Genomic DNA, 115,343 nt, shown 5'->3' with positions numbered 1-115,343 from the left:
CCGCCGCTCCAGGCCGCGTCCAGCTCGGGGCCGATGATCCTGAGCTTCTCCTCCGTGTGGTCCACCACGAGCATCGTGAGCTTGGCGACATCGCCGACGCCGGCCCCCACGGACTCCAGGGCGGTGCGGACATTCTGGAACGCCTGTCGCACCTGGAGACGGAAGTCGGGCTCGAGGGCCCCGGTCTCACGCTCCCCACCTTGCCCCGCCAGGTAGATGAGCCGGGTGCCGGGCGCCACCTGCGCCACATGCGAGAAGCCGTAGGGCGCCGGGTCGAACAGTCCCTTGGGATTCGTCAGGACCAGCGGCGACGTCTTCGAGGGTTCAGCGGTCTGTCCCATGGTTCACCTGGAGGAGACCTGGAGGCGACTCATCCAGGTTCGGAGTTCGGACCCGAATATGCGAGCGAGCACCCCGAGCTTCAATTGAATCGGGGGCGAGGCCCGCGCGGGTTCCGGCCATGGTCAACGTCGCACGTTCAAGGCCTCCGGCGCGGAGGCGTGAGTGCGCCTCCGCGCCGGGAGTTCAGTGGACCGCGGGCTGCTCCGCGGAGGGTGCCTCGTCGGAGGGTGCCGCGACGGCGAGCCTCTCGTGTTTGTCGCGGGCGCGCTCCAGTGCCTGGTCGATGCTGAAGCTCGCGGGGCGCTGACGGGGCGGGAACCGCTCGAAGGTCTTCAGGAACTCGCCGACAATCTCTTGCGCGGGAACCAGGGCGAACCCGCGCTCGGCGAACCAGCGGTCGTAGTACATGGAGGCGTCGGTGTCGGCCCGTTCGAAGGGGTCGCTCCGGAGGTTGAAGAGCTTCGGGATGCGCAGCTCCGCGAGCGGCTCTCGCCAGACGCTCAAACCGTGGGCTCGCTGCTCCATGAAGACGACCTTCCAGGCGCCAACGCGCAGCGCCATCAGGTCCCCGTCGTCGCTCCAGTAGAAGAAGCCGCGACGTGGGTTCTCCTTCACCTCGCCCTTGAGGAAGGGCAGCAGGTTGTAGCCGTCGATATGGACGTTGAACGTCTTGCCGCCAGCCGTGTGGCCGCGCTCCAGCTTCTTGACGATGTCGCCCTCGCCAGCCGCCGCGAGCAGCGTGGGCAGCAGGTCGGTGTGCGAGAACATCTCGTTCGACACGGTCCCCGGCTCGATGACCCCCGGCCAGCGGATGACGCAGGGGACTCGCCAGCCACCTTCCCAGTTGGTGTCCTTCTCGCCGCGGAACGGGGTGCTGCCGCCATCCGGCCAGCTCATCACCTCCGCGCCGTTGTCGGTCGAATAGATGACGAGGGTGTCGTCAGCGATGCCGAGCTGGTCCAGCTTGTCGAGCAGCCTGCCGACGTGCCCGTCATGCTCCACCATGCCATCCGGGTAGAGCCCCAACCCGGTGACGCCCTGGGACTCCTTCTTCAGGTGCGTGAAGACGTGCATGCGCGTGGAGTTGAACCAGATGAAGAAGGGCTTGTCGTCCGCATGGGCCCGGTCCATGAAGCCCAGCGTGGCTTCCACGAACTCCTCGTCCACCGTCTCCATGCGCTTCTTCGTCAGCGGCCCCGTGTCCTCGATGCGCTGAGTGCCGTCGGGGTTGGCGAAGCAGTGCAGCACGCCGCGCGGCCCATAGCGCTGACGGAAGCTTGGGTCCTTGGGGTAGTCCGAGTTCTCCGGCTCCTCCTCCGCGTTGAGATGGTAGAGGTTGCCGAAGAACTCGTCGAAGCCGTGCATCGTGGGCAGGTACTCGTCGCGGTCGCCCAGGTGGTTCTTGCCGAACTGGCCGGTGGCGTAGCCCTGCGGCTTGAGGAGGTCCGCGATGGTCGGGTCCTCGGCCTGGAGCCCCAGCTTCGCGCCGGGCAGCCCCACCTTGGTGAGGCCCGTGCGAATGGGGGACTGACCGGTGATGAAGGCCGCGCGGCCCGCCGTACAGCTCTGCTGTCCATACCAGTCGGTGAAGCGCGCGCCCTCCTTCGCGATGCGGTCGATGTTCGGGGTGCGGTAGCCCATCGCCCCTTGGTGGTAGCAACTGGGATTGAACCACCCGATGTCGTCTCCCCAGATGACGAGAATGTTCGGTTTCTTCTTCTTCTTCATGACGTCTCCCCCGCGCCGTGGGCGACTGGCTCCTGGACGTCATGAAGGTGGGGGGGGCAGGGGGAGGAGGCAAAGCTGGTGACGGTCAGATGCTCGCTGTGGCTGCTCCCCTGGGGCCTCCGCATGGCCCTGCGTTCGTTCCTGTCGTCGACACTTCAGCGTAGCGCCGCGGGGCAGGTCGCGGGCTCGAGGTAGAAGGCTTCCCACGAGCCACCGTCGGTGGGATTGCAGATGCCCCCGTTGCCGCCATTGCCACTCTGGATGGGAGCGCCCGTGGTGACTTCCTTCCAGTTGCGCGCGGTGCCTGTCGACGCCTCGAAGCCATATCGATTGCGGCCGCCGTGGATGCCGCAGTCGTGGCGAGTGAACGGCTCTGCCGTGGTGAGCGTGGCGCTGGCGGTGAGCTGGTCCGTGACCACCGCCAGGAACGCGCCGCTGGCTCCCTTGAGCTTGTATTTCGCGCCGCTCGTGACGAGTTCGAAGACTTCGCCACTGGCCTGCGTCGTGCCGAGGGCGGCCACCTTTCCAGCGCCGTCGACGGTGAGCCACTTGTCGCTGCGCTCGCTCTGGATGCGGAAGCAGCCCGCGCCGCCGCTGGTCTCGGTGCGGCATGCCGCATCGCAGCCATCGCCCGACTGGGTGTTGCCGTCGTCGCATTGCTCGCCGCTCTCGACGGTGCCGTTGCCGCACACGGGTCCGCTGCTGCCATCCGGGCAGGTCACCGGTTCCAGGTAGAAGCCCTCCCAGGCGCCACCATCACCCGCGTTGCAGGCGCCGCCATTGCCGCCGTCACCGCTCTGGATGGGCCCGTCCGGCGTGGTCTCCTTCCAATGGGGCGCGCTCCCCGCCGAGGCCTGGAAGCCGACACGATTGCGCCCGCCATAGCCGCAGGGGAGCTGCGTGAACGACTCTCCGCTGGAGAAGTTGGCGCTCATCGCGAGCTGGTTCGTCACCACCGCCAGGAACGCGTCGCCCGAGCCCTTGAGCTTGTACCGGGTGCCGGTTGGAACGAGCTGGAAGATCTGCCCGCCTGCTTGCGTCGCGCTGCCGGCGACGACCTTGCCGGCGGTGTCGACGATGAGCCACTTGTCGGAGCGCTCGCTTTGAATCTGGTAGCAGCTCCCGCCCGAGGTCTCGACGAACGTGGCCGTGTAGGTGGCGGCGCTCCCAGGCGTGGTGAAGGTGTGTGATTGCGCGCCGCCGTCCGACCATGACGAGAACGCCCAGAATCGTCCGTTCGCGTACTGCGGCGAGTCCACGCCCACCGAGCGGACGACGCCGACCACGCCGGTCGTGGCGTGCGGCGCCGCGAACGGCCGCCCGTCCATCAGCACCTGCAGCCCCCCTGGCACGCTGGTCACCTGGAGCGGCACCGTGACGGGGTGGACGTCGCGATACGTCGTGTGGGTGAGGCCAATCGAGTCGCGCACCGTGAGCCGCAGGCGATACCAGACGTTGGCGGAGCTCTCGCCGATGCTGGGGATGGGCCAGCTCCCGCTCGCGATGCCGGTCGTATCGGCCATGGCGGGATGCGTGTGGGTATCGTGATGGAAGGTGATGTTCCAGGTCATCGCGCTCGGCGGCAGCGCGCCATCCTCCAAGTCGCTGGCCGAGCCGGAGAACACCATGGGGGTGGCCGCGATATAGGTCGCGCCCGCGGCCGGAGTCGCGATGGTGGCCACCGGCGGCTTGTTGGACGTCACCGTCAGCACCGCCTCGGCGCTGGTGATTGAACCGAGCCCGTTGGTCACGACCACCCGGAAGCGCGCGCCGCTGTCGGCGAGCTGCGCGGCGTTCAGCACGTAGCTCGTCGAGGTCGCGCCGGCGATGTTCCCGCCGTTGCGCTGCCACTGATAGGTGAGAGGTAGCTCGCCGCTCGCGGACACAGTGAAGGTCGCCGGACCGCCGACCGAGACCAAAGTGCTCTCCGGTGGCTGCGCGATGCTCGGCGGCAGCGAAGCCGTGTAGGCGATGCGACCCACCTGGCCCGTGCCGCGCGCCAGATAGTAGAGCGCGCCGTCGGGCCCGACATCGAGGTCCACGGGCCCCGAGACGGCCGTCGCGAACAGCGAATTCGCGCCGGTGTTCGGGTCGATGCGCGATATCCAATTGTTGGTGTAGTCCGCGAAGAAGTATTGGCCGACGTACGCGCTGGGGAACGCGGAAACCGGTGGGTTGTAGAAGGCTCCGCCCGCGATGCAGTTGCCCGAGGCCGTGCCGGAGCCATGCGGGTACGCGAAGAACGGCTGTGTGAGCCCCGGGCGGTTGGTGAAATAGCCTTCCGTCATCGGCCAGCCATAGTTGGCACCGGCCTGACCGCGGTTGATTTCTTCCCAGCCGCCTTCGCCCACGTCGTTGATGAACAGCGTCCCGGTGCCGGGCTGGACGTCGAAGGTGAAGGGATTGCGCAGCCCCATCGCCCAGGTCGCCTTGGCGAGCCCGGTGGCCGTCGCATAGAACGGATTGTCCGTGGGAATGCTCCCGTCCGAGTTGAACCGCAGCAGCTTTCCAAGCGGCGTGTTCAGGCTCTGCGAGTTGGAGGAGACCGCGTTTTCGCCGACCGAAACGTAGAGCTTGCCGTCGAGTCCGAAGCGAACCGCCCCGCCGTTGTGGTTGGCGGCGTCGAGCGTCGGAAGGTCGGCGAGCACCAGCTCACTTCCGGCAACCGCCACATTGCCGTTGGCGGTGAAGCGGCTGACGCGATTGTGAATGCTGCCGGCGACCGACGTGTAATAGACATACAGGTAATGGTTGTTTTCGAAGTTGGGGTCGAACGCGACGCCCATCAGTCCCCGCTCGTTGCCGGTGTCCACGGCGAGCGTCAGGAACGGAGTCGCCAGGAGCTGGCCGTTCTGGACGATGCGCAGCGAGCCGTTCTTCTCCGAGACGAACAGGCGCCCGTCGGGCGCGAAGGTCATGGTGGTGGGCCCCTGGAGGCCACTGACGAAGACGGAGTCGGCGAAGTTGGCGTCTTGAATGACCGCGCCCGCGCGAGCGCTCGCCAGCTCTGAGGGCTCCGGCGTCGACGGCATCGAGCAGCCCACGACGAGGGAGAAGACCGCCCACACGACGAAGAGCGGCCTGGGGCACCACGCTCCTACACTCGTTCTCACCTGTGATGGCATCGCGACCTCTCCCGGTTGAACAGCCTCACGCGGCCCCTGGGGCTGCGCGAACGTTGATGGTGCTGTCCTGATTTACATTGAAAGACTGTTTGCCGGGAGTGGCATGGGGCCCAGAGCGACTGACAGGCATAAAGTTCGAGGGTAGGTGAACGGGCGGAGGTGCGGGTGCGCCGCTTCCATTCATGTCAGGGAATGAATTGGGGGGCTGGCGCCAACGGGCTGCCTGACGAATCGACGACGACCGATTCCAGGCTGCCGATGATGCGGATGCCCTCCGTACCTCCAGCCGGGCAGTTTTCACCGCGGCTGAACATGAAGATGCTCGCGCCTCCGAACCCAGCCCCTGCTTCATTGACGTCCACGGTCGAGACGCCCGAGTACGCTTCCAGGCCGCTGTCGGTATATGCCTTCACGAACACCTGATGCTGCCGCCCCACGGGGACATCCATGATGGCCCCCTGAATGGCGTCGTTCACCACCTCGATGGGCACGGGGGCGATGTTGCGAACCGGCCCCATCACGGATGCAGTCGCCGTCACGACGCCGCAGGGGTCTGTCGCCAGGGGGACATGCACCTGAATGGCGTACTGGGTTGCCTTCGCATCCTTTTCGGCGCCCGGCTCGTCACCACAGGCCCCCAGCAGCGCACAGCTTCCTCCCAGCAGCATGCTCCACATGGCTCGCGTCATATTCCCTCTCAAGTCGAGCATTGCCTCGCGCTCGGCTGGACATGCTAACCCACCATGCTGTTCGAAACGGCGACTGCCCTTGCCGCCGCGCGAGCCGCGGTGCTGAACGCACCCGCGGGGTGCTCACTTGCCCTGGAAGGGCTTGAGGAGCTGTGCCCGATAGCCCACAGGGAAGTCCGGTTCCTTGGCGATGCCGAGGTCGTCCGAGGAGAACCGCCGCTCGGGTGTGTAGAACCACGTGCCCAACAGGGTGTCCCAGAGATGGGTGAACAGACCGAAGTTGACGTCGCCGACGCCTCCCCACTTGAGGTGGTGGAAGCGGTGTCCCGCATTGAGGGCCAGCACGTACTTCAGCCGCCCCACCGTGTAATCCGCGTTCGAGTGCTGCATCAGGAGCTGCACGACCGTGAGTGCGGCGAGCGCTGTCGCGACGCTCGAAGGAAGCCCGATGAGCAGCAGTGGCGCCACGCCCACCGTCAGCTCCAATGCCTGGTGGAGCGGATGCTTCATCAGCCCGTTGAAGCCGTAGAAGCGCTTCACGGAGTGATGCACGGCGTGGAATCTCCAGAGCGCCGGCACGCGGTGGCTCAGCCAGTGCGTCAAGGTGACGCCGAAGTCGAAGACGAGCACGGCGAAGAGGACCTGGAGGACGAACGGCCACGCATGAGGCCACGCGTCGTGCAGACGCACCCAGCCTGAAAGAAAGGGCAGCGCGAGCACGGCCAGGACATTGGAGGCTTCGTTGACGAGGAAGTGGAGGAGGTCTCGACCGACGTCTCCATGAGAACGATTCCAGTCGGGCTCGTAGGGGATGGCGCGCTCCGCCAGGAAGGAGGCTCCAATGGCTGCCAGGAGGAGGCCGCCAAGCCACGCCTTCGAGGCACCGCCGTGGGCCAGGGCCAGGGCCGCGCCATTGACACCCAGGAGCATGAAGAGCGGGTAGCCCACGCGGAGCGCCTGGCGCGCCGGGGATGTTGAAGAGGCTTCGAGGGGAGTTGTCAGCATGGGAGGAGGGTGGCATCGCCGCACCTCCGCTGACTTGGAAGAACTGGCTACTTGATGGGCGCGAGCGGCTCGCTCACCCACCCGATGCCCCGCGCGATCTCCGAGGGGGCCAGTCCGAACATGCGGTGGAATGTGTTGCTGAGGTGTGAGCTGTCCGTGAAGCCCGCGACGTGGGCTGCCTGCGTGAGGGTGGCGCCGCCTTGGAAGGCTTCGGTGGCCCGGCGGAGGCGAAGCCAGAGGATGTAGGGACGCAACGGGATGCCCACGCTGGTGGAGAAGAGATGTCCCAACCGGCTGGCGGACAGTCCTACCTCCCGTGCAAGCGCGCTCTGGCTCACATCGCCCGCCTCGATGCGGCTCGGGAGAAGTTCAATGAGGCGCTTGATGGCCGGGTGTACCGGACCGGGAGAGGTCTCCTCGCCCACGAGCTGAGCCAGCAGCGCCTCCACGAGTCGCGTCCAGTCTTCCGCGCGCACCGACTCGGTGGGGAGGGGGACGCGAAGCAGTGGCGTCCCCGTCTGAATCCACGCCGCGGAGGACTCGCCCACCTCGAGCCGCCGCAACCCGCGACCTCTCCGGTCGTCCGGGTCCACGAAGACGAGCAACGCACGCGCTGTCCCTCGCTCGATGCGATGGGGGGTGTCCGGAGGAATGACGGCCACCTGTCCCTCCGTGCGGCACCCCTGCGCATCCACGAGTGGGAGCGGTTCTTCGGTGGCGCGGATGAGCTGGAACGCGTGATGCGCATGCTCCTGGGTGGGGCCAATGGTTCCCCAGTACGCCAGCCATCGCGGGCCTACCATCGCATGGCCGAGCCATCTCTTCTCTCGCGGCACGCCCGTCTTCTACCAGGACTGGAGCTCCGCGTTCCTCCCTGGCCAGGGAATGGAGTGCGCCACGACATCTGCTGTCCCAAGGACGCGCCCCGGCTCTATGACGTGGATGGCATCCCCCTGGACGAGTCTGGCCCGCTCCTCATGAGCCACCAGCTCTTCCTCCTCCGCCGCTACCGCGACGGGTTCGTGCAGTACGAGCCTGGGAGGGAGCTCGACATCCCGCTGTCCTTCACGACCCTTCCCAAGCCGCCCGGCTATGACACCTGGGACCTCACGAAACCTCCGCCACGGAGCATCTGTAGATGACGCTCCAGGTGGCGGTCTCCTCGTGGTGGGCGCGCGGCGCCACCAGCAGGTGACGGACTCCTGCTCGCCGAGGGGGTGGGGCTACTTCCCCTGCTGCTTTCGCTCCAGCTCCTCGCGGAGGCGATCCTCCTGCGCGCGCAGCTCGGGCGTGAACTCCTGTCCGAAGTCCTCCGCCTCGAACACCGGACGAATCTCGAGCACGCCCTCCTCACCCGGCATCGGGTTCGGGCAGCGGCGCGCCCACTCGACCGCCTCCTCCATCGACCGCACCTGCCACAGCCAGTAGCCGGCAATCAGCTCCTTGGTCTCGGTGAAGGGGCCATCGACGACGCTTGGCTTCTTGCCGTCCTGGAAGACCAGCCGCTTGCCCTTGCTGCTGGGGTGGAGGCCTTCGCCGGCGAGCATGATTCCCGCCTTCACCAGTTCCTCGTTGTACTGGCCCATCGCCGCGAGCATCTCTTCCTTCGGCATGATGCCCTTCTCGGAATTCGGGCTCGCCTTCACGACCACCATCACGCGCATGTTCGTCTCCTGGTTCGAAGGCAGGAGTGTTCCCGCCCTTCAACCTGGCGACGAGTCTCCGCGCGGCAGATCGACATGGCCCACGATTTTTTCGAAAGCCATGTGATTCCAAATGGTTGCGGGTGAGTCGCGCGTCCCGGTCCTTGACGCGTCCTCGGCCTCCTCAGGATGCAGCGACCGGAATCTGGGAAGGCCCCGCCTCGTACATCGACTCAATCAACGCCGCGTATTTCCGTGCGACGGCGTGGCGCTTGACCTTCAGCGACGCCGTGAGCTCGTCACCGTCCACCGTGAACGGACCGGGCGACACGCGGAACGTCTTGATGCGCTCGAAGGACGCCAGGTTCGAGTTCGTCTCCGCGACCAGGGTCTGCAGGACGCTGGTGATTCGCGGGTGCGTGGGGTCCGCCGGAATGCCCTCGCGTCGAGCCACCACGGCGAGGATCTCCGTGTCGAGCGCGAACAAGGCCGTACAGTAATTCCGCCCCTCACCCATGACGACGGCCTCCTGGACGAGCGGGTTTCGCTTGAGCTGGGCCTCGATTTTCAGCGGCGCGACGTATTTGCCACCGCTCGTCTTGATCAGCTCCTTCTTCCGCCCGGTAATCCGAACGAAGCCCTCCGCATCGATGGAGCCGAGATCTCCCGTCCGGAACCACCCTTCATCATCGAAGGCATCACCCGTTGCATCCGGACGATTCAAGTACCCCCGGGAGATGTTCGGCCCGCGAGCCAGGAGCTCACCATCCGACCCCAGCTTGAGCTCGCATCGCTTGAACGGCCTTCCAACGGTCCCTGGACGCACGTCCTCCTTGCGATTGACCGTCAACCCAGGGCACGTCTCCGTCAGTCCGTAGGCTTCCAGGACGGTCAGCCCCAGGGAGAGAAAGAACATCTGCACATCGACGCGAAGCGCGGCGGCTCCCGAGAGGAGAACGGAGGCGTTGTCCAACCCCAGCCGTGCGCGCAGCTTCGCCAACACGAGGCGTTCCGCCAATCTCCGCTGAGCCGCGAGCAACACCGGCAGCGGCTTGCCGGCGGCGCCCTGGGTCGCGACTTGATGACCCACGCGCAGGGCCCATTCCAGAAGCCATCGTCGCAGGCCGTGCTCGCTCTCGATGGCGCTGGTGACCTTCGCCATCATCTTCTCGAAGACACGGGGCGCCGCCGGGAAGAACCCCGGGCGCGCGGCGACAAGGTCCGCTGCCAGCGTGGGCACCGACGACATGACCAGCGGCGCGCCGAAGAACGGACCCGCGAACTCCACCATGCGTCCGAAGGAGTGCGCGGCGGGGAGGAATAGAAACAAGCCGTGCTTGAGCACGTTGTCATCCAACAGCCCCGCGTCCGCGACGTCTTCGAGCATCGCCAACATGTTGTCGTGGGTTTGAATCACCGCCTTCGGGGCTCCGGTGGTTCCCGAGGTATAGGTGAAGGTCGCGACGTGCTCGCGTCGAATCAGCGACGCTCGTCGGCGCATCTCACCCTCCAGCGCCGCGCGTCGGGCGCGACCCCGGGCCTCCAGGCTCTCCAGGCTCTCCCAATCATCCGCGGGAGCAAGCCCGGCCGGATGGAGGACCACCACCTTCGCTCGGGCACCGAGTTCGTCCGGCGAGTAGCGCCTGTCGAAGAACGTGAAGCCCTTGCGAAAGGCTCGCACCTTGTCGAGCTGACTCCCGTCGTCCACGACGATGAGCTGTGCCGCGGTGTCCACGTGCATGTAGCCCACCTCTTCGGGCAACAGGCTCGCGTAGACGGGCACCGTCTTGAGACCGACGCTCAGGGCGGCGAAGTCGACGAGACACGACTCCATCGTGGTGTTTCCGACGATGGTGATGCACGCGCCATCATCCACCGGACCGGCGCTCAACAACCCCGCCGCGATGGCTTCGATGCGCGCTGGCAACTCCGACCAGGGGACGTCGACATAGGCCTCGCCCCGGCGTACACGGAATGCGACGCACTGCGGCGACGTTCGCGCCCGGTCGAGAATCATCTGGGAGAGGGACGGGTGTTCGTGGGCCATGAGGCCACCTCTGTTCGAACGAAGAGTCATCGGGACGGGCGGGGTAGGGGACAGGAGAGCGGTGGGGTTCAACGCACCAAGCTAGGTGCGGCGCCCACGTCCACGCTTGTATGATTCTGCAGATGCAGAGCCACTTGTTGATGGGCGGAGGGAGATCTCTGTACGTCGGCCGCTTCCACGAGCTGCCCAGGCATCGGTTCGCCGCCAACGCCGTTCTCGTGGGGCTCGATGATGCGTTCGACCTCATCGACGGTGACGGCCGCGTCGAGCACCACGAAGCCGCCTTCGTGCGCGGGTGGCAGTGGCATGCGCTCGACTTTCATGGTGGACGCGCGGCCGTGCTGTTTCTGGAGCCCGGCGCGGGCCTCAGCCGTCAGGTGGACGCAGGCGCGTTGCGCGCGGCGGTCGAAACCGCCCTTGTCTCGCGAAGGCCCGAACCCTGGACCGAGCTCTTCCAGAACGCCTTGAATCTGGGCCCCTGTCCGCTGACGGTCGACGCTCGCATCGCTCGCATCGCCGCGTTTCTTTCCACACCCACTGACAAACCCTCCGATGCGATGACCATGGCGCGGCGGGTGGGGGTCTCCACGTCCCTCGTCGAACACCGATTCAGGGAACAGTTCGGCGTCCCGTTGGGTGCCTTTCGCGCCTGGCACCGGATGCAAGCGGCCACCGCGCTCGCGCTCAGAGGCCGAAGCCTCACCGAGGTCGCGCACGCCGCGGGCTTCTGTGATTCGGCCCATTTCTCCCGACTGTTCAGCAGGATGTTCGGCTTGCCGCCCTCGAAGGTCTTCACCCATGGCCTTTCGGGCACCGTCTTCGACGCACGAGGACCCCGCTGAGCGTCACGGTCGATGTCCCAATCTTCATTCCGGCGTCCGCCGCGCGATGTCAGTATGTCCTCCGCGCCCCACGCGTTTCAGCGACTGACGCGGCCAGGAGGCCAGTAACCCACCTCCAGGAACTGTGGCTCATGGAGGAAGAGATGCGACGGCTTGGAATGGTGCTGGGGCTCCTGGGGTGCATGGGATGCGCGACCCTCACGCGAGGTATCGACACCCAGTACAACCCGGAGACGGGTCGGTACGAGACGCCCACGCATGAGCTCGTCTATCAGGTGCCCGTCGAGGACGCGCTGATGACCGTCCGATACCTCCTGGAGAAGGACCACTACGACGTGATGGAGAAGGAGGGAGGACTGGAGCTGTTCTCCTCCTTCATTCCGGAGGTCTTTCCCCCCGAGCGCTACTACATCAAGGGAGAGCGGCTCGGGCCCCGGCAGGCACTCGTTCGAGTCTTTCGCCTCAGGTATTCGGCGGAGGGGGGCGGCTCCAGCGCGGAGGTCTCCGGTCGGACCCGCGATCAGCTCTCCGTGCCCGCCATGTCGGAGGCCTTCAACAACATCCCGGGGCTGGAGGGCTACCGGCCGGCGCACGGCTACCGCGACATGAGCGTCGAGCAGAAGCTCCTGGAGCGGCTGGAGATGGCCCCCGCGCTGGAGCTGGTGGATGGCAATCCTCCTGTTCCCCTCCGCTCGGTGGTGATGGAGAGCGCGGGCGAGGAGGGTGGGGCCCCCGTCGCCGCCATCGCTCCCGCGTGTGGTGCTCCCGTGGAGGGCGCCTCGTCCTTGTTCGCGGCGGGAGGCGTCCTGCTCGTGGCGGACCCGCTGGGCACGCAGGAGGTGCCGTCCGCGGCGCTGCGGATGTTGTGCGAGGCCACGGCCCAGGCGCTGCCGGTGACGCTGGCGCTGTCCATTCCCGTCTCCGAGCAGCCGCTCCTCGAGCGCTACCTCGCCAGCGACGGCGCTTCATCGGCCGTTCAGGATCTCCTCTCGGGGAGCGCCTTCTGGCGCCGGGCCTACCAGGACGGGCGCAGCAGCCGCGCCATGCTGTGGCTCGTCGAGCAGGCTCGCCGCTTGCGCGTCTCCGGAAAGGACGTGGCCGTGGCCGCCATCGACGCCGACAGGGCCCAGGGCAATGAACGCGAGGCGCAGATGGCCCAGCACCTGCTGAACGCCCAGTCGAAGCGCCCCCAGTCCTGGACGCTGGTGCTCGCGGGCAGCGTCCATGCTCGCACCACGGAGGTGAACTGGGATGGCGACTTCGAGCCCATGGGCGTTCGCGTGGCGCGCGCCCTGCCTTCTTCGGTGCGTGCCCTGGACGTGGGCTTCCAGCGCGGCACCCAGTTCGTCTGCCGCTACGACGTCTGGGACGAGGACGTGGAGTGCAACGTCTTCGGCATCAGCCCGACGCTCGAGGCACGGCAGGCCTCCACGCAGGCCGCGGGCCTGAAGCTCTTCACCGCCCAGCAGCCCCACGGCTTCCACGGCCGGCTCTACCTGGGCGCGCTGACCGCGTCCCCGCCCGGGCTCCAGGCGCCGCGACAGGCCACTCCGGTCAGCCCCGTGCCCGCCACGAAGTGAGTCCACCGCGGCCCGAACGGGGGGGCGCGAGGCTCGATGAGCAGTCCGAATCACGGCCTGCTTATCGAGAAGTGGGTGACGAGCGCTCGCGGTGTCGAGGCCTCGCGGGCGCCGTCACAGCGGCATATTGACGGCAACGCCTTCGCGGCCGGAAGCCCACTCGCGCAAGTACGCGTTGAGTTCCCCAAAGAATGACACCGACACCAGGTCCGCCACCGCGAAGAGCTCGCGGAGCAGCGAACCGACATGGTTGTTATGTGTTTCAGCCGCGTCGGCGTCGACGTACTCCTCAATGATCGAAAAATGACCGGGCTTCTGCGTGGTGAACCACTGATAGCGCAACGTTCCCGGCTCGGTCGCGGCGACGGAGGCCAAGGCCCGCGCCACTCGCAGGAACTCCGTCTCCCCGTCGGTCCGTGCTCTGAACTCACATAGAACCACAAGACTCATACGATGCTCCTACGCAGGCCGCGCCTCAAGGGTCGGTTTTCGGTGTGCCACGCGGCAGGCTTGAAGTCGTTTGATAACGTGCTGCGTGCCGCGATGGCGAGCAGAAGTTGCGCGCCTGGGTCCGCGGTCAAGAGGTCTTCCTGGCAGTGCGCTACCGCGGCGCATGTCAGGGCTTCAGTCTCGATCCGGCGCCCCGAGGGGAAAGTTCGGCCTGAACCACCGCGCCTCGTCCACCGCCCGGGCGAAGGACGGGCGGGCAAGCAACCGGGCCCGGTAGGCGCGCAGCAGGGGGAAGGCCTCGGAAATCGGATGCGTCCAGTCCGCGTAGAAGAGCGAGGGGGCGGCCGCGCAGTCCGCTAGCGTGAAGTCCGCACCGGCGGCCCAGGTCGTGCCGCCAATCCGTCCTTCGAGCCACGCGTAGGCGAGCTCCAGCTTTTGCGCGGCAAAGGCCAGGCCTTCCTGGCGCTTCACCGAATCACCCGTCAGCGCGCCGTCCACCGCGCGCTGCACCGGAGTCATGACGTGCAGGTCGAAGAAGCGGTCGAGGAAGCGCACGTCCAACGCGGCCATCGGCTCCGAGGGGAGCAGTCGCACCGGCCCGGGATGCACGAGCTGCAGGTACTCGATGATGACGCTGGTCTCGACGATGTTGCGCTCGCCGTCCACCAGCAGCGGGAACTTGCGCAGCGGCCAACGCTGAAGCCACTCGGCCGAGTGCTGCGGCGTATCCGGCCCGAGGCTGCGGAAATCGAAGGGCGTACCGTTCTCGTACAGCGAGATGAGCACTTTCTGCGTGTACGAGGAGAAGCAATGACCATAGAGCGCGAGCGACATCGTGAAGCCTCCGAGAACCAGTTGCATACTGCAATGGGTTGATTTCTGCCCGAGGTACTTGCAGATTGCAAGTGGTGACTTCAGGAGACTCGCTGTGCCCCACACGAAACGATCTGGCTGTCCGATCAACCTCACACTCGAACAGCTGGGCGACCGCTGGAGTCTGATCGTCATCCGCGACGTCATGTTCGGGAACAGGTGCACCTACGGCGAGCTGCTCGCGCAGAGCGAGGAGGGCATCGCGTCGAACATCCTCGCGGACCGGCTGAAGCGGCTGACCGCGTCCGGCTTGCTGACGCGACGAAGCGCTCCGGAACACAGGCAGAAGGGGATCTACAACCTCACGGAACCGGCCATCCAGCTCGTGCCCCTGCTCGCGCAGATGGGGGCCTGGGGCCGCCGGCATACCCGGCCGAGCAAGGAGTTGTCGGTCCGCGCGGAACTGCTGGAGAAGGGCGGCCCGCCTCTCTGGAATGCGTTCATGGAGGAGCTGCGCCACCTGCATCTGGGTGCGGCCCGCCCAGTTCGCTCGGTGTTCGGTGAACTCCAGGCCGCCTACGAAAAGGCCTGCGCGCGCCGCGGCGGCGCGCCCCACGCTGACGAGCCTTGAGCGAGGTTGGCGGGCGTGCAGACAGCCTGAGCGCGAATCACGCTCTCCGGTTCAGGAGAGATTTGGGTCCGTGCCTCCGGCGGGAGGGGCCGGGCGCTTCAATGCGCGCGCCTTGCCCAGCGCCTTTTTCGCCAGCATCAGGAAGCCGAGCCCCAGGCCGGCCTGCGCGAGGAGGGAGCCGCTACCGCCTCCGAACACGAGTCGCTCGAGCACGCGCAGCACGGAGAGGGTTCCCAGCGCGCCGAGCAGCGTGACCAGCAGGTACCAGAAGATCGCCATCCTTCAACGATAGGTCGGCGCCAGGATGCAGCGCCAGAAACAGCGCTCGAGGGGGGCTGCGGGCGACATGGGCGCCGGTGAGCGCCGTGCTCCCGGAACCGCCTGGTCACTCATGGCTCAGCGAGCGAATTTCGGGTAGGCATCACCCGGAGTGGATGAACCGCCTTGGGCGGCGGCCCTGGGGGGCTCCGTCAGGCGCGTGGTCGCGATGGGGGACCTCACGTTGAAAGAGCATATGAGACGGATGGCGATGGCGAAGGGGCTCGTGGGCGCTGTCGTATGTGGATGGCTGCTGGCTGCCTGTGGGGGGAATGGCAACGGGCTGCCTGACGGCTCGACGCCGACGGATTCTGGGACGCACACCGAGCGGGATTCCGGCACACCGGAGCAGAAGGACGCGGGCCTCGGGGACGCAGGGCCTCTGTAGGACACCTCGCCTCCCGACGCGCCGATGCTCATCGGGACCGCGCCCGCCTCTCCCGCCAATGCCAACGTGCCGCACATCCTGGCCAGGACCGAGCCCGGGGCGCGCGTGCGCCTCTTCACCGTCGCGGGCTGCTCCGGCGTCATTGCCGGCGAGGGCGCCGCGGACGCCGAAGGACTTCGCCACCGTGAAGGGGTACCTCGGGAATATCGAGGTGGCAACCAGCCCTCTCGGCAACGCCGTCGTCGTCTGGCCTCGCCAGGACCTGGACGCGGGCACCGATACCCTGCTCTCGGCCGTCTTCGAGTAGGCCCGCCTGGGTGCTTGCCTCTTGCCCCGGGACGCCCCGGGGCGGAGGACTCTTCGACCTTCAGGGCCGGATTGAGCCACCGCGAGCGTCCCCCGCGGTGGGCGGTGCCGAGGTCGATGCCGAGCCGGTGAAGAAGTCGATCAACCCGTGCGGAGCGTTGTCGCCGAAGCAGAGTCGGTGGAGGGTCTCCGCATCGGCGGCTTCGTTCGCGCTGCGGGTGAACATGGGTTCCTCGTACTCGGCGAGCGCGGCTTCGAGGTCGCCTCGGTGCGCGGCGATGGCCTTGCCGAGTTCGGCGCCGTCGTACATCGCGAGGTTGGCGCCTTCACCAGACGGCGGCATCAGATGCGCGGCGTCGCCGAGAAGCGTCACCCCAGGCACGCGCTCCCACCGATGTCCCGGCGGAAGCGCGTGGATGGTCCGGGGGACGAGGTCTGTCTCGCCATCGGTGATGAGCGCGGTGAGCGCTGGCGCCCAACCGTCGAACTCCGCCGCGACTCGAGCCTTCGCCGCCTTCGGGTTGGCGAAGTCGATGCCGGCCATCCACTCCCTCGGCCTGGTGAGCGCGACGTAGGTGTGCAGGACGCCGTTGGTTTCGCGGTGGGCCTGGATGCCCTTGCCGGGCGTGAGGGCGAGCATCGCCCCGCCTCCGACGGCCTGCGCGCTGGCCGGGTGGCGAGCGTCGGCGTTGAAGAGATAGGTCTCGATGAACGAGATGCCGACGTACTCGGGCCTCGCGTCGGACAGCAGCGGCCGGATCCTCGACCACGCGCCGTCCGCGCCGACGAGGAGGCTCGTCGTGACAGTCGACCCGTTCGCGAACGTCACCGCATGACGCCCATCGCCGAGCGCGTGGACGGCGGTGACCTTGTGTCCCCACTGGACGGTTCCCGCAGGGAGCGAGTCGAGCAGGAGGCGCCGCAGCTCACCGCGATGCACCTCGGGGCGACGGCCGCCGCCGTTGTCGGGCTCATCGAAAAGGACCGCGCCGCGCGGGTCGAGCACCCGCATGGCCTCTCCGCCTTCGTGGATGATTCGGCGGAATTCGTCGAACAGTCCGGCCTCCTTCAGCGCGAGCTGTCCGTTGTGGTCGTGGATGTCGAGCATCCCGCCCTGCGTGCGCGCGTCCGCGGACGCATCAGCCTCGTAGACGGTGGAGGCGATGCCGTGGACGTGCAGAACGCGCGCGAGCGTCAACCCGCCGAGGCCGGCGCCAATGATCGTGATGGGGGTCATCGTGCTTCCTTTCGAGTGGGAGACCGCCCCGCGATGCGGCCGTCGGTCTCTGGAACGCCGTTCCATTGGCCATGTTGGAACGCTGTTCCAGAGCTGTCAAGATGGGGCCATGGCGAAGGCAACGCGCGGGTCGGAACGACGTGAGGAGGCGCTCTCACGCGAGCGAATCGTCGAGGTGGCAATCGAGCTGCTGGACGACGAGGGGGAGGGCGGGTTGACCTTCCGAGCGCTTGCCTCGCGGCTGGCCACTGGACCTGGCGCTATCTACTGGCACATCGCGAACAAGAACGAGTTGCTCGTCGCCGCCAGTGACGCCGTCGTCGCCCGCGCGATGGGCGAAGTGCTCGCCTCCGCCAGTCCGCGCGAGGCAATCCGAGGCATCGCCGCCGGCGTGTTCGAGGCAATCGACGCGCATCCGTGGGTGGGCGCGCAGCTGTCCCGCGCTCCGTGGCAGACCGCGATGCTGCAGATCTTCGAGCGCCTCGGGCGTCAGGTCCAGGCGCTGGGGGGGCCAGAGCGCGCCTGGTTCACGTCGGCGTCGGCGCTGTTGAGCTACATCATCGGCGTGAGCGTCCAGAATGCCGCGAACGGCCGCCTGCTCGAGCCGCCCGTGGACCGCGCGGACTTTCTCGAGAAGGTGTCGGCCCAGTGGACACGCGACGCCCACGCGTATCCGTTCACGGTGAAGGTCGCCGCGCGATTGCGCGAGCACGACGACCGCGCCGAGTTCCTCGCCGGCATCGACCTCATCCTCGCCGGCATCGAGGCTTCGCTGTAACCGGTCCTCGACAGGAGAAGGTCTGACGAGGACTCAGCGCCGACGGGAGGTGCCCGGCTTCCGCGTGCGTGCCGGGCGCCGAACTCCGGACGCCCGCGCCTCGAGCACCTTCGCTTCGGCGAGCAACCACTGACGCAAGGGGCCCAACCGCTCGGCGTGGCGTGGCGTGTCCAGGTAGACGAGGTGATACGCGAAGCCCTCCAGCTCCGGCCCGAATGGCTGCACGAGCGCCCCGCTGGCCAGCTCCTCCGCCACGAGCACGAGGCTGACGAGCGCGATGCCCTGCCCCGCGACAGCCGCCTGGATGGCGTGAGACTCGTCGGAGAAGCGCAGCTCGCCGTTCGGGGCGCGGTACCGCCCGCCCGCGCTGGCGAACCACCGGTTCCACGTCGGAGTCGCATCCTCGACGCGCTGCCACTCGAAGTGGATGAGTGGATGGTGGCCGAGGTCCTCCCGTCCGCGCACCCCCAAGCGCGGACTGCACACAGGCGCGAAGCGGTCCTGAAACAGCAACTCCGAGCGCAGCCCCGCATGCGCCCCCCGGCCATAGCGGATGGCCAGGTCCACTCCTCCCGCCCGCAAGTCCACGGCCTCATCGGAAGCATGAAGCCGCAGGTCCAGGCCAGGGCACGCGGCCCGGAACGCGGGCACGCGCGGCACCAACCACTTCGACGTGAAGGCGACCGTGGACGAGAGTGTGAGGAGCTCCTGGGCGGAGGGCGTCCTGAGCGCTTCGACCCCACGGACCATGGTGTCAAAGCCCTCCCTCAGCGACGGGAAGAGCTCCGCCCCCTCTTTCGTCAGGACCACGCGACGGATGTGCCGTTCGAAGAGCCGCAGCCCCAGCCACTCCTCCAGCTGACGGACCTGGTGGCTGATGGCCGTGGGGGTCACCGCGAGCTCGTCCGCGGCGTTCTTGAAGCTGAGATGCCGTGCGGCCGCCTCGAAGGCCCGAAGCGCCGACAGCGGTGGGAGGTCCCTCATGAAGCACCCATGGATGAATCAGGCTCAGCCATCGCCTGAGGAATACGCGTTTGTCAGGGGAGTGGCCAGCCTCTATCTCTCTTTGTGTCCGGTCCGCGCCATGGATGAGCGCGACTCAACCGGAACCCTATTGGAGACACCCCATGGTCAAAATCCTTCATCTCGATTCGAGCGCTCGCCCGGGTGGGTCCGAGCAGGTGCCTCATGGCTCACATACGCGCCGGCTGTCCTCCCGCTTCGTCGCGCGCTGGCGGGCAAGCCGTCCGGGCGACACGGTCGTCTACCGGGACGTCGGGCAGGCACCTCCCACTCCCGTGACGGGACGGTGGATTCACGCGGCGTTCACTGCTCCCTCGAAGCGGGAACCGTGGATGACGGACGTGCTCGCGGAGAGCGACGCGCTGGTGGATGAGCTGCTCGACGCGGACCTCATCGTCGCGGGCGTGCCCATGTACAACTTCAACGTGCCAGCGCAGTTCAAGGCGTACATCGACAACATCATCCGAGTGGGCCGCACCTTCGGGTTCGACCGCTCACGGCCCGGTGAGCCCTACTGGCCCCTGCTGACCGAAGCGCGCAAGAAGCTCGTCATCCTGAGCTCGCGCGGCGACTTCGGCTATGGACGCGGCGAACGACTCGAGGCCATGAACCATGTCGAGCCGAGCATCCGCACCGCGTTCGGCTACATCGGCATCACGGACATGGACTCCGTGGCGGTCGAATACGACGAGTATGGCGGTGAGCGGCTCAAGCGCTCCATCGCCCACGCGGAGGAACAAGTCGATGTCCTCGTGGCCCGGCTGCTGCGCCTTGCACAGTGACGGAGATTCGCCGGGCTTCCGCATCGAGTCCGGCGGGACCATTCACAGGCCCCGCCGTCTCGATGCCTCTGCTCACAACGCGAGGAAGTTCGCGGTCAAGAAGGCGGCGTACCAGTTGATGGGCGTGATTCCGTTGGTCGTGTAGTCCGCCGTATGGTTGTTGGTGGTGAGCTGCCAGTGGGTCAAATCCCACGGAGACCAACCGATCCACACGTCGCTGTTGTTGTTCATGAACGTGAGCGCGTTCGTAATCTGGGGCTGCGCGAAAGACTCGTGGATTCCTATCCCCATCTCGGACAGGAACAGCTTCTTGCCGTGGGTTCTCGCCCAGTGGGTGACCGCCGTGAGCTGAGCGCCGTAGGACGACTCATCGTTGCTGCCGTAGCCTTCCGGGTAATACGAATGCATGTCGAAGGCGTAGTTGTTGGCGCTGCCCGTGATGGAGAGGGCCGCGACCGAGTCGAGCGGACCTCCGCCCGGAGCCCAGGTGTGCCAGTGCCCCACGTCCGATGCGCGCGTGTTGGGAACCAGGATCAACTGGGTTGAACCTGTCGCGCGCACGGCGTTCATGACCGTCTGAATCCCGGCGAACCAGGTGGTCGACGTCATCGGGAGATCATGCGGCTCGTTCATGAGGTTCAGGATGACCTTGGGGTTCGTCTTCACCAGATTCGCGAGCTTCGTCCAGACGTCGGCGAGATGGTTCACGGTCAGCGTCCCGTCTCCGATGACGCGTTGGACGTAGTTCCCCGTCTGATTTCCCGCGCCATCGAACGCACCCGTCGCATAACGATTGTAGTTATGGAGGTCGAGCACAAGGGTGAAGCCCTGGGCCGTCGCCAGGTTGATGTAGGTCATCATGCCGTTCGAATACGCCGTATTCAGCGGGCCCAGGAGCGTGTGCTGGAGGCGCTCCCAGGAGATTGGCAGGCGAATCAGGTTGAAGCCCTTGCCCTTGTAGTATGCGAGCTCCGCGGTGATCTGGGTCGACGACGGCATCTCGTAAAAGGTCTGGCCGGTCCAGCCACCCCAGTCGTTGCCGTACTCCATCCCAGCGCGGTTGATTCCGCGATAGGCCACGCCGGTGGGATAGGTCTTCCCCAGGCCGGTCGGCGGATTCGTGGTGTCATTCTCCAGGACGATTCCGTCGACCCCGTAGACCACCGCCGTGGCGCTCTGGATGGTGAGCTTGTTGAAGGTCGTCAGCGCTCCCTTGAGCGCGCTCATCGGGATTCTGACGCGCGTCCAGTGCCCCGGCGGCAGGGAACCCAGGCTCGGATTCGCGTAGGCGCTGATGGCGACACCCGCATTCCCGTCGACACCCTCCTGGCTCACGATGACCTTGAGGGCCTGGATGGCCGTGAGGTTTGAAGTGCCTGGGTTGATGGCGAAGCTCACGGCGACGTGGTTGGCGACCTGAAGGCTGGAGCCGACCGCGCCCAAGGCCAGGGCACTGTTGGCTGGCGCCGTCACCTTCATGGACGTGGTGCCATAGGCCTTGCTGGCCGTGTCGGGTGCGAGCGTGGTGCCGCCCCAGCTGTAGCCGGTGCTCCAGCCGGACGCGACCGCATCGTTATACAGGACCGTCATGGTGGAGGTGTCGAGCGCGGGCAGCTGCGGAATCTCGATGGCGATGCCATCGATGCCGTAGGTGACCGCGGTCTGCGCCATGAGCGTGAGCTTGTTGAAGGTGGTCAGCGAGCCCTTGAGCGCGCTCATCGGGATGGTGACGCGAGTCCATTCACCCGTGCCCAGGGCGTCGAAGCTCGGGCTGGCGTAGTTGCCGATGGTGACGCCCCCGTTTCCATCGACGCCCTCCTGGCTCACGATGAGCTTGAGGTTCTTGATTGCCGTCAGGTTCGCGGTGCCCGGATGGATGGCGAAGCTCACCGCCGTGTAGGTATTTGTCGAGAACGACTGACCGTCAGCTCCCAGCGCAAGGGCGCTGTCGGCGGCGGAGGTGACCTGCATCGACGAAGCGCCGTAGGCCTTGATGCTCGTCGTCGAACCATGGGAGACGTTGCCCCAACTGTAGCCGGCATCCCAACCTGGCGTGACGGCATCGTCATACAACACCGTCTGGTAGGAGGTGTTCATCGCTGGCAGGAGCAACAGCCTGTCCGTGCTCGAAGCGGGTGCTTCCATCAGCAGGTCGCTTGCGGTCAGGCCTGCTTCTTCGCTCGAAGGCGGAGCACATGCCGCGCCAAGGGTGAAGATACTTCCCAGAAGAACGTACAAACACTTTCTCGAAACCGGTGGTCGTCCCATGTAGGCCCCCTGGAGTTGGCGCATGATTTAACGACCACCGCTTCAGCGGCAACTGCTCGTTCCATTTGATGACAACTATTGCTCTCCGACGGGCTCAACCTGACGAACGCGTTCACATCGTCGTAGTTGTCGCCGGCCACGCGGAGGGGCCGTGTTCCTATCCGTGTGTAAAAGGCGAGCAGGAGCGAAGGAGGAAGAGGGACGCTCCTCGGAGGTCAACCCAAGAGGGTCTTCCTTTGGCGAGGAGGCCGAGGCGTTCCCCGCCGAACCAGGACCCTCGCGGTCGTGTGATTCGTGAGGCCCCGCGTCGTTCAGCGCGTCTGGTAGACGGCGAGCGCCTCGGCCTCGATGCGCTTGATCCAGGCATTCTTGCAATCGCTGTAGGCGTGCGAGTCGTTTGGATGAAGGCGCTGACATCGCGCCTTCTCGTCGTCGTACTCGCGGGCGACGCTCGGCCGTTCACGCAGGTAGTCGCGGAACGCGAGGTGCCGAGAGATCTCCCGAGAGCCGTCGGCGTAGCAGTGGAGTTGGACGAGGCGCTCTCGGGTCCTCGGGTCGTCCTTCGTGCAGTAGCGCCGGCCCGGGAGACCGAGTTCTCCCCACACCGCATAGCCGAGCGCCTGGAGCACGCCCTGGTGCTTGTCGAGCTCGTCCACCGACGTGACCACGGGGATGAGGTCGAGGATGGGCTTCGCGGAGATGCCAGGGATGGCTGTCGAGCCGACGTGATGGACCCGCAGAACGACGGGGCCTAGCGCGTCCGCGAGGGACCTGGCCTCCGCGGCGGCGGCTTCTGCCCAGCGCGCGTCATGGGGGACCAAGGTGACTTGAATCGGTGGCGGCACGTTGTTCTCCTCCTCGCGGCTCGTGGTCGTCTACGCGAGCTCCCCAACGAAGAAGATGTCGTCGGGGACGGGCCTCTTCCCTGTGTATCCGTCTGATGCTCTCAGCGCGCGCGTACGGTGCAGGAGGTCTTGATGTAGTCCACATCATCGTAATAGGCACAGGAGAAGTACACATCGAGCCGGGCGGTCGCGGTGCAGTCCTGGCGCCCGGTCTGGGCGGTGAGGTCTGTGTCCAGGTTCACGCAGTCGCAGCCCTTGCAGCTCTCCTTCTTGTTCAGACACATGTGGGTCGTCTCAGCGGTGACGATGGTCGCGCAGTATTGAGTGGCGCGCTTGCAACTGGTGTCGCCACACTCCAGGGTCTCTGGGAATGACTGGGTGTCATCGTCCCCATCGTCTTGGTTCGAGCCGCCACAGCCCACCACCAGCATGGAGAGAAGCACCAGGTACCGCGTCGTCGCCTTCATGTCGTCGCCCCGAGGAGTCATGGGGGGCATGAACGCCCCCTCCTGACGGGAAGAGACAGGCCGGGCGACACCGTTGCATGAAAACGACCGTGCCCCTCCCGGCGAGAGGTGCCAGAGGGGCATACCAAGGGCGTAGGTGGAACCGGGGGCCAAGGAAAAGCCCAGCAACTCCTTGAGGTTGCGGGGCTTGCCAGGTTGCCCCGACGGGATTCGAACCGGAGGAGCCGGTCCGAGGAGCACGGCACGGGGGTTCTGGTGTTTCATCTCCCGCGCCGTGTCTCCCCACTCCGAACCCCGAGCCTCCATGATGGCAAGCAAGGCATGCTGGGTCCTCTTCGCCGCCCTCTGTCTGGCCGTGGGCCTCTATCCCGGCAGCTACTTCCTCGCGGCCTCGAACTTCGGAATCCGTGGCTTGAAGAGCAGCGCGCTCCTGGCCGACCCCGTCTGGAACGCGGCCTTCTACACGCACATCGCCCTGGGAGGACTCGCGCTGGCCATCGGCTGGACCCAGTTCGTCGAAAGACTGCGACTCAATCGCCCAGGCGCACACCGGCTCCTTGGAAAACTCTACGTCGGAGCGGTCCTCCTGAGCGGGCTCTCCGGGGTCTACGTCGGCTTCTTCGCCACGGGTGGCGTCATCGCCGCGTCGGGCTTCGTCAGCCTGGGCCTCGTCTGGCTCTATACGACGGTCTCCGCCTATCGACTCATCAAGAGCCGGCGCATCGAGGAACACCGGCTCATGATGACCTACAGCTATGCCGCCTGCTTCGGGGCGGTCACGCTGAGGCTCTGGATGCCCATCCTGATTCCCACCCTGGGCGACTTCATGTCGGCCTATAGAACCGTCGCCTGGCTCTGCTGGGTCCCCAACCTCGGCGTGGCCTACCTCATCTCGCGCAGACGGCACCAGGCGAGCGAGCTCGTGCCTTCGTGAAGTGACCCCTGTTCAGACGGTGCGCAGCGGGCGACGGCGCAACAGGTCGAAACTGGCAAGGCCATACAGCCGAAGCTTGAGCGTCATGAGCGGGCCCTCGCATGAAGGCGTGGGGCGACCGGTCAGGAAGGTGGGCTTGCGTTCCCGCTATTCTGTGGTACTAAGTACTGGTAGTCAGTACCACTGAGTAGTTCGAGGAGCGGTTCGTGGGCAAGCAGATGACGGAGATGCTCAAGGGCACGCTGGAGGGCATCGTCCTGGCAATCCTGTCCGCGCGGGCGGCGTACGGGTACGAAATCACGGTGCGGTTGCGGGAGATGGGCTTCTCCGACATCGCCGAGGGCACCGTCTATGCGCTGCTCGTCCGGTTCGAGCTGCGCGGCCTGGTGGACGTGGAGAAGGTCCCGTCCGAGAAGGGGCCGCCGCGGAAGGTGTATTCACTCAACGAGCAGGGACAGGCCTACCTCGAGGAGTTCTGGCGGACGTGGAGCTTCCTCACCGAACGGCTCGAACAACTCCATAAAGGAGGCGGATGACATGTTCATCTCAATGCTTATCTCGAAGGTGATCGGCGACAAAAGGCAATGGCGACAGTACAAGGCGCGCGCGAAGCAACTTCCCCCGAGCTATCGCACGGCGGTCGAAGCCCTGGAGCGCTACCTGATGTACTTTGGAACGGGGGGTGACGGGACCGCGATTTATGTGGACCTCGTCGACCTGTTTGAACAGAGCGCGGCGAACCGGACTCCCGTCCGCCAGATTGTCGGGGAAGACCCCGTGGAGTTCATCGAGACCTTCGTCCTGAACTATCCAAGGGGACAGTGGATTGTCCGGGAGCGGGAACGGCTGACCGACGCCATCGCGCGCGCCGCGGAAGAAGAGGCGAAGGGCGCTTGATGGCAATACAGCACGTCATCCACGTGCTGCGTTTGTAACGATTTCCTCGCCGCTGCCAGCGCACCCGCGCCGAGCGAGAAGGCCGTCGAGCCCGTGCTCGGACAGGCATTGGCGTCATCACGACTCACCGCGCGCTCGAAACACAAGCAGCAACGGATTTGCGACGTCAGCTCGCGAAGCACGACTCCATGCGTCGTGTCGCGGCGCTGCGCAAGCAATGCGTTTCAGACCCTCTCGAAAGGAAGTGCGTCATGTTGGACACGACAAGCGGAACCGTAGTGCAGGGGCACGTCGAGGATGGCTGGGGGAAAGTGGCCGATGTCTTCCGGGCGAACTTCGAGGGGACCCCTGGCGAGGTCGGTGCGGCATGCTGCGTCTACGTGGACGGCCGTCCCGTCGTCGACCTGTGGGGCGGCCTCGCCGAGCGCGAGGCGAAGCGTCCGTGGAACAAGGACACCATCGCGTTGGTCGCATCCACGACCAAGGGGGCTACGGCGATCTGCGCCCATCTGCTGGCACAGCGCGGCGAGCTCGATCTGGACGCTCCGGTGGTCAAGTACTGGCCGGAGTTCGGCGCCGCCGGCAAGGAGCATATCCCGGTGCGCTGGCTGCTCTCACACCAGGCCGGTCTGCCGGTCGTCGATGGTCCGCTGACCTTCGAGGACGCCTGCGCCTGGCATCCGGTCATCCGGGCACTCGAGGCGCAGAAGCCGGAGTGGCCGCCGGGCACCGAGCACGTCTACCACGGCATGACCTTCGGGTTCCTGGTCGGGGAGGTCGTGCGGAGGATCACCGGCAAGTCGCTCGGCACCTTCTTCGCGGACGAGGTCGCCGCCCCGCTCGGGCTGAGCGCGTGGATTGGGCTGCCCGAAGAGCAAGAGGGAAGGGTGGCGCGGGTCGAGTACGCCGCTCCGTTCACGATGGAGGAGTTGACCGCCGGGATGATCGAGACCACCGGCCTCGATAGAGACACGGTCATCGCCTGGATGAGCGCAGTGTGGGGGCCGGGCTCCGTGCAAGAACGGGCTGGGCAGCTCGGCGGCGCTTTCGACCACACCAGCGGCTACATGAACACGCGTGCCTTCCGCGCTGCTGAGTTCCCGTTCGGGAACATGTTCTCGGACGCTCACTCGCTGGCGCGGATGTATGCGGCCACGGTGAGCGAGGTCGACGGCGTGCGGCTGCTGACTCCGGCGACGGTCGAGAAGATGACCGTCGTCCACACCGACAAGACGAAGATGAACGGGCTGCCGCCAGGACTGGACGTCCCGGCCAACCGCTCCTTCTACATGTCGCTCGGGTTCTGGCGGGCCTGCCCGCCGATGCCCCTTGTCGGGCCCGGGTCGTTCGGCCACCCCGGCTCCGGTGGCTCGATAGGCTTCGCCGACCCTGATGCGGGTGTCGGCTTCGGCTACGTCATGAACCACTGGTCATTCCGGATAGGCGAGCCGCGAGCGTCGAACCTGGCCGCGGCGGTCACGGCCTGCCTCGGGTCTCGACGTTGAAGCGCTGCTCGACCCGCTAGGACATAGAGCAGGTCATGACCGACGCGGAATGACCTACGACGACTGCCCGATGGCCGGGGTCGGCATCAGCAGCGGGTCATCGCCCATCGGGTGCGGTACATCTGGGTCTTGCTCAGAAGTGTTCCGGGATGAAGTTCCTGCCCTGGAGCGTAGCCTCGTCGTCATAGCTCCCTTGAAGGGTGCGCTTGGGCAATCTCACCTTGGGGCGCTTCACCCTCTTGTGAGGAATCTGCTCCAGCAGGAAGCGGATGCAGTTGAGCCGTGCCTTCTTCTTGTCGTCAGACCGTAGGATGTGCCACGGCGCATACGAGAGGTCCGTGACCTCGAACATCTTGTCGCGCGCATGGGAGTAGTCGTACCAGCGTTTCCACGACTTGAGGTCCATGGGGCTCAGCTTCCACTGTCGGAGCGGGTCTTCGATCCGCGCCTCGAAGCGCCGCTGCTGTTCCTCCATGCCGACCTCGAGCCAGATCTTCACCAGGACGATTCCGCTGTCGACCATGTACTTCTCGAAGACGGGGCACCCCTCAAGGAAGCGCTCGTGCTCCTCGGTGGTGCAGAAGCCCATCACGAACTCGACTCCGGCCCGATTGTACCAACTGCGATCGAAGATGATGATCTCCCCTGCCGCGGGGAAATGAGACACATACCGCTGGAGGTACATCTGCGTCTTCTCCCGGCTCGAGGGCGTGGGGAGGGCCACCACCCGGAAGACGCGGGGACTCACCCGCTCGGTGATGGCGCGAATCGTGCCACCCTTGCCCGCGGCATCCCGCCCCTCGAAGACCACGACGACGCGCAGCCCCTCCTGTTTGACCCAATCCTGAAGCAGGCAGAGCCGGGTCTGGAGCTTTTGCAGCTCCTTCTCATAGGCCTTGCGCTTCATGGGCTCCATTCGAGTCGTATGTGCCATGACATCATGATTGTGAGTCCGTGCGACGCGTGCAATGGCAGTCATTCGCGGGCGGGGCAGCCAGCCGTGCGCCGCCAAGGCCGCGGCTTCACCATTCCACCCTCGTCAACGCGGCTACCGACGTGCCGAGCCCAGCACCCGCCGGGTGTGGAGGGCGATCATCGCCTCCTCATTCGTGGGAATGACCCAGGCGGATACACGGCTCCCTGGCCTGGTGATGCAGGGCCCACCGCGAGCATTCGCCTCATCATCGAGCTCCAGGCCGAGCCAGCGCGCATCGCGACAGGCCCGTGCGCGAATCGGCGCGGCATTCTCGCCAATGCCGCCCGTGAAGACCATGGCGTCGAGCCCGTGCAGTGCCGCCGCGAGCGACCCGAGCTCGCGATTGATACGGTAGACGAACAGCTCCAGCGCCTCCGCCGCGCTGGCACTGGAGCGGCCGAGCAGGTCTCGCATGTCGCTGGACTCGCCGGAGACGCCCAGCAAGCCGGATTGCTCGTAGAGAAGCCGCTCCAGGGCGCTCGCGTCCATGCCGTGCTGCTTCATCAGGTAGAGCAGGACTCCGGGATCAATCGCGCCGCAGCGGGTGCCCATCATGAGGCCATCCAATGGAGTGAGGCTCATGGTCGTCGCCACGCTTCGCCCTCCGAGCAGGGCGCACATGCTCGCGCCATTGCCGAGGTGCGCGACGACCGTGCGCCCGGCCGCGGCCTGGGGAGCCACGCTCGGGAGCGTGGAGGCGATGTATTCGTAGGAGAGCCCATGAAACCCGTATCGGCGAACTCCCTCTTCGGTATGACGGCGGGGCAGGGCAAAGGCCTGGGCCACTGGAGGCTGGGTCCGGTGAAACGCGGTATCGAAGCATGCGACCTGCGCCACCGATGGCGCCGTCCCCGTGACGGCCTTGATTGCCTCCACGCAGTGGGGCTGGTGCAACGGCGCGAGCGGAATGAGCGTTTCCAGGGCTGCCAGCGTCGCGGCGTCAATGAGCGCAGGCCCGAAGAAATGCGAACCGCCATGAACCACGCGATGGCCCACGGCCGTGACGTGACGCCCCCCGAGTACACCCCCTCGCCCCCAGGCGAACAGATGGTCGAGGGCGCCCTCGTAGCCGAGCTGCGTTCCTGGGGCCCAGTCCTTCTCGCCGATGATGGAGCCGCCCGCGCGCGCGAGGAACCGAGGCTGCGTCGACAATGCCTCGAACGCCCCCCGCAGCAGGAGGCGGGGCGGGTCCTCATCGAGGAAGAGCGAGAACTTCAGGCTCGACGAGCCGGCGTTGAGCACCAGCAGTGCGCCCTCCGCGTCTCCTGCTTCAAAGGCTCGTCGCTCCATCCGGGAACCTCAGTCCTGCCAGGTCCAATTGGCGATCTCAGGACGATCCCTGCCATGCTCGTGCGCGTAGGCCGTATTGTCGACGATCGCGGTCCTCATCTCCTCCTTCAGGTGCCCCGCCTTCGCGCTCAGCTTCGGCACGCGGTCGATGACGTCGATGACCAGATGGAAACGAGATGTCTCGTTCAGCATCGCCAGTTCGAACGGCGTGTTGATGTTGCCTCTCTCCTTGTAGCCGTGAACGTGAAGGTTCTCCTGATTCTTGAAGCGATAGGCGAGCTTGTGGATGAGGGACGCATACCCGTGGAAGCTGAAGATGATGGGCTTGTCCGGTGTGAAGAGTCCCTCGAGTTCTCGCTCGGTCGACCCGTGCGGATGGTCCGCCGCCGACTGGAGCTTGAACAGGTCGACGACGTTGATGAACCGCAGCTTCAAGTCCGGCACGCGCTGGCGCAGGATGGCGGTGGCGGCCAGCGCCTCCTGCGTGGCGACGTCGCCGCAGCTAGCCATGACGACGTCCGGCTCCACGTCGGCGTCCGTGCTGGCCCTCCGCCAGATGCCCAGGCCCTTGGCGCAATGGGCGATGGCCTCCTCCATGGTGGTGAACTGCAGGTGCTTCTGCTTGTCGGCGACGATGACGTTGATGCAGTCGGTGCTGCGCAGACACTGGTCCGCCACCACCAGCAACGTGTTGGCGTCCGGAGGCAGATAGATGCGTGTGACTGATGCGGACTTGTTGGTCACCAGGTCGATGAACCCCGGGTCCTGATGTGAGAACCCGTTGTGGTCCTGGCGCCATACAGTCGAAGACAGCAGGATGTTCTCCGAGGCGACGGGCGCCCTCCACCTCACGTGGTTCTTGCTGACGTCCAACCACTTGGCGTGCTGGTTGAACATGGAATCGATGACGTGGGCGAACGCCTCGTACGTGTGGAAGAGGCCGTGGCGTCCCGTGAGCAGATACCCCTCGAGCCAGCCGAGCAACGTGTGCTCCGACAGCATCTCCATGACACGGCCGTCACGCGCGAGCTCGCCGCCGTCGGCGTCCTCTGGCAACAGGTCCGCCATCCAGGTCTTCTTGCTCGCCTCGTAGAGGGCCTGGAGCCGGTTCGACGCCGTCTCGTCCGGACCGAAGACGCGGAAGTTCGTCGGGTTGCCTCGCATCACGTCGCGCAGGAACTCGCCCAGGGGCTTCGTGTTCTCATGCAACGACGTGCCCCGCGACTCCACCTTCACCGCATAGTCACGGAAGTCGGGGAGCTTGAGGTCCTTGCGAAGCACACCGCCATTGGCGTGTGGGTTCGCGCCCATTCGCCGGGGCCCCTTGGGTGAGAGTGCCTGGAGCTCTGGAATCAGGGTTCCGCGCGCATCAAACAGCTCCTCGGGCCGGTAGCTGCGCATCCAATCCTCGAGGACCTTCAAGTGCGCCGGGTTCTGCCGCGCGTCGGAGAATGGGACCTGGTGTGAGCGCCAGGACCCTTCCAGCTTGTGCCCGCCGAGCTCCTTCGGGCCGGTCCATCCCTTGGGCGCGCGCAGGATGATCATGGGCCAGCGTGGACGTGTCGGGGTGTTCGACCGCCGTGCCGCTCTTTGAGCGTCTCGAATCTCCTCGACGGCGTGCTCCAGGGTCTCCGCCATCTTCTGGTGCATCCGGGTCGGGTCGCTGCCTTCGACGAAATAGGGCTTGTAGCCGTAGCCCACGAACAGGGCCTCGAGCTCTTCCCGGCTGATGCGGGCGAGGATGGTCGGGTTGGCGATCTTGTACCCGTTGAGGTTCAGGATCGGCAGCACGGCGCCGTCGCGCACGGGATTGAGGAACTTGTTCGAGTGCCAGGCCGTCGCGAGGGGGCCCGTCTCTGCTTCACCGTCACCCACGACGCAGGCGACGACGAGGTCGGGATTGTCGAAGGCCATGCCGTATGCGTGAGAGAGGCTGTAGCCAAGCTCGCCGCCTTCATGGATGGACCCTGGCGTCTCCGGAGTGACGTGGCTGCCGATGGCACCCGGGAAGGAGAATTGCTTGAAGAACCTCCGCATCCCCTCCTCGTTCATGCTCTTGTCCGGGTACACCTCGGAGTAGGTCCCCTCGAGATACGTCGGCCCGAGCACGCCAGGGGCGCCATGGCCCGGCCCGGCCACGAAGAGCACGTCCAGGTCGTGTTTGACGATGAGCCGGTTCAGATGGACCCATGCGAACGAGAGCGCGGGGCTTGCTCCCCAATGGCCGAGGAGTCGATGTTTCACGTCCTCCGGCACCAGGGGCCTCCGCAGCAGCGGGTTGTCCTGGAGGTAGATCATCCCCACCGAGAGGTAGTTGCACGCACGCCAGTACGCGTTCATCAACTCCACCTCGCTGGCGGCGAGTGGGCCATCCCTGGACTGCTCCCTGGCGGCTGCTCCCCTGGCGGACAACGGCATCTGCGTCCCCGCCCCCTTGGTCGTCACTGGATGTGCCATGACACGTCACTCCTCAATGCAGAAATGCAGAATCTGATCTCAGGTCTGGTTTGCCTTGATGTCGGCTGGCGGCACCGCTGTCCGGGCGGTGCCCGCTTCGCCTTTGACGTCACTTCGAGAACTCCCCTTGGTCCGAAGTAGCCTGAGCGCGCCCCGAGGCACCAGCAATCGGCGGGTCACCGGTCGGCAATGGGCCGGCCCGCAGAGCCACCGAGGAGGGGAGAGCCGGAGAGCTACCCGCGAGGCAGCGGATGTGCCGCGGGGCTACCTTCTTCTGGTGGCCCCCCCTGCCCGCGGTTGCGTCGGGGAGCGGGTCGAGCACGGGAGACGGCCATGGCGATCAGGTTGCTCATCGCGGACATCGACGGAACGATGGTGACACAGGACAAGGTCCTCACCGAGCGGACCCGCGAGGCTGTCGCCCGACTGCGTTCCAGGGGCATCCAGTTCACCGTCACGAGCGGACGGCCGCCGCGTGGGATGGCGGGGGTGGTCGCGGCACTGAAGCTCACCGCCCCCCTGGCTGCCTTCAACGGCGGTGTGTACGTCCAGCCCGACCTGACGACCACGTTGGCGCAGCGAACGCTTCCCCTCGCCGTCGCCAGGCAGGCCATCGACCACCTGTTGCGAGCGGGCCTCGATGTCTGGGTGTATCAAGGCGCCGATTGGTTCCTCCGCGATGCCGAGGCGTTCCGCGTGGCGCGCGAGAGGAACAACCTCGGGTTCGACCCGACCGTCGTCCAGGACCTGTCCGCCGTGCTCGACGAGCCCATCAAGATCGTCGGAGTGAGTGAGGACCGGGCACGCGTCGAGCGCTGCGAGGCGGAGCTCGCCGGTCGACTGGGCACCGAGGCGTCCGCCATGCGCTCGACGCCCTATTACCTCGACGTCACGCACCCCGAAGCGAACAAGGGCATGGTCGTACGCGAGGCCGCACGCATTCTCCAGCTTCCCCTGGACCAGATCGCGGCCATCGGCGACATGCCCAATGACCTCCCCATGCTGAAGGCCGCCGGGCTTGGCATCGCCATGGGCAACGCCAGCGACGACGTCCGACGCTCCGCACGCCACGTGACTCGCACCAACGACGAGGAGGGCTTCGCCCATGCGGTCGAGACCTTCATCCTGGGCCAGCCGCCCCTCGCACGGACGCGGCTGGGGCTGCCTCCCCGCGCGCGCGCCTGCCTCTTCGGCCTCGATGATGTCCTCACCCAGACCGCGAGCCTCCAGGCGAGGGCCTGGAAGAACCTGTGTGACTACTACCTGCGGAGACGGGCGCGAGCGTCGGGGCAACCCTTCATCCCCTTCGACCTGATCCGCGACTACAGCCGTCACTTCGACGGCATGTTGCCCCTGGATGGCATCCGCGCGTTCCTCGCCGCTCGTGACATCGAGCTGCCGGAGAATACGGTGCGCGCGCTGACCGACCGTCATGGCGAGCTCCTGGTCGAGATGCTCCAGCACGAGCACGTGGAACCGTATGAGGGCGCGGTCCGCTACGTCCAGGCGGCGCGCGCTGACCGCCTGCGGCTCGCGGTCGTCTCCGAACTCGGGCACTCCACCGAGGTGCTCCAGTCCTCCGGCCTCGCGGACCTCTTCGATGCGCGGGTCGAGGGCACGCCGCCCGGCGATGTCTATCTCACGGCGGTCCAGGCCCTCGGTGTCGGCTCCGGGGAAGTGGTTGTCTTCGCGGACGCACCCGCGGGCGTCTCAGCGGCGCGTGCGGGCCATTTCGGCTATGTCGTAGGCGTCGACCGCCGGGGGCGGGCCGCCGAGCTTCGCCGCTGCGGCGCGGACATCGTCGTGACGGACCCAGCCGCCCTCCTCGAGCAAGACGGCTCCGACGGCACGCCACCTGGGAAACCGACCGCGGGCGTCTGAGGACACCGGGTCAACCATTCCCGCCGCGCCGAAGATGGACCGGTGTCGCGACAACGACACCCACATCGCGCTCAAGTCCCGCTCACGCTTGCCCTGGACCATGGCGACTCTTCCTCGTCACGGGGTGCTCGGAATGCGGGAATTGGGCAGTACCAGACAGGAGGTACCCCGAGGGCTTTCACCCATGGGCAGCGCGTTACCGCTGCTCTGCGTCCTTTCGGCGCTCTCCGGCTGCTCGGTGGGCCCCGAATTCACGAGGCCTGTCGCCGCGGTTCCTCAAGAGTGGAACACCCAAGGCGAACCGCGAATCACGACGCAGCCCGTGGTTGACGCCGAGTGGTGGAAGGCGTTCGGCGATCCGACACTCGATCGCCTGGTCGAGCAGGCCTACCAGCAGAACTTGCCGCTGCAGGTCGCGGGGCTGCGCATCGTGGAAGCCCGCGCCCAGTTGGGCATCCTCACGGGCCAGCAGTATCCACAGGTGCAGGTGGCCACCGGCAACGTCACCGGGGTGGGGCTCAGCGAGAACGCGGCCAATCTCTCCAGGCTCGGGTTCGACCGCGACTTCCTGAACTATGCCGTGGGTTTCGACGCCCTCTGGGAGCTGGATTTCTGGGGAAAGTACCGGCGGGGCGTGGAGTCGGGAACCGCGGGCCTGCTCGCATCGGCCGCGGACTACCAATCCGCCATCGTCGCGCTCACCGCCGAGGTCGCGCGGACGTATGTCTCGATTCGCACCTTCGAGGTGCTCATGGCTCAGGCCGAGCAGAACATCAGGATTCAGGAGGAAGGGCTGAACATCGCCCAGTCGCGCTTCAGCAACGGCGCGACCTCGGAGCTGGACGTGGTCCAGGCGGCGACGCTGTTGGAGAGCACCCGGGCCTCCCTCCCTCAGCTGGAGATTGGGTTGGAACAGTCCTTCAATGCCTTGAGCGCGCTCCTGGGCCGGCCCCCGGGGGCCCTGGAGGCGTTGCTGGCGGGGCCCAAGCAGATTCCGGTGGCGCCCGCGACGGTGGCTGTCGGCATGCCGGCGGAGATTCTGCGGCGGCGTCCGGACGTCCGCAGCGCGGAGCTGTCCGCCGCCGCGCAGTGCTCCCGCATCGGCATCGCCAAGGCGGAACTCTATCCGAGCTTCACGCTCGTGGGCTCCGTCGGGCTCGAGGCGAGCAGCGCCGGCGGCACCTTCGGCAACCTCGCCTCCATCCACAGCCTGGCCTACAGCTTCGGCCCGCGCATCGTCTGGCCCTTCCTCAACTATGGCCGCCTGAAGAACGGGGTGCGTGTCCAGGATGCGCGGTTCCAGCAACTGCTCATCAACTATCAGAACACGGTGCTCAAGGCGGCCCAGGAGGTCACGGACGCCCTGGTGGGCTTCGTTCAGTCTCATAAAGCCCTGTCATTCGAGGAGGCCGCCGTGAAGGCGGCCCAGCGGTCGGTGGAGCTCTCCATGGTGCAGTACCGGGAAGGCGCCGTGGACTTCCAGCGCGTGCTGGACGCGCAACGCTCGCTCCTCGTGCAGCAGAACAACCGGGCCCAGGCGAGCTCCGCCATCGCCACGAATCTGGTCTCCCTCTACAAGGCGCTGGGCGGAGGCTGGGAGGTGCGACAGGGGGTGCCGGTGGTCCCCGAGCGCGTCCGGAGCGAAATGGAGAAGCGGACCGACTGGGGCAACGTGGTGTCCACGCCCCGGAAGCCCGAGGTCTCGGAGAACCCTCCCCAGGGGAAGCAATAGAAAGCCCGCCATGTCCAAGACTGTCCCGAAGGGAAAGGCCAAGTGGATCATCGGGCTGGTCGCCATTGCGATCGCCGCATTCATTGGCTTCCGATATTGGAAGGGAAAGAAATCCGAGCTGCCGGAAGGGATTGTCTCGGGCAACGGACGCATCGAGGCGAAGCTCGTCGACGTCGCCGCCAAGGAGCCCCTTCGGGTGGGGCAGATCCGCGTGAACGAGGGTGACCTCGTCAGGCCGGGCCAGGTGCTGGTGCAGTTGGACACCTCCACGCTGGAGGCCAACCTCGCGGAGGCCAACGCGAACATCGCCGCCACGGAAGAACACCTGGCGGTGGCCAAGGCGGGCATCGTCAAGCAGCGGAGTGAAATCGAGCTCGCCACCATCGAGGTCGAGCGCGCGAGGCGGCTGGTGAAGGATGGCGCTGGCTCGCAGCGGGACCTGGACGTCCGCGAGAGCAAGCTGGAGACGACCCGGGCTGGTTTGTTGGAAGCGGAGGCCATGCTGAAGACCTCCATGGATGAGATTGAAGTCGCGCGCGCCAACGCGGCGACGATTCAGACGCGCATCACCGACGCGACGCTCACGTCTCCGGTGACGGGAAGAGTCCTCTATCGCCTCGCCGAGCCGGGCGAGGTGCTCGCGCCCGGAGGACCGGCGCTGACCCTGGTCAACCTGGAAGACGTCTATATGGAGATCTTCCTCCCCGCCAACGAGGCCGCCCGCGTGAAGATCGGCTCCGAGGCGCGCATCCAGGTCGACACCGAGCCCGAACGTGCCGTCGCCGGGTATGTCAGCTTCGTGTCCCCGGAGGCGCAGTTCACGCCCAAGCAGGTGGAGACGAAGAGCGAGCGGGAGAAGCTGATGTTCCGGGTGAAGATTCAAATCCCCAAGGAGCTGGCCGCCCGCTATGTCGAGCGCATCAAGACGGGAATTCGCGGCGTCGGTTACGTCAAGCTGACTCCTTCCGCATCGTGGCCGGCCCCACTGCAGAAGGTCATCGGGGCAGGCGCCGTCATTCCCTAGCCAGGCGACCGGTGAGGGCTCCGCCATGAACTCATCCGCGTCGCCAGATTCGCCGGGCGGGCTCTCGAGCGGCCCCGTCGTCTCGCTCCAGGACGTGACACACCGCTACGGCAAGGTCGTCGCGCTCGACGGCATCTCGCTCGACTTTCCCTCCGGCATCATGGTGGGCATCATCGGGCCCGATGGCGTGGGCAAGTCGACGCTGATGGCCCTGGTCGCCGGCTCCAAGAAGCTGCAGGAGGGGAGGGTGACGGTGCTGGGCGGCGACATCGCCGACGCCCGGCACCGCCGCGAGGTGGGGCCGCGCATCGCCTACATGCCTCAGGGGCTGGGCAAGAACCTCTACCTGGAGCTCAGCGTCTACGACAACGTCGACTTCATGGCCCGGCTCTTCGGCCTGTCACCGGAGGAGCGCAAGGTCCGTGTCCCGCAGCTCCTGGCGGCGACGGGGCTGGGAAAGTTCGCGGCGCGCCCGGCCGGCAAGCTCTCCGGCGGCATGAAGCAGAAGGTGGGGCTCTGCGGCGCGCTGGTGCATGACCCGGACCTGCTCATCCTCGACGAGCCCACCACCGGCGTCGACCCGCTCTCCCGACGGCAGTTCTGGAAGCTCATCGACGAGATTCGCGCCGGGCGCTCGGGGATGAGCGTCATCATCTCCACGGCCTACATGGACGAGGCACAGCAGTGGGACTGGCTCGTCGCCATGGACGAGGGCCGCGTGCTGGCGACCGGGACGCCCGCGGAGCTGATGGAGCGCTCGGGCACGAGCAACCTCGAGCAGTGCTTCATCGCGCTGCTGCCCGAGGAGAAGCGCAAGGGCCACGTGGTGCTCACCATCCCGCCCCGGCCTCCGGGCAACGCGGAGCTGGCCATCGAGGCGCACGGGCTCACGCGGCGCTTCGGCACCTTCACCGCCGTCGACCACGTCACGTTGTCGATTGAGCGCGGAGAGATTTTCGGCTTCCTGGGCTCCAACGGCTGCGGCAAGTCCACCACCATGAAGATGCTGACCGGGCTGCTGCCTCCCACGGAAGGGACGGCGAAGCTCTTCGGCGGCTCCGTCGAGGCCGGGAGCATGGAGGTGCGCAAGCGTCTTGGCTACATGACGCAGGCCTTCTCGCTCTATGGCGAGCTCACCGTGCAGCAGAACCTGGTCCTGCATGCCCGCCTCTATCACCTGCCACCAGAGCAGGCGAAGGCGCGCATCCAGGAACTCGTCGAGCGCTTCGACCTCGGCGCGCACGTGGATTCGCTGGCCGAGGCGCTGCCGATGGGGTTGCGCCAGCGGCTCTCGCTGGCGGTCGCCGTCCTGCACGGGCCGCAGATCCTCATCCTGGACGAGCCCACGTCGGGTGTGGACCCGGTCGCCCGGGACAGCTTCTGGGAGCTGCTCATCGACCTCTCGCGGAAGCAGGGCGTCACCATCTTCGTGACGACGCACTTCATGAACGAGGGGATGCGCTGCGACCGCATCTCGCTCATGAACGCGGGGAGGGTGCTGGCGTGTGACACGCCCCAGAAGCTCATCGAGGCCCAGAAGGCCGACAGCCTGGAGACGGCCTTCATCGCCTACATGGAGGACGCCATCGCCGACGCGGCCCGCGCCGAAGGCAAGGGCGCGGCCGCGGCCCCCGCTCCCGAGGCGCCCGCGCCCGCGCCCCCTCCGGCCCCATCCAAGCAGAGCGCCTTCCAACTGGGACTCGGCCGGCTGCTTGCGTACGCCCACAACGAGGCGGTGCAGATTCGCCGCGACCGTATCCGCCTGGCCTTTGCCTTCATCGGCTCGGCGCTGTTGATGCTCGTCTTCGGCTTCGGCATCACCACCGACGTCGAGAACATCCGCTTCGCCGCGCTGGACCTCGACCAGTCGACTGAAAGCCGTGCGTACCTGGAGCAGTTCTCGGGGGCGAAGCCCTATTTCACGCCGACTCCGCCCGCCGAATCCGCGGACGAGGCCCTGCGGCGGCTGCAATCGGATGACATCTCGGTGTTGCTGGAGATACCGCCCGACTTCAGCCGGGACCTCCGCCGGGGCTCCGGGCCCGAGGTCCTGGCCCAGGTGGATGGCGCCATGACCTTCCGCGGCGACACCGTCCAGCAATACGTCCAGGGAGTGCACAACCGGCTGCTGGTGGACCCCGCGAGCGGTCTCAATCCCGCGGGGCCCCCGAAGTACACGGCCAACATCGAAGAGCGCTTCATGTACAACCCGACGTTCAAGAGCATCTACTCCATCGTTCCGAGCGTCCCGGCGCTGCTGCTGCTGCTGATACCCGCCATCCTCATGACGGTCAGCATCGTGCGCGAGAAGGAGCTGGGGTCGATCATCAACTTCTACGTCACGCCCACCGGGCGGCTGGAGTACCTGCTCGGCAAGCAGTTGCCCTACGTCGTCATCGGCATGGCCAACTTCCTCATCCTCACCGCCCTGACACTGGTGGTCTTCCGCGTGCCCATCAAGGGCAGCTTCCTGATGCTGATGCTCTGCACGCTGTTCTACGTCATGGCGACGACAGGCCTCGGGATGGTGACCTCGACGTTCACCAACAGCCAGGTCGCGGCCGTCTTCGTCACGGCCATCCTGACCATTGTTCCGACCATCCAGTTCTCCGGCCTGCTGCAGCCCGTCTCCACGCTGCAGGGCGGCGCGGGCGTCATCGGGTCCATCTGGCCGGCGACCTATTACATGCACGCCAGCCTGGGCGCCTACACGAAGGGACTGGGAGCCGGCCTCATGCTGCGCGACGTCCTCTTCCTGGCCGCCTGCATCCCCGTCCTCCTGGCCATCAGCTTCATCGGCCTGCGGAAGCAGGAGAAATAGGGATGAACTCGCTGCTCAACATCCTGTGGCTCGGGCTCAAGGAGATTCGCAGCCTGCTGAGCGACGCGGTGATGGTCATCTTCGTCATCTATGCATTCACCCTGGCCATCTATGTCCAGGCGACGGGCACCTCGAGCGAGGTGAACAACGCCTCGATTGCCTTCGTGGATGAAGACGGCTCATTGCTGTCCAAGGAGCTGTTCAACGCCTTCTATCCCCCCCGCTTCATGTTGCCCGAGCTCATCTCCGCCGACGACATCCAGCCGGCCATGGACCGGGGCCGGTTCCTGTTCGTCGTCGTGATTCCGCCGCGCTTCGAGCACGACCTGCGCGCGGGCCGCACCCCGGACATCCAGGTGAACATCGACGCGACCGCCATGCAGCAGGCGGGCATCGGCGCCGGCTACATCCAGAACATCCTCACGGACCGCATCCACTCCTTCCTCCAGCGCACGGAGGAGACGGGGCCCAAGCCCATCAACCTGGTCATCCGAAAGCTCTTCAACCCCAACGGGGTGTCGTCGTGGTTCAAGAGCGTGGTGGCCATCATCAATCAAATCACCCTGCTGACCGTCGTGCTCACGGGCGCCGCGGTCATCCGCGAGCGCGAGCACGGGACGCTGGAGCACCTGCTGGTGATGCCGCTGACCGCGTTCGAAATCGCCATGGCGAAGATCTGGGCGAACGGCCTCGTGATTCTCGTGGCGACGGCGGCCTCGCTCCTCTTCGTGGTGCACCTGGTGCTGAAGGTGCCGTTCGCCGGTTCGGTGACGCTCTGGTTCTGCGGTGTCGTGCTCTACCTCTTCTTCGCCACCGCGCTCGGCATCTTCCTGGGGACCATCTCACGGTCCATGGCGCAGTTCGCGCTGCTGATCATCCTCGTGGTCCTCGTGCTGATGCTGCTGTCGGGCGGAAGCACGCCCGTCGAGAGCCAGCCGAAGTGGCTCCAGTACATCACGTACCTCCTGCCGGCCCGGCACTTCGTCAGCTTCTCGCAGGTCATCATCTACCGCGGCGGAGGGCTGGATGCCGTCTGGCGCCAGTTCCTGATGGTGGCCGGGGTGGGCATCGGCTTCTTCGTCTACAGCCTGTCGCTCTTCCGGAAGTCCATCGCGGTGAGCAAGTAGGAACAAGAGAACGTGGGGCGGAGGAACAGGTCCTGCGCGCCCCCATCGTTTTCAGCGATTGACGCGGCCAGGAGGCCCGAACAGGCACTCGGAGGAGGTCTACCTCGGAGCGCTCCTGCTGAGCGGGCTCGCCGGAGTCCACGTCGGCGTTTGGCAGGCACAGCCGTCGCGCCCGGGCATGCCACCCTACGTCTTGCGTCGCGTGCGTCGCGGAGCGCCATGCGCACTCGATGCGACAAATGACACAGGGTTGCGTTTGAAGGTTGGCATCGAGCGACAGGCCGGCGTCGCGGCGAGCCCTTCATTCACGACACGAGGATTCCGTGCATCGTCGCCATCTCTTCTCCTTGCTCGCGGGAGCGCTGCTCCTGCTGGGCGCCTGTGCGCCCGAACCGGTCGACGCACCGACCGCGGATATCCCTTCCTCCACCGAGCGTGAGGCCCAGGCCCTGGTCAACGGCACGCTGGTCACCGGCCAGCCCGTCACCGGCCTCTCCGCCGCCACCGGCGCGGAGCTCCTCTACACGCTGGACGTCCCGGCCAACCAGAACGGGGTGACGTTCACCATGTCCGGAGCGAGCGGCAACGCGGACATGTACGTCTACTTTGGGAGCACCCCCACGCCCGCCAATGCCCAATGCAGCTCGACGACCTCGGGCAGCACGGGAAGCTGCACCGTGGCCAGCCGGCTGTCTTCGGGCACGTGGTACGTCCTCCTCAAGGCCACCAGCGCCTTCTCCGGGCTGAGCCTCACCGGAACCTATTCTCCCCTTGGCACGGGCACCGGCGTCGCCAAGGTGCTCGCGGACAATCAGGTGGTGAAGGTCGCAGGGGCCGTGGGCGACTGGCTCCTCTATACGATGGAGGTCCCCGCCCAGCAGTCCTCCCTGGAGGTGACCACCTCTGGCGGCACGGGCGACGTGGACCTCTACCTGCGCCACGGCAGCGCGCCGACGCTGGCCACCTACGACTGCCGCTCCCGCGTCGTCGGCACCACGGAGGGCTGCTCGGTGAGCTACCCCAAGGTGGGCACGTGGTACCTCCTGGTTCGCGGCGCCGCGACCTTCAGCAACGTGAGCCTGCTGGGCGCGGCCGTCGCGGTCCCCACGCTGATTTCCGTCGGCCAGCCCCAGGCCAACATCACCGGGGCCAAGGGGGGCTCGCTCTACTTCACGGTGAAGGTCCCCACCGGACAGAGCCTCCTCAAGGTCGACCTCGCGGGCGGCACGGGGGACGCGGACCTCTACCTGAAGCGCGCGAGCGCCCCGTCGACCGCGACCTACGCCTGCGTCTCCCGGGGGGGCACGAACACGGAGAGCTGCTCGGTGACGAACCCGCAGGCCGGCACCTACCACATCCTCCTCTACGGCTATTCGGCGTTCAGCGGCGCGACGCTGCTGGTGACCACGACGGGAGGTGGCCCCATCGGGCTGCCGCTCACCAATGCCGTGCCCGTCGAGCTCAACAGCCGCGATGGCGGTCCGTTCGTCTACCGCCTCGACGTACCCCCCGACACGGGCAGCCTCACCATCGAGGTCTCCTACATCTTCAGCGGCCGGTACTGGATGTATGTCCGCCATGGCAGTGAGCCCGCGGGCGGTGTGTACGACTGCTCCGAGTTCGGCACGGGCCCGGAGCAATGCCAGTTCGACAAGCCCCAGGCGGGCCCGTGGTACGTCCACATCATCCCCGACTCCTCCTTCACGGGGCTGGACCTCGTGGGCACCTACGGCGGTCGCATCGAGACCACGGCCCTGCAGAACGGCCAGCCGACAGGCCCCGTCACCGCGGGAGCCCGGGACTACCTCTACTACTCGCTGGAAGTCCCCCCGGGGCAGAAGCGCCTGGCCTTCTGGGGCACCGGCGGCACGGGCTTCCCCCACGCCTACGCGAGGCTGGGCGGCATCCCGACGACCACGACCGCCGAGTGCGCGAGCTTGTTCAACTGGCCCTGCATCATCGAGAACCCGCAGCCGGGCACGTGGTTCTTCTGGCCCGAGTCCGGCTCCTACTACCAGGGCGTCTCGTTCACCGCCGAGTACACCGCGGCCGAGCCACCTCCGCCCGAGGAGCTGCGCAAGGGCGAGCCCCGGACGGGCATCGCGGGCCGCCCCACCGAGGACCGGATGTTCGTGTTCCAGGTTCCGCCCAACCAGACGCGGCTCAGGGTCTCGACCACGGTCGGCACGGGCAAGACGTGGCTCCACGCGAAGCGGGGCTCCGCGCCCACGTCCACCAGCTACGACTGCTCGGGCTACTGCGACATCGAGCGTCCGGAGGGCGGCACCTGGTACATCCGGCTGGAGGGAAGCTCGACGTACTCGGACGCCACGCTGACCGCGGACTACACCGCGCCCGAGACGACGCAGGACCTGGGCTACGGCGCCACCGTCAACAACTGGCCGCCCCGGCGCTACTTCAAGCTGGAGGTCCCCGTCGGAAGCACGGGCCTCAACGCCTACACGGGGGGCAACTCCGAGGCGAAGCTGTACGTGCGCCAGGGCCGTCTGCCGACGTCCTCTGACTACGACTGCGCATCCGTGAAGCCGGGCCATGTCCGGCAGGAATGCAGCATCCCCTCGCCCCAGCCCGGGGACTGGTTCGCCCTGCTGGAGTTCCCGTCGGACTACCCCCAGACGTCCGAGTCGTTCTACTGGCAGCACCTGGAGCGGGGGCCCACCTCCGACCTCGTGGATGGCGTCCCCGTGCCCGTCGCCGGCGCGTCCAAGTCCTTCCAGACGTTCCGCATCCAGGTGCCAGAGGGCCAGGCCTACCTGCTCACCGAGCTGCTCAATGCCCGCCGCACGCCCAAGGCGGCGTATGCCTATCAGTGGCTGCGGCACGAGGCCTCCCCGGCCAGCGTCTTCTTCGACTGCGGGCCCGCCTCCATCTGCGACATCCCCAACCCCGCCCCCGGCACCTGGTACCTCACCGTTCAGGGCGGCATCTACAGCTCCACCGGCCCGACGACGGAGGGCTTCGAAGGCGCGGTCCGCTTCACGACGACGGGACGAGACGTGCGGCCCCTGGCCAATGACATCCAGGAGTGGCCGTTCAACGGCGCGAAGGGCGCGACGAGGCACTGGCGGCTCGAAGTGCCCGTGGGCGCGACGGACCTGCTCTTCCAGTTGTCGGGCGCTCCCTACTCGGGCACCGGCAACGCGGACCTGTATGTGAAACACGGCGCGCTGGCCGACCCGAGTGCCTACGACTGCGCCTCCACGAACAGTCCTGGCAACGAGGAGACCTGCGCCATCACCAACCCGCAGCCCGGCACCTGGTACGTGGCGGTGCGGGACCAGGTGGGCGCATCGGTGCCCGTCCTGCGCGCTTCCTACGCGATGACGCCGGGCGAGCATCTTCCCGCGCTGACCTCCCATGTCTCCCTGTCGGGACAGAAGGGGCCGAAGTATTCGCAGAAGCAGTGGAAGCTGGAGGTGCCTCCCGGCCAGGCCACGCTGTGGTTCGCCACCGAGACTGGGACGGGGAGCGTGAACCTGAAGGTGAATCGGGGTGGCCGCGCCGTGGACGGCGCCACGCTGGACTGCGCGACGACGGGCCCGGGCAACCTGAAGCAGTGCACGTTCGCCAATCCGCAGCCGGGGACGTGGTTCGTCACGTTGACGGGGACGGAGGCGTACGAGTTCGTCACCCTCACGGGCGGCTACTTCCAGGCGGACACGGTGACGCCGCTCGCCAATGGCATCCCCGCGACCAACCTCCAGTTCGACGCGGGCAAGACGCAATACTTCCACCTGGACGTGCCCGCCAACGCGGCCATGTATTCGTTCGAGCTGCGCTACGACACGACATCGACATATGAGCATTTCGATGTCCGCGTCGAGCGTGGCACCCTGCCCACCGCCGCGAGCCCGCGCTGCGCCTACCTGGCCAAGGGCTCCGTGCGCTGCACCCTCGAAAATCCCGCCGAGGGTCCCTGGTATGCCCGCGTGCTGAGCGCCACCACGTCCTTCAGCCACGTCCGTGTCGGGGCCTTCCATGGCCCCCGTCTGGACCAGGCCCCGCTGCTGCTCAACCAGGACTACTTCTACGGAGTCAGCGGCTCCGAGGGCGTGGTGCGCACCTACAAGATTGTCGTTCCCGAGGGCGTCGACTACTTCACGGTGACGACAGGCTATCGGACCACGGGCGAGTCGGGCTCCTACTACGGGAACCTGAGCCTCGCGGTGCGCAAGGATGCGCCGCCGACGGCGACGGAGCGGGACTGCGCATATCCCTTCCCGAGTCCGAACTCGACCTGCACCATCATCGACCCCGAACCGGGGACGTACTTCGTCAGCCTCACCCTCACCGCCAACAGCTACAACCTGTGGGTGCTGCCCAACTTCCGGTAGCGGCCCCACATCCCGGGCTTCCGTGAGCGCTGTCTCTCGGAAGCCTTGGGGTGGCGCCGGCTTCCCATCCAGGGGGGCTCTGGGTTGAATGGGAGTCATGGCTCCTGAATGTCAGACGTGGGGCGTGGGGCTCCGTGGAGTCCTGGGCCTGCTGGCCATCATCGCGGGGGTGCTGCTCGCTCAGGGATGTGCCCGGGCGCCGGAGCCGGTCCCCGGCGATGAGGTCGAGGAATCGGCGGTGATGAAGGCCGTCTCCTCCAGGGACGCGGCGGCGCTCACGTCTCTGCTCGCTCGGGGCGAACCGCGCAACCTCCCGGGCACCACCTCCTCGTGGTCGTGCTCATGATGCTCGTGGGGAGCGCCGTTGGCGCCGTGGTGCTCTGGGGCGGTGTGCCGGCTGAGCTGACGGAGTGGCTGCCTTGGGAGTCGCGCCCGGATGTGTGGTGTGAGGGATTGCCCGTGGAGCGATGCGGGGAGTTTCCCCAGCACTGCCGGGAGGCGGCCTACTGTGATGGCACCCGCTTCTGCTCTGCGTGGAGCGGCGAGGAGGCGTGTGCCGGAGAAGGAGCCATCGCGGGCCCCCTGGCCTGCTGTCCCGGGTTGCTCCCTCGCTGCGGTGTCGTGTCGAAGGAGGGAACGTGTGACTCGCGGCTCGGCACAGCGGCCCAGCCCGTCTGTCGCCGCTGTGGCGACGGCGTATGTGACGCGCGGGAGACCCGCTGCGACTGTCCCGAGGACTGCGACCTCTCCCGGAGGGCAGGTGGACCCCCTCCCGGAGACGCGCTTCCGCCGGGTCGACGCTGAGCCGACGCTTCTTCACGGCCTGCCCCCGTGGTGGCCGGAGCCGGCGCAGGTCACTGTCAACGCGCGATTCCGTCGAGCGCGGTGATGCTCTTCTCCGGCAGCACGAGTGATGCCGCGGCCACGTTCTCGCGCAGATGCGCGACCGACGACGTGCCCGGGATGAGCAGGATGTTCGGCGCGCGGTGCAGCAGCCACGCGAGTGCGACCTGCATCGGCGTCGCGCCCAGTTCGTTCGACACTTCCGACAGCGTCGAGGACTGGAGCGGCGTGAAGCCGCCGAGCGGGAAGAACGGCACGTAGGCGATGCCCTGCTTCGCCAGCGCGTCGATGAGCGCGTCGTCTCCTCGATGCGCCAGGTTGTAGTGGTTCTGCACGCACACGATTTCGGTGAGCGCTTGCGCCTGCTCGACCTGGCGCGCCGTCACGTTGCTGAGGCCGATGTGTCGAACGAGCCCCTCTCGCTTGAGCTCGATGAGGACGGCGAGTTCCTTGTCGAGAGGGCCCTCCGTGGGCGTCATGCTCATCATGCGCAGGTTCACGACGTCAATTGCGTCGAGCCCGAGGTTGCGCAGGTTGTCCTGGAGGCCCGAGCGGAGCTCCGCGGGCGATAGCGCCGGGAGCCACGACCTGTCCGCGCCACGCCGCCCACCCACCTTCGACACGAGCACGACGTTCTTGGGATACGGATGCAACGTGGCGTGAATGAGCTGATTCGTGACGTGGGGCCCGTAGGCGTCGCTCGTGTCGATGTGGTCAATGCCGAGCGCAATCGCCTCGCGGAGTACCGCCGCGGCCGCTTCGGGATGGCTCGGCGGTCCCCAGACGTGCGGGCCCGCGAGCTGCATGGCGCCGTAGCCCATGCGGTGCACCGTGAGCGATGTGCCGGGGAACGTGAATCGACCGCCGAGTCTGTCTGTGTTCGTCATGGGCGTAAATCTAACGCTGGCCCCGATTCACACTAGCAAATAGCATGCATGCCAATCATGAACGTTGTTCGTGCCAGGAATCTCGACCTCAACCTGCTGCGCGTGCTCGTCGCCGTCGCCGACGCGGGCTCCGTCACGAAGGCGGCCGCGCGGCTCTACCTCACGCAGTCGGCGGTGAGCGCGGCGCTCTCCCGGCTCAGCGAGTCGCTGGAAACGCCGATGCTCGTGCGCCACGGTCGCGGCGCGATTCTGACGAGCCGTGCCGCACGTCTCGTGACCGAGGTCCGTCCTCTGCTCGAGGCGATGCTCCAGGCCTCGCTCGCACCGGCGCGCTTTGACCCACGCAAGAGCGAGAGGATCATCCGCGTCGGACTCGCCGATTACGCGGACGAATGGCTGTTGCCGCCGCTGCTGCGCCGGCTCGGTCGCGACGCGCCCAACATGCGGCTCGTCTGCACGCCGGTCCAGTTCCGCACGGTGGTCGAGGCGCTGGCGACCCGTCGCGTCGACCTCGCGGCCACGGTCATCGACAAGCTGCCGCAAGCCATTCTGCGCACGCCGCTCATCCGCGGCCATTTCGTCTGCCTGTTCGACCCGCGCCACGTGAACCTCGGCGCGCGACCTGGCAAGCGCGCGTATCTCGCGCAGGAGCACGTCATCGTCTCCTTCAACGGCGACCTGCGCGGCACGGTCGAGGACCGGTTCGGCGTCGAGCGACGCGTCCGCTGCTCGGTCGCGAGCTTCAGCGCGATAGGCGCCATCGTTGACGGAAGCCCGTTGGTAGCGACCCTGCCCGATGTCTTCGCGGCGCATGTCCTGCGGCAGCGGCCGCACCTTCGCAGCGCGCGCTTCCCCTTCGCGCACCCCGCTGGTGGCATGGACCTGCTGTGGCCCGCGGCGCTGGATGAGGACGAGGCGTGCGCCTTCGTGCGCGCCGCGATCATCGATATCGCCAGGCAGGTGCCCGCGCCTTCTTGACGCACTCCCAAGGAATGTTTCAGCGCTGGACCTGGGTGTGGGGTCGAGAGAAGCTCGTGGGATGCCCATTGACCGTCTCATGCGCATCCACAGCCGTGAGTCCCTGGCGAAGGGGGAGAGGGCTCTCGGACCTGAGTTCACGGCGATGAGCGAGCGGGTGCGACGGGTCACCGAGCTGACGTCGCGCCTCAACGTCCTGCCTTTCGAGGACGAGGCGGGCAAGGCCGCGCTGTTCGAGCAGATCCTGGGCCGGCCGCTCCCGGGGAGGGTGACAATCTATCCGCCCTTCTACACGGACCACGGCCTGCGGCTGGAGCTTTCCGAGCGCGTGTTCATCAATCAGGGCTGCACGTTCCTCGACTACGCCGGCATCCGGCTGGGCGAAGGTGTGATGGTCGGCCCGAAGGCCACGTTCATCACCGTCAGCCATCCGGTCGACCCGGGCGAGCGGCGGCTGTACCTCACGGGCGCACCCATCGACGTCGCGGAGAACGTGTGGATTGGCGCGGGCGCGACCATCATGCCCGGGGTCCGTATCGGGCGCGACGCGGTGGTCGCGGCCGGGGCGGTCGTCGTCGACGACGTGCCCGCGGCGAGCCTGGTGACCGGCCCCAAGGCGACCGTTCGCCGACGGTGGTGAGTCACGAGCGTGCTCCGGGCGCTCGGACCGGCCGGTGGGCGCCGCCTCATGAAGCAGCGCCTGTCAGCGCTCCAACGCAGGCTGCTTCAGCGGCTTGCTAGCAGTTGTCGCGGACATTGTAGTACTTCGACGTCCGCCCCCAGTTGACATAGCTGCCGCAGGAGCACCCGCGCTCACCGATGACCGCCGTGAGGGAGGCGTTGTAGTAGCGGGTGACGCTGGTTGGGAGGTTGGTGCAGTTCGGGAGCGGCGACTCCTCCGAGGCCAGGGTCGACTCCTCCTCTTGCTCCTGCTCCATGGGACCGCCACAGCCCACCGCCATCGCCAACAGACCGCCAATCAGGAACGTGCGCATGCGCCCTCCGTGAGGGGTTGCAGCCACGTCATCCATCAATACATCTGTCTCTTGAATCCCCGACAAACTCGTGACTCGGCGCGCAATGCCAGAGCACTCCACCGCTGACGCCCGAGGCTCGGCACTCCAGGAGAGGCTCCCGGAGTCCACGTGTAATGGGCGCCCTCTTGCCAGGTTGTTGGGCTAGCGGGCGGCGGGTTGAGGCGAAGGCTCACCGACGAGCCGTGTCTCCAGCCGCGAACGCCACTTGAGCGCGGGCCGTTCCACGCCGTGGTGCAGCGCGAGCGACGCGAGCAGCACCGCCACGGCGCCTCCCAGCAGTGTGATGGGGTGGAAGGCGTCCATGCCATGGGGCTCCAGCGCGACACGGACTGCGTGCTGCACGGCCTTGTGGGTGAGGTAGACGGTGAAGCTCAGCACCGCGAAGGTCCTCGCGCCGGGGATGCGGGCGCACACGCGCGAGGCGGTGGGGCCCGCCAGGGCCACGAGCAGCGCCGCGTAGCCCACCGAGGTCAGGGGGAACGCGAGCATCGTGTGGGCGAGATACCGGAAGTGTTCCTCGTTCAGCCAAAGCACGACGCCCAGGCACGCGAGCCCCACGAACGCCAGGCCTGCCGCGCGGGCCCCTCGTGTCCAGCGCTCCCATGCCGCGGGTCGGAAGACGCGCAGCGCCGCGAGCAACACGCCGCACGCCAGCCCGTCGAGCCGCGCGTACGTCGGGTAGTACAGGAGCGTGTCGTAACCGCGCCACCCGGCTTCACCCGGCCCGAGCATCGAGAAGTGGCGTTGCCACAGGCCGCCGCGCAAGAGCATTCCGGCCACCAACAACCCTGCCGCGCCCGCGAGGAGGTGCGGCGCCCGGACGCGTCCGCGCAGCGCGAGCACGGTGAGGGGCAGCACCAGGTAGAAGTGCTCCTCCACGCACAGCGACCACGCGTGGGAGAATCCGTTCCGGCGCAGTCCGAAGTTCTGCGTGAAGGTGAGGAAGCGCCACGCGGGCGTCTCCACGGGGCGTTCACTCCACGCGGGAATGAAGAGGTACAGGGCCACGACGATGAGATAGGGCGGCAGGATGCGCAGCGAGCGCCGCAGGTAGAAGCGCTTCAGGGACGGTGTCTCGCCCCGGGACACCGGCTCCAGGAGCTGTGAGCCGATGAGGAAGCCGCTCAGCACGAAGAACAGCTCCACGCCCGTCCATCCGAAGTTGGCGAGCACCTGGTAGGTCTCGTGGCCGTCGGGGCGCGGGTAGTGGAAGAGGACGACGATGAGGATGGCCAGGCACCGGAGCAGGTCCAGGCCGGCGAGGTGGCGCGGTTCGGTGGCGTTCAGCGGAGTCGGCTCTCAGCGGGGGGAGGCGCTGGATGCTAGGGGACATCGCCCGACGTGCGGCATCCATTTCCGCGCCCCGATGTTTTTCGTCACGCCGCGTCTTGAGGAAAGAGGGGAGAGCCGGGACGCCGTGTTTCCGATGAAGGCCAGGGCAGGTCCCCCGGGCAGGGCCCTCGTCGCCATCCGTCACGGATGCTCCGCCCTATTCGGAAGCGCGTTCGAAGACAGCTTGAATCCGAGGAGAATCCCAGCACGACCCGGTGCCGAGGCTCCACCGCCGGGAGATCTCCCGAAGCACGCAGCCACAGCTTCTTGTCGGGATAATCAAAGGTCCAGACGCGCCCCGCGAACCAGGCCTGGCCCAGTATCCCATCCTCGTACGTTGACCGGTCCTGTACCTCCGCGGCCACGGGGAGCTGGTCCTGGGTCCAGTGGGGCAAGGGGAGCGCCGTGGGGGCTGGGAGTCGAGGCACAGGACACCAATACTCCCAAGAGCATCAACCAGAGTCGTTGCGGCATGAGTTCGGTTCCTTTCTCCGAGAGAGCGTGCGTCAGAGCGGCTGGTGCATCACGAACGCATCGACTTCGCCCGCGGTGGGGTGCTGGAACGCGAGGGGGAGACGCCCGACGATTTCGAACCCGAGTGCCTGCCAGAGCTTCACGGCCCGTTCGTTCGTGCTGACGACGAAGTTGAACTGCATGGCGCGGTACCCACGCGAGCGAGCGTGCTCCATTGAGTGCGCGCACATGCGCCGCGCGATGCCTCGGCCCGTCGCGGCTGCGCTCGTCATGTAGCCGCAATTACAGACGTGTCGTCCGCCGCCTGCCTGGTTTGGTCGGATGAAGTAGGTGCCGAGAATGACACCGTCCTCCTCCGCGACGAACGTTTCCTTGTCCGGACCCATCCAGTACGCCAGCGCGTCCGCTTCGCTCATGTTCGCGTCGAGCGCGTACGTCGTGCCTTCGCGGATGGTGGGGATGATGATGGCCGCGATGCCCGTGGCATCGGCGGCTTCGGCTCTCCTGAGGCGCATGGCGGAAGCTTACTTGACCCAAGCAGACAGGCAACGCGGGCGCGGGGCCCCGGCTGGAGACGTGACCCGAGCCCGGCGCCTCCCTTGGATGACGTGGACCCGGAGCTCGGCGTTCCCCCTGCAATGGGGCATGTCCGCAGTCAGTCTCCCTCGTAGCAGACGCCGACTTCACGCAGCTCGACCGTCGACCACTCGGCCGCGGGACACTTGCGGGCGATCTCGAGCGCCTCCGCACGGGTAGGGCAGTCGAAGAGGACGTAGCCCCCGACAATCTCCTTGGATTCGGCGAACGGGCCATCGCGCAGGGTGTGCTGACCGCCTCGGACCTCGACCCGCACCCCTTCCGAAACGGAGCGGAGCGAGTCGCTCGCCTTCCATACCCCTCGGGCCTTGAGGTCCTCGACGAAGCCCACCATCCGCTCCATCTCGCGCCCGCCCTCCTCGGGAGTCCGGCTCCTCTTGCGGGTGCTCTCTTCCAGAATCAACAACATGTACGCCATCACAGGCTCCGTTCGTGGGTGGCTTCGGAGCGTCCCCCATCCGCCCTTCGAGCAGAAGCGTTTCCTGCGCTTGCCCCGGGCCGCTTGCAATCCATTGCCCCGGTCCGTCACGGACGTACGCGGCGTTGTGGAAATTCGGTGGAAATGCGCCGCCCAATTCCGTGGGGACTCCCCTGGTGGAGCGCCCCCATGCCCACCCGCTTCCCTCATCCCCCATTCCCCCGCGGGTTCCACGCCGGGTCACCCTCGTCCGCCGCGTGGCGGCGTGGCCCCGGAGTGGCGTGGGCGCGCTCTTCCTGACCAGTCCCCACCCGGAGCGTCTCGCCATGGCCTTTATCGACAAGCTGTTTCGCAGTCCCCCGCCGCCACCTGCCCCTGCGCCAGCCCCGGCTGCGCCCCCTCCGGAAGCGGCGCCTGTCAATCAGGCCACCCCTCCGGCCGGCGCGACCGTGGGGACCCCCTTCAAGGACGAGTTCACGCCGCCGGCGCAAGACACGACGCACGTGGCACCGCCTCCTCCTCCACCGCCTCCCGTCGAAGCGCAGGCGCAGCAGGATGCCGCTTCAGTCGCGGACGTCTACCGGTCCAGTAACGCGGGCGAGGCCGCGAAGAAGCTGGAGTCCCTGGTGGCGAGCCGCCCGGGGGACAAGGCCTACGCGGACGCGCTCCTCAAGGCGTCGGACGCGACGCTCCAGAAAATCGGAGGGGACCTGGGGTACATTGCCGACAAGGAGAAGAAGGACGACAAGTCCAAGGCCACCGTGCGCGACAGCCTGTCGGCGCTGGGCCGTGTGGCGGATGCCGCGGGGCCAGATGGAGTGAAGGTCATCTCCCAGCGCCTCGCTGAGGGGCTGCCGAACGAGAAGGACCTGGGCCAGTTCGACGACACCCTGAAGTCACTCGCGGAGGATTGCCAGTGCAGGGTGCTCACCGATGGTCTGGTCCAGGCGCTCGCGCCCATCAAGCCCAAGGCGGTCGAGGGGTTGAGCGAGCTGACCCAGCAGGCCAAGGACGGGGTCTCCCAGGCCCGGGGGGATTACGACAAGGCACTCGAGAAGAAGACCCAGGCGGAGGCGAGGCTGAACGAGGACCTCGCCCGGTTCGGCGCGGCGCTGGCGCCCGAGCAACTGGAGGCCTACAAGAACGAGTACCGCGCGAAGCACAAGGACGTCTACGACGCGGAGACGCAGGCGGCCGACAAGCTCGCCTCGACGTTGGAGTCGTCCCGGGGCTCGTTGGAGACGCTCGCCGTCGCCGGAGACGAGAAGGCCATCAAGGAGCTGTATGACGGCTACCAGTCATTGGCGAAGAGCAGCCAGCACGCGGATGACGCCATCCGCTGGGTGGGCAGCATCAGCCAGCTCCCCCTGGACCAGAACCCCGTCCTGAGGACGCTTGAGTCCGCGAAGGGCAAGGACTTCGAGACCAAGCTCCAAGATGACATCCTCGCTCCCGCCCTCCCCAACGCCCAGGCTGAAATCCTGGGCAAGGATCGCCCCACCGCGCCGGGGACGAAGGACGACGACCCCGCCGCCCTCGAGGCGGACAGCAAGGCCGCGTCGGAGGAGCTGAACACCCTCCTCGTCTCTCTGGTGGATGTGAAGGGGCTCGCCAAGATTCCCGGCGCGGTCAAGGACTTCCAGGCCGCGTTGGGCACGGCCGTCATCGACCGCAACTACGACACGCTGGCCAACAAATTCCTCACCGACTGGGAGGGCCAGAACCGCTTCATGAAGGCGCTGGGAGTCGCGGGAGTGGTGCAGTCGGGCTTCGGCGCCGTGAACGCCTTCCAGGATGGGAAGTATCCGGCCGCCATCATCAAGTCCGCCGCGTTCGCCAATGGCGGCCTGGAGCTGACGGCGGGCGTGCTGCACACCATGAACAGCGCCAGCCCCTTCGCCAAGAACGCGGCCAAGTTCGCGGCGCGCATGGCGCCGGGGGTGGGGCTCGCGCTCAATGGTCTCCAGATGAGCAAGGACGTGGAGAAGCTCAAGGACAACAAGGGCGACCCTGGCGCGTGGATGCAGGTGATGGGAACGGGAATCTCGCTGGCGGGCAACGCCCTCCAGTTCGCCCCCGTGCTGGGCACCGCGGCGGGAACCCTCATCAGTGGCGTTGGCTCGGGCATCCACCTTCTTGGTGGCATGGTCAGCGGGCTCCTCTCTGGGGATGACTCGAAGAAGGAACTGAAGGAGGAGCGGATCGCGCTGGTCCAGAACGCCGCCCAGATCGATGAGAGCGCCGCGAAGAACATCGTCGAGGCGGGCAGCGAGGACCACGAGCGGTTGATCAACGCGGGACTGACACCGAAGGACATCCAGAACCTGGCGGGGTCGACCGACCCCAAGGTGGACCTCAATTCCACCGCCACGGCCGCGTACGCGAAGGCCGCCCAGGCGTTCGGACTCAAGGACCCTCAGGCGCTCACGCAGCTCATCAAGCAGGCCCAGGGCAACCCCCAGGACCCGCTCACGATGATCGTGACGAACACGATGAACCAAACCTCCCTTGAGTTCCCGCGGATGAGTGACGGCAAGGACTGGTACAACCAGCAGGACTGGAAGGACCTGGGGCAGAAGTTCCGCGACGAACTGCTCAAGAAGCTGGACGGGACAAAAGTGAAGGGAGGCAAGGAACTCGCGGATCTCCTCCGGAAGGGGGACCCCTCCCAGGCGGACGTCCGCGTCATGTTCTCGAACTTCTCGGTCGTTTGAGCGCTCGAGGCGTCACCCCGCCAGGGTGAGGATGACCGACGCGGCCGTGCGCCGTGTCGGTCCGTGGTTCACGACCTCGATGTTGTTTCCATCCGGGACCAACACGAAGGCCGCGTAGGAGCCCGGGTGGGCGCTGCGTTCGCCCGGGCCGCCCTGGTCCATGCTCCTGAATGATGTCTCCTGACGGTGACCGCGCTGGTCCCTCCGAGCCCCGTTGTCCGGATGCCGTGCTCATTCGCCTTGACGCGCTTCATAAGAACTGTTGCACGCCCTGCGGCACGATGGTGTGTACGGCGCGCTGCATCGGTGCTCCTAGCGCGGTGAAGCCCCCGGGGTGCTTTTGAACCGCGAAGTGCCAGTGGTCATTGTCGTCCCTCCACCCCGCGATGAAGGCGATGCCCGGGTTGGGGACGAGCGCGGGGTTGTCGCCGTAGCAGTACCGGCCATGCATCGCGGGGAGTGGGCCGCCGAGCGCCGTGATGGGGACGGCGGCAACCGGCGGCACGCCGGCGAAACCGGGCAGCGCATCGGGGCGCAGGGCCACCGACCGCACATTCGTGCCCGCGCCCATCCGGGCCGTGTAGAAGGCGCGTTCCGCGCTGAGCCTCCGGGCATCGACGTTGACGCCGCCAGCGAGCGCTGCCCCGCCCCAGGCCGCGGGTGCGTTGACCCCAGGATCCCAGGCAATGTGTGTCACCCAGACATTGGCTGGCCCCGCGCCGCCCGCGGGCGTGGCGACGCAGAATGTGCAGCCGCTGAACATGGCGGTGAAGAAGAACCTGACGTGCGGGTCATTCAGATGCAATTCGTTCGCGCCCTGCGTCGCCCAGGGTAACCAGTATGCGGTGTATTGGCGGGTCCACCGCCCCACGGGATTCGCGACGCGGGCGAGCCCGACCTTCATCACCTGCAGCGCCGCGTAATTGGCAGCCGCGTTGGTGAAGGCCAGGCCGGCCGGTGCCGCTGCTCCCAGTGCCTGGCCAAAGGTCTGTCCCGCGGGAATGTTGCCGCCAAAGGCTCCCGCGACGAAGTCAAACGTGAGCACCATCGGTTCCGGGCGGGCATAGACGTTGTCGACCGCCCAGCCCCCCTGACCCAGGTCCATCACGCAATGGCAGGTCGGGCAGGGCTGGGCCGGCAGCGTGACCATGATGAGCCGATTCATGAAACCGAGCGGGTCTGCCTTGAACCTCTTGTTGAGTTCATGCACGCGGCTGTTCCTCCGAAGTGGGCAGGAGTGCAGTGCAATGCACAGTCCAACATGGCGCAAGGCTGTGTTCGCCCGGTGATGCGCTGCGTGGAGGAGCGATTGCGTCCTCGTGGGACGCGGTTTCGTCCCTCCGGAACGCCGCTCGAAGGCGTGGCTCCATCCACGCGAACTGGATGCGCGCCTCCCGAAGTCCCTGGGAGGCGCGCATCCGTGACTCGGTGGCTTCAGCTTCAGTAGACCACTACCGAGGCGTAGACACTGGTGCCGTTCGTATAGGCCACCAGGGCGCCGCCGTTCGACGGGAGCGCCGCGACCGCTGGCACGGCGCCCGCTCCCACCGTTCTGACATCCGTGGCCAGAATCACGGTGGCCCCCACGAGCATCCGATCCAACTGGATGTCGCCCGTCCCCCGCTGGGAGGCGATGTACGCGTTGCCGAGCGCGTCCGCGTCAATCGCCCTAGAAGGAGCGGACGTGACGTCCGTGGGGAGGCCCGGCACCTGGGTGCTCGTCCCCGGCGCGGACATGGGGATGACGTCCACGTTGTTGTCCCCGTTGGTGCCCGTGGCGTAGATGAAGCCGTTGGAGCCCGTCCAGTCCGAGAAGAAAGCCTGCCCCGGCGGGGAGCTCAGCGGGCCGAAGCTGGTCCCCTGGTCGCTGCTGCCGCTGATGTGGAAGGCGGGGGAGTCACTCACCGAGAAGACATCTCCGCTGACCTTGTCCACGAGGACGTCGAAGTAGGCATTGGGCTGATTCACGTCCGTCACGCTGAAGTCGTTCGCGCCTCGCGCGAAGTTCCGGAGGACGCGCACCCCGGCGCTGCCTCGCGAGACGGAGATGTAGAGGGCGTCGCCCCTGGAATCCATACTGATGCTGGGGTTGGCCGCGGTGCTGATGGTTCGCGGCGCCTCCCAGCTTGCTCCCGCGTCGACGGTCCGGGTGAACAGCACCACGCCCGGGCTCGCCGTAGCCGCGACGTACGCGACTCCCGTGGGGCCGCCTTCAATCGCGACCTCCGCCGCGTTGGTGATTCCCAGGGAAGTGGGCTCCACCCAGGTGAGGCCACGGTCCACGCTCACGCTGACATGGACCTCGCCACCACACCGCATGATGACGTAGAATCGCCCCAGTGCATCCACCGCCGCCTTGCGCCCCATGTTCGAGTTGGCCGTGGTGCAGTTCAGCGTCCCGCTGATGAGCGTGGGGGGCACATTCGAGAAGGCATCCAGTTGGCACTCAGCGTCGCAGCCATCCCCCGGGTTGGTGCCGCCATCGTCGCACTGCTCTCCCGTGGCGCTGTCGACCAGGCCGTCGCCGCACACCTCCTCGCCCTGGCAGTCCGCCCGGCAGCCATCCCCCGCGACGCGGTTGCCGTCGTCACATACCTCCCCCGAATCGGTGTTGCCGTCGCCGCAGAAGGGCGGAGGCCTGACGGTGATGTTGACCGTGGCGGTATTGGAGGTCAGTGCGCCGTCGCTGGCCGTGAAGGTGAACGAGTCCTCCCCCTGGTAGTCCACGGCCGGCGTGTAGAGCAACTGGGCGCCCGTCCCAGACAGGGTTCCGTGAGAGGGAGGAACGGTCACCGTGTACGTGAGCGCGTCCCCGTCCACGTCCGTGGCCGCCAACGTGATGGGCGTCGACGTGTTGTAGCTCACCGTCACCGAGGCGGAGGCAGCCACGGGCGCGTCATTGACTGGCGTCACCGTCACCGAGACGGTGGCCGTTGCCTGCTCCTCGCCGTCGGAGACCGTGACCTGGAAGGTGTCCTCTCCGGCGAAGTTCGCGTTCGGGGTGTACGTCACCGTCGCGCCCGTGCCTGTGAGCGTGCCGTTGCTCGGCGAGGTGTAGGAGAACACCAGCGCGTCGCCATCCGGGTCCGCCGCGGGGATGGTGATGTTCACCGAGGTGTCCTCGGGGGTGGTCGCGTGGACGTCCTCGACCGTGGGCGCTGAGTTGTTGTCGCAGATGCTCGGCTGTCCCGTGCAGGTGTAGCCCGGCTCCACCTTGCAGACGCTGCTGCAGCCGTCTCCAGAGAGCTGATTGCCGTCGTCACAGATTTCGACCCCACCAATCACCCCATCACCACAGATGGGCCGCAGTGACGTCTCCACCGCGTCCACCAGGTAGAGCGCGAGCACAGCGCCCCTCAGTCGCACGTAGCGATAGGGCTGGTTCCCAGGGTACGTCGCCACCGCGACATGCGTCCCCAGGCCCAGCTCCACCAGGTGCAACGAACTGGAGCCAATGAACGTCCCATCCGCCTTCAGGAAGTCCACCTGGGCCACCAGCGCCAATGACAGACCCTGGTAGTAGACGCGCAGGTCGCCGTTGCCTTCCTCTCCCTGGCCCAGGTCCAGCACCAGCGCCGAGTTGAGCAAGCCCAGCAGTGTCGCCGCCTGCCCGTCCGGAGCACCCAGCGCCGCGCTCGCGTTGAGCACCGTCGCCGTGGTGCCCGACGCCACGGCGTCCGCATACGGGTCCCATGTCAACAAGGCGTCCAAACGCTCACGCGTCAGCGCCCCATCCTCCGGAAGACGAACCTTCTCCTCCAACGGCTCCACGCCACAGGCCCCCAGCAGCAAGGCCAGCGTCACGCCCAGCCCCCACGACCACGGCATACCAGGACGGCTTCGCATCGAGTGTCTTCCCCCGAGGAGCAGGATGGAGCCCGGAATGGACCGTCCCCCCCCATGGAATGAACGACACCTCTACTTGCCCGCAACGGCTCAGCGCGCAACACCTGGATCGCCGGCGTCCTCAGACCACCAGCCGACAAGCGCTCGAGGACGATGGACACAAGGTCCATGACATGCATTTGCCTGCCTCCGCGCGGCGCCGCCCCACGTGCACTCCGGCGACGCTGTGAGACGTTGGGCGACGGGCACCCCACGCTCCGCGCCGGCTACCGCATCCTCTTCTCCGTACCCCCCTACGGAGGAACGCTCATGCGTGCCGTGCTCCTGCTGTCCCTCATCCTTCCGCTGTCCCTCGCCCAGGCCCAGGGCCTCCAGGCCCGGCCCGGCCCCCTCGCCGTGCCGGCCGTCGCGGCGCCGCCGTTCGCCCAGGTCATCGAGCGCGAAGTGCCGGCCCTCATGAAAGAAGCCCGTATCCCAGGCGCGGCGGTGGGGCTGATTGCCGGAGGCAAGCTGGTCTACGCCAAGGGCTTCGGCTTCGCGGACCACGCGGGCAAGGTGCCGGTGACCCCCGACACGGTGTTCAGCGCCGCCTCCCTGGCGAAGCCGGTCGCCAGCTGGGTGGCGATGCGTCTGGCCGAGCAGGGCCGCGTGCAGTTGGATAAGCCCGTGGCCGATATGCTGTCGCCGTGGCCGCTGGCGCAGAGCCAGTTCGACCATCGACTCATCACAATCCGTCGCCTGCTGTCGCACACCGCGGGCACGACCTTGGGTGGGTATCAGGGGTGGCTCGACTTCAAGGAGCTGCCGAGCCTGGAGGAGTCGCTGGCCGGCAAGACGAATGGACGCGGCGCGGTGGAGCTGTTCGCACCGGTCGGTGCGAAACTCCAGTACTCCGGCGGCGGCTACACCCTGATGCAACTGGCCATCGAGCGGACCACGAAGCGCAAGTATTCAGACCTGGCGCGTGAGCTGGTGTTCCGGCCGCTGGGCATGAAACACAGCAGCGTCGCGATGACGCCGGAGGTGCTGGCCGTCGCGGCGCAGGGACACGGCGACGATGGTGCGCCGGTGCCGATGCGCTACTACGTCGAGCAGGCGCCGTCGACCTTGACCACCAACGTCCGCGACTTCGCCCGCTGGATGATTGCCGGCATGACGAACACCGCCGGCGCGCATCCACTGAGCCAGGCGCAACTGGCCCAGCTGTATACCCCCGCGGAACTGAGCACGCCGCGCGCGCCCGATGCGCCGGCCTACGGCCTGGGCCACTTCATCGAACGCCTCGGTGATGGCAGCACCGCCGTTGGTCATGATGGACGCAACCAGGCCGGCTTCCGCGCCTACTTCTTGATGCGTCCGCAATCCGGCGACGGCATCGTCTTCTTCAGCAACTCCCGCAGCGGCGTGGCTTTGGACCGCATCGTCTGCCTGTGGGGCGCCGACGTGGCCAAGGTCGATGCGGCGACGACCTGCAAGAAATAGCGTCGCGTTCTACCCGGTGCCTGGAGCTGCCTCGTTTTTCGCGGGGCAGCTTCAGGGACTTTCACCGACAGAAAGGTGCCAGGGCTTTTTCGTGCGCTTCGGGTTCCCATGAATCGCGGCTCGCGCATTAGCCGCCCGAAAAGAAATCCTTCGGAGGCAGTGCCCATGAGAGTTCGGAGTCTTGCAGCGGTCCTTTTCATCGTGTTGTCCGCCTGTTCCGCCGGCACCGTGGACGATTCCCCGCGCCAGGAGGTGCTCGCCGGTGAGCACCAGTCCCTCGAGGCGGGCGAGGTTTCGCTCTTCCTCGACTCGGCGCGCCCCACCATCGCGATGGACAGCGATACCGGCGCGGTGGAGCTGGGGATGAAGTTCCGCGTGTCCGTTCCGGGCACCGTCCGTGGCGTGCGCTTCTTCAAGGGCGGGGCCCAGAATGCCGGTCCGCACCGCGTGAGCCTGTGGAACCGGGCGGGCGCGAAGCTCGCGGAGGCGACCTCCACGAGCGAGACGACGACGGGTTGGCAGACGGTGCGCTTTGCTTCCCCCGTCACCGTCATCGCGGGGACCACCTATGTCGTGTCGTACTACGCGGCGGCCGGACGGTATGGCGCCACCGTGGGTGGCTTCAACGCGGAGAAGTCACGCGGCCCCATCCGGGGACTCGCATCGGGCGTGGACGGGGTCAACGGCGTCTATCGCTATGGCGGCGGCTTTCCGACGCAGGGCTACCAGAACACCGACTACGCCGTGGATGTGGTCTTCCTACCGGACAGCACCGAGCCCTCGCCGGATACCCAGGCGCCGACCGCCCCCTCGGGACTCGTCGCGTCCGCGGCGTCCGCGAGCGCCATCAACCTGGGCTGGAATGCCTCCACGGACAATGTCGGCGTCGCGGCCTACGACCTCTTCCGCGATGGCGTGAAGATCGCCTCCACGTCGAGCCGCGCCTACACGGACACGGGACTCACGGCGGCCACGGTCTACAGCTACCTGGTGAAGGCGCGTGATGCCGCGGGCAATCTCAGCGCCGACTCGAACGCCGTCACGGCGACGACCGGCTCCAGCCCTCCGGCCGGCGGCTTTCCGAATGCGAGCAATACAGGCGTGCCGGCGGGAACGCAGCTCACGCCCTACACCGGACCGTGCTCCATCTCCGTGGCCAACACGCTCATCGACTCCAAGACGGTGAACTGCGACCTCACCATCCGCGCGGCGGGCGTCATCATCCGCAACTCGAAGATCAACGGGAGTGTCTCCACCGACGAGAACTCCACCGGGTTCTCCTTCACGCTCACCGACTCCCACGTCGACGCGGGTGACCGCATCGTCACGGGAGTAGGCGCCGTGAACTTCACCGCCGTTCGCGTGCACGTGCAGGGTGGCAATCGCTCCATCCACTGCTGGCACGACTGCGAGATTCGCGACTCCTACGTCCATGGCCAGATGACGGACGAGACGGGCACCGCGCACGAGTCCGGCATCCGGATGGGCCGGAATGTCACGCTCCGGCACAACACCATCATCTGCGACGCGCCGGACGTGCCGCCCGACGCGGGCTGTTCGGCGGCGCTCACCGGCTATGGCGACTTCGCTCCGGTGGAGAACAACCTGGTGGAGAACAACTTCTTCCCCGGCACGACGGGCGGCTTCTGCGCCTATGGCGGGTCGTCCCAGGGCAAGCCGTACTCGGGCGCGACGAACAACATCCGCTTCATCGGCAATGTCTTCGGTCGCGGTCAGAGCGGGCGCTGCGGCTGGTACGGGGCCATCACCAGCTTCGACACCTCGGAGCCGGGGAACGTCTGGTCCAACAACACCTGGGAGGACGGAACGGTCCTTCCTCCGTCGAACTAGCGAGCAGCGTCAGGGCGGCATCCCGGAGGTCTCAATCGTGTCGCTCGATGGGGACCTCCACGCCCGTGGCCTCCCAGACGTTGCCCTCGGCGGACAGCTGCGTCTGGGTGCTCACGAGCACGGCGCAGTCGTAGACCGTCCGGGCGCCGAAGACGTTGTTGCGCACCACCATGCCTTGAAGGCTTGTGCCGCCCGCATGTCCCAGGTTCACGATGCAACTGCCGCGGTCGAGCCGGTTGCGTTCTACCCTCACGTCGCGCGTGGGCCCCACTTGCTGGTTCACGAAGACCGCCGCGCCGATGTCTTCCCCCGGGCCATGCACGTTGCTGTCGTAGATGCCGATGTCTCGCCCCTCGAAGATGCTGATGCCGTACTGGGCGCCCACCGGGTCCAGTGCGTGGATCCACGAGGACTCCACCCGAGCGCCGGACCGCAGGCCCATCCCCACCACCACCCCATGCACGTCGAGCCGGCGCGCGGTGAAGCCTCCTCCCACCACGCCCCACTGGAGCGTCGAGGACTCCTCGGCGAAGACCTCGATGTCCTCCAGCAGGACGCCCGTCGCCCCTGAGACGTTGATGATGCCGTCAATCTCGCGGGGCACCGGCGCGTGCACGACACACCGGCGCACGGTGACGTCGTTCGCGCGGATGATGAGTCGACCGTGGATGTCCCGGTCCTCGAGCACGGCCCCCGGCGTGTCCAGCACGACGTCTCCCTCATGTCGGACCAGCGTCGTGCCCGGGGGGACGCCGGTGTTCCGCGGGCCGGGAAGGTCCGGGTTGGCCCGGCAGGAGACGTTGGCGGGACAGGACTTGCACGCGCCGTCCTCGCACCGGAAGCCATCCGCGCATTCGATGGGTTCGGAGCACAGGGGCTGCGCGAGCCCGAGGTCCTCGAGCGCGGAGAGCTGGCCGAAGCTCCGCGTCCCTTCGCTCCAGGAACCGGCCATCGGGGCCGGGAGGCCATCCCGGGTCATCCGGACAAGGGAGGCGGGGCCACGGTGGCCCGGGGCCGACTCGGCGCGCATCTCCACCCGCGCGGGGACGGCGAGCGTCCGCATGGAAGGCTCCAGGGCATAAGCCACCCCCACCGACCAGCTCCGCACCCCCAGCTCCCGGAGTGAGACGGTCTCCTCGCTCTTGAGTGCTCCCGGCGGAAAGGTCACCCGGAGGCGACCATCGCGGGAGGTGACGGTGCCGCCTTCGCGCCCGATGACACGCACGTCGGGCCGCCCGCGTGCATCGAAGAGGCCTTCACCACACGCGCACGCGAAGAGGCCCAGGGCCGCGACGAGGAGGACGTCACGCATCAGAGTCGGAAGCCCAGGCCGGTGACGGCTTCGACCGCGGGCCGAAGGACCACGCGGTCATTCAGCCTGAACGAGGCGAGCTGTGCCTCCACCTCCGAGAACCAGGAGACCCGGCCCCCGAGGGGCAGCGCATGGGAGAGCACCGCCCCCACGCGTCCGCGGAACGCCGTCCCTTCCGACGTGCTCGCCACCGACTGCCGGACCGCATCCGCACCCAACCGGCCACCGGCTTCGAGCCCCCGGACAGGAAGCCGCCAGAGCCACGCGACATCCCCTCCCAGGCTCCGGAGCGCATAGGGCAGCCCGGCATCCTGGCCCCGGCCGTCCTGGTATCTCGCTCGGAGCCGCAGCGTCTGGGATGTCCCCATCGCGACGTCCCCTCCCAGCACCAGCGCGGGCGCAAGCCCCATGCCCCGAAGTGGCGGCGTGTTGAGACCGACCGCGGCGAGCAACTCAAGCTCCCGTGCGACGGCCTCGCCTCCCTTCTCTCCGCGCTCGGCGAAAGGCCGCTGCGTCAGCGTGACGGTCGTGGCCGTCCGTTCCTCCCCGCGCCTGAGCGCGAAGGCGCCGGTCCGGACATCGTCCGCGGTCGTGCGAATCAGCCGGTAGCTTCCGGCACGCAGCGCGAGCTGCCGTGGCTTCACCGGGTCCTCTCGGAGCTCCAGCACCTCGCCGAGCCCCTCGTCGCGCACGACGAGCCAGCGCCTGTCGGGTTCCGTCCCCGGAGCGAAGACAAGACGCGCGTCCGCGTGGCGCAGCTCGGTGAGCACGAGCTCGCCCTTTCCCTTCAGGTCCAGGGCATACGTCGGGCGCTGCGCGACTCCGGAGACCTCGGCCGTGTGGGAGACGGTCTTCGCATAGGCATAGCGATAGGCTTCCTGGAGCGTGATGCGACTGTCTCCATCGGCGTCCGCGGCGCCTCGGAGCCCAGCTGTCAGGTGGTGGGTGAAGAAGCTCCCGCGCAGCTCCGCGCTCTCGAGCGCGTTCTCCCCTGGACCCGAGGACGCGAGAATCGCGGTCCCATCCGGGGACTCGTCGCTCGTGACGTCGAGCGCGAAGCCGCCGGGAAGGGCTTTCGCCCCCTTCGGGGTGATGAGCCCTCCGGATCTGCACGCATCCACGAAAGCCAGTCGCACGTGCGCACGCGAGGCCCCGAGCAGCTTCCTCAGCTCGGCGAAGGAGAGGCTCTCGCTTCCCAGCTCCAGGCCCTGCTCCGTGGCATGCCCGGACCAGTAGAGGAGCAGCAGGTTTCGCCGCGAGGAGTGGCGGGCCGCTTCGGCGATGCGCTGTTCGAGCGCTCGCACCTCCGCGAGCAGCCGCGCGCGAGTGGGCTGATGAAGCACGCGCACGTCCTCGCCGTGAAAGCCCCCGAGCTCCTTCAGCGTGTCCGCGAAGCGCGAGGCATCCGCCTCCGCGAAGCGGAGCCGCGCGTGGCCCGGTGCGCCCACGTTGCCGCCGACCGCGAGAGCAAAGCGCCGTTCGGGCAACTGGGCCTTCGCGGAGGCCGCGAAGAAGAACATGAGGAACAACGCAAGCCGGCTCATGGCGCGCCGCGCTCGAGCAACACCGTGGCGGTTCGAGCTCCGGGGATGTGAACCGCCGTGGAGTCTCGCAACGGGCTCCCCTGGAGGGCCTGCTCCACGACGGCCCAGCTCAGAGGCTCCCTCGACATCACCGCCCAGATCCGCTCCGGTCCTTCAGCCGCATCGAGCACCGCGCTGCCTGGAAGCAGCTGTGTCCCGTCCACCGCGAGTGGTGTCGTCCCTTCCGCGGGCACGAGGCGGGAGACGGCGCCCGTCGAGTCGACGGAGGCAATCCAGACAAAGGCCGCCGAGCCCGGCGCGACCTGGAAGCGGAGCGACTCTCCTGGTCGCACCCGCTCGCCCTGGGTCGCGGCTCGCGGCGCTCCCTGCCCTCCGATGTAGACGGTGAGCTCCTCGCCCTTGGTCGCATAGCGCGGGGCCTCTGGGGGAGGGGAGCGGAGGAAGAACAGGGCGGCCGCGGCGAGGGCGGCCGCCGGCAGCAGTGGCGCCCATCGCGGCAGAGGCCGGGACCTGGCCTGGGTCTTCGCCATCCAGCGAGGGTTCTCGAGGGCGAACGCGCGCGAGGCCTCCGCGGCGGACCGCTCCCAGGTCTGGCAATGGGCACACCCGGCGATGTGCCGGGCAGTGGCGGGATTCGCGTGGAGCAGGTGCTCCTCGAGCGCGAGGTCGCTCGGGCACTGCGCCGTCCGTGCCGCGTTCATTCGAAGACCCCTCGGCGGGCGTTCGCCAGGAAGAGCTGGATGCGCTTGCCGACCGTCTTGCGCGAGAGGCTGAGAAGCTCGGCGGCCTCCTCCTGGGAGTGGCCGTCGACGAGCACGAGCCACGCGACCATGCGCTCGTGCTCCGTCGCGCAGGAGAGCGCCTTGAGCGCCATCTGCCGGTCGGCCACCTCCGCGAAGCTGTCCGTGGGCGCGGGCGCGTCGTGGTTCAGCTCCGCCCCGCTCGCCGTCTCCCAGGCATCGTCGCGCAGTTGGGCGAAACACACCCGTGTCGCGACGACGTAGACCCAGCGCAGCTGTTCGGGCTCCGGAGGAAGCCGGGAGCGATGACGCACCAACTGCATGTAGACCTTCTGACAGGCGTCCGCGGCCTCATCCGGATTGCGCAGGATCTTCAGACACCGGCGGTAGATGGCCGGTCCCAGTCTGCGGCAGACCTCACTGAGGGCATCACCGTCGCGCATCAGGGAAGTCCGACGAGGGGGAGGAGGACATCTACCGCTGCGACACCGAGCGTACACCCAGCCTCCGCACGGCGGAAGACGGAGTGGCGGGCGGTTCATCGCGGCGCGGTGCCGCCATCCGGGTTGGAGCCGGGGAGGTTGATGCCGAGCGCGTTCGCGAGGAGTGAGGGCGTCGCATCCCCCGGCAAGACGGAGGTGAGCCTCCCTTCCGCCCGGCGCTGACTCGCGCTCCTTCAGTGGGGGGAAGGCGGCTCGCCGTGAGCATCGATCACCGTCGTGATGCGCGTTTTGACGCACTCATGCAGGGTGGCCGAGCTTCTCCCTCTTCATGGGACGGTCCATCGTCCACGTTCGCCACGAAGATGGGCCTTTGCCGTTTCTACCGTGTCGCCGCGAGAGGCCCTGCTTCTCAGCTTGAGTTTATCGCTTTTGCTCAGGTCTCTCCAAGGCTCGAACATGTGTGAGGTTCGCGACTGCCAGAGAACAACGCCCCTCCAGCCACCTCTCAGCGACTGCTCGTGAAGAAATGAATCAAGCTTCTGAGTGAGTGATATGGGTTTCAGCTCTTTGCTGAGAAGAAAGTCGAGGATCGCAGGTTGTCTTGATTGAACGGCTCTGACGATGGAGGTCGCGACGACGACTGTGCGCTGGTTTGGAAAGGCATGCTTTGAGAGCATGGACTTGACGTCACTCAGCCGGCCTTCGTCCACGGCCTGGTATACTTTCTTGGCGACTTGCTTTTCGCGTGCGTTCGTGACGAGCCAGAGCGAGACCAATCCCGCGAAGGGTAGAAGAATCAAGAGCCAGTTAGTCCGCGTCTCCATGAGTTCAGCATATCGTTCGGCTGAGAGGGGCTGACAGAAAATGGGGGCACACCACGCCCTCCGGGCCCACGCCGGCGCTCGACCGACCACATGTGCCGACAAGGCCTGGACGCCCCGGGGGGACAGGCCGAGGGCGTAGCCATCAGCGGAGCAAACTTTCATGATGGACCAGGCAGGCCACATGACCCCGCGACTCATCGCGGGGGCGCGGGCCTGGCGCCTGAACGAGGACAGACCGTGGAATCCCGAGACCTCTCCGCACCCGCCTGGTCGGCGTTCAAATCCTGGCTGCTCAAGTTGCCCGGCGTCCCCATCTCCCGCCTCCGGCTCCTGACTGGCGGCTGTCCGGCGGAAGAGCTGCCCGCGCTCGCGAAGGAACTCAATCGCGTGCGGACCGACTTCAAGAAGCGCCCCAATGAGGTCTCTGCCCCCGCGGATGAGGGACTCCGGAAGGATTACGCGGCGCTGGGTGTGCCCTGGTCCGCGTGGAGCGAGGTGGCGAGCGAGGTCCAGCGCGACCTGAAGCGCAAACGGTACGCGCGCTGGACGGGGGTGGATGCGCTCGAGTTCCCCGAGGGGCCTTGCACCGCGGACCTGGTGACCGTCGTGTTGTTCGGAGGCGTGGAGCAGGCCCGACCCCATCTGCTGCGCCGCGCTTCGCTCGCCGCGGGCTCGCTGGAGGCGCTGTGGTGCCGGTGGCTCGCGGGTGAGCCGCTCGAACCCGAGACGCTGCGCGCGTTCGCGGGTGCGCCGGAGCAACTCGCCGAACCCCTCTACACCCCAGGCATCGAAGAAGTGCTGCCGCTGTTCTTCGTCGAGCCGGACACCGCACGCGCCGAGCGGGCGCTGGAGGTCGCCTCGGCGAAGTTGGGCTCGTCCCGGGCGCAACCGTTGATGGACTTCCTGCGCTCCCTGCTCGGACTGTGGCGTCAGGACACTTCGGTGGAGGAGGTGAGGGCGCGCTTCGATACGAGTGTCGCGACCCTCTCACCCTCCGAGGTCGCCCAGCTGAGCGCGCCCGCCTATCTGTATGGCCGATACATCGAAGCACTCCCTCCGCACGTGCTGCTGGAGCGGGTGGGCTCGCGTCTGGAGCGCATCGCCGTGCCTGCCCGGGTCGCGGATGTCCAGCCCGTCATGGAGGCCCTCGCCGCGCTCGAGGAGTTGACGGCCCTGGGCCTGGGCCTCCGCCTGGAGCAGCGGCCCGGGAATGTTCTGCTCTCCGCGCAGGAGCCGGAGGCTGGGGGAGGGGACGAGTTCCTGTAGCGCTGGTGTATGGGCGATGTGCGTCATCCAGACGGATGACGCCAGGGCGTGCCCGAGCAAGCCGCTCGATTATCTCATTCCACACAGACGCCATACGCATGGCGAGTTAAGTTCGAAATCAGTCTATTCCGGCTTTTGATGCGATAGACTTCAGGGCATGAGAGAACCTTCCAGCACACGAGCGGCGGCTTGGAGTCTGGCCATCATGGGGGTGTTCATCGGCGCCTGCGGGAACGCGCCCCAGGCCGAGCGCGATGAAGCGCAGCCCGCGCCTTCCTCGATGCCGGCGTCCATGCTCTCGGTGGTCCCGCTCTTCGACTCCAGCACCCCGCTGGAGCCCGCGGTCGTGGTGGATACGCCGACGGCGCTCATCACCCGCCTCGCGGACCGGTCGCGTGATCGCCACGCCCGTGAATCTCAGTTCCAAAGCTACGAGCACTACCTGCCGCTGTACTTCGAATACCGCACCCACGGCATTGAGATCATCGACAGGGTCGCCAAGGGGGGCGGCGACATCACCGTCAACATCACCACGCTCTGGCCCTTGGACACGCCGGACTTCCGCGCGTTCTACCAGGGGCAGGCGGTGCTCTCTCAGTATTGGTTCAACGTGGACATGACGCAGGTGGATCCACTGCGCTACACGGCCACCATCAATTACAATGCGAAGGAGAACCGGCGAATCCAGGTGGGCGACCGCATGGAGATTGAAATCAGCCCGTTCCTGCTCCCTCCCGTCGTGGGACGCGCCAACTATTACGGGACGGCGTTCCTCTACATCGTGGGCCAGGGCGGCATGGTGCCCTGGGAAGGAAGGGGCTCGAACCTGGACTCGTTTCCCCTGCCGGAGACAGCCTGGCTGGGGGGGCGCACGACGCTTGGCTACAGCTACTCGAACGAGCCGGCGCACCTGTTCAAGCAGATGGCGACGAACACGGCGCCAGGGAACGCCCAGCCATTCGTCGAGGGGCGGCGCCTGCATCACACCGACTTCAGCGATGGCTCCCACTCGGAGGTTGGCAACCCAAGCCTCACCGCGCAGCAGAACAAGCTCGGGCCCTCCTATATCGGTCGCAGCTGCGTGGCCTGCCACACCAACAATGGCCGCGGGCTTCCTCCCGACCCGGCGACGTCCGTGTATACCTTGCGGTTCTATGTGAATGACGCGCCCTGGGCGGACCTTCACTACAAGCTCAACGGAGGCGCCCAGCAGAGCTTCCGGATGGCGCATGACAGCTCCAACGCGAACACCCATCTCCTCAAGAACATCCCGGCGGGCACGGCCGTCCAGTACCACTTCACCATCGGCAACACCTCGGGGGGGCTGAGCACGACGTCCCCGGTGAGCTTCACGGTGAACGGCGGTGGTGCCAGTGGAGGGAATCCTGGCCACGTCGTCCTCGCGCCTCCTCTCCTCTATACCGTCAGAGTGGGAGCGGTCGGCACCACCGTGACGGCGCATCCTGCACTGGGGTGGGTCCTGCAACCGCAGAGCACCAACGGGAGCCCCGAGGGCAACGTGAGCATCTCGGGCTGGGCGGTGACGGGCGGCACGTTCGGTGATGGCACGGGCTATCAGTTGCGGCGCCCCCTCTACAGCTTCACGGGGCCCGTTCCCACGTACCATTCGGCCCGAATCACTCCGCCCCTGGTCGGGATGGGACTCTTGGAGGCGCTCGATGAGACCATGATTGCCAGCCTCGCCGACCCCAACGACGCCAATGCCGACGGCATCTCGGGTCGCATGCAGACCGTGGTTGATCCACAGACGGGTCAGCCGCGCATGGGGCGCTTCGGTTGGAAGGCGGGCAAAGCGAGGCTCAGGCATCAGATCGCGAGCGCGCTCAATGTCGATCTTGGCGTCACCACGTCTGTCTTCCCGGTTCCGGATTGCGGCTCGGGACAGACCTGTGTCGGAGCAAGCACCGAGTTGGCTGACGCGGACCTGGATAAGATGGTTCGCTACGTCGCCCTGCTCGGGGTCCCCGCGCGCCGCAATCTCAATGACGCTGTGGCGCTTCAGGGGGAAGGCCTCTTCGGCAGCATGGGCTGTGCCCGGTGCCACGTCGCGACGTTGGCGACCAGTCCGTATCACCCCCACGCCGAGCTGCGCAGCCAGGTGATTCGTCCCTACACCGACATGCTGTTGCATGACATGGGACCGGGGCTGGCGGACAACCTCCCCGAGGAGGGGGCCACGGGAGAGGAGTGGCGCACGCCACCCCTTTGGGGCATTGGCTTGACGGCTGGCGTCAGCGGCGGGGAGGCCTATCTGCATGACGGCCGTGCTCGCAGCCTCTCCGAGGCCATCCTGTGGCACGGTGGAGAGGCTGAGTCCTCCAAGGAGGCCTTCCGCACCCTGGGCGGCTCCCAGAGGGCGGCCCTGCTCAAGTTCATCCAGTCACTCTGACGGGAGTGATATTGGTGAGGGCAAGGAGCAGGACATGACCATCACCATCACCGCCTTTGAACGCTCACCTGATCGCGGCAACGGATTGGCGCGGGACATGCGGGTGCGCTGGGCGCTGGAAGAGGTGGGCCAGCCCTACGACGTCCGTCTGCTGTCGTTCGAGGCGATGAAGGAGCCCGCGCACAAGTCGCTGCATCCGTTCGGTCAGATTCCGACCTATGAGGAGGGCGATCTCGCCTTGTTCGAGTCCGGCGCGATTGTCTTCCACATCGCGGAGCGCCATGCCGGCCTGCTGCCGGAAGACGCGAATGGCCGGGCGGGCGTGATTGCGTGGATGTTCGCGGCGCTCAATACGGTCGAGCCGCCCATCTTCGACCGCAGTCTGGTGATGATTCTCGAGCGCGACCAGCCCTGGTACGAGCATCGCCTGCGCGCGCTGGACACCCTCATCCGGAAACGGCTGGACGACCTCTCCGCGTTTCTCGGCGACGCGGACTGGCTAGGCGGCGCCTTCAGCGCGGCCGACATCCTCATGGTGACGGTCCTGCGCAGACTGCAGACGTCGGGCATTCTCGAGGCGTATCCGAGCCTCGCCGCCTATATCGCCCGCGCCGAAGCGCGGCCCGCCTACAAGCGTGCGTTCGCCGCGCAACGAGCGGTGTTCAACGCCGCCCCGCGGACCGCGTGACGGCACGGGCCCGCGCCGGGTCAGGGCTGCAGCGCCAGTCGAAGCGCGTCGATGAACCCGGGCCTGGGGTCGTTGACGGGACGGTTCTGGTCGTCCTCCGGCTCCTGCGCCCACTTCCTTCTGCGTCTTGAATAATCCCTCGCCCTTGTCGTCCAGGACGGCGCGCAGGTCGCTGTAGCCGTACTTGCCCTCTTGCTTGAGCTTCTCCATCGCGGTGACCACCTGGTCGCCCGAGACGCCGTGGCTCAACCTCAGCGACACGAACCGCTGCGTTCCGGACTTCGCGCGAAGGCAGTGCGAGAACTACAGTCACAGACGGCCCATGCTTTCATTCCTCCTGCCACTCCTTGTCGCCATCGCGCCCGCGACCTCCCCGGAGATTTCGTCGGCGAACCTCAAGAAGACCCCCGCCTTCCAGGACTGGCGCGGCGGACGCTTCCTCTTGGAGGAACTCTGGGTCGAACTCCCGGAGGCCGGACTTCGCGTGGGCTACTTCGTCGTCCCCAGCCCACGGACCCGCGAGTCCTCGGATACTCCTCCGTTCCATGACGCCTTCTTCGTGGTGGACCCACGCACGGGGCAGCCCGTTGCCCCGGCCGTGGTACGAACGAGTCAGCCCCTCAATGGCTGTCCGGAGATGGGCAAGGTCTCTCGGCTTACCCCCGAGCCCGAGAGCGCGACCTCCGCCGCGGTCCGTTTTGGCAATGGTGCTCAGCGGTGTCTGCTCCGGCTACGGCGCGTGAAGGAGGCCTGGGTCGTCTCCCTCTTCCCGGATGAGGCCCGCTCCCCCGTGGAGACCTTCCCAGCGGCAGCGGTCGCCCTGGAGAAGGTGCTGGGTCCCCGGGACGGAGGGGCTCACAAGCTCAATTGGTCCTACCTTCCCAACTCCCGCTGGCTGCTCGCCGCGTCCCAGAAGGAGTGCGGCCTGTGGGTCGTCGACAGCCTCACCTCCGAGGTGAACGCCACCGCCAGCGAGGCGATGACCCGGGAGCTCTGCGGGTGTCTCGATGAGACCATCTCCTTCGGAGAAACGGAGTTCGAACTCCCCCAGACGGTGTACTCCATGAGCTGGACGGGCGGAGGCACCGCGCTTCCGACCTGTGATTGCACGTTCGCGCAGACGGGCGAGGCTGGCGTCAAGTGCTCGGCGTACATGGGGCGCGAATACTCCCTCCCGGAGTTCGAGGAGATGGCAGAGGACGGAAGGCTGACGAAGAAGTGGGAGGACGAGAACCTGAATGAGTTGGAGGATTTCCGTCGCACCCACCAGGGCCTGCTCGCCGCTAACGAGGAGGCACTCACTCAGTGGAGAGCGGGGCAGCAGAAGGCGGCGCTCGCAGCGTGGACCACACTGTACCGGACATGGCTCGAGAGCGGCCGGCTCACCATTGAGGGCACCCTGGCCGCGATCACCGTGGAGGACGCCAGCCTGAGGAAGCAGATGAACCAGCAGTTGAATGCGACCATCGACCTCCGGGCGGAGATCCTCAACAACCTCGGCTTCGCGCTGTGGTCCCAGAAGGAGTGGTCACAGGCCGAGGCCGTCCTCGACGAATGCCTGGCGCTGCTCACCGAGACGGGCCACGAGCGCAACGTGCTCCACCTGAATCGGGGCGATTTGTTTCGGGACATGGGGAAGGGACCTGAGGCCATCAAGGCCTATCGGTCCTTCCTGCAGCGCAAGGGCACCGCGGCTCAACGCAAGCACGCGGAGCGAGAATTGCGGAAGCTGGAGCCGGGTTCGAAATGACAGTCTGGATGCCGGGACTCACGTCTGTCAGGGCGCGAGGAACGGCAGCAGCTCTCCAGCCTTCTGCCACATCACCGCTGGATAGGCCTGCGCCGAGCTGAAGCCCTTGTTCGTGAAGAGGTACTCGTAGGTGGACTGGTACGACGCCTTCCAGCCGTAGCCGGAGTGGTCGGTTTCGTTCCACTCCGCCTGCGGGATGCCCATCGCCTGGAGCGCCGTGCCGAGCCACTGGTTGTAGAGGAGGCCCGACCACAGGAAGCTGCCCTCGCTGCCCGTGCTCGAGTCGCCGCTCACCTTGCGCGTGATGTTCCGGTAGTCGCAGTAGTTGCCCGTCTTGAGGGCGCCCCCCGCGCTCCCGGCCGTCACCACCGGGACGGAGAAGGAGAAGTGGGGTGTGTTGCCGTTCTCCTGCCCCCACGCGAGCAGCGAGTCATCCAGCAGGGTCCCGCCCGCGCCGTTCGAGAACCGCTCGAAGCGGGAGACGAGGTCGAGGAACACTTGCGAGAAGAAGACCTGGTTGAACTGGACCACCAGGTCCTGGTTCGCCCCGGGCACGGTCGAGGGATGAACGACGTTGTTGTGCCAGTCCTCGCCTTGGGGCGCGCGAGGGGTGAAGGTCAGGTTCTGGTTGTGCTCGTCGATGCTGATGGTGGCGACGCGACAGACGCCGCAGTTCATCGCCACGGCGAGCACTTCGTTGATGAGCCGGAAGTACTCGACGTTCTTCGCGGGGTCTCCCGCGAAGGAGCTGGAGTTTCGCAGCGACAGGTTGTCGGTGGTGGGACGGGCCGGCACCTGGCAGCCGGTGCCGGTGGTCTCCAGCCGGCGCTGCAGTTCCGCGACCGCGTCGATGTGCTGGTCCAGTCGCCCCCTGTCCTCGGCCGAGAGCCGACCGTTGCCGTTGCGCAGCCGCCGGTAGCTTTCGAGGACCTTGTCCACCACGGGAGTCCGGGCGGTGCCGGGACTGCTGCTACCGGCCAGCAAGGTGTCGAAGAGGGCGAGCGAGCTCTCGGTGCCGCCGATGGAGCTGGAGGCGACTCCGGAGGAGCGAACCCCGGGGGTGTTGTATCCCCAACTGCCGGTCGAGGTGCTTGCGCCGGCGATGGCGACGCTTCGCTTCCGGACGGAGGCGACGCTCGGGTAGAAGGCCGGTGAGTAGGCCATCACCTGGTCGATGGTCGCTCGAGGTGAGCCGGGCCTCTGCTTGTCGAAGTCGTAGTAGCCCAGCGGGGCGCCGAAGTTGTGACCCATGTACAGGGGGAAATCGAGTCCCCGCAGGATGTTCATCTTCGAGATGAGCGTGGGCGTGAGCACGGACGACTTCGCGGTCAGCACCCGGCTGATGACCGCATCTCCGTTCGCCTGGGCCGTCGCGGCCAGGTCTCCCCGCCGGACGTCGTGGTCCGCGTAGAACAGGGACTGCGTCAGCGCCGGGTCCCCCGGCCACATGCTCGCGCCAAAGATGGCGCCGTGGGGGGTGCGGAAATGCACGAAGGACTTCGGGCGCCCGGCGGCCTGGGCCTTCGCTTCGCGCGGGCTCAAGAGCGATGGGAGCAGCGGCAACGCCAGCACGGCTCCGCCCGCGCCGCGCAGGAACATGCGGCGGTCCCATCGGAAGACAGGTGTGTTGCTCATTGGAAGCTCCTCTGCTTGAACGTGGGATGCTGGACGACGGTCTTCAGCAGGTCGGCCATCGGTGCGCCGCTGCGCGCGACCGTCTCCATCTCTGAAAGAAGGCACCCATCGCGGGAAGTGGACTCCACGCGAGCGTGCGCGAAGCGGAAGTAGTGTTGCGCGACGCAGGACTCGAAGAGCTGGCTGTCGTCAATCATCCGCGACAGCTCCGAGGCGCTGGAGATGACGCGTTGCTCGGAGTCGTAGAGCAACACGTCCGCCGAGGTGTCCACGGAGGGGGTTGCCGTCTCGTGGCCCTGAGGGTTGAACAGCCGCTCCACGTCGCGCTCCCGTCCGAGCGCGTCGAACCCTTCCAGCACGAAGCCCGGTGGATTGATGGTGTTGTTATGACATCCCCCACAACTGCCTCCGGAGGTGAGCTGGCTCACCACCTGTCGCGTCGTCATGCGCTCCGTCGGCGCGGGCGGCCTGGTGCTGGCGTTGGGCGGAGGGGCCCCGACTTGCTGGCAGAGCAGGGCGTTTCGCACCAGGTAGCCCCTGTGGATGGGCCGCGTCGACGGGGTCCCCGTGGCCAGCAACGCCGCGCGGGTCAGCAGTCCGCCGCGGTTCTGGGACGGCATGACCGGCGCCGGACCGGAGCCACTCCAGACGGGGACACCGTAGATGCCGGCCAGGAAGGGGTCCGCCGTGTAGGACCTCTTGTCATGAAGGAAGTCGCTCACCGTGCCACCGGACACGACGGTGTTCCAGGCGGAGAGTTGGACGTCCTCGAACATCGCGGTGCGCGTGGCGTCCAAGGGCATCTGCGCTCCGACGAAGGACCGGTAGACCGGGTCGTTGCGGAGCGCCTCCAGCGACGGCAGCTCCTCGAGCCGCAGCCACTCGCTGACGAACTCGTCCAGGGAGCCTCGCAGTTGGGGGCTCTTCATCATCCGGTCGAGCTGGGCGCTGAAGCCGCTCTCGGTCAGGAGCGAGCCATCGGTCGCCGCGGCCCAGAGCGCGTCGTCCGGAGGCGCCTGCCAGAGCTGGTAGGACAGCTTCGCGGCCAGCTCGAACGCGGAGAGGGGGCTCACCGGCTGGCCGGCGGCGGTGCCGTGCTCGACGCGGTAGAGGAACCAGGGCGAGTTCAGGACGGTGGTGATGACGTCCGCCACCGCCGCCCTGTTCACCGGCGTGGCCCCGGCGATGTCCGCGAAGGCGGTGACCTCCGCCGTCGGCAGCGGGTAGCGCAGGACGCGGGAGCCCCATCCCCGGATGAAGGTCTCCAGGCAGGCCCGGTCGTTGGCGGTCTGGCTGTCGCTCGCGCAGCTTCCCAGGAGCGCGTTGCGGCGCGCGTCGGTGCTGGTGAGTTCCTGGGCCACGGCGCTGCCCAGGTCATACATGACGTCGATCTGGGTCTGCTGGATGGACTGGTCCAGCCGGCTGAAGCCACCCTTCAAGTCACCAGGCGCGGGAGTGCGCTGGTCCGTGGGGTAGCGGGCAAGGAGGGGGGCGAGGTTCGCCCAGAGGGCGTCGGCCTCGTTCGGCAGCGCACGGGCAATGGAGAAGCGAAGCGAGTTCATCACCTGCGTCCGGGACAGCCGTGGAAACGGAAGGTCCGAGGGGACGGCGCTCGCGTCACAGGAGAACTTCGCTGGCGCCGGACGGACGGAATCGGACGTGGCCGGCGGAGGCGGATCCGGGTCGTTTCCGCCGGGGTGATGGGTGTGCTGGGCGGAGCCCTCACAGGCGACCACGCCAGCGCAAAGAAGCAGGATGCCCACGGAGCGAGGAAGCGTCATGTCCCTGGCTACGCGCGGGGCCGAAAATACTTTCCTGCCCGGTGGGCCACCGGCGACGGTACTCTCGCCATCACCGCATGCTTGCTCTGCTCTGCGCGTTCTCCCTCGTCGCCCTGACCCAGTCCCCGGTGGTGTCGGTGTCGTTCGACCTGCGCGCGCTTCCCGAGCAGGACTATCGGCGGTGGGACGCGGTGGAGTTGGAGCGCAAGGTGGCCCTGCGGCTGATTCAGGAGGGCTTCGCGGTCGTCTCCCCACAGAGTCCGGCCCAGCTTCGACTGCGTGCGAGCCGCACTCCCGAAGGGCTGTTGCTCGAGGCCGTCGGGCCGCTGCAACGGGTGGAACAGGGCGTCCGAGTGGGACGGGGTTCCATCGCGGAGCTTCATCTGGAGGTCGCACAGAAGCTCTCCGAGATGACGCGGGCGGTGCAGCCCGAGCCGGAGCCGCCCGAACCGGAGCCGCCTCTGCCCGAGTTCGTGCTCCAGCCTCCCGTGGAGGTGGCTGCCGCCCCAGAGCGCCCCGAGTTGGACCTGGGCCTGGGGCTGGGGACGCTCTGGCACGGACCTGGAGTCGATCCACACCTCCTGCTCTCCGTCAGGCGGGGCCTGGGGGCCTTCGGCCTGGAGGCGGAGGCGGGGCTCGGGGTGTCCCGCGATGCGGCGCTGACCGTGTTCGAGGCGCAAGGTGGCGCCTTCTTCAGTTATCGGCTCCCCGTGGCGGAGCGCCTGCAGCTCGAACCGGGTGTGGGCGCGGGCCTCGTCCTCCACGCCTTCCGACTCGAGGACGCCTGGGCGTCGGGCCGGACCGGTACCCAGGTGTCTCCCGCGGGCTGGGCCCGGATGAAGCTCCGGTGGCGGTTCACCGAGCGTCTGGCGGCGGAGTTGCGCGTGGCCCTGGGGGTGCTGCGGCCCGTGACGCATGTGCGCGAGGGCGAGACACTGTGGTCTCGGGGAGGGGTGAGGCTCGAAACCGGCGCCCAGCTTTCTTGGGGGCAGTAGCCTCCGAGGAAAGTTTCTCCCGCTTCAATCGTAGGTTCGCAGGTGATGGATGTCGCGTGCTCCGCACTCAAAGGCCCCGCTCGCCCTGCCTGCCCGGCCTGTGTCATTCGACACGCTCTACGAGGAGCACGCCGAGGACGTCTACGTCTGGGCCATGCGGTATGCGGCGGGTCGGTCGGGCTGGGCTGAAGACGTCGCACATGACGTCTTCCTCAAGGCGTGGGAGCACCAGGCCTGGCTGCGCGAGGAGGATGTGAGGGGCTGGCTTTTTCGAGTCACGCAGAACGTGGCGTTCTCCGCCCTGCGGCGCGAGAAGACGTTCCGACAGCGCATCGCCGAGCTCTTGTTTCCTGTGCACCCCGCGGAGACGGAGTCCACGCCGGAGGCGGCCCTCGTGCGGCGCGAGGCGTTGCGCAGCGCCACGGCGACGTTGGACCGCTTGCCGGGGCAGGAGCGGGTGGTGATGACCTTGAAGCTTCTGGACGACCTGAGCCAGCGCGAGATTGCCCAGCTCCTCTCGCTGTCAGAAGGCTACGTGTCGAAGTTGATCAGCCGCGCCCAGGGCCGTCTGACGGCCTGGGGATGGAAGGTGGATGATGGCTCCCCGTGACTTCCGTGCAGAGCTCCGGCGTGAAGACCCGCTCCGCCGCGAGCAAGGGATGCCACCCGCCGTCCGGGCCCGACTGTGGTCGCGGCTGCGGGACTCACGCGCGCCGAAGTCCGCATGGCACAGGCGTCCCGTGTTCTGGGGACTCGCCGCGTCGGCGGTGGCGCTGGCCTTCGCGGTGTTCTTCATGCGGGCCCCCTCCGCACGCTCTCTCGGGGGACTCGAGGTCGCGCGGGCCAGTGTGGACCTCATGGCGCGGGAAGATGCCGCGGGTGTGATGATTGAAGGGGGCGAGGCCGCCCTGATGGACGTGGCCCGAGGCATCACCCTCAGGAACCAGGGGCCGCTCGTCGTTCGTCGTGAACCCTCCGGCGTGCGACTGGTCCACGGTCGCGCGGAGTTCTCGGTGAATCACCGCCAGCCAGGCGTGCCTCCTGCCGTCGTGCTCGTGTCGGGCGGCGCCATCGAGGTGATGGGCACGCGCTTCACGGTGGAGGAGCGGGGAGGGGAAGGCACCGTTACCCTGCACGAAGGTGCCATTGCCTTTCGTGGGCTCAGTGGCGCGGTGGTTCCCGTGGGGGTGGGGCAGACGTTGGCGTGGCCGGTGGCCGTGCCCTCCGAGCCAGCCCTTCCGGAGCCTGCGCCTCCCGAGTCGGGAAGGCCCGCACCGCTGGCGGCGCCCAGCCCGAAGCTTGCTCCCACGCGCGTTCCCTCCACACCGGTTCGTGCTCCGAGCGCGGAGGACGTCTTGCGAGAGCTGGAGGTCCTTCGCGGTCGGCGCGAGTTCGAGCAAGCGGCGAGGTACCTCGAGGAGGCGATGCGCAAGCAGCCGGTGGCGACGCGGGAGCGCCTGAGCTTCGAGCTGGGCTCGTTGCTGACGTACCAGCTCAAGGACGCGCGGCGTGCCTGCTCCCACTGGGCTCGGCACGAACAGCAGTTCCAGCGCGGGCACTACGCGGAGGCGGTCCAGCGTGCCCGTGGGACGCTGGCCTGCGAGGGCCGAGACCGCGAGAGCGCGCGATGAAACGGGGAGGCTGGAGCCTGCTGTGGCTGGCAGCGGCGCTGACCGCGTGCGAGCCCGCCATCATCGACCATTCGGCGACGTCCAATCTGCTCGATGCCGAGTCGGCTTCCCTGGAGACGGGGCCTGGCGCCTGGATTGCGTGGTACGGCGTCACCGCTTCGAGAGCGTCCACCGACGCGAGAGAAGGTGAAGCAGTCCTGCGCGTGGAGGTGACCGAGCCGTATGGCTGGGGCGTGCACCTCGACAACTGGCCCGGGTTCGCCGCATCCCCGGGGGCGCACCGCGCTTCGTTCTGGGTGCGCGGGACGTCGGAGCGCTCCCCGGTCGCCGAGATGCGGGTCAGCTGGCGGGATGCAAGCGGCCGGGAGCTGCAGTCGGACCTGCTCTCCAGCCCGGTGCTTTCCTCCAAGTGGGTCCGGACCGCGCGCGAGCTGACGGCTCCAGCGGGAACGGAACGGATGTCCGTGGCAGTGACTGGCGCCGAGGGCGTCCTTGGCGAGGTCATCGAGCTGGATGTGCTGGTCGTTCAGGCATTGAGCGCACCTTGAGCAGCTCCTGAGCCTCCACTCTTGGCTTGGGTGGTGTGTCAGTGAACACAAACTTGCCCCGCATGTTTAGCGTGGTATTCGTGTTTGTGGGTTCTTGAGAGGAGCGCGCCGCTATGATGCAGCGACGATGGGTGTCTTTTGGATTCATTGGGGCAATCTTGCTTCTTGCCGCGGCTCCAGCATATGCGGCGGGGTGGGTGGTCTGCGGCACGCTGAGTCAGTTCGAGACCGACAAATGCACGCTCCCGGGTTATCCGCCCGCTCAGTATGAGTACGCGATTGTTGATCTCACGGACGAGCCTATCCGGGTCATGTGCAGTTATTGGAACCATGGGGCGCGCGTCTACAATGTGTCGCCATTTTTCGTGAATGCCGATAACCCAACCGTCGACCAGTATTGGGGCGGGTTTGCCTATTATCGGGGGACCCAATCGCCCGGAGACAATTGCCCGGGCGGCGGGTGGGTTCATAAGTATTGGTTCTTTTATGACGGCGGCAAGATTGGCATGCCGGGTGGGCGCGGCTGCCTGAATCCTCAAGTCTGGTGCCGCGCGCGGTGATGCGGAGAGGGCCTCCTCGCCAATGGGGCGTGGCCCCGAGCACGAGGAGGCCCCTGGGGGCGTCGATCAGAAGATGCCCTGTCCCGGCGTGAGGATGCGGTCCGGGTCGTAGCGCCCCTTCGCGTGCTCGAACCGCTCCCAGGCGGGGTGGAAGTGGCGGCGCCAGTCGCCGGAACTCATGGGCACGGCATCCACGGGATAGATCTTCCCGCCGATGGCCGTGAGCCGGTCGAAGATGGCGCGGTTCTTCCGCACGAGGGAGGCGACGTTCTCCGGCGTCGGTGGAATGGCGGTGCGCAGCAGCGAGAAGAGGAAGACGTGTCTGTCGTTGGGCGTGCGCAGGAAGGGCGCGGTCAGCTCCGAGGCGCGGAAGGGGTAGAGCAGGATGGGCCCCTGTCCCATGTCGGCCTCGGTGGTCTGCGAGAGGACCTCCTGGACGAAGGCCTCGGCGGACCGGGCGGGGACGAACATGTCCAGCCACGGATGGGGGAAACCCCAGACGCCGAGTTGCTTGAGCAGCTCGACCAACGGCGCGAGCCGGTTGGCGAAGTCGAAGTAGCTGCCATCGCTCACCTGGAGCGTTCCCGGCTGGAAGCCCAGGCCCGCGAGCAGTCTCGCATCGTGCGGCTCCGAGCCCGGGGTGAAGTACTTCACCACCTCGAGCTGATACGCCCGGCCCCCGTTGGAGCCGACGGCGGAGCCCTCGACGTAGTCGAAGCGACCGTCCTCGATGAGCCGCCGCTGGTCCTCCATGAAGCGGTGGAGGTCGCTGTACAGCGCGGTGTACGTCCGGGCGCGGGGCGGCACTTCGACGAGCCGCACCTTCGCGCGCACGATGATGCCGAACTGGCCCAGTCCCGAGCGCACGGCGTCGAACAGGGGCCGCTCACGCCAGCGCGAGCACCGCACGAGCTCTCCCTGTCCCGTGACGACGTCCATTTCCAGGACGTTGTCCACCTGGAGGCCCCAGCGAAACGCCTGTCCGCCGATGCCCCCCGCCGACAGCGTCCCACCGATGCTCAGCTCGATGTAGTCGGTCAGCACCGGCGGACTCTTGCCGCACGGAAGCGAGGCCTGGAGCAACTCGTGCCACCGGACGCCCGCATCCACCCAGGCGCTGTCCTCGTCAATCTCGTGGATGGTCGACAGCGTGGACATGTCGATGACGATGCCCGCCGCCACCTGGGATTGGCCGAAGGTGCTGTGACTCTCACCGAGGCCCCGAGCGGCGGCTATTTTCAGGCCCTGGCGCCGCGCGAAGCGGACCATGGCCACGATGTCCTTCACCGAGCCCGGAACGAGCACCGCCCACGGCGTGCGGTGGAGGATGTGGCCGAAGTCCTCCGAGGCCGCGGTCCGCGACGCCGTGTCCATCAGCAACTCGCCATCGAGTGGCGGCAGCGGGGCCGAGCCCGCCTCCAGCGTGGAGGCCCAGCTTCGGCTCAGGGGATTGAATGCCACGGCCACCAACGCACCTTGGAGCAACGTCCTCCGGGAGACGGTTCGACTCGACATTCACTCCTCCTTCTTCGTCGGAGACTTCTAGCCCGAGGCCGCTCCCCCCAACAATTGCCCTCTCCTCGGGCGCGAACGCATGGTGTGCAACGCACCCGTTCCGAGCATGGAACGAACGGGAACCGCTCCGCGCCACGGCACGCCCGAAATCGCGAGCCGGGAGCGCCCACGGCTCACGCGGCGGACGTACTCCGGCGGTAGCGTCCCGGGCTCATGCCCGTCCAGCGCTGGAAGGCGCGTCGCAGGGCTCGTGCATCTGAATAGCCCACGCGCTCCGCGATACCCGCGACGTTGAGCGAGTCGTCGGCAAGCAGGCGGCGGGCCTTCTCCAGGCGGACTCCCTCGGTCACTTCGCGGAATGTCCGCCCCTCGGCCTTGAGTCGGCGCTGGAGGCCGCGCGGGCTCATCCCCAGGCGCGCGCAGACACTGGCGAGCGACGGTTCTCCTCGCTCCACTTCCTCTTCCACCTGGGCCTGGAGCCGCTCACGCCAGCCCACGGGGCGCGTCGCCTCGCGGGCCAGCAGGTCCACGTGGCGAAGGAGCAGGGCGTGCAATCCGCCATCCGCCTGTCGCAGGGGGAGGGAGAGCATGTCCCGGGGCAGCGTGAGCGTGCAGGACTCCTGACGGAAGGCCAGTCGCGTCGTGCCGAAGGCCTCGGCGAGGACGTTCCGCCCACGTGGGGCCGCCTGGGTGAAGCCTACCTGGAAGGGAATCAACGGCTGGCCAGTGGCCTCGCGCGCGAAGGTCAGGAGCCGCGCGAGCGTGAACTCGGCCTCCTGCCGTCCAGGCCCGGCGGGGCGGTTCGGGCAGCGGTAGCGCAGCGTCGCGCGGCTCTCCGACAACGTGAGATTGAGTTCGGCGCCATCATGCAGCAACCGCAAGTGACGGCTCGCGAGGTGGAGCCCCGCCCCCAGGGTCGCGGCGGTCCGGCACAGATAGTCGAAGAGGTCGAACTGGCCGGGCTCGAAGGTCGTGGCCAGATGGAGCCCGAAGTGCGGGTCGCCGACAGCCGCGGCGGCATTCTCCCAGAGCAGGTCGCCACGGTGCAGGGCGATTCGCGTGTGCGCGTCCGTCAACCGTGTCCGGTCCACTCCGGCACGGCGAGCCACGGCGTCGGCGTTCGCGCCCTTCGCCGCGACCGTGTCCAGGATGAGCCGGGGCAATCTCGTGGAGACACTGGGGGTGGCCATGGCGATGCCCTCGTCTTCCGGACGCTACGCACAACACGGAGCAGGCTCAAGCGAGCGAGGTGGCGCAAGAGGTCCCCTCTTCGTCGCCAGCGGTCCCTTCCGAGCCACGGGGCCCGGCGCTACTCACTGGCCATGCGAACCCCTCCGTCAGTTCCCCTCGACGCGCGGCTCCGGGCGGAGGCCCCGGGCCGATTCATCGCCCTGAGCGATGGGCAAACACACTACCTGCTGGACGGCCCCGAAGGCGGCTCCACCGTGGTGTTGATTCCCGGTGCCACACTGCCGCTGTTCATCTGGGAGCCCCTTGTCGAGCCGCTCGTGCGCGCGGGGCACCGGGTGCTGCGCTACGACTTGTTCGGCCGAGGGTATTCGGACCGGCCGAAGGTGAGGTATGGCCCGGAGCTGTATGAACGGCAGCTCACGGAGTTGCTGGCCGCGCTGGGGCTCCACGCGCCGGTGCATCTGGTGGGACTCGCCTTCGGCGGGCTGCTGGCGGTGGAGTACGTGGACCGGAATCCCGAGCGCGTCCGGAGCCTGTGCCTCATCGAACCGGATGGCTTCGGAACGAAGCTGTCGCTCGGGGTCCGGCTCATGCACGTGCCCGTGTTGGGTGAGGCCCTCTTCGCGGTGATGGGCGAGCGGCAGCTGCGAGCACGGCTGCCGGGCTATTCACGCCGCCCCGAGCTGATTCCGGAGCTGGAGGCTCGCTTCCTGCCCTCCACGCGCATCGCGGGATTTGGCCACGCGCTACTCTCGACCCTGCGACACATGGCCATCCACACCGCGGCGCCTGTCTTCCACCGTGTGGCCAGGCGCCACATACCCACGCTGCTGCTGTGGGGCCGCGACGACCGAATCACGCCCCTCCACATCGCCGAAGAGGTCCACGCGGCCCTGCCTCACGCGGAGTTCCACATCATCGACGACGCCGGGCACCTGCCCCACTATGAACGTCCCGCCGCCGTGGCCCCATTGCTCACTGAGTTCCTCGCGAAGCCCCGCCCCGCGGCTTGAGGCCGCACGGTCGAGCTGCTCGGCCAGGATGAACCGCCACGTGACTGTGTGCGGCCATGGCACCGCTGGCGCACGTTGGCCGAGCCCTACCGCCTCGCGAGCCGTGCTTCGATGCCCGGCTGAGACCCTATGCGACACCGGCACAGGACGGCGCGAAGCGCGTGGGCGGTTTCTTCGCCCCCCGCACGCGGCCCGGGCTGTTCCTGCGCAACCAGTTCTACCGGATGCTCACCTCGAAGCCGCTCGAGCGCGTGTTCGAAAGCTCGTCACCCATGCGGCCAATGCGTTCGAACTCCCCGAGTATGGCGGTGCTTTCGCCACACCCCAGGGCCAATGAGCGGGGCGGTTGTGGGGCCTGGCGCCATTCCGACCTGGAGAGTTCAATCCTCCCAGTGCACATTCCCCCGCGGTTCGTTGGGTGAAGGATGCGATTGGCCGTGCACTGCTCGCCACATTCGGCCCATCCCCTGGCACGAAGAAGTCATCGCTGTCACTGGCGTCCTACGTTCCTCGCCACCGACTGGACGTGAGGAAGGTGCGACGCAGGTCCGGAGGATGGGGTGGGGGATGACACAGGGCAAGATGGCCGCGCAAGTCACGCAGGGAGAGTCCGCAGGAGATTGTCGGCCAGCCCTTCAGCATCCTCTTCAAGCCCGAGGACATCCAGAGCGGGCCACCCGCGCGCGAGATGCGCGTGGCGCTCGAGCGAGGCGTCTACATGGGCGAGGGTGAAGGAACTCATTGGCATCGTGAGCCACGACCTGCGCAATCCCCTCAACGCGATCCTGCTCTCCTCCACCCAACTCCTGCGTCGTCAAGGGATGGACGCCCTCCAGGCACAGGGCCTCGTCAGAGTCGTCTCCTCGGCGGAGCGAGCGGCGCGGTTGATTCACGACCTGCTCGACTTCACCCAGGTGCGCCTCGGCGATGGCCTGGCCATCCATCGAAGGCCCACCGACCTCCAGGGGCGCGCCCTGCAGGTGGTGGAAGAGGTTCGCCTGGGCAATCCCGGAAGAGAACTGCAGATGGAGCACCGCGGTACTGGGGCGAGCCGATTCCTCCGGGTGAGCTCCCGTACCTGTTCGAACGGCTGACGCGAGGGCCCAGCGTGACGGGCAAGCCCCAGGGAGGCATTGGGCTGGGCCTTTTCATCGCCAAGCAGGTCGTGCGTGCTCATGAAGGCACCATCCAGGTGCGTTCAAGCAGGGAGAATGGCACGACGGTCACCGTCCGACTGCCTCGCCGAGCTTCGTCGTGAGCGCGAGCAGGCTGCCGGAGGGGCTGTGAGCTTCACCTGCTTCTGTCGGGCAAGCTCAGATTTCAGTGAGTGGCGGCGGCGGGGTCCGGGAGGCCCGCGCCACAGCGGCCAGTCCATGCACGGCGAGGGCGTGGATCTGCATGGGGTAATCAATGGCGAAGGGCCTGGGAGCGTACATCCACAGCGGCCCAGGCCAGGAGCCCCCCGGCTCTTGGAGGTCCGCCAGATAGTCGATGGCGCGAGTCACGCTCAGGTGCTCACTGGGCAGGTAGAAGGTCAGCAACGCTAGCGCCATACCCGTGGAGGCCGCCGAGCTCGCCGCCCCTTGCGTGGGGGACCAACCCCCATCCGGGTTCTGCCGCTCAACGAACTCCCGTGCGAGCCGCCGTGCCGAGTCATGGGAAGGTCCAAGCGCCAGCCCCACCTCGTGAGCGGCATAGGAGTCGATGTTGTACCAGTGCGCACGACAGCCGCCTTCCTGCCGCGCGCGCAGTGCGAGCCACTCCCCCGCGGGGGCCCAGAACGCAGGAAGCGTGCCCCATTTGCGCAACGCCATGATGGCATGTGCGACCACGTCCTCGGCGGGCGGGTCGTCCCGGGACTGCCACGTCAGCCACAACCCCGCTGGGGTCCGCATCCGCTCCAGGTACGCTCGCCCCAGGCCCGACGCGGACGTACCGGCGTCCGTGTGAGGCAGGGCAAGCATCACCATCGCGGTGGTGTCGGTATCCGATTCGACCCCTTCCCGGTAGGGCCAGCCTCCGTCCTCATTCTGAGAGCGCAGGAGGAAGGCCCAGGCACGCTCGAACATCGCGGGGTCCAGGTCTTCACAACCCTCCAGTGCTCGGCAGAGCAGCGCCGTGTCCCATACCTCCGCGGGGCTGAAGCACCACACCCCCGCTGTCGTGCGCTCGCGCAGAAAGAAGTCGAACGCGCGGGCGAAGGACTCCGAGGTGGGGTCCCACCGCCGCAGTGCCGCGAGCGCCACGAGGGTCGCCCCCATCTGCCCACCGAAGGAGCCCGAAGCCGATTGGGCCTCGCGCAGCGCCTTCAGCGCCTCCACGGTGTCCGCTGACGGCGCTTCATCGGCCAGCAAGAGGAACAGCGCGGCCAGCTCCGCTCCCGACCAACGCTTGAGCCGCACGGTCTGACGGGCGAGGATCCGCTCCAGCACCTGGGCCTGGAGTTCCTCGCGAGACGGCCCTCCGCGCACGGGTGCGCCCACCGCGAGCGCGAGCGCGAGGAAGAAGTTCCGGCGGTCGCGGAAGACCGGCTCGGAGAAGAGGGGATGGGACACGTCAAGGCTGGCGGTGGGGGCCGCGCCGCCCACCGATGCTTGGAGCCAGCTCTCTATCCGACGAGGCACTTCGTGATGGTTCTGGACCGGTGCGGCCTGGACCCAGCGCCGCGTCGCGCTCAGGTGGGGTCGCAATTCGGGCACGAAGACATCCGCGACCAGACACGCCAGGGCATTCTCAAGGAACCGTGGCGCGGGATGGACCCGCCACGCACCATCGGATGACTGGGCTTGGGCCAGATGTGCACAGGCGCCGCGCAGCACACGCCGTGCTGGGTTGTCCTTTCTCCGTGGGTTCCACAGGTGGAGGGCGGCGGGTCCCCCTTCACCAATCCGCTCAATGTGAGACAGGTCCGCCATGGACGTTTCCTCCTCGAAGTGAACATCGCGTTCATCTGATGAAGCAGGCGCGGTCCAGGAGCAGGTCACCTCAATGTGTCCTCCAAGAGAGGAGCCATGGTGGGGGCGGGGTACCAGAATGGGCCCAGGCGGATACCCAGCCCCACCATGGGTCCTTCCTCCCACGCGCAGCGGTGGCTGATGGCTTCTTCCGCCCGCCCCGTCTTGTCGGCGCGCCAGGTGCGCCGCAGGTAGGCATGGTCGTAGAGCACGGTTCGCGGTTCCCGCTCGGTGAGCCGGTAGCCGGGCCGCTGGGTGAAGTAACAGTCCATGGGGCCTTGCAGCAGGGGAGGAACCTGCTCCGGGGACACCATGGGCTTGCCAAAAGCAATCATCAACCGGGCGAGAGGGATGTCCTCGCCGTAGAGCGCGCGGATGGCATCCTCGCGGGTGCGGGCTCCGGTGCGAACGACGGCCTGGAGCAACTCGTTCCAGGGGGCCCCCGACTGCGCCACCACCGAACACCAAAGCGTGTGCTCGCCCCGAGGGGTGGCCGCGGCGACCTTTTCGGAAAGAGGCCGTAGCTCATCCGGCAGACTCTCCGCGCCCAGCAACCGCAGGCGCCAGCCCTGGTGCTGGGCGGTGCTGAGCCGCGAGAACTCCTTCACGAGCAGGGCCACCCAGTCGAACAGGCGCTCGCGATAGCGGGGGGTGACCTCGGCGAACTGACTCGGTGTGAGCAAGGGGGTGATGACGTGGCGCACACCGTGGTGGAAGAACAGCTCCACGCAGGCGTTCATCTGGGAGATGGTCCAGTGGGCGTAGTCCTCGGAACTCACGTCGATGCCGGCCAGGGCGGCACTGCGGCGTGTGCCTTCCACCACCCAGATGAGCGTGGTGGGCGCTATCCGCCGCACCTGCTCGATGGGCGCCGCGAGAAACTGGTCCAAGGACATGGCTTCTGCTGCTGAGATCTCGGGTGTCTTGTCAGGCATCGGGACTCACTCAATCGAGCGCACCGGACCTCTTGAGGTCGGCACCGTCGAACGCGCGTCGGTTCCCGGAGGCTGCGCACGGGTGCGCGGAACGGACATCGCCCTGTGGGACGAGGGGGGCTGTGTGACGGTCCCTGAGTCCGTCGCCGGCCGCAGTACCTACTGCTGCTCCGCCCGGGAGTTGGCGAAGAGCGTCTTCACGAAGTCGAGGAACACCCGTACCCGGGAGGGCAAATGCCGGCCGGGCGGGTGCAGCAGGTAGATGGGGCGCTCCTCGCGGGCGTAGGTGTCGAGCACCGTGACGAGCGCGCCCGTGGCCAGCTCTCGCGTCACCATGAAGTCCATCATCCACGCGATGCCGAGCCCCATCGCCGCGGCATCGCGCAGCGTGGCTCCCTGGCTGACATGGAATGCACCGCGCGGCGCGACGCGTGTGATGCCCTCTGGGCCCTTGAAGCGCCACTCACCAACGATGCCCTGGCGCAGGAAGCCCAGGCACTGGTGATGCGACAGGTCCGAGGGCATGGCAGGTGTCCCGTGCTGCTTCAGGTAGGCCGGCGCTGCCACGGCCACCATCCGGGTCATCGCCAGGCTGCGCGACACCAGCCTCGAATCTGTCAGCGGTCCCATTCGGATGAGCACGTCGGCGCCCTCGGAGATGGGGTCCACCACCTCGTCCCGCATCGTCAGATGAATCTCGACGCCTGGATAGGCCTGAAGGAAGCGGGGCAGGGCTGGGGTGAGCACGAGCTGCCCGATGACCTGCGGCACCTCCACGCGCAAGCGCCCCGTGGGGCGGTTGCGGGAGCGGGCGAGCGACTCCTTGGCTTCACCCAACTCCGCCAGGATGTGCTGGCAGCGCGCGTAGAAGTCACGCCCGTCATCCGTGAGCCTGAGCGCTCGCGTCGTCCGCTGGAAGAGGCGCACCCCCAGCTCTTCCTCCAAGCGGGCGATGCGGCGGCTGACGGCGGAGGCGGTGATGTGCAGCCTGCGCGCCGCTTGCGTGAAGTTTCCGTCCTCCACGGCACGGACGAAGGCGTCGATGTTGGAGAGCGAGGGCAGTGACATACGGGGACGGATTGATGCGTGGGCCGCATGGATGATGTGTTCGAGGCTCACTCGCACTCTACCAGCGCACACGGCACATCTCTCCGCGTGGTTCATGTGGGCCCACGGAAGCGGGCTCGAGTCGCGAGAGGAGTGCGTCATGACGGGGTCGCAGTCGATGTTCCAGGGGTGCATGGGCCGCTCGGTGAAGGCCTCGCTCGCGGTGTTGCTGCTGACGAGCGCTCACCACGTCTACGGTGGCCTCCTCTACGGAACGCCATGGCGACTGCACATGGTGGGGGTCGCCGCCGTCACCACCGGAATCCTCCTCGCCTCGCTGAGGGTGCTGCGCCCGAGTCGAGGGGGATGGCGCGGCGAGCTGGCCTTCGCCGTGCTCACGCTGACGACGCTCGCGGTGCCGGTCGGGATGATTGGTGCGTTCGAGGGGCTCTACAACCACGTCCTGAAGGATGTCCTCTACTTCGGTGGCGCGCCCACGGCCCTGTTGTCTCAGCTCTTCCCACCACCCACCTACGAGCTGCCGAACGACGTTCTCTTCGAGCTGACCGGTGTGCTCCAGCCGGTCCCAGCGGGGCTCGCGCTCCTGGCGCTCGTTCGCGCTTTCCGTGAGCGATGGGCGAGCGCCCCCGGGCGGTCGAACCGCGATGTGGCGGAGGTGCCGTGACATGGCCGCGCACAAGGGCTCCATCGTCATCGTGGGGGGCTACGGACAGGTCGGGCAGGCCGTGGCTCGCGTGTTGGCTCCGACCTTCCCGGGACGGGTGCGAATCGCGGGACGCACCCACGTGGTGGTGATGTGGACGCCAATGGTGTGCGGCTGGCGGAGTTCCACAATGCCGCCGGACAGCCCCTGCGCCTCTTGCGTCCGCCCCCGCGCGGCCCCGTCTTCCTGCGGCGCGTGGAGGACGAAGCCGAGTACCTGCTGCCCACCACCCAGGACGTCGTCCACCTGGAGTCCCTGTCCGCCGAGGCGCCCCGCGTGGCCTCGCGCGGCGCATGCGGCCTTCCAGCACATCTTCACCCTGCCATTCGGACGCGACTTCGTGGCGGGCTTCGAGCCACGGCCGCCCCCTCTCACGCTGGTGGAGCCGGACGGGGGTGGCCCATGGAGCTGGAGGAAGCCGCTGGGGTGGGGTGCGCTCACACTCGGGACACTCTCCCTGGGTGCTGGCGCATGGGCCACGCTGGAGGCGAAGAGCCAGCGCGACGGCATCACCTCGGACCTGCCGCAGCAGGAGGTCGCCCGGCGCAACGGCCGCATCCACGACCTCAACACCACCAGCGGCCTGCGCTATGGCGCGGGAGGACTCGCGGTGCTGAGCGGCGCGTTGCTGCTCCTGTGGCCCGACACGCAGTCCCTGCCCGTGGCCGCGCTGGGCCCGGACGGTGCCGCGTTGGGGCTCGCGGGCGTGTTCTGATTCGTCCCGCGCGCACGGTCCGACGTTCCCTCCCTCCGGGACCTGGTGACTCCTCGGATGAGGCCATCCCGTTGAATTGAGCGTCTGGCTCTGCGACCTGCGTCTCCAGGCCCCGTTATGGGGGGCAGCATCCCGTTGGGGTTCTTCGCGAGGGGTGGTGCGTCTTTCCATGAGGGGAACTGGTGAAACATCAGCTTGGTCGTCTGTCTCTGAGTCGTTCTTCCACGCGGTGGCTGTTGCGGTTCGCCTGCCCCCCGGGATTCTTCCCTGACATCCGGTGCGCCATCCTTCTTGGCTCCTGGGTCCTCGCCGCGTGTGGAGGAGGAGGAGGGGAGAAGCCACCGCCGACTCCTCCGGCAAACAAGGCCCCGGTCGCGGTGGCGGACAGGGTGAGGACCGACGAGGACACCGCCGTGGTCATCCCGGCTACCACGCTCGTCGCCAACGACACCGACGCGGACGGCGACTCACTCGCTGTCACCGCCGTTGGCAATGCGACCCAGGGCACCGTGACGCTGGCGGGTGGCAATGTCACCTTCACCCCGGAGGCGAACTTCTTCGGGACGGCGACGTTCGGTTACACGGTCAGCGATGGGACGAACACCAGCACTTCGACGGTGACCGTCACCGTCCAATCCGTGAATGACGCTCCCGTTGCCAGCGCCGATTCGGCCGTCACCCGAATGGATGGCGGGCTGACCCTCCCGGTGGCGAAGCTCCTCGCCAATGACAGCGATGTGGAGGGTGATGGGCTGACGGTGAGCCAGGTCGCGAACGCGGACCACGGCACGGTTGAGCTCCTCGGCGACGAGGTGAAGTTCACACCGACGCCCGGGTTCGCGGGCGCAGCCAGCTTCGAGTACCAGGTGTCCGACATTCACGGCACGACCGCGACCGGCTCGGTCGCCGTGCGCGTCCGTGACGATGTTCCGAACTCGGTGGTCGCCGGGCCGCTGCACACCTGCGCGGTCTTCCAGGACGGACGCGTCAAGTGCTGGGGCTTCAACGAATATGGTCAGCTCGGGCTCGAGGATGAGGCCAGCCGTGGGGACGCCCCAGGTGAGATGGGCGGCTTGCTCCCGTTCGTGCGCCTTGGCGCGGGTCAGAAGGCGACGTCGCTCCACCTCGGTGCCTACTACACCTGTGCGCTCCTCGAGCGTGGCGCGGTCAAGTGCTGGGGGTGGAACGTCGCTGGCATGCTCGGGCTCGGGGATACGGAGCGCCGAGGAGATGCTCCCGGAGAGATGGATGATGCGCTGCCGCCGGTGGACCTCGGCACCGGGCGGACCGCGAAGGCGCTCGCCGCCAACGGCAGTGATTACACGTGTGCCATCCTCGACGATGACACGGTCAAGTGCTGGGGTGACAATCAATACGGCAAGCTCGGGCTCGGCGATATGAGGAACCGCGGAGATGGCCCGGGGGAGATGGGCGATGCGTTGCCGACGGTGGACTTCGGCGCGGGGCGGACCGCGAAGGCGCTCGCAGCGGGTTCTGGTCACACCTGCGCGCTCCTCGATGACGGCTCCGTCAAGTGCTGGGGTTACAACGCGTTTGGCCAGCTCGGGCTCGGCGATAAGGAAGATCGTGGAGATGGCCCGGATGAGATGGGCGACGCGCTGCCCCCGGTGGACCTCGGCGCGGGGCGGACCGCGCGGGCCATCGCCGCCGGTGGGTATTCCACGTGTGCGCTTCTCGATGACGGCTCCGTCAAGTGCTGGGGTTACAACGAATATGGCCAGCTCGGGCTCGGCGATGCGGAACCTCGCGGTGACGGTCCCGGGGAGATGGCCGCCGCGCTGCCCCCGGTGAACCTCGGCACGGGGCGGACCGCGAAGGCGCTCTCCTTGGGTGCATTCTACACGTGTGCGCTCCTCGATGACGGCTCCGTCAAGTGCTGGGGTTCCAACGAGAGTGGCCGGCTCGGGCTCGGCGATTCGAAGAACCGCGGTCAGGTCCCTGCTCAAATGGGCGACGCGCTGCCTCCGGTCAACCTCGGTACGGGCCGTACCGCGACGTCACTCACGACGGGCTCCCACACCTGTGCCACCCTCGACGATGGCGACGTCACATGCTGGGGTGACAACGACTACGGTCAGCTCGGGCTCGGCGATACGAGGTCACGCGGAGAGAACCCAGGTGAGATGGGAGCCGCCCTCCTGGCCGTCGATTTCTAGCGCCTGGTTCGATAGGGAAGACGTCGGCCCGCCTGCTGCGTTCTGACAGCAGGAGGGCCGGCGCATGGGGGTGGGTGAAGAAGGACGATGAGCAGCGCATGTCCTTGGCAATCGGCTACGCTGCACCGGCCGGGTTCGAAAGAGCAGCGGCGTCGTCAACCTGTCCATCGAACCGGATCACGCCCACTTCCCCAGGACAATCGAAAGGTGCGGCGATGCAACCGAACCAGTCCAGAGCATGCCTTTCCGGATCGCGCGCTATCGCGACCACGCTCGCATTCATATGCGCCGCCTGTTCGAGCGAACCGCAGGAGCGCCCTCCAGCCCGCGCTCCGAGCTCCACGGCAAGCCAACCGCGCGCCGCGCAAGTGCCTCCCTCGCCAGCGCCCGTCGCGCAAGTGCCTCCTTCGCCCGCGCCCGCCGCGCGAGTGCCTCCTTCGCCCGCTCGCGAACCCTCGCTGCTGCTCGCTGACCCCGCGGAGCTGATACTCCTGGAGCGGCAGGGGCTGGCCTTCGGTCAGCAACTGGGCGCTCCGGCCGAGGACGCGCAGAGCCTCCTCACTTCGCCACGGTATGCATCCTTCGTCGCGGTCATCGAGCGCGACCTTGCCGAGCTTTCCAGTCGGGACGGCGTCGCCTTCAGCCAGTTTCCGCTCGACACCCAGCGCCTGAACTACGTCTTCGATCCGAAGTGGCTGCGCTCGCCCCACGCGCGCTTCCAGCTGGTGGGCGTGGTCAACCGGCTCGACATGCGCTTTTCGACGCCCAAGGAGTGTGGCCAGCTCCGGCTGATCTATCGCCTCTCACTCCAGCCGAAAGGCCGGCCCGTCGTCCGCCTGCCAATGACCGTCAACGTCATCCGGCCGTTGCCCATGGGACCGGGCGCGAGCTGCGGGGCGATCGCCAGACAGTGGCGCGAGCTGCCGGTGAGCGCCTCCGAGCGAACCGTCGCGGTGGGGCGGATGGTGACCCAACTGCCGCCCATGAGCCGCCTCGAGACGAACTTCCAGAATCTGCACGGGCCGGGAACCCCCGAGGCGGACGACCACGCGGAGTACGTCCTCAGGGCCTTCGACGTGAGGGCGAATCGCCTCATCCCACGGCCGCTCCTCAACACGCCTCGGGCGGACCTCAATCCGGCGGAGCGCAAGGCGCTGACGGACTGGATGGTGAAGAGCTTCATGGACATCGACGCCGGGCGCTCCGTCATTCCGGACCGGTTCCTGGCCACACGGGCCATCTCGGTGAGCCCCCGAGGGCTCTCCAGGCCCGCCAATCGCGTCTTCAGCTCCCTCTTCAAGGCAGAGGTCGACTCGCGTGTGTTCGCCGAGCTCCCCTATGCCAAGGCGAAGCTGGTTCGCTCCCCGAGGGGCCTGCTGCGACGGCTCGACGGCTTCACGTGTACAGGCTGCCATCAAAGCCGGTCCGTGGCGGGCTTCCACCTCCCCGGCGAGGAGCGAGACCCGAACCAGACGTTCAACGCCCTCGCGGTCGGCGTCTCGCCGCACCTGCATGAGGAACTCGGCTGGCGGGCACGGATGCTCGCGAGCGTGGCGGACGGGACGACCTTCGCTGAGCCGCGACCGTTTCCCGAACACCCCACCTCCGCTGGCTTCTACGGCTCACATTGTGGGCTCGGAGATCCAACCTTCGCGGACTGGACGTGCCAGACCGGGCTCAAGTGCCGCGACAGTCATCACGACGAAGTCGGGTACTGCGCGCCCGCGATTCCGACCTCCGGCGATGCGTGTGAGAATGCCCGAGTGGTCGCCCGCCCGGGTGCGAGCGGCGACCAGATCGTCGCCGATCCACCTGAGGTGTGTCAGGGGCAGTCCTCGGACGCCATTCCGTGCATCGCCAATCGCTATGGGTTCCCGCTCGGGTTTTGCACCGTGCCGTGCGCCCAGCCCGGCGCGCGCTCGGGCTCCTCGGTGTGCGCGCCGATGCTCGTCTCCGGCTATGAGCAGGTCTGTTTTCCGCAGGAGGACCCGATTGAAGACTGCGTCCGGAAACAAGGGCTCGTGGCGGTCATGACCACGCGCACCTGTTCCGTCGACGAACCCTGCCGCGACGACTATGGCTGCAGCCGTTACCCAGGCAGCGCTCCTGGAACAGGCGCGTGCGTGCCTCCATACTTCTTGTTCGACTTCCGGGTCGACGGGCCCAGGCTCGACCGCTGAATGGCTGTCTGCCTCGTTTGGGCCAGGCACCATGGTAGAAGGTCTCAGACTTGGCTCCAGGCCGGTTGGTCGGCTCCTTCGACGCAATCGCTGGAGTGAGCCCTGGAGGTTGTTCGTGCGTACGGGTCAGTGGTTGGTAGGGAATGCGAGCCGCATGCTTCTGATGTTTTGTCTCGCTTTCGTGGAAGCGGCGCATGCGCAGGTCCAGGTGCGGCTCAAGTCGGAGTCCGCGGGCACGATTCCCGACCAGTTCGTCGTGGAGTTCACCTACAAGCCGCAAGCGCGGCCCAGGTTGTTCGTGAACGACGTCCTCGTCTACCGGCATCCCGTGAGCAGCCCCGAAGAGGACATGGAGCCCGAGCTCCGGCGGGGCTTTCCCATCCAGCACTTCGTGGTGCCGGGGAAGAACACCCTGCGGGTGGAAGTCGACGGCCATGCGGAGACGGTCCAAGGCAAACTGCAAAAGCTCACGGTGAAGGTGGGCAAGGACCGAGCGCTGGCCGAGACCTACTCCGACGTGGGGAACATCCAGGTGAAGGTCCCGCTCACGTTCAAGGCACCCACGAAGCTGAAGCCCCCTCTCTGGCGGACAGGCCAGAAGATTGTCTGGAGCGACGCGGAGAAGAATCAGGTCCACGCAAAGATCGTCGAGTTGCAGCAGTTGCTCCAGGCGAAGAAGTTCGAGGATTTCACAGCCCTCCTGGCGGGCCCCATCCAGGAAACCGTCCGTCTGACGGGAATCGCCAATGCGAAGAAGCTGACCCAGAGGGAGATGATGGAGTGGGAAGAGCTATCGCAAGCCAGTGACTGGGCGGTCCGCAGCCCCTCTCTTGAGGCGCTGGACTGCACGCTCTACGGGGGCGGTTGGCTGGTCGAATGCCTGGAGAAGGGGACGGACCACACGCTCCAGTTCACCGCGAACGAGGTCAGGGAAGGCCGCCGGGTCATGTGGATGAAACGAGACGCTGGCTACAGCCTGTATACGAAAGTCAGCCTCTTCTGAGCCCTTCGAGGTGCTGCGGTCTCCTGGTGGGTGCCGGTCACGTCCCGAATCTTGTGTAATTCGTCGAGAGGGGCGGGGAGGCGCGTCTCTCTACGTGTGTAGAGGGCGAACCGGGACGAGAGGGAATCAGCGGCTCGAACAGGCTCTACCGTTCATCCGTCAGGTCCACTGGCCAGCTTCGGGCATGACCATCTCTTTGGTCGATCAGCGGCCCGCCCTCCGCCCCCGGGCTTGCTCGCTCAATTTCGAGGCCAGCTCTAGTTCAGGCAGTTGGACTTACTGCGACCCCGGTGCGTGTGTTGCGGCTGTCTTGCCGACGCACTTTTTGTTGATGCAGGCGCCGACGCACTGTTTCGGGCAGTAGTAGTCTGCTACGCCGTTGCATTGGATGTATGCTGCATTGAGCAGGGCACGACTTTCTGGGCTTTGCTGCCATGTTCGAGATACTGAAAGGCAGCATCCGTCATCGATTAGTCGCACATCTTCCGCATGGCAGTCGTCGTCTTCTGTGCAATCCGTGTGGCTTCTGGCCTCCAGCTCAAGGGTTGCACGTGCTCTGCTGCATTCGTTGCTGTCCGCCCTGTCTGAGGCACGATTGTCAGATGCGGCCCTGGTTGTCTGGGCTGTGCAGCCGGATATGAAGATTGCGGCAATTATGGGCCAGATGTGGTGGGTGTTCGTCATGATTTTCGACCAAGCTGGCAATGTAATCGGAAAGTGGGCGCTTCCGAAGGCCGTGGGTTGAAGTTGCCCCGGTTCCGCGCTTTCGTCATCAAGCGGCAGCGCGGTGCTTCTTCTCGTAACCAGTGGGTGACTCGCAGTCGAGCGCGGAGCGCCCGGGCGACGGCATGGGAGGACGCCCAGCACGAGCAGCCCGGCGACGCTTGTTTGCTCCCATCGCAACTCCTCGGATTCGAGCGTTGCGACGACCCGTTGAATCCACCGACGTTCCGGTGCCCGCCCGAATACACCCCGTATGTCCCCAGGGGGGAGATGCTCCGCTCGCGCGCCTCGCTCACTCGCCTTGACGCACCCATGCCGCAGCGGCCGTCAGACCGCCGGGCATGGTCCGCTAAGGCAAGCGAAACGCGTTACGGCGTACGCGGCGGCCCGAACCATCGGGTCAAGGCCTCACGCAGGCCCTGGTTCGTGCCCTCACCGACCCACGCGACGTGACCGTCCGGTCGAATCAGCACCGCAACGGGTGCAGTGACCGCGCCGAGCGCCGGGAGTTCCCACTCCCCCGTGTAGCGAGCAGCGACCCTCCGAACGCGGTCCGCCCAGGGCGTGACGTCGAGAGTGCCGGACTCGCCCAGGTCGAGCAGCACCGGCCGCGCGTCGTGCAACAGGTGGAACACGCGCCGGGGGCCGTCGGGGGTGGCCAGGTCAAGGTCCGGCATGCGGCGCCCGACCAGCGGGTGTCCGCTGCCCAGCTCGTAGTGGACGTCCAGCCCCGACATCATCGCCGCGTACTGCTTGCGAGGCCCGTCCATCTGCAGCAACTCAGCCAACGTCTCGCGCACGGCGTCCATTCGCGCGTCACCTCGGCTCAGCGCGGTCTGCGCCATGGTCTTCCGCAGCGCACGGGCCGCGACGGGGTGCCGCTCGGCCTGGTACGTGTCGAGCAGGTTCTCAGGCGAGACGCCGCGCACGACCTGGGCCAGCTTCCACCCCAGGTTCACGGCATCCTGCACGCCCAGGTTGAGTCCCTGTCCGCCCATGGGCGAGTGCACGTGGGCCGCGTCGCCGGCCAGGAGCACCCGTCGGTCCCGGTAGGACGCCGCCTGCCGCGTCATGTCGGTGAACCTCGAGAGGGACGTGGCGCGGCGCAGGCCGTAGTCCGTCCCGTAGAGCGCGACGAGCCCCTCGCGCAGCCCCTCGAGGGTCGGCGCGTCGCCCGTGCCGACCTGCTCCTCTCTCAGCACGACGCCCACGCGGCCGTCCTCCAGCTTGCCCATGGCGTAGGTGCCCTTCTCATCCCGGCGGATGCCGAACGCCGGCGCTCCGGTCATCTCGACCTCGGCGATGAGGTAGCTGATCGACGCATCCCACCCCGGGAACTCGATGCCCGCAGCCTTGCGAACGAGGCTGCGACCCCCGTCGCACCCGACGAGGTACTTCGCCCGCAACGCACGGCCGTCGGACAGCTCGACGTCGACGCCGGTGTCGTCCTGCGCGAAGCCCGTCACCTCGCACCCACGGTAGATGGGCACCGCCAGCTCGCCCACCCACTCCGCCAGGATGTGCTCGAAGCGCTCCTGCAAGAGCGCGAGTCCATGGTTGTGACGTGTCGGGAAGTCGCTGAGGTCCAGAAGCGTCTGCCCGAACGCGACGTTCTGGACTGCTTGCCCTTGCGAGACGAAGCGCTCGACGACCCCGCGCTGATCCAGCACCTCCAGGCTGCGCGCGTGCAGTCCGCGCGAGCGCGAGCCGGCGACCTCCTGATTGGCGCGCCGCTCGACGATGGCCACGTCCACCCGCGCCAATGCCAGCTCCGCCGCCAGCATCAGCCCGGTCGGGCCCCCTCCAGCAATCACCACCTCGTGTTGTGTCACCACGTTCGTGTGCATCCCCTGGCCTCCTGCTTCGGGAGTGAAACGGGTGATGGTGGAGCATGACCGGGGGGGCTTGCGGCAATCGCCGGGGTCTGGCATTTGATGGCAGTGGAGAGAGCGGCGAGGGCTGCCATGGCTCCTCCAGCGGCCCGTCGCGGACCCCCAAAAGCGCGCACGCGTGGCCTTCACTCATGGCACTGACGCACTGCATGAAGTGGCCTTGGTGCCCCACACGGGACCGGGTTGTCTGGCTCGGTGGCGATGCGGTATGCGCCGCGTCGGTAGCCTCCTCGCCAGGGATGGCGCGGCTGCTATCCGGGTGATGGTGGATGGGCGTCAGTCGGAGCGAGGTCTACCTGGAGGGCCCCGTCGAGAAGCAGACAGGCCGCCACGCAGGCGGGGATTTGCTGGCCCGTTGCTGCGAGCATGGGCGCGCTGCTCTTCTGCCCTGGGGGGCTCAATGCAAGCCAGTCTGAAACTTCACCCAACACGGTTCTCCACCGCGTCGCCTCGTGCCTTGCTGCTGGCGGTGACGGTGCTGGGGCTGTTGACGGTGCCGTCTGTCGCGCACGCACTCCTGCTCATCACCTGTCCGGCCGGAACGACGCAGGTGGCCTATTCGCCCGGAATGACGAATACGCCGCGGCTCATCCAAGGCGTGGGGCATGAGCTGTCAGGGATTTGCACTGGACTGGGGCTGCCCATGGGGGTGAGTTCGTTCACGACCAGCTTCGTGGGCGAGGATATGGTGTCATGTACCGCGTTGTTCACCGCCAGCGAGGGTGACCAGACGTTTGTGTGGAGCAACGGGGCAACCAGTACCTGGCATTTCACGGCCACGGTGGGAACCAGCGTGGGCGGCCAACGCGTCACCACCCTGCAAGGGCCCATCACGTCTGGACTGTTCCAGGGTGCGCAGGTGACGCAGGTGGTGACCTTGCTGAACCTGGACCTGGCGGCATGTAGCACGGAGGAGGGGCTCACCTCCGCGAGTGGGACGTCGACGTATCTCTTCTCGGCCCTGTAGCGATGCCGGGCCGCTTGTGCGCGCGTCGCTCGCACTGACGCACTGAGATGTGCTCCCAGCGCGAGTTCCGACTCACGAATTCAACCCGCTGACCGTGTCCGATTTGACGGCGGCAACTCCCCGGCCGTCGCCCCTTGTCCTCAGGGCCATCCGTTCTCACGTCCCGTGAGGCGTGAGCGCGGCCCGGATGAGCACCAGGGCCCGCTCGCGAATCCGGGCCGACAGGACGTCCTCCGCCTTCGCATCGAGCGAGCGATAGGCGAGAGGAAACGCCAGCTCCAGGTCCACCCGCACGTCGAGGACCACTTCGTCGAGCAGCGTATCGACCTGGTCGCGTCCGCACTTGGAGAGGGCGCTGGCGATCCTCGCGGGGTTGACCAGTCGCGCGGCCCACTCCTCGAGCGTCTCCAGCGAGAGGGCCTGGTGGGGACTCCACGCCTCGCTCTCGTCGAAGCGGCCCTCACTGAACTCGTCGATCTTCCGTTTGACGGAGGCACGGGTGCTGGGGGAGGCGCGCAGCTCGCTCTTGATGACCAGCCCCTCCGCCACGTTGTCGGGGATGGGTGGCAGCCCCAACACGCCGGGAACCCGCGTCGGATACCGCGTGGGGACGCTGTCCATGTCGCCGCGAGTCCCTCGTCGAAGCACGGGAGGCGTCATGAGCCCTGCTGCCTTGGCCGCGGCCTCCAGCTCCGGATGGGCCAGCAAGGTGCCCTCGTCTTCGTCATCCCGCACGAGCAGGACGTCGAACGGCGACCAGCGCAGCTCCGGCGCATACCAGATGCCGGTCTGCACGGCGGACAGCCCCGGCACGGGCGGCACCTCCGGATGTGGGTAGTGCCCGCCGAAGAGCTCTCCGTAGAAATACACCGTGCCGGCCGTGGCCCCCAGCGCCTGTGCCATCTGTGCGGCCGCGGAGCCCAGTTGCGCCCGCACGAGCTGCCAGCCGAAGAAGGACTCGTCCTCGGTCAGCCAGGCCTTGCGCTTGCCGAACCAGACCTGTCCAGCCCGCACGGCGATGACGAGCTGCGCGCCATGAACCTTCTCCAGGGCAATCCACGGGCCACCCGGGCTGGGCGCTGACTTCGGTTGACCCGCTGCGGGCATCTTCGCGTAGGTCCGAAATGAAGGAGGCGGCACCATGCCCGGCAGAATGCCCGAAGTGGCCGCGCCGCGCTGCCCCGGTCATTCGGACGCGGCAAGGGAGTTGATTCCAACTCCGCGTCGCCGACACAGGAACGCGCCGGTCTCCGCGCGCCTGGCTCACTGGCATTGACGCACCGCCGTATGGGGCCTTGACGCGCTCCTGATGCGGCAGCCGAACTTTGGCCAGACACAACCATCCCGGCCTGGTTTCACCAAGGAGTTCATCTCTTTCTTGCTTAGAGCTGCTTGCTGACATGGTGGGAAATCCAAGGGGTGCGACCGCCGAAATCGGCCCCATCCCTCTTTCAATTCAAGACGCATCCGAGGATGATGTCGGCGATTGGTGCAATGCCAATCTTCAGTGTAGGGGGAGAAATATGACGCGACTTTACAGGCATCTGCTGACAGTTTCCCTGTCCGTCCTTGGTTTGACCGCCTGTGGCAACGTGGCTCCACCGGACGAGGTACAGAGCAGCACCCGCCAGGATGAGATGGTTGCAGAGGCTGTGCCACTCCCGCTCCCTCTTGGCTGCCTCCTGACCTCACTGGATACAGACCAGGACGGCGTCTGCGATATCGTGGAGGTTGTGTTTGGCACCAATCCGAACAACGCCGACACGGATGGGGACCGCCTCAGCGACTACGTGGAGTTGTTCGGCTTTGGCGGCGTGGATTTGAGTGCCCTCGGCGCCAACCCGCGCAAGAAGGATATCTTCGTGGAAGTGGACTACCTTCCCGGTCTCCTGCCGACCCAGGACACGCTGAACAGCGTCATCACGGCTTTCGCCAAAGCGCCGGTGAGCAACCCGAATGGGTCCACGGGCATCACGCTGCACCTGGTGGTGAGTCAGGAGATCGCCGCCGCGGACGTGGACCTGGACTTGAGTCCTGTCTGGACCGACTTCGACACGATCAAGGCCAAGTACTTCGCCGCGAGCCGCGCGCCGTACTTCCATTACATGCTGTTCGCGCACAGATACAACGGGGGCAACTCCAGCGGCATCTCGCGCGGGCTGCCTGCCCAGGACTTCGTGGTGTCACTGGGCTTTTGGGGCGGCGTACCGAACGTGGCGGTGGCTGGCACCCTGATGCACGAGTTGGGACACAACATCGGCCTGGACCACGGTGGCAATGACGGTGCCAACTACAAGCCCAACTACCTGAGCATCATGAACTACGAATACCAGTTTCATGGGTTCGTCATTGACAACATTGGCGGCGTGCTCGACTACTCGCGTGTGCGGGTGGCTGCCTTCAGTGAGCAGAATATCCTTGAGACTTCTGCGTTCGCGCCTATTGCGCCTACCACGGAAGCGGACCTTGACCGCATCGGCGGAGTGCGCGTCAACGGCGTCAACATTTTTGGCCATGCAGGCAACTTCCTCGACTTCAACAACAACGTCCAAGTCGACAACGGCGCCTATTCGTTGGATTTCAACCGCAACGGCTTCGCTGGGGATGTATTCCCCGCGGCGCAGAATGACTGGTTGGCCCTGATCTACGACGGCGGCGGCCAGATTGGCTTCGCCACGCCGGGCATCTCCCGGCACCTGGACCGCGAGGCGCCTTTCCTCGTGACCCCCGAGAAGATGGAGCCCTGCCTCACCGTGGACCTGGCGCGCGCTCCGTAAGTCCGCCTCCCGTCGCGGAAGAGTCGAATCCCACCGCCGGGGCCGCCTGCACGGGCCCCGGCGGGTGTGTCTGCCTGGGAGCATCGAGGAGAGGACGCAACGGGCCCGCCACGGAGGTGGATGACCTGCCCCGCGGTTTTCGGACCCTCTGAAGCTCGCGAGGATGCCGTCTCCCGTCCACACGGAGGCAAGTCAGTCGACCTTCCACAGTCGGAGGGCTTCCTCCGCGATGATGTCGGGGTTCTCCTCCTGGAAGAACAGCTTCCCGCCCGGCACGAAGCGAATCCCCTGGGAGCCGGGGAACGTGCGGTCGAGGTAGTGCGCGTCCTCGTTCGAGAAGATGTCGTCGCTTGCGCCCCAGACGATGCGGACCGGGATGTGGACGCCAAGGAGCTTTGCCTCGATTCCCGCCAGCGGGTTGGGGAGAAACGCCTGGTGGAAGGCGTGGTACTGGGCCTGCCGCTTCGGCGAGCTCACGACGGGCGAGGCGTAGGTTTCGATGACCTCGTTGGTGAGGGTGTTGGGGTTCTGGAAGACAGCCGCGCCGAACGTCGAGCGGGCCATGGCCGGGTCGGTGAGCCACGCGGCGGTGTCGGCCGCGAGCGTCCCAGCGCGAGCCAGCTCAATGGCCGGCATGACCTTGGGTGGAGGGCTGTTCGGCTCGGTGTCGCAGTTCGTCAGGAGGAGTGTCCGGACCCGCGCTGGGAACTTGACCAGGAAGAGCTGGGCGACCGCGCCTCCGCTGTCACTGGCGACGATGTCGACCTGAGAGGCGCCGAGCGAGTCGAGCAGGGCCGCGAGCATGTCCACCTGGGCCGCGGCGGCCAGTGACTGGTGCTCGGGGACCTCCGAGTAGCCCAGGCCCATGAAGTCAGGAGCGATGCAGTGCCGGAGATCGCACAGCCGGTCAAACGCGCCGCGCCACTGGAAGCCATTGAGGGGGGCGCCGTGGAGGAACAGGGCGACATCACCCGAGCCGCGCTCCACGTAGGCAATCTTTCCGAACGAGAGCGGGGCGAAGCGTCGCGCCGCGCGCCAGGTCGCCGCGTCCGTCACTGGGACCGCCGTGACGCCAGCCGTGGTGGAGTGGGACTCCGGGTGGGATGCACAAGCGCCGAGCGTGCTGGCCGCGAGGGTCATGGCCGCGAACTTGAGGAAGAACCGACGTCTCATGGGGAGAACTCCAGTCTGATCGACCCTCGTGCTACCCAAGCCTTCCGGCCGCGCTGCTGAAGAGCCACGGTCCGGGGCGCACGCCGTTGCTCGACGTGCTCACGTCTCCGGTTCCGTCGGGTCGGTTCGACTCGCCGGTGGATGACCGCCATGTCCTCTGTCTGCACGTGGGGGAGCCGGTGCCGGTGACGTATCGCGTGGGGAAGGCCGAGCGTCAGGCGGCACGCATCCACGGTCAGTTCTGCGTGGTTCCGGCGGGGTCGAGCACTCGGTGGACGTTGTCGGGCCCGGCCCGGTCGTTGCTCCTGCGGCTGACGCCCGCGCTGATGAGGGAGGCCGCGGAGGCCAGGGGGTTGGGGGCGCAAGGGACGGAACTGGATCCGGCCATCCACATCCGGGACGCGCAGGTCGAGCGCATCGGCTGGATGATGCAGGCCGAGGACCACGATGGATATCCGGGGGGGAGGCTCTTCGTGGACAGCCTGGCGACGGCGCTCGCCGCACGGCTGTTCGCGTTGCAGTCTCCCACGGAGGACTCGGCGCCCAGGCGTCGCCATGGATTGCCAGCGTGGCGGCTGCGGCAGGTGGTCGAATACATCGAGGCGCACCTGGACGAGGAGCTGACGCTGGCGGAACTGGCGGGGGTGGCGGGGGTGGCGGGGTTCAGCCTGTCTCACTTCAAGCCGCTGTTCAAACAGGCCACGGGATTGCCGGTTCATCGGTTCGTGCTGGAGCGTCGCGTGGAGCGCGCGCGGCTGCGCTTGATGGAAGGGCGCAAGAGCCTGACGGAGATCGCGATGGAGGCGGGCTTCTCACACCCAAGCCATATGGCCCGCTGCCTGCGCCGCTTCCTGGGCATGAGTCCGACGGAGATCGCCCGGGCGTCACAGTGAGGTCGCGGGAGAACGAGCGAAAGAGCCAGCGCTTCCGGAGGTAGCCACCCCGCAAGGAATGGCGCGGCTGCTCTCCGGGTGATGGTGGAGGAGCGTCAGGAGTGAGCAAGGACTCCCTGGAGAGCCTCCGTCGAGAAGCAGACAGGCCGATACGCAGGCAGGGATTTCCTGGCCCCTTGCTGCGAGAATGAGCGCACTGCTCTTCTTCCCTGGGGGGTTGAATGCAAGCCAGTCTGAAGCTTCATCCAACGCGGTTCTCCTCCGCGTCGCCTCGTTCCTTGCTGCTGGCGGGGACGGTGCTGGGGCTGTTGACGGTGCCGTCCGTCGCGCACGCGCTCTTGCTCATCACCTGTCCGGCTGGAACGACGCAGATGACCTATTCGCCCGGATTGACGTATACGTCGAAGCTCATCCAATACATGGGAAGTGAGCTGTCAGGGGTTTGCACGGGAGTGGGGCTGCCCGCGGGCGTGAGCTCTTTCACGACCACCTTCACGGGCGAGACCACGGCGTCATGTGTGACGTTATTGGCCACCGATGAGGGTGACCAGACCTTTGTGTGGAACAACGGAGCAATCAGTACCTGGCATTTCACGACCATTGTGGGAACCAGCGTGAGTGGCCAACGCGTCCTTACCCTGAAAGGGCCCATCACGTCTGGGCTGTTTCAGGGTGCGCAGGTGACGCAGGTGGCGACCTTTCTGAACCTGGACCTGGCGGCATGTAGCACGGAGGAGGGGCTCACCTCCGCGAGCGGGCCGTCGACGTATCTCTTCACGGCCCTGTAGCGACGCCGGGTCAGGCCCCGAACCATGTGGAGTGGGTGAAGACAGTCTCAGGAGATTGGCGCGCTGCGCCCAGCAATACCGCCTCATGGTCGAGACCGACGAGCATCAGGGAAACCGTGACGGCGAAGAGCAGGTTGGCGTACCAGCCCAAAGTCGTCTCGGAACTTTTGGGCTACCCGCCTGGCAACGGCCCATCTTCAAGCGCAGCTTCAAAGCCCTTCGCTCCCCCGCCATCTTGTCCGATAGGGCCGGGGCGGATACTTCTCCTGTCGTCGGTCAGGGCATTTGCCCGTAGGAGAACATGGGCTCCGCCGACGTGGAATTCACCTCGGAGGACCTGCGAGATCGACGAGGCCACGTCGAAGAGCTCGGTGTAGGGGCTGGGCTGCCCGAGCGCCGCCTTCGGCTCACCGACTGCGACCTGTAATCAACGAAGGCAACTCAGGGAAACGCAAAGCCATGAACCGAAGCGCATGGGTCCACCTGTTTCTCTTCGCGAGCGCGATGACGACGTCGTGCGCGAAGTCCTCCACGGTCCGCGCTGACAGTCGCGAGTCACCGGGCCCCTTGGCGCCGGGCAACGCGAACAATCCCTTCACCCTGGTCTATGGAGGGGCGATTGCGAAGAATGAGCCCGGCAAGGTCAACATGCGGACCGTCACGTACAAGTCGACGGCGCCACGCATATCGAGACCTACTGGGTCCCCAAGTATGTGGACGCCGCCATGAACAAGCTGACGGAGTTCTACGGCAGGTCGCTCGGAAGGTGATGCCAATGCGGACGCTATCTTCTTCAGGGTGGAGCCGACTGTGGCTCGTCGCGTCGCTCCTCGGGTCGAGCGCCTGCGTGAGGGCCGCCCGAAGCGATGTCCCGACGTCGGCGTCGACCGCCCTCGTACTCAAGGAGCAGGGGAGCTTCGCCGTGGGGGGCACCGTCGTGACCAGTCCCGGCACCTTCGACCCACTCCATCCGTCACCGGAGGGTGGAACCCTCCACGGCGATCATGCCTATGTCTTCTACCAGGTCCCGGTCGACGCGCGCCCGCTGCCCCTCGTCTTCTGGCATGGCGCCGGGCAATCCTCGAAGACGTGGGAGACGACGTCGGACGGGCGCGAGGGATTTCAGAATCTCTTCTTGCGTCGTCGTTTCTCCGTCTACCTGCTCGACCAGCCACGTCGTGGTGACGCTGGACGCAGCACCGTGGCCTCGGCCATTCCCGCCACGACCGACGACCAGTTGTGGTTCGGCACCTTCCGTATCGGCGTCTGGCCTGACTACTTCCCGGGCGTGCGGTTCTCGCAAGAGCCCGAGGCGCTCAACCAGTTCTTCCGCGCGATGACTCCAAACACGGGCCCTTTCGACGCCGAAGTGAACGCGCGCGCGGTCGCCTCGCTGTTCGACAAGATGGGGCCCGGCGTCCTCGTCACCCACTCGCAAGGTGGCGGCCCCGGTTGGCTCACGGCGATGAAGAGCGTGAACGTGCGGGCGGTCGTGTCGTACGAACCCGGCAGCGGCTTCGTCTTCCCGGTGGGAGAGGTGCCTGCCCCGATGTCCAGTTCCGCGGGGCCGCTTGAGGCCGTGGGCATTCCTCTCGAGCAGTTCAAGGCGCTGACGAAGATTCCCATCATGATCTACTACGGGGACAACATCCCCGATGCGCCGTCGTCGAACCCCGGGCAGGACAATTGGCGCGTCCGGCTCGCGATGGCACGGCTCTGGCGCGACGCAGTCAATCGTCACGGGGGTGACGCCACGGTGGTCCACCTGCCGGAACTGGGGATCCGGGGCAACACCCACTTCCCGTTCTCCGATACGAACAACGTCGAGATCGCGAATCTGCTGTCGAAGTTCCTTGAGGAGAAGCACCTCGATGGAGGCGGACGCCCATGACGGAAGGGTGCTATCGCTCTTTCGAGCACACTCGGCGAGATAGGACCCGCCTCATGAAAAAGCCTCTCTTCGGAGTCGCGGTTTGCGCGGCAGCCCTCTTCATGGGCTGCGCAGCCGCTCAGCATGGCGCTGCGAACTCCGCCGCGGACGCCCAGCAGATCATTCGCGCAGGCACCCAGGCTTCCACGGCCGGGTCGGTGGACTCCTTCACCGGGCAGGTACGCGTCGAGCGCTTGTCGTCCGCCAGCGATGACATCAATGCCTCGACCGCCTACGTGACCTTCGAGCCTGGCGCCCACTCGGCATGGCACACCCATCCCAGAGGGCAATTCCTCATCGTGACGGCGGGTGTGGGCTTGACGCAGGAATGGGGCAAGCCGGTGCAGGAAATCCGCCCCGGTGACGTGGTGCGGTGCCCACCCAACGTCAAGCATTGGCATGGTGCCACGCCGACGAGCGCGATGACCCATCTGGCGGTGACCGGCTCCGCGGAGGGCAAGAGTGTGATTTGGATGGAGAAGGTGACCGATGAACAATATGGCGCAGCCGGCGCTGCCGCCCCACAGGAGCCCAAGGCAATGACAGCCGAACAAGCCCTTCCCGCCAAACAGCAGGCCATTCCACTGATTGCATCCTTCATGGCCGCGAGCGACATGCCCAAGCTCAACGCCGCCTTGAACCAAGGGCTGGACGCGGGACTGGCCATCAGCGAGGCCAAGGAGATTCTGGTGCAGCTCTACGCCTACGTCGGCTTTCCGCGCAGCCTCAACGCGCTGGGTGAGTTGCTGAAAGTGGTGGAGGCGCGCAAGCAGCGCGGAATCCAAGATGCACCGGGGCGTGAGCCCAGCCGAGCCATTCCCACTGGGGATGAGCTTGTCGCCATTGGAACCGCCAACCAGACCAAGATTTCTGGCGCGCCGGTCCAGGGGCCCCTCTTCGACTTTGCGCCGGTCATCAATCGGTATTTGCAGGCGCATCTGTTCGGGGACATCTTCGAGCGTGACAATCTCGACTGGCAAAGCCGCGAGCTGGCTACGGTCGGCGCGTTGGCGGCCACGCCGGGCGTGGAGCCTCAGTTGCGCTCGCACATGGCAGCGAGCATGCGGGTGGGCCTGACGGCCGGACAATTGCGCCAATTGACCGAGCTGCTGGCTGCGCGTGGTGACGCGGATGCCGCCAATCGCGCGACCGAGGCGCTGACGCAAGTGCTTTCCGCGACGAAAGGAAAGGAGTAAGCGCTGTCCTGCTCGGCGTGCGGTGGATTCGCCGTCGACAGGAAATGCCACACCAACGATGAAGCTCGTTCCGGTGATGTAGAGTCAGGGGCCTCCGCGTCAGGATTGTTGCCCGCGCGCAAGCCTGCCATCGTGGAGCCGCCCCGGCTTTGACGGGCGCGTGAGGCAGCCCCCAATACGCGCCGGTTGGGACCGGTTGGCACCGGCGCATGACTCGGTTAAGGATGGACCATGTCTTTGAATGCCTACGAACTCTCTGCTGGCCTGTTTGTCCGAGGACTGACCAACTTGAAAGCGCAGTTGGCGAAGGCCGAAGAACATGCCGCTGCCAGTGGAAGCGGAGAAGCGGTGTTGCTGGACGCGCGGATCTCCGCGGAAGGGCGCATGCGCGGCGTTGCGAGTGACTCGCCAGCGGACCTGCACATGTACACGCTCGCCGCTCAAGTCCATTGGGCCGCGGAGGGGGCCAGGTTGGCGATCGCGCAGTTGCTGGGTGCGCCCCGGGTGCCGACCGCGAACGATGCAAAGAGCTTCGCGGAGCTGCACCAGCGGCTCGATGCGACGATTGCGTATCTGCGAGAGCTCGCGCCAGGCGACCTCGAAGCCGGCCTCGGTCGAGAGGTCGTGATTGAGCACCGCCGTGGCTCGATGCGCTCCAGTGGCCACCAGTTTCTGATCGCATTCGCGATCCCTCACTTTTTCTATCACGTCACCACCGCCTACGGCATCTTGCGCAACCAAGGCGTGCGACTCACCATGGGCGACTTCTTGGGCAACTGGGGGGCGAGTTGAGTTGAACTCCGCCCTCGCGGCCCGCTGCCCTCGAACTCTTCGGCGCCCTCGATCCGCTCCTGCTGCTCAACCCGCTTCGACATTCAGGCCAGGGTCCACGACAGGTTCCGCGGGCGCCTTGCGGCCTCGGGACCACGGCGCTGTGGTTGTAGGGCCACGCTTCTCGTGCATGATGTGCCCACTTCGGCGTGGCACATACATCGCAAGGGTATCAGTTCATGGGCATTCCAAAGACAGGGTGGCGAGGAGCGTGTCTCGCCCTGGTCATCACCCTTGTTGCTGGCGCTCGCGCAGCGGCTGAGACGCCGTGCGCAGTGCCCGGCAATCCCTCGACGTTGGTCTGTCAGTCGAATCCCTCGTACCCCCGCTCCGTGTGCCAGGAGGTCTGTACGCAGGGGTTCTGCATCCGCACGGATGAGCAGCAGTTCCAGGCCGGGAAGCGCGGGCTGTGTGTGCTCGCGCTCGATGCCCGGACGCGAGCGGTGACCGGCTCCTGGTCGCTGGGCCCCGGAAGCTTCGGTCGCCCGGGCCTGGACGTGTCGGCGTCGGGCATGGTGGACCTGACCGTGCTCGTCGGTGGTGCTGTCGGCCATGTCCGGCTCATCCGCACCCAGGAGGGGAAGCTCGAAGCCTCGGAGTCCCTCACGTTCCGTCCGCCGCTCGAGGGCCCGCCGCGTCCACCGCCCGAGGGCCATTGCACCGTTCCGGGTCGCCGGCAGGAGGTCTTTGCCTGCACGGGCAGGGCGCCGTCCCCCGAAGTCGTCGACAAGGCCCGCGCCACCTGCACGAGTACCGGGCACCCCGCATCGATGCTGAAGCCGCCACAAGGCGCGTGCTCCGCACAGGGGTGTCTGACGGTCGTGCCCGTGAAGAACGGCGCGTTGGATGCGGGCTGGTCGTGCCTGGTCTGGGTGGATGTGAAGGGGGCCGTCCATGGGCTCCCGCAGCCTCGCGTGTATGGGAACGCCTTCCAATGGGACGTGCGGGGAGAGACGCTCTGCGCGCACGTGGACGGGGGCTGCACGAACCGGGCGGCCTGCCTGCGGGAACTCTGCTACGCGGCGGCCCCGCCTCACCGACTGCTGCTGCCGAACCAGGGCTCGCCGCTGGAGTCGGACGGGGTGTACTTCGTGGGCCCCGCGATGTCTCCGGTACGGGTGGATGGGACGCTCGATGACCCCGCGTGGGCCCAGGCTCGCGAGGTGGTGGCCGAGACGCGGGCCCACCTCCTGTACGGTCCGCGCGCGTGGCGCGGTCCTGAGGACTCTTCCGTCCGGCTCAAGCTGCTGCATGACGCGGACGGCATGCTCCTCGCCGCCCGTGTCCGGGACGACCGGGTGGTTCCGCTGGCGCGGGGCGTCCCAGCCGTCGGGACGGACCACCTGGAGCTCGACTTCGGCCGCAATGGAATCGAGGCCCCTCGGTACGCGCTGTTGCTGGGCGCGGACCGGAAGGTGTCCCTGCGGCAGTGGCGGGACCGGAGGGGACGTGAGGTCGACTGGCCCCTCGAGTCCCAGTGCGTCTGGGCCTCCGAGGACGGGGGCTATGCGGTCGAGTGCCGCATCCCGAATGGCGTCATCTTCTTCATCCCCGCGGTGCCCGGTCCGTCGTGGTTCTCCGTCTGGGTCTCGGACGCTGACCAGCCCGGGACGCAGGAGACGCTGATGGGGCCGCTGCTGACTGAAAACTTCGTGAGCGAGGTGCCACCGACCCTTCAGGAGGCGCGCTCCATCGAGCAGCAGAAGCGGGCGAGGCTTCCATGAGTGGACAGCGAAGAATGGCGTTGCACTTCGCGCTGATGGGGTTCGTTGTCCTGGCTTCGCGCGCCTCCGCGGGCGAGGCCTGCCGCGACGTGGGAGAGGTGTCCGACGTGGTGTCGTGCATGACGGACCCCGAGGACTGGGAACACCTCTCATGTGACACGCGCTGCAAGAAGGACTACTGCGTCGCCCTGCGCAATGACTCCCCGCTGCCCGGCATGCCCGCGGACTGGTGCCTGGTGGTGACAGACCGGAAGGGCACGGTGACAGGGAGCCTGGCGCTCACCGGGACCGAGGACGCGAAGGTCACCCGGGCGAGCGAGGCGGGGGGCATCGACGTGCGGGGACGGGACGAAGCGCGTCGCACGTTCGTGCTGCGCTCGAAGCGCCGGAAGGACGGCTCGCTCGTGGAGCTGGCTCGGACGACCGAGCGCGGGCCCACGACGGCTCGCACGCCCCTACCCGAGCCGAGACCGCAGCCGAAGTCGAAGTCGAAGCAGCAGGAGGCCTACTGCTCCATCGAGCCGTCCAATAGCGAGCCCACGCTGGCGCCTCCCACCTGCACGGGGCGAAAGCCGGCGGCGAGCTTCCTCCAGGAGGCGGCGAAGCTCTGTGCCACGTCGGCGGGCGCGGGCGAGCAGCCGGTGTCCGCGGTGGGCTCCTGCTCGGCGTCGGCGTGCATCGCGCTCGGGGCCGATGAGGGGGTGTGGGAGTGCGTGGTGGGGCAGTCGGACGGAGGCGCTCCGCATGTCCTCAAGTTCGCCGAGGTGGTGGGGTCCTCTGGCCTGAGCGGAGTCGCGCTGACGGGCACGAAGGTGTGCGCGACCTTCGTCCAGGGCGGCGGGAGCGGTGGCGACATCGTCTCGAGCGCCTGTGTCCTCATCGGCTCGCCGGACCGCCTTGTGCTGCCGGCTCCGCCGTCACGGGTCGCCTTCCTGGACGAGGAGGGCTACCACACCGTCCCCATGAAGGCCGAGCCCACGGTGGATGGGGACATCGCGGGCGACGCGGCGTGGGGGCCGGTCCAGCCGCTCCCGGCGCTCACCGACTCGAATGTCATCCATGGCCTGGGTGCGTGGGAGGGCCCTTTGGATGCGTCCGTCACGTGGCGGCTGGCACAGGGGGCCGACGCGCTGTACCTGGCCGCGCAGGTGGGCGACGACCGGGTGACGCCGGCTCGGCCTGGCTTGAGTCCCGTCTTCGCGGACCACCTGGAGCTCCGTCCGTACTACGCGGTCGTCCTGGAGCCGGAGGGCCACGCGTCCCTGCGCCAGTGGAGGGACTTCCGGGGGACCCGTGTGGACTGGCCCGTACGCGGCGCACGGTGCCGGTGGCGGGCGCGGCAGGGAGGCCAGGACATCGAGTGCCGGCTTCCCTTCGGCGCGGTCGGTGCCCTTGCCGTGCCTCCGTCGCGCCAGGACCTCCTGCTGGTGTTCTCGGATGGGGACGGCGAGCCGCGCCAGAAGTCCCTGGTGGGGACGCGGGTCGACCTGTGGCTCTGGAAGGAATTGCCGCCCTCGATGGAGGACGCCATCTACCTGAAGCAGACCTACCCGTGAGCCTCGGGTCGCGGGGGTGGGGACCGTGGAGTTGCCCCTGTCAAAACGGACACGCTCAGTGGGGTGATACCGCGCGCCGGGGCTCGATGGGGGAACGCAGCTGCAGCCTCGTGTGAGGATGCACGGGGTTGTCGTCGTCGAAGCACCCGGGCAATGGCGGTCCGGTTCGAGGCGCCGGACCGCATCGCCGGGTGTCGTCGGTGTGCTCGCTACTTCGAGCAGACCGTCACCTTGAACTCATCTTCGATGCCCGAGGAGTAGGAGAGCGGGGCATAGGTCCCTCCGCCCTTGTAGGTCCCCGAGAAGCCCACGTCGTCGTAGAGCCGGCAGAACCCGCCGTCGCTCGCGACTCGTCGCTGTGGCGCAGTCGTACGAACCCGGTGCTGGCCGTGGCGGAGATTAGCCACGGGGGGCCCGCGCGCCAGCGAAATCCGTACGCTGAGTACAAAGAACCCAGGAAGGCTCGTCCGAGGAGACTTCGTCCCTGATACAGGGTGGAGGCGGCCCACGATCGGCTCACGGCCCGGTGATGAGGTGGATGCCGCGTTCCCGTATCAGGGCGCTCTGGGCCTCTGCGGAAACCGCGGTCCCGCGCAGGTCGAGTTCCCTCAGGCGTGACAGTCTGAGCAGCGCCGGGAGGCCCGCGTCAGTGACTTTCGTGCGCGTCAGATAGAGGGTTCGGAGCGAACTGGGAAGGTGGCCGAGTATCTCGTCCCCGGTTTGGCCGCCGGCGAGGCGCAGCCAGACGAGTTTTGTGAATTCCTGAAGCGCTTTCTGGCCCTCTGCGTCCAGCCTGGTCGCGCCGAGGTCGAGCGTCGTGAGTCGCGCAAGGGTGTGCAGGCTCGCGAGGCCGGTACCCCGGATGAGCGTCCCCGCGACATGGATTGCCTCCAGCTCTGTCAAGTGAGCGAACTGGCCCAGCCCTACGTCCGTCAGGAGGGTGCGTTCGGCTTTCAGTGAATGGAGGCCGGGAAAGGCCTGGCGTATGGCGGGCACCCATTCGTCAGTGAACCGGGTCTTGCTCAAGTCCAGGTGTCTCAGGCGTGGGCGGGCCCCCAGGTTGTTCAGCGCTTCCAATCCAATCGGCGTGTGGCTGAGCGCGAGCCGCGTCAGTTGGCTGAGGGGCGCGAGTGCCGTGAGGGACCCGTCAGTCAGCGCGAGTCCAGAGAGCCCGAGGGATTCGAGCGTCACCAAGGCACTCAACTCTTGAAGTCCCGTGCCCGTCACGAGCGTGTGCGAGAGGTCAACCTCTCTCAACTCATTGAGTCCCCGAAGATGGCGCAGCGCTGAATCGTCCACGAGAGTGTCGTCGAGGTGAAGCGCTTCCAGTCGAGAGCTGCCCGCGAGGTGGCGAAGGCCTGGGCCTCGGATTCGCGCCTTGCTGAGGACCAGCGCACGAAGCGCGGGCAGCTTCGCGAGGTGGAGCAACCCAGCGTCCGTCACCCGCGTGCTGCCCAGGTGGAGGGCTTCCAGTTCACGTCGTCCCCCGACATGCACGAGGCTGGCGTTCGAGGCAGCAGTACGCGCGAGGCCCAGCCGCCTGAGGGAGGGCATGGCGTCAATGCAGCGGAGACCGGCATCCGAGACTTTCGTGCCGCTGAGGTTGAGCGTATGCAACGAAGCGCCCGGCAACAATGCGAGGACGGCGTCGTCCACTGCGGTATCAGACAGGTCGAGTTCCTCCAGCCCCGGTTGCCTCGCGAGGAATCCAAGTCCTTGGGAGGTTACGGCCGTTCCGGCGAGGGAGACTCGACGCAGGGTGGTGTGCTCCCAGAGCGACGCAAGGCCTGTGTCCGAGACGGACGTTTCGTCCAGCCGCAGCACCGCCAGTTGTCGCATTCGTTTGAGAGGAGCCAGCCCCGTGTTGGTGACCTGGGTGGCATTGAGGTGCAGGGCCTCGAGTCGAGTCTCGCTTTCCAACGAGGCGAGGTGCGCATTGCCGAAGTCCGTGCCAGACAACTGAAGCGCGACGACGCCGGACCCTTGGAGAAGGGCCGCGAGCAGCCCGGGGGCTGGAACGCCGACCGAGCCAAAGCCCAATTCGGGCACTCGGTACTCACGCAACACGGCGGCGATTTCGCGAGCGTCCGCGTCGGTACGCACGGGGAGCAAGGGTTCTGCGTACCAGGTGCCTGTGTCAGGTGGGGTGAAGCCTTCGGGCCCTGGTGGTAACCGCCCGAACTCAGCGCTTGTCCCATCCGGTTCATGGCGGAACACCGTGAGCAGCGGCCTGGGAACCGTCACCACGACGGGACTCAAGAAAGGGGCGGGAATGACAGGCACGGGACGGGGCGCACAGGCCGCCATGACGAGAAGCAATCCTGCGAATCTGAGGATTCCCAAATGGACGTGAAGCGGCGGGCAAGGAAAGAGGTGTACCAGCCACCTTACTTCGCGCGGGCCCCCCGCGGCCATCCGCCGCTCTCGAGCTCCGCGAACACCGCCGGGACACTCCCACCGAGCGCTCCCCCTTCTTCGCGAAGCCAAGGTCATCTCCCAGCCACCTGGCTCCCGTCTGATGAGCGCCCCTGGAACTCCCGCGCCACTGACGCGCGGGGCGAGCGCCTACTCCGGAGCGGGGCCCGGAGGACACGCGAGGTCGGCGGGCAGGGACCACAACTGGGGCTCGAACGTGTCGTCCTTCGCGCTGAAGTAGACCCGCTCCCCGACGCGGGCGAAGCCCTGGGGAGACGCGCCTCCCCCGCCGATGTCCGCGGCCTGTCCCGTGGACATGGCCGTGCCCCGCGTCACCCAGGGCTCGTTGTAGGAGAGGGGCGACGTGTCCCCGCCGAAGAGCACCGCGCCCATGCCCGTGGCGTAGAGAGGGGACCAGTAGTACTCCGAGATGCTCAGCTCCACGGGGAGCTGCACGGTCCCCTCGGCGGTGCCATCCGTCACCCAGAGGCCCACGCGCAGCGCGGCGGGGCCGGGGAAGGGGCTGCCGATGGCCACGGACAAGTAGAGCCGCCCGCCGGAGCTGGCCGTGTTCTGCAGGTAGGGCGTCGTCCCTTCCATGTCCGCGTAGGGATTGGGCAGCACCTTGACGGTGCTCTTGCCTCCGCCAGCGAGGGACAGGCGATACAGTCCCATGCGCCGCGTGGTTGTATCCGCCGACGTCAGATACACCGACGAACCCAGCGCTCCGAGCAACCGCATACTCCGGCCGAACGTGTCCAGGCGCACCGTGCCGGTCGGGCTGCCATCCGTCTTCCACACCTCCGTGTTGGGGCCGTCGAGCAGCGTGAACAATCCCGGGGCTCCGCTGTCGGGGCTCCGCACGTCACCCAGGGGCACCACGTCGGCGTCCAGCCGCTTGACGAAGGATGTCCCGGAGGCCGTGCCATCGGTCCGCCACAGCGCGGTGCCGCTGCCGGGCCCGACGAGGAAGAAGAGCAGGGCGTCGCCCCCCCTCAGGCTCTGCCCCTGGAGCGCGGCGAGCACCCCGAAGTTCACGACCTGCACCGTGCCCGAGTCCGTCCCATCCGAGCGCCACAACTCCACCTGTGTCCCCGCCGCCACCGGGGTGAGCCGGAAGAACGACAGCGCGCCGTCCAGCGCGGTGGGAAGGCGCAGGGAGGAGTCCGCCGTCCCCGGCATCAGGTCCGCCACCAGGTGCGTGCCGGCCTCCGTGCCGTCGCTCACCCAGAGCTCCTTGCCGGTGTCGGGGTTCCACACCTGGAAGAAGACCTGGCTGCCCACAGGGACCAGTCCGCCGAGGCCCCTGTTCCGCCGGGGTGTCACCGCCGGGAAGGACTTCACCGGGAAGGTGCCCGCATCCGAGCCGTCGCTGCGCCACAGCGCGCTGCGGCCATCGCGGAAGTTCACGGCGAAGTAGAGGGTCCCCTGGGCGTCCACCAGATTCACGGGTGCGGGCTCGTCCCAGGGCGGGTCGTCGCCCGGAGGCATGACGACCTTCACCCGCTGGGCCACGCCCGGCGCGCAGGCCTGGGCCTTGACGGTATCCGGCGCTGAGTCTGGTTCCGCGCACCCCATCAACACCAGACACACCAGGGCAAAGCCATACTTCGAGTGCATGCCGCTCCCTCCAGGGCCAGGAGGACAACGGTGGGAGCCACCAGGATGCGCAGCAACTGCCTTGGAGCGCATGTCGCCGCGCGAAGGCAGACATTCCCAGGGCCGGCCGGAGTCGCTGACGCCGGGAGGGGGAACTGCCCGCGAGCGCCGAGTCCCAGATGGCGTCGTTCCAGTTCAGCTCGCTTGGGATGACGGCGAAGACGAGGCCGCTGCGGATGTCCTCGCAGCCACCGTTGGCCGTACTGGGAGTCGCCCAGTTCCGTGGCTCTCCCGCACTTCGTGTGGACCGTAGGTTCAGACGGTGAGCAGCACTCGACGACGCAATAGGTCGAAGTTGGCGCGGCCATACATCTGACGCTTGAGGAGCTTGAGCTTCGTGATCTGGCCCTCGGCCTGGGCGTTGCTCCAGGGAGAGGTCAGGGCAGCCCGGACGGCATCGCCATCCTTTTCGAGGCCCTCCGCAAAGGTTTCCACCGCGCGTACTCCGCACGCACGAGCCTCGCTCAACCACG

General features: G+C 67.1%; 95 protein-coding genes (1 of these 95 running past the window's edge). 48 read left to right on the top strand and 47 right to left on the bottom strand.

Features of this window, described 5'->3' with window-relative positions; genetic code table 11:
* The 6 genes from HUA78_RS38345 to HUA78_RS38320 all read right to left on the bottom strand — a co-directional run.
* A protein-coding gene (locus HUA78_RS38345; RefSeq protein ID WP_141647688.1) for a RidA family protein crosses the window boundary here: on the bottom strand, positions 1-341 show its 5' portion. 94 nt of this gene lie to the left of the window's left edge; the window shows 341 of its 435 coding nt (coding positions 1-341); its start codon is at positions 339-341; its stop codon lies off the left edge, out of view.
* Positions 342-525: 184 nt separating this feature from the next.
* Positions 526-2,070, bottom strand: coding sequence for an arylsulfatase (locus tag HUA78_RS38340; RefSeq protein ID WP_174478440.1), 1,545 nt, complete (start codon positions 2,068-2,070; stop codon positions 526-528).
* Between the two features lie 155 nt (positions 2,071-2,225).
* On the bottom strand, positions 2,226-5,183 hold the full coding sequence (locus tag HUA78_RS38335; protein WP_371745761.1) for a PQQ-dependent sugar dehydrogenase: 2,958 nt from the start codon (positions 5,181-5,183) through the stop codon (positions 2,226-2,228).
* A gap of 197 nt (positions 5,184-5,380) precedes the next feature.
* Positions 5,381-5,884 carry a hypothetical protein gene (locus HUA78_RS38330; RefSeq protein WP_174467964.1) on the bottom strand — a complete coding sequence of 168 codons (504 nt, stop codon included), beginning with the start codon at positions 5,882-5,884 and terminating at the stop codon, positions 5,381-5,383.
* Between the two features lie 123 nt (positions 5,885-6,007).
* Positions 6,008-6,889: a sterol desaturase family protein gene (locus HUA78_RS38325; protein ID WP_141647685.1), complete on the bottom strand. Its 882-nt coding sequence runs from the start codon at positions 6,887-6,889 to the stop codon at positions 6,008-6,010.
* Positions 6,890-6,936: 47 nt separating this feature from the next.
* The gene (locus HUA78_RS38320) at positions 6,937-7,725 is read right to left on the bottom strand and encodes a helix-turn-helix domain-containing protein (RefSeq protein WP_371745760.1); all 789 of its coding nucleotides are present in this window, start codon (positions 7,723-7,725) and stop codon (positions 6,937-6,939) included.
* A 54-nt stretch (positions 7,726-7,779) separates the two neighbouring features.
* Here HUA78_RS38320 and HUA78_RS38315 point away from each other — a divergent pair, with 54 nt between their 5' ends.
* Positions 7,780-8,031, top strand: coding sequence for a hypothetical protein (locus tag HUA78_RS38315; protein ID WP_174464106.1), 252 nt, complete (start codon positions 7,780-7,782; stop codon positions 8,029-8,031).
* Positions 8,032-8,112: 81 nt separating this feature from the next.
* Here HUA78_RS38315 and HUA78_RS38310 read toward each other — a convergent pair whose 3' ends face one another.
* Positions 8,113-8,553 (bottom strand): YciI family protein, encoded by a 441-nt coding sequence (locus tag HUA78_RS38310; RefSeq protein ID WP_141647681.1) that lies wholly within the window; start codon positions 8,551-8,553, stop codon positions 8,113-8,115.
* A 163-nt stretch (positions 8,554-8,716) separates the two neighbouring features.
* Positions 8,717-10,579: a long-chain fatty acid--CoA ligase gene (locus HUA78_RS38305; protein ID WP_174478438.1), complete on the bottom strand. Its 1,863-nt coding sequence runs from the start codon at positions 10,577-10,579 to the stop codon at positions 8,717-8,719.
* A gap of 140 nt (positions 10,580-10,719) precedes the next feature.
* Here HUA78_RS38305 and HUA78_RS38300 point away from each other — a divergent pair, with 140 nt between their 5' ends.
* Together HUA78_RS38300 and HUA78_RS38295 are read left to right on the top strand one after the other, a co-directional pair.
* A complete protein-coding gene (locus HUA78_RS38300; RefSeq protein WP_254614851.1) occupies positions 10,720-11,421 on the top strand; it encodes an AraC family transcriptional regulator in 702 nt (233 codons plus the stop codon).
* Between the two features lie 143 nt (positions 11,422-11,564).
* Positions 11,565-13,001 (top strand): hypothetical protein, encoded by a 1,437-nt coding sequence (locus HUA78_RS38295; protein WP_174464104.1) that lies wholly within the window; start codon positions 11,565-11,567, stop codon positions 12,999-13,001.
* 114 nt (positions 13,002-13,115) lie between these two features.
* Here the strand turns inward: HUA78_RS38295 and HUA78_RS38290 are convergent, their stop codons facing one another.
* Together HUA78_RS38290 and HUA78_RS38285 are read right to left on the bottom strand one after the other, a co-directional pair.
* On the bottom strand, positions 13,116-13,451 hold the full coding sequence (locus tag HUA78_RS38290) for a putative quinol monooxygenase (RefSeq protein WP_174464103.1): 336 nt from the start codon (positions 13,449-13,451) through the stop codon (positions 13,116-13,118).
* A gap of 174 nt (positions 13,452-13,625) precedes the next feature.
* Complete coding sequence (locus HUA78_RS38285; RefSeq protein ID WP_174478477.1) at positions 13,626-14,285, bottom strand: glutathione S-transferase family protein; 660 nt, start codon at positions 14,283-14,285, stop codon at positions 13,626-13,628.
* Between the two features lie 94 nt (positions 14,286-14,379).
* On the opposite strand from HUA78_RS38285, the gene HUA78_RS38280 reads away from it, so the two are divergent.
* Positions 14,380-14,895 carry a helix-turn-helix domain-containing protein gene (locus HUA78_RS38280; RefSeq protein ID WP_174478437.1) on the top strand — a complete coding sequence of 172 codons (516 nt, stop codon included), beginning with the start codon at positions 14,380-14,382 and terminating at the stop codon, positions 14,893-14,895.
* Positions 14,896-14,946: 51 nt separating this feature from the next.
* Here the strand turns inward: HUA78_RS38280 and HUA78_RS38275 are convergent, their stop codons facing one another.
* Positions 14,947-15,174, bottom strand: coding sequence for a hypothetical protein (locus HUA78_RS38275; RefSeq protein WP_174478436.1), 228 nt, complete (start codon positions 15,172-15,174; stop codon positions 14,947-14,949).
* Between the two features lie 611 nt (positions 15,175-15,785).
* Between HUA78_RS38275 and HUA78_RS47350 the strand changes: the two genes are divergently transcribed.
* Positions 15,786-15,908 carry a hypothetical protein gene (locus HUA78_RS47350; protein WP_256433628.1) on the top strand — a complete coding sequence of 41 codons (123 nt, stop codon included), beginning with the start codon at positions 15,786-15,788 and terminating at the stop codon, positions 15,906-15,908.
* Positions 15,909-15,968: 60 nt separating this feature from the next.
* Here the strand turns inward: HUA78_RS47350 and HUA78_RS38270 are convergent, their stop codons facing one another.
* Positions 15,969-17,144 carry an NAD(P)/FAD-dependent oxidoreductase gene (locus HUA78_RS38270; RefSeq protein ID WP_174478435.1) on the bottom strand — a complete coding sequence of 392 codons (1,176 nt, stop codon included), beginning with the start codon at positions 17,142-17,144 and terminating at the stop codon, positions 15,969-15,971.
* A gap of 109 nt (positions 17,145-17,253) precedes the next feature.
* Between HUA78_RS38270 and HUA78_RS38265 the strand changes: the two genes are divergently transcribed.
* Entirely contained in the window at positions 17,254-17,922 is a 669-nt protein-coding gene (locus tag HUA78_RS38265) for a TetR/AcrR family transcriptional regulator (protein ID WP_174458727.1), read from the top strand.
* A gap of 33 nt (positions 17,923-17,955) precedes the next feature.
* On the opposite strand, the gene gcvA is transcribed toward HUA78_RS38265, so the two are convergent.
* Positions 17,956-18,906 (bottom strand): transcriptional regulator GcvA, encoded by a 951-nt coding sequence (gene gcvA, locus HUA78_RS38260; protein WP_174458726.1) that lies wholly within the window; start codon positions 18,904-18,906, stop codon positions 17,956-17,958.
* 143 nt (positions 18,907-19,049) lie between these two features.
* On the opposite strand from gcvA, the gene HUA78_RS38255 reads away from it, so the two are divergent.
* Positions 19,050-19,727, top strand: a complete 678-nt coding sequence (locus tag HUA78_RS38255; protein ID WP_174458725.1) for an FMN-dependent NADH-azoreductase — start codon at positions 19,050-19,052, stop codon at positions 19,725-19,727.
* A 72-nt stretch (positions 19,728-19,799) separates the two neighbouring features.
* On the opposite strand, the gene HUA78_RS38250 is transcribed toward HUA78_RS38255, so the two are convergent.
* The 3 genes from HUA78_RS38250 to HUA78_RS38240 all read right to left on the bottom strand — a co-directional run bounded on the left by HUA78_RS38250 (position 19,800) and on the right by HUA78_RS38240 (position 23,337).
* Positions 19,800-21,872 carry a glycoside hydrolase family 5 protein gene (locus tag HUA78_RS38250; RefSeq protein WP_174478434.1) on the bottom strand — a complete coding sequence of 691 codons (2,073 nt, stop codon included), beginning with the start codon at positions 21,870-21,872 and terminating at the stop codon, positions 19,800-19,802.
* A 434-nt stretch (positions 21,873-22,306) separates the two neighbouring features.
* On the bottom strand, positions 22,307-22,840 hold the full coding sequence (locus HUA78_RS38245) for a GrpB family protein (protein ID WP_174478433.1): 534 nt from the start codon (positions 22,838-22,840) through the stop codon (positions 22,307-22,309).
* Positions 22,841-22,941: 101 nt separating this feature from the next.
* Positions 22,942-23,337, bottom strand: coding sequence for a hypothetical protein (locus tag HUA78_RS38240; RefSeq protein ID WP_174458687.1), 396 nt, complete (start codon positions 23,335-23,337; stop codon positions 22,942-22,944).
* Between the two features lie 274 nt (positions 23,338-23,611).
* Here HUA78_RS38240 and HUA78_RS38235 point away from each other — a divergent pair, with 274 nt between their 5' ends.
* The 4 genes from HUA78_RS38235 (at position 23,612) to HUA78_RS38220 (ending at position 26,643) form a co-directional block, all read left to right on the top strand.
* Positions 23,612-24,241, top strand: coding sequence for a DUF2306 domain-containing protein (locus HUA78_RS38235; protein ID WP_254614838.1), 630 nt, complete (start codon positions 23,612-23,614; stop codon positions 24,239-24,241).
* Between the two features lie 206 nt (positions 24,242-24,447).
* Positions 24,448-24,777 (top strand): PadR family transcriptional regulator, encoded by a 330-nt coding sequence (locus tag HUA78_RS38230; protein WP_174458722.1) that lies wholly within the window; start codon positions 24,448-24,450, stop codon positions 24,775-24,777.
* 1 nt (position 24,778) lies between these two features.
* The gene (locus HUA78_RS38225; RefSeq protein WP_141642113.1) at positions 24,779-25,138 is read left to right on the top strand and encodes a DUF1048 domain-containing protein; all 360 of its coding nucleotides are present in this window, start codon (positions 24,779-24,781) and stop codon (positions 25,136-25,138) included.
* Between the two features lie 251 nt (positions 25,139-25,389).
* A complete protein-coding gene (locus HUA78_RS38220; RefSeq protein WP_174478476.1) occupies positions 25,390-26,643 on the top strand; it encodes a serine hydrolase in 1,254 nt (417 codons plus the stop codon).
* A gap of 133 nt (positions 26,644-26,776) precedes the next feature.
* On the opposite strand, the gene ppk2 is transcribed toward HUA78_RS38220, so the two are convergent.
* The 3 genes from ppk2 to HUA78_RS38205 all read right to left on the bottom strand — a co-directional run bounded on the left by ppk2 (position 26,777) and on the right by HUA78_RS38205 (position 31,366).
* Positions 26,777-27,550 carry a polyphosphate kinase 2 gene (gene ppk2 / locus HUA78_RS38215; RefSeq protein WP_217440897.1) on the bottom strand — a complete coding sequence of 258 codons (774 nt, stop codon included), beginning with the start codon at positions 27,548-27,550 and terminating at the stop codon, positions 26,777-26,779.
* A gap of 141 nt (positions 27,551-27,691) precedes the next feature.
* Complete coding sequence (locus tag HUA78_RS38210; protein WP_174478432.1) at positions 27,692-28,909, bottom strand: acetate/propionate family kinase; 1,218 nt, start codon at positions 28,907-28,909, stop codon at positions 27,692-27,694.
* Positions 28,910-28,918: 9 nt separating this feature from the next.
* Complete coding sequence (locus HUA78_RS38205) at positions 28,919-31,366, bottom strand: phosphoketolase (protein WP_217440896.1); 2,448 nt, start codon at positions 31,364-31,366, stop codon at positions 28,919-28,921.
* 333 nt (positions 31,367-31,699) lie between these two features.
* Between HUA78_RS38205 and HUA78_RS38200 the strand changes: the two genes are divergently transcribed.
* The 7 genes from HUA78_RS38200 to HUA78_RS38170 all read left to right on the top strand — a co-directional run bounded on the left by HUA78_RS38200 (position 31,700) and on the right by HUA78_RS38170 (position 44,652).
* The gene (locus HUA78_RS38200; protein WP_174478431.1) at positions 31,700-33,247 is read left to right on the top strand and encodes a Cof-type HAD-IIB family hydrolase; all 1,548 of its coding nucleotides are present in this window, start codon (positions 31,700-31,702) and stop codon (positions 33,245-33,247) included.
* 34 nt (positions 33,248-33,281) lie between these two features.
* On the top strand, positions 33,282-34,979 hold the full coding sequence (locus HUA78_RS38195) for an efflux transporter outer membrane subunit (RefSeq protein WP_371745759.1): 1,698 nt from the start codon (positions 33,282-33,284) through the stop codon (positions 34,977-34,979).
* Between the two features lie 10 nt (positions 34,980-34,989).
* Positions 34,990-36,003 (top strand): HlyD family secretion protein, encoded by a 1,014-nt coding sequence (locus HUA78_RS38190; RefSeq protein ID WP_174464093.1) that lies wholly within the window; start codon positions 34,990-34,992, stop codon positions 36,001-36,003.
* A gap of 25 nt (positions 36,004-36,028) precedes the next feature.
* Positions 36,029-38,824 carry a ribosome-associated ATPase/putative transporter RbbA gene (gene rbbA, locus HUA78_RS38185; protein WP_174458715.1) on the top strand — a complete coding sequence of 932 codons (2,796 nt, stop codon included), beginning with the start codon at positions 36,029-36,031 and terminating at the stop codon, positions 38,822-38,824.
* A 2-nt stretch (positions 38,825-38,826) separates the two neighbouring features.
* Complete coding sequence (locus HUA78_RS38180; RefSeq protein WP_174458714.1) at positions 38,827-39,951, top strand: ABC transporter permease; 1,125 nt, start codon at positions 38,827-38,829, stop codon at positions 39,949-39,951.
* A gap of 323 nt (positions 39,952-40,274) precedes the next feature.
* Positions 40,275-44,306: a PPC domain-containing protein gene (locus HUA78_RS38175; RefSeq protein ID WP_174478429.1), complete on the top strand. Its 4,032-nt coding sequence runs from the start codon at positions 40,275-40,277 to the stop codon at positions 44,304-44,306.
* Between the two features lie 97 nt (positions 44,307-44,403).
* Positions 44,404-44,652 (top strand): hypothetical protein, encoded by a 249-nt coding sequence (locus HUA78_RS38170; protein ID WP_174478428.1) that lies wholly within the window; start codon positions 44,404-44,406, stop codon positions 44,650-44,652.
* 514 nt (positions 44,653-45,166) lie between these two features.
* Here HUA78_RS38170 and HUA78_RS38165 read toward each other — a convergent pair.
* Positions 45,167-46,036: an aldo/keto reductase family oxidoreductase gene (locus HUA78_RS38165; RefSeq protein WP_174458711.1), complete on the bottom strand. Its 870-nt coding sequence runs from the start codon at positions 46,034-46,036 to the stop codon at positions 45,167-45,169.
* A gap of 48 nt (positions 46,037-46,084) precedes the next feature.
* Between HUA78_RS38165 and HUA78_RS38160 the strand changes: the two genes are divergently transcribed.
* Positions 46,085-47,014, top strand: a complete 930-nt coding sequence (locus tag HUA78_RS38160; protein ID WP_246137109.1) for a LysR family transcriptional regulator — start codon at positions 46,085-46,087, stop codon at positions 47,012-47,014.
* Between the two features lie 61 nt (positions 47,015-47,075).
* The gene (locus HUA78_RS38155; RefSeq protein WP_174478427.1) at positions 47,076-47,654 is read left to right on the top strand and encodes a DapH/DapD/GlmU-related protein; all 579 of its coding nucleotides are present in this window, start codon (positions 47,076-47,078) and stop codon (positions 47,652-47,654) included.
* A gap of 97 nt (positions 47,655-47,751) precedes the next feature.
* Here the strand turns inward: HUA78_RS38155 and HUA78_RS38150 are convergent, their stop codons facing one another.
* The 4 genes from HUA78_RS38150 to HUA78_RS38135 form a co-directional block, all read right to left on the bottom strand.
* Positions 47,752-48,009: a hypothetical protein gene (locus HUA78_RS38150; RefSeq protein WP_174458709.1), complete on the bottom strand. Its 258-nt coding sequence runs from the start codon at positions 48,007-48,009 to the stop codon at positions 47,752-47,754.
* A 183-nt stretch (positions 48,010-48,192) separates the two neighbouring features.
* Positions 48,193-49,299, bottom strand: coding sequence for an acyltransferase (locus HUA78_RS38145; RefSeq protein ID WP_174458781.1), 1,107 nt, complete (start codon positions 49,297-49,299; stop codon positions 48,193-48,195).
* Between the two features lie 590 nt (positions 49,300-49,889).
* A complete protein-coding gene (locus tag HUA78_RS38140; protein WP_174478426.1) occupies positions 49,890-50,372 on the bottom strand; it encodes a GNAT family N-acetyltransferase in 483 nt (160 codons plus the stop codon).
* Positions 50,373-50,512: 140 nt separating this feature from the next.
* On the bottom strand, positions 50,513-50,872 hold the full coding sequence (locus tag HUA78_RS38135) for a YciI family protein (protein ID WP_174458707.1): 360 nt from the start codon (positions 50,870-50,872) through the stop codon (positions 50,513-50,515).
* 449 nt (positions 50,873-51,321) lie between these two features.
* Between HUA78_RS38135 and HUA78_RS38130 the strand changes: the two genes are divergently transcribed.
* Positions 51,322-53,586 carry a hypothetical protein gene (locus HUA78_RS38130; protein WP_174478425.1) on the top strand — a complete coding sequence of 755 codons (2,265 nt, stop codon included), beginning with the start codon at positions 51,322-51,324 and terminating at the stop codon, positions 53,584-53,586.
* A gap of 12 nt (positions 53,587-53,598) precedes the next feature.
* On the opposite strand, the gene HUA78_RS38125 is transcribed toward HUA78_RS38130, so the two are convergent.
* The 3 genes from HUA78_RS38125 to HUA78_RS38115 form a co-directional block, all read right to left on the bottom strand.
* Positions 53,599-53,748, bottom strand: a complete 150-nt coding sequence (locus HUA78_RS38125; protein WP_217442753.1) for a hypothetical protein — start codon at positions 53,746-53,748, stop codon at positions 53,599-53,601.
* 88 nt (positions 53,749-53,836) lie between these two features.
* Complete coding sequence (locus HUA78_RS38120; protein ID WP_141642099.1) at positions 53,837-54,796, bottom strand: hypothetical protein; 960 nt, start codon at positions 54,794-54,796, stop codon at positions 53,837-53,839.
* 230 nt (positions 54,797-55,026) lie between these two features.
* Complete coding sequence (locus tag HUA78_RS38115; protein ID WP_174478424.1) at positions 55,027-57,432, bottom strand: tandem-95 repeat protein; 2,406 nt, start codon at positions 57,430-57,432, stop codon at positions 55,027-55,029.
* 309 nt (positions 57,433-57,741) lie between these two features.
* On the opposite strand from HUA78_RS38115, the gene HUA78_RS38110 reads away from it, so the two are divergent.
* Positions 57,742-58,914: a serine hydrolase gene (locus tag HUA78_RS38110; protein WP_174478423.1), complete on the top strand. Its 1,173-nt coding sequence runs from the start codon at positions 57,742-57,744 to the stop codon at positions 58,912-58,914.
* Positions 58,915-59,115: 201 nt separating this feature from the next.
* The gene (locus HUA78_RS38105) at positions 59,116-60,765 is read left to right on the top strand and encodes a DUF4082 domain-containing protein (RefSeq protein WP_217442752.1); all 1,650 of its coding nucleotides are present in this window, start codon (positions 59,116-59,118) and stop codon (positions 60,763-60,765) included.
* Positions 60,766-60,796: 31 nt separating this feature from the next.
* Here the strand turns inward: HUA78_RS38105 and HUA78_RS38100 are convergent, their stop codons facing one another.
* From HUA78_RS38100 to HUA78_RS46910, 5 genes are all read right to left on the bottom strand, one after another.
* Entirely contained in the window at positions 60,797-62,077 is a 1,281-nt protein-coding gene (locus HUA78_RS38100; protein WP_174478421.1) for a hypothetical protein, read from the bottom strand.
* Positions 62,077-63,621, bottom strand: coding sequence for a caspase family protein (locus HUA78_RS38095; protein WP_174478420.1), 1,545 nt, complete (start codon positions 63,619-63,621; stop codon positions 62,077-62,079). The genes HUA78_RS38100 and HUA78_RS38095 overlap by 1 nt, the downstream gene beginning before the upstream one ends.
* Positions 63,618-64,322 (bottom strand): DUF4384 domain-containing protein, encoded by a 705-nt coding sequence (locus HUA78_RS38090; RefSeq protein WP_174478419.1) that lies wholly within the window; start codon positions 64,320-64,322, stop codon positions 63,618-63,620. Before HUA78_RS38090 ends, HUA78_RS38095 begins: the two co-directional genes overlap by 4 nt.
* Positions 64,319-64,804 carry an RNA polymerase sigma factor gene (locus HUA78_RS38085; RefSeq protein ID WP_174465285.1) on the bottom strand — a complete coding sequence of 162 codons (486 nt, stop codon included), beginning with the start codon at positions 64,802-64,804 and terminating at the stop codon, positions 64,319-64,321. Before HUA78_RS38085 ends, HUA78_RS38090 begins: the two co-directional genes overlap by 4 nt.
* 326 nt (positions 64,805-65,130) lie before the next feature.
* Positions 65,131-65,628 carry a hypothetical protein gene (locus HUA78_RS46910; RefSeq protein ID WP_254614836.1) on the bottom strand — a complete coding sequence of 166 codons (498 nt, stop codon included), beginning with the start codon at positions 65,626-65,628 and terminating at the stop codon, positions 65,131-65,133.
* Positions 65,629-65,865: 237 nt separating this feature from the next.
* On the opposite strand from HUA78_RS46910, the gene HUA78_RS38075 reads away from it, so the two are divergent.
* From HUA78_RS38075 to HUA78_RS38060, 4 genes are all read left to right on the top strand, one after another.
* Entirely contained in the window at positions 65,866-66,894 is a 1,029-nt protein-coding gene (locus HUA78_RS38075; protein ID WP_174478418.1) for a hypothetical protein, read from the top strand.
* 157 nt (positions 66,895-67,051) lie between these two features.
* Complete coding sequence (locus HUA78_RS38070; protein ID WP_254624124.1) at positions 67,052-69,304, top strand: di-heme oxidoredictase family protein; 2,253 nt, start codon at positions 67,052-67,054, stop codon at positions 69,302-69,304.
* A 34-nt stretch (positions 69,305-69,338) separates the two neighbouring features.
* Positions 69,339-69,992: a glutathione S-transferase family protein gene (locus tag HUA78_RS38065; protein ID WP_174478416.1), complete on the top strand. Its 654-nt coding sequence runs from the start codon at positions 69,339-69,341 to the stop codon at positions 69,990-69,992.
* A gap of 322 nt (positions 69,993-70,314) precedes the next feature.
* Complete coding sequence (locus HUA78_RS38060) at positions 70,315-71,742, top strand: tetratricopeptide repeat protein (RefSeq protein ID WP_174478415.1); 1,428 nt, start codon at positions 70,315-70,317, stop codon at positions 71,740-71,742.
* Between the two features lie 27 nt (positions 71,743-71,769).
* Here HUA78_RS38060 and HUA78_RS38055 read toward each other — a convergent pair whose 3' ends face one another.
* Together HUA78_RS38055 and HUA78_RS38050 are read right to left on the bottom strand one after the other, a co-directional pair.
* Positions 71,770-73,377 carry a DUF1552 domain-containing protein gene (locus HUA78_RS38055; protein WP_174464079.1) on the bottom strand — a complete coding sequence of 536 codons (1,608 nt, stop codon included), beginning with the start codon at positions 73,375-73,377 and terminating at the stop codon, positions 71,770-71,772.
* Positions 73,374-75,158: a DUF1588 domain-containing protein gene (locus HUA78_RS38050; protein WP_174464078.1), complete on the bottom strand. Its 1,785-nt coding sequence runs from the start codon at positions 75,156-75,158 to the stop codon at positions 73,374-73,376. The genes HUA78_RS38055 and HUA78_RS38050 overlap by 4 nt, the downstream gene beginning before the upstream one ends.
* Before the next feature lie 77 nt (positions 75,159-75,235).
* On the opposite strand from HUA78_RS38050, the gene HUA78_RS38045 reads away from it, so the two are divergent.
* From HUA78_RS38045 to HUA78_RS38025, 5 genes are all read left to right on the top strand, one after another.
* Positions 75,236-76,153 carry a hypothetical protein gene (locus HUA78_RS38045; protein ID WP_174464077.1) on the top strand — a complete coding sequence of 306 codons (918 nt, stop codon included), beginning with the start codon at positions 75,236-75,238 and terminating at the stop codon, positions 76,151-76,153.
* 100 nt (positions 76,154-76,253) lie between these two features.
* On the top strand, positions 76,254-76,763 hold the full coding sequence (locus HUA78_RS38040; RefSeq protein WP_371745758.1) for an RNA polymerase sigma factor: 510 nt from the start codon (positions 76,254-76,256) through the stop codon (positions 76,761-76,763).
* 49 nt (positions 76,764-76,812) lie between these two features.
* Positions 76,813-77,784 carry a FecR domain-containing protein gene (locus HUA78_RS38035; RefSeq protein ID WP_254614834.1) on the top strand — a complete coding sequence of 324 codons (972 nt, stop codon included), beginning with the start codon at positions 76,813-76,815 and terminating at the stop codon, positions 77,782-77,784.
* Positions 77,781-78,332, top strand: a complete 552-nt coding sequence (locus HUA78_RS38030) for a hypothetical protein (protein ID WP_174458689.1) — start codon at positions 77,781-77,783, stop codon at positions 78,330-78,332. Before HUA78_RS38035 ends, HUA78_RS38030 begins: the two co-directional genes overlap by 4 nt.
* Before the next feature lie 113 nt (positions 78,333-78,445).
* Positions 78,446-78,892, top strand: coding sequence for a hypothetical protein (locus HUA78_RS38025; protein WP_174464076.1), 447 nt, complete (start codon positions 78,446-78,448; stop codon positions 78,890-78,892).
* Positions 78,893-78,958: 66 nt separating this feature from the next.
* On the opposite strand, the gene HUA78_RS38020 is transcribed toward HUA78_RS38025, so the two are convergent.
* The gene (locus tag HUA78_RS38020) at positions 78,959-80,407 is read right to left on the bottom strand and encodes an FAD-binding protein (RefSeq protein ID WP_174478414.1); all 1,449 of its coding nucleotides are present in this window, start codon (positions 80,405-80,407) and stop codon (positions 78,959-78,961) included.
* Positions 80,408-80,580: 173 nt separating this feature from the next.
* On the bottom strand, positions 80,581-81,597 hold the full coding sequence (locus tag HUA78_RS38015) for an AraC family transcriptional regulator (RefSeq protein WP_174478413.1): 1,017 nt from the start codon (positions 81,595-81,597) through the stop codon (positions 80,581-80,583).
* A gap of 132 nt (positions 81,598-81,729) precedes the next feature.
* Here HUA78_RS38015 and HUA78_RS38010 point away from each other — a divergent pair, with 132 nt between their 5' ends.
* The 3 genes from HUA78_RS38010 to HUA78_RS47850 all read left to right on the top strand — a co-directional run bounded on the left by HUA78_RS38010 (position 81,730) and on the right by HUA78_RS47850 (position 83,869).
* Positions 81,730-82,611, top strand: a complete 882-nt coding sequence (locus tag HUA78_RS38010) for an alpha/beta fold hydrolase (protein ID WP_174459429.1) — start codon at positions 81,730-81,732, stop codon at positions 82,609-82,611.
* A 728-nt stretch (positions 82,612-83,339) separates the two neighbouring features.
* Complete coding sequence (locus tag HUA78_RS38005; protein ID WP_174464072.1) at positions 83,340-83,705, top strand: histidine kinase dimerization/phospho-acceptor domain-containing protein; 366 nt, start codon at positions 83,340-83,342, stop codon at positions 83,703-83,705.
* A complete protein-coding gene (locus HUA78_RS47850) occupies positions 83,666-83,869 on the top strand; it encodes a HAMP domain-containing sensor histidine kinase (protein ID WP_174464143.1) in 204 nt (67 codons plus the stop codon). Before HUA78_RS38005 ends, HUA78_RS47850 begins: the two co-directional genes overlap by 40 nt.
* 55 nt (positions 83,870-83,924) lie before the next feature.
* On the opposite strand, the gene HUA78_RS37995 is transcribed toward HUA78_RS47850, so the two are convergent.
* The 3 genes from HUA78_RS37995 to HUA78_RS37985 form a co-directional block, all read right to left on the bottom strand.
* Positions 83,925-85,310 (bottom strand): prenyltransferase/squalene oxidase repeat-containing protein, encoded by a 1,386-nt coding sequence (locus HUA78_RS37995; RefSeq protein WP_174464071.1) that lies wholly within the window; start codon positions 85,308-85,310, stop codon positions 83,925-83,927.
* Between the two features lie 281 nt (positions 85,311-85,591).
* Entirely contained in the window at positions 85,592-86,461 is an 870-nt protein-coding gene (locus HUA78_RS37990) for a hypothetical protein (RefSeq protein ID WP_174478412.1), read from the bottom strand.
* Positions 86,462-86,659: 198 nt separating this feature from the next.
* Positions 86,660-87,568 (bottom strand): LysR family transcriptional regulator, encoded by a 909-nt coding sequence (locus HUA78_RS37985; protein ID WP_174464069.1) that lies wholly within the window; start codon positions 87,566-87,568, stop codon positions 86,660-86,662.
* A gap of 139 nt (positions 87,569-87,707) precedes the next feature.
* Here HUA78_RS37985 and HUA78_RS37980 point away from each other — a divergent pair, with 139 nt between their 5' ends.
* Positions 87,708-88,232: a hypothetical protein gene (locus HUA78_RS37980; RefSeq protein WP_174464068.1), complete on the top strand. Its 525-nt coding sequence runs from the start codon at positions 87,708-87,710 to the stop codon at positions 88,230-88,232.
* 39 nt (positions 88,233-88,271) lie between these two features.
* On the opposite strand, the gene HUA78_RS46905 is transcribed toward HUA78_RS37980, so the two are convergent.
* Positions 88,272-88,589: a hypothetical protein gene (locus HUA78_RS46905; RefSeq protein WP_254624123.1), complete on the bottom strand. Its 318-nt coding sequence runs from the start codon at positions 88,587-88,589 to the stop codon at positions 88,272-88,274.
* 22 nt (positions 88,590-88,611) lie between these two features.
* Between HUA78_RS46905 and HUA78_RS46900 the strand changes: the two genes are divergently transcribed.
* From HUA78_RS46900 to HUA78_RS37960, 4 genes are all read left to right on the top strand, one after another.
* Positions 88,612-88,986, top strand: coding sequence for a hypothetical protein (locus HUA78_RS46900; protein ID WP_254624122.1), 375 nt, complete (start codon positions 88,612-88,614; stop codon positions 88,984-88,986).
* A gap of 182 nt (positions 88,987-89,168) precedes the next feature.
* Positions 89,169-91,163, top strand: a complete 1,995-nt coding sequence (locus HUA78_RS37970) for an Ig-like domain-containing protein (protein WP_371745757.1) — start codon at positions 89,169-89,171, stop codon at positions 91,161-91,163.
* A 398-nt stretch (positions 91,164-91,561) separates the two neighbouring features.
* Positions 91,562-93,343: a hypothetical protein gene (locus HUA78_RS37965; protein WP_174478410.1), complete on the top strand. Its 1,782-nt coding sequence runs from the start codon at positions 91,562-91,564 to the stop codon at positions 93,341-93,343.
* Between the two features lie 154 nt (positions 93,344-93,497).
* A complete protein-coding gene (locus tag HUA78_RS37960) occupies positions 93,498-94,346 on the top strand; it encodes a hypothetical protein (RefSeq protein ID WP_174459424.1) in 849 nt (282 codons plus the stop codon).
* Between the two features lie 1,091 nt (positions 94,347-95,437).
* Here HUA78_RS37960 and HUA78_RS37950 read toward each other — a convergent pair.
* Positions 95,438-96,916: an FAD-dependent monooxygenase gene (locus HUA78_RS37950; RefSeq protein ID WP_174478408.1), complete on the bottom strand. Its 1,479-nt coding sequence runs from the start codon at positions 96,914-96,916 to the stop codon at positions 95,438-95,440.
* Positions 96,917-97,361: 445 nt separating this feature from the next.
* Between HUA78_RS37950 and HUA78_RS37945 the strand changes: the two genes are divergently transcribed.
* Positions 97,362-97,928, top strand: coding sequence for a hypothetical protein (locus HUA78_RS37945; protein ID WP_174459422.1), 567 nt, complete (start codon positions 97,362-97,364; stop codon positions 97,926-97,928).
* Between the two features lie 156 nt (positions 97,929-98,084).
* On the opposite strand, the gene HUA78_RS37940 is transcribed toward HUA78_RS37945, so the two are convergent.
* Positions 98,085-99,071: an RNA ligase family protein gene (locus HUA78_RS37940; protein WP_174465298.1), complete on the bottom strand. Its 987-nt coding sequence runs from the start codon at positions 99,069-99,071 to the stop codon at positions 98,085-98,087.
* Between the two features lie 380 nt (positions 99,072-99,451).
* Between HUA78_RS37940 and HUA78_RS37935 the strand changes: the two genes are divergently transcribed.
* The gene (locus tag HUA78_RS37935; protein WP_174478407.1) at positions 99,452-100,705 is read left to right on the top strand and encodes a hypothetical protein; all 1,254 of its coding nucleotides are present in this window, start codon (positions 99,452-99,454) and stop codon (positions 100,703-100,705) included.
* Between the two features lie 192 nt (positions 100,706-100,897).
* Here HUA78_RS37935 and HUA78_RS37930 read toward each other — a convergent pair whose 3' ends face one another.
* Positions 100,898-101,878: an alpha/beta fold hydrolase gene (locus HUA78_RS37930; protein WP_174478406.1), complete on the bottom strand. Its 981-nt coding sequence runs from the start codon at positions 101,876-101,878 to the stop codon at positions 100,898-100,900.
* Positions 101,879-101,973: 95 nt separating this feature from the next.
* On the opposite strand from HUA78_RS37930, the gene HUA78_RS37925 reads away from it, so the two are divergent.
* From HUA78_RS37925 to HUA78_RS37900, 6 genes are all read left to right on the top strand, one after another.
* The gene (locus HUA78_RS37925) at positions 101,974-102,771 is read left to right on the top strand and encodes a helix-turn-helix domain-containing protein (RefSeq protein ID WP_371745763.1); all 798 of its coding nucleotides are present in this window, start codon (positions 101,974-101,976) and stop codon (positions 102,769-102,771) included.
* A 1,710-nt stretch (positions 102,772-104,481) separates the two neighbouring features.
* A complete protein-coding gene (locus HUA78_RS37920; RefSeq protein ID WP_217442751.1) occupies positions 104,482-105,450 on the top strand; it encodes an alpha/beta fold hydrolase in 969 nt (322 codons plus the stop codon).
* Positions 105,451-105,503: 53 nt separating this feature from the next.
* On the top strand, positions 105,504-106,685 hold the full coding sequence (locus HUA78_RS46895) for a carboxymuconolactone decarboxylase family protein (protein WP_174478404.1): 1,182 nt from the start codon (positions 105,504-105,506) through the stop codon (positions 106,683-106,685).
* A 231-nt stretch (positions 106,686-106,916) separates the two neighbouring features.
* Positions 106,917-107,477: a DUF1993 family protein gene (locus HUA78_RS37910; protein WP_174464061.1), complete on the top strand. Its 561-nt coding sequence runs from the start codon at positions 106,917-106,919 to the stop codon at positions 107,475-107,477.
* Positions 107,478-107,848: 371 nt separating this feature from the next.
* Positions 107,849-109,240 (top strand): hypothetical protein, encoded by a 1,392-nt coding sequence (locus tag HUA78_RS37905; RefSeq protein WP_217442750.1) that lies wholly within the window; start codon positions 107,849-107,851, stop codon positions 109,238-109,240.
* A 14-nt stretch (positions 109,241-109,254) separates the two neighbouring features.
* Positions 109,255-110,796, top strand: a complete 1,542-nt coding sequence (locus HUA78_RS37900; RefSeq protein ID WP_174478402.1) for a hypothetical protein — start codon at positions 109,255-109,257, stop codon at positions 110,794-110,796.
* 209 nt (positions 110,797-111,005) lie between these two features.
* Here HUA78_RS37900 and HUA78_RS37895 read toward each other — a convergent pair whose 3' ends face one another.
* From HUA78_RS37895 to HUA78_RS37880, 4 genes are all read right to left on the bottom strand, one after another.
* Positions 111,006-111,203, bottom strand: coding sequence for a hypothetical protein (locus HUA78_RS37895; RefSeq protein ID WP_174478400.1), 198 nt, complete (start codon positions 111,201-111,203; stop codon positions 111,006-111,008).
* Positions 111,204-111,312: 109 nt separating this feature from the next.
* Positions 111,313-112,899 (bottom strand): hypothetical protein, encoded by a 1,587-nt coding sequence (locus HUA78_RS37890; protein ID WP_371745756.1) that lies wholly within the window; start codon positions 112,897-112,899, stop codon positions 111,313-111,315.
* Between the two features lie 462 nt (positions 112,900-113,361).
* Positions 113,362-114,831, bottom strand: a complete 1,470-nt coding sequence (locus HUA78_RS37885; protein ID WP_174464058.1) for a hypothetical protein — start codon at positions 114,829-114,831, stop codon at positions 113,362-113,364.
* Positions 114,832-115,125: 294 nt separating this feature from the next.
* A partial coding sequence (locus tag HUA78_RS37880) for a transposase (protein ID WP_174478401.1) occupies positions 115,126-115,343 on the bottom strand: 218 nt, incomplete at its 5' end.

Origin of the sequence: Myxococcus sp. CA033 (assembly GCF_013336625.1) — a bacterium.
GTDB lineage: Bacteria > Myxococcota > Myxococcia > Myxococcales > Myxococcaceae > Myxococcus > Myxococcus llanfairpwllgwyngyllgogerychwyrndrobwllllantysiliogogogochensis.
This window is presented reverse-complemented; position numbering and strand designations above follow the sequence as displayed.

Excerpts from the sequence above, each read along its gene's own strand:
- HUA78_RS38205 (WP_217440896.1), bottom strand. The coding sequence starts at position 31,366 with ATGGCACATCCAGTGACGACCAAGGGGGCGGGGACGCAGATGCCGTTG.
- HUA78_RS37990 (WP_174478412.1), bottom strand. The coding sequence starts at position 86,461 with ATGTCCTTGGACCAGTTTCTCGCGGCGCCCATCGAGCAGGTGCGGCGG.
- HUA78_RS38025 (WP_174464076.1), top strand. The coding sequence starts at position 78,446 with ATGATGCAGCGACGATGGGTGTCTTTTGGATTCATTGGGGCAATCTTG.
- HUA78_RS38125 (WP_217442753.1), bottom strand. The coding sequence starts at position 53,748 with ATGGACCAGGGCGGCCCGGGCGAACGCAGCGCCCACCCGGGCTCCTAC.
- HUA78_RS38085 (WP_174465285.1), bottom strand. The coding sequence starts at position 64,804 with ATGCGCGACGGTGATGCCCTCAGTGAGGTCTGCCGCAGACTGGGACCG.
- HUA78_RS38020 (WP_174478414.1), bottom strand. The coding sequence starts at position 80,407 with ATGTCGAGTCGAACCGTCTCCCGGAGGACGTTGCTCCAAGGTGCGTTG.
- HUA78_RS38220 (WP_174478476.1), top strand. The coding sequence starts at position 25,390 with ATGTTGGACACGACAAGCGGAACCGTAGTGCAGGGGCACGTCGAGGAT.
- HUA78_RS38010 (WP_174459429.1), top strand. The coding sequence starts at position 81,730 with ATGCGAACCCCTCCGTCAGTTCCCCTCGACGCGCGGCTCCGGGCGGAG.
- HUA78_RS38065 (WP_174478416.1), top strand. The coding sequence starts at position 69,339 with ATGACCATCACCATCACCGCCTTTGAACGCTCACCTGATCGCGGCAAC.
- HUA78_RS38290 (WP_174464103.1), bottom strand. The coding sequence starts at position 13,451 with ATGAGTCTTGTGGTTCTATGTGAGTTCAGAGCACGGACCGACGGGGAG.
- HUA78_RS38115 (WP_174478424.1), bottom strand. The coding sequence starts at position 57,432 with ATGCGAAGCCGTCCTGGTATGCCGTGGTCGTGGGGGCTGGGCGTGACG.
- HUA78_RS46910 (WP_254614836.1), bottom strand. The coding sequence starts at position 65,628 with ATGGAGACGCGGACTAACTGGCTCTTGATTCTTCTACCCTTCGCGGGA.
- HUA78_RS38225 (WP_141642113.1), top strand. The coding sequence starts at position 24,779 with ATGTTCATCTCAATGCTTATCTCGAAGGTGATCGGCGACAAAAGGCAA.
- HUA78_RS37945 (WP_174459422.1), top strand. The coding sequence starts at position 97,362 with ATGCAAGCCAGTCTGAAACTTCACCCAACACGGTTCTCCACCGCGTCG.
- HUA78_RS37950 (WP_174478408.1), bottom strand. The coding sequence starts at position 96,916 with ATGCACACGAACGTGGTGACACAACACGAGGTGGTGATTGCTGGAGGG.
- HUA78_RS37985 (WP_174464069.1), bottom strand. The coding sequence starts at position 87,568 with ATGTCACTGCCCTCGCTCTCCAACATCGACGCCTTCGTCCGTGCCGTG.
- HUA78_RS38210 (WP_174478432.1), bottom strand. The coding sequence starts at position 28,909 with ATGGAGCGACGAGCCTTTGAAGCAGGAGACGCGGAGGGCGCACTGCTG.
- HUA78_RS37935 (WP_174478407.1), top strand. The coding sequence starts at position 99,452 with ATGACGCGACTTTACAGGCATCTGCTGACAGTTTCCCTGTCCGTCCTT.
- HUA78_RS38060 (WP_174478415.1), top strand. The coding sequence starts at position 70,315 with ATGCTTTCATTCCTCCTGCCACTCCTTGTCGCCATCGCGCCCGCGACC.
- HUA78_RS37980 (WP_174464068.1), top strand. The coding sequence starts at position 87,708 with ATGACGGGGTCGCAGTCGATGTTCCAGGGGTGCATGGGCCGCTCGGTG.
- HUA78_RS38255 (WP_174458725.1), top strand. The coding sequence starts at position 19,050 with ATGGTCAAAATCCTTCATCTCGATTCGAGCGCTCGCCCGGGTGGGTCC.
- HUA78_RS38325 (WP_141647685.1), bottom strand. The coding sequence starts at position 6,889 with ATGCTGACAACTCCCCTCGAAGCCTCTTCAACATCCCCGGCGCGCCAG.
- HUA78_RS38340 (WP_174478440.1), bottom strand. The coding sequence starts at position 2,070 with ATGAAGAAGAAGAAGAAACCGAACATTCTCGTCATCTGGGGAGACGAC.
- HUA78_RS38310 (WP_141647681.1), bottom strand. The coding sequence starts at position 8,553 with ATGCGCGTGATGGTGGTCGTGAAGGCGAGCCCGAATTCCGAGAAGGGC.
- HUA78_RS38045 (WP_174464077.1), top strand. The coding sequence starts at position 75,236 with ATGCTTGCTCTGCTCTGCGCGTTCTCCCTCGTCGCCCTGACCCAGTCC.
- HUA78_RS38195 (WP_371745759.1), top strand. The coding sequence starts at position 33,282 with ATGGACCGGTGTCGCGACAACGACACCCACATCGCGCTCAAGTCCCGC.
- HUA78_RS38030 (WP_174458689.1), top strand. The coding sequence starts at position 77,781 with ATGAAACGGGGAGGCTGGAGCCTGCTGTGGCTGGCAGCGGCGCTGACC.
- HUA78_RS38305 (WP_174478438.1), bottom strand. The coding sequence starts at position 10,579 with ATGGCCCACGAACACCCGTCCCTCTCCCAGATGATTCTCGACCGGGCG.
- HUA78_RS38135 (WP_174458707.1), bottom strand. The coding sequence starts at position 50,872 with ATGGCGTACATGTTGTTGATTCTGGAAGAGAGCACCCGCAAGAGGAGC.
- HUA78_RS37910 (WP_174464061.1), top strand. The coding sequence starts at position 106,917 with ATGTCTTTGAATGCCTACGAACTCTCTGCTGGCCTGTTTGTCCGAGGA.
- HUA78_RS38200 (WP_174478431.1), top strand. The coding sequence starts at position 31,700 with ATGGCGATCAGGTTGCTCATCGCGGACATCGACGGAACGATGGTGACA.
- rbbA (WP_174458715.1), top strand. The coding sequence starts at position 36,029 with ATGAACTCATCCGCGTCGCCAGATTCGCCGGGCGGGCTCTCGAGCGGC.
- HUA78_RS38070 (WP_254624124.1), top strand. The coding sequence starts at position 67,052 with ATGAGAGAACCTTCCAGCACACGAGCGGCGGCTTGGAGTCTGGCCATC.
- ppk2 (WP_217440897.1), bottom strand. The coding sequence starts at position 27,550 with ATGAAGCGCAAGGCCTATGAGAAGGAGCTGCAAAAGCTCCAGACCCGG.
- HUA78_RS38050 (WP_174464078.1), bottom strand. The coding sequence starts at position 75,158 with ATGACGCTTCCTCGCTCCGTGGGCATCCTGCTTCTTTGCGCTGGCGTG.
- HUA78_RS38300 (WP_254614851.1), top strand. The coding sequence starts at position 10,720 with ATGGGCGGAGGGAGATCTCTGTACGTCGGCCGCTTCCACGAGCTGCCC.
- HUA78_RS38330 (WP_174467964.1), bottom strand. The coding sequence starts at position 5,884 with ATGACGCGAGCCATGTGGAGCATGCTGCTGGGAGGAAGCTGTGCGCTG.
- HUA78_RS38240 (WP_174458687.1), bottom strand. The coding sequence starts at position 23,337 with ATGCCCCCCATGACTCCTCGGGGCGACGACATGAAGGCGACGACGCGG.
- HUA78_RS38155 (WP_174478427.1), top strand. The coding sequence starts at position 47,076 with ATGCCCATTGACCGTCTCATGCGCATCCACAGCCGTGAGTCCCTGGCG.
- HUA78_RS38160 (WP_246137109.1), top strand. The coding sequence starts at position 46,085 with ATGCCAATCATGAACGTTGTTCGTGCCAGGAATCTCGACCTCAACCTG.
- gcvA (WP_174458726.1), bottom strand. The coding sequence starts at position 18,906 with ATGAGGGACCTCCCACCGCTGTCGGCGCTTCGGGCCTTCGAGGCGGCC.
- HUA78_RS38265 (WP_174458727.1), top strand. The coding sequence starts at position 17,254 with ATGGCGAAGGCAACGCGCGGGTCGGAACGACGTGAGGAGGCGCTCTCA.
- HUA78_RS38165 (WP_174458711.1), bottom strand. The coding sequence starts at position 46,036 with ATGACGAACACAGACAGACTCGGCGGTCGATTCACGTTCCCCGGCACA.
- HUA78_RS38090 (WP_174478419.1), bottom strand. The coding sequence starts at position 64,322 with ATGAACGCGGCACGGACGGCGCAGTGCCCGAGCGACCTCGCGCTCGAG.
- HUA78_RS38055 (WP_174464079.1), bottom strand. The coding sequence starts at position 73,377 with ATGAGCAACACACCTGTCTTCCGATGGGACCGCCGCATGTTCCTGCGC.
- HUA78_RS38270 (WP_174478435.1), bottom strand. The coding sequence starts at position 17,144 with ATGACCCCCATCACGATCATTGGCGCCGGCCTCGGCGGGTTGACGCTC.
- HUA78_RS38015 (WP_174478413.1), bottom strand. The coding sequence starts at position 81,597 with ATGGCCACCCCCAGTGTCTCCACGAGATTGCCCCGGCTCATCCTGGAC.
- HUA78_RS46895 (WP_174478404.1), top strand. The coding sequence starts at position 105,504 with ATGAAAAAGCCTCTCTTCGGAGTCGCGGTTTGCGCGGCAGCCCTCTTC.
- HUA78_RS38095 (WP_174478420.1), bottom strand. The coding sequence starts at position 63,621 with ATGAGCCGGCTTGCGTTGTTCCTCATGTTCTTCTTCGCGGCCTCCGCG.
- HUA78_RS38150 (WP_174458709.1), bottom strand. The coding sequence starts at position 48,009 with ATGCGCACGTTCCTGATTGGCGGTCTGTTGGCGATGGCGGTGGGCTGT.
- HUA78_RS38035 (WP_254614834.1), top strand. The coding sequence starts at position 76,813 with ATGCCACCCGCCGTCCGGGCCCGACTGTGGTCGCGGCTGCGGGACTCA.
- HUA78_RS37900 (WP_174478402.1), top strand. The coding sequence starts at position 109,255 with ATGGCGTTGCACTTCGCGCTGATGGGGTTCGTTGTCCTGGCTTCGCGC.
- HUA78_RS37930 (WP_174478406.1), bottom strand. The coding sequence starts at position 101,878 with ATGAGACGTCGGTTCTTCCTCAAGTTCGCGGCCATGACCCTCGCGGCC.
- HUA78_RS38100 (WP_174478421.1), bottom strand. The coding sequence starts at position 62,077 with ATGCGTGACGTCCTCCTCGTCGCGGCCCTGGGCCTCTTCGCGTGCGCG.
- HUA78_RS38170 (WP_174478428.1), top strand. The coding sequence starts at position 44,404 with ATGGCTCCTGAATGTCAGACGTGGGGCGTGGGGCTCCGTGGAGTCCTG.
- HUA78_RS38295 (WP_174464104.1), top strand. The coding sequence starts at position 11,565 with ATGCGACGGCTTGGAATGGTGCTGGGGCTCCTGGGGTGCATGGGATGC.
- HUA78_RS38285 (WP_174478477.1), bottom strand. The coding sequence starts at position 14,285 with ATGTCGCTCGCGCTCTATGGTCATTGCTTCTCCTCGTACACGCAGAAA.
- HUA78_RS38140 (WP_174478426.1), bottom strand. The coding sequence starts at position 50,372 with ATGCGCCTCAGGAGAGCCGAAGCCGCCGATGCCACGGGCATCGCGGCC.
- HUA78_RS37885 (WP_174464058.1), bottom strand. The coding sequence starts at position 114,831 with ATGCACTCGAAGTATGGCTTTGCCCTGGTGTGTCTGGTGTTGATGGGG.
- HUA78_RS38110 (WP_174478423.1), top strand. The coding sequence starts at position 57,742 with ATGCGTGCCGTGCTCCTGCTGTCCCTCATCCTTCCGCTGTCCCTCGCC.
- HUA78_RS38275 (WP_174478436.1), bottom strand. The coding sequence starts at position 15,174 with ATGGCGATCTTCTGGTACCTGCTGGTCACGCTGCTCGGCGCGCTGGGA.
- HUA78_RS38180 (WP_174458714.1), top strand. The coding sequence starts at position 38,827 with ATGAACTCGCTGCTCAACATCCTGTGGCTCGGGCTCAAGGAGATTCGC.
- HUA78_RS38235 (WP_254614838.1), top strand. The coding sequence starts at position 23,612 with ATGATGGCAAGCAAGGCATGCTGGGTCCTCTTCGCCGCCCTCTGTCTG.
- HUA78_RS37940 (WP_174465298.1), bottom strand. The coding sequence starts at position 99,071 with ATGGTGCCGCCTCCTTCATTTCGGACCTACGCGAAGATGCCCGCAGCG.
- HUA78_RS38190 (WP_174464093.1), top strand. The coding sequence starts at position 34,990 with ATGTCCAAGACTGTCCCGAAGGGAAAGGCCAAGTGGATCATCGGGCTG.
- HUA78_RS38250 (WP_174478434.1), bottom strand. The coding sequence starts at position 21,872 with ATGGAAGCACCCGCTTCGAGCACGGACAGGCTGTTGCTCCTGCCAGCG.
- HUA78_RS37960 (WP_174459424.1), top strand. The coding sequence starts at position 93,498 with ATGCTTCTGATGTTTTGTCTCGCTTTCGTGGAAGCGGCGCATGCGCAG.